Here is a 115343-nt window from a genome sequence, read left to right as displayed (position 1 = left end):
CTGATGCTGCGCAAACTCGGCAGTTACCCACGCCAGAACGGCCTGGCCGTCGCGCTGCGCGAGCTGGGCCGCATCGAGCGCACACTGTTCATTCTAGATTGGCTGCAAAGCGTCGAGCTGCGCCGCCGCGTCCATGCCGGGCTGAACAAGGGCGAGGCGCGCAACGCGCTGGCCCGCGCCGTGTTCTTCAACCGCCTGGGCGAAATCCGTGACCGCAGTTTTGAGCAGCAGCGCTACCGGGCCAGCGGCCTCAACCTGGTGACGGCCGCCATCGTGCTGTGGAACACGGTCTATCTGGAGCGTGCCGCGAATGCCCTGCGTGGTAACGGCCACGCTGTCGATGATGCGCTGTTGCAGTACTTGTCACCGCTGGGTTGGGAGCATATCAACCTGACCGGCGATTACCTTTGGCGCAGCAGCGCCAAGATCGGTGCGGGCAAGTTCAGGCCGCTACGACCGCTGCAACCGGCTTAGCGTACGATTTTTTCCGTTTTCTGAGACGGCCCCTATTCACAAACTCTGTGGCTTGCTTGGCTCTAGCTAACAAAACAGGGTCGCTAGTATTGGGAACTTCGTCGTCGTGCTTTTTCTTGTTAACTTGGTAAGAATCTCCCGATATTTGACTCAAGGCGGTCTTTGCCTTGTCAGCCAATTCCGAACGAGAGAGGGTATTGTCCCGTTCTTCGGCACGGCTGGCACTCGCGGCCAATTGTCGGGCCAGTGTGGAAATCGTCTGTGTGCCGCCTTGCATACCTGACGCCCCCTGATTTTCCAAGGCGTCAGAAACCCGCTCGGTCGCCGAAGCCGCTTTGAAAGCCGCCGCGCCGCCTGCCTGGGTTGTGGAATACGAGCCAATCGAGCCGATCATGATAATCCTTCCTCGTACTTGGAACCTGCATATCGAGCCCGGTTATGTGCGAAAAACGAGCTCGTCATAATTGGCAAGTTGGTCGAGGTAATGGTGGCAGTGCAGATCGCTCCGCCGCTACCCGTTGCGGTCTTGGTCCATTTCGGGATCTTGTAGCCACCGGGTTGCAGCGCGTTGACGAAGGTTGTGCCGAACACGCATTCCTTGGAGCCGATTTTATAGCGGACGTTTGCATAGTTGACGTCCGGGCTGATCAGGCTCGTCACGGCATAAGAGTTGGAACCCAACTTCGAAACAGTTGTAGCCGGTTTTGGGGAAGCGTTGGCATATGTACTGGATTCGTTGGTTGTAACGATCCTGTAGGTCGCATCTGTTGTTGTGTTGTTGTTTTTTAAGGTGACAGTTACTGGCGGGCCTGCAATCGCGGCTGTGGCGGCGAAAATGGAGGTGGCGGCGAGCAGTTTTTGCAACAATTTCATGGATTACTCCTTACAGTTGGTGAGTCAGTGGTGTTTTTCGGCTCTTGGGGCAATTCATTGGTTTGTTGTGGGCTTTGCTCGAATAGCATCTCGATCAAGCTCATGGGGTCTTTGTCTTTACCCTCTGCCTTGTGTGTACGGTAGTTAAAATCCAGATCAATCTTGGACTGTAGATCGCTGGCATAATCTTTTGGATATTGCGCTTGCTCGATTGCAGGCAGTTCCTTGAAATGGTCCAGCACGGAACTGAAGAAATTCGTCAGTTTCCCCGTGCTGTTGTATTCGGCCATGGCTTGGGCTGCCACTTTCTCTCGCCACGCTTCTTCCTGATCGTAAGACTCTCGCCAAGCAGCATGACGCTCATTCACCGTATACGTACCGCTCTCGTCGTAAATAATGTTTGACAACTGTTCTCGCGATAGGCCGGAAAATGGGTTTTTTATCGAGTGGCCGCCTCTAGATGCATCATTAACGAATGCCGTTGCCTGTTTGGCTCTAGACAGTAATTCCGGGTCACTGGTATTGGGAATCTCGCTGTCGTGCAGTGTTTTATTTGCATAGTATGAATCACCAACTACGTGATTCATAATGCTTTTCGCCTTGTCAGCTAATTCCGAGCGTGTGAGGGTCTTGTCTCGTTCTTCGGCACGGCTGGCGCTTGCGGCCAGCTGTCGGGCCAGCGTGGAAATCGTCTGTGTGCCGCCTTGCGTACCTGACGCGCCCTGATTTTCTGAAGCGTCAGAAACCCGCTCGGTCGCCGAAGCCGCTTTGAAAGCCGCCGCGCCGCCTGCCTGGGTTGTGGAATACGAACCAATCGAGCCGATCATGGCTACCCCCTTTTGTGAGCTTGGAGCCTGCACGCTCAAGCCAGTTTTAGCAAAATACCATAAATGACGAAGTGTTTCACAATCGCATCTCTGGTAGCCAGCCGCTCACTTAGCGTACGATTTTTTCCGAATTCTGAGACGACCCCAATTTGCACGGCATAAACAACGCGGAAAGCATCCCCACGGTGGCGCAGAACAATTTCCATAATACCGCTGTCGAAGCCCTTCAACGGTTTCACATTGTCGGCCTTACGCCCTTCCGCCGCGACAGTCAGTGCGCGGTTGGCTTCTAGCTGCACCGGCATGGGAAAATCTTCAAAATCCTTCCGGGCCGCCTTGATCCATGAAATCGGCCTTGTCTTTTCTGTCATACGCGCTCCTTGCTCCGATTATTGTAGTCAGATATGACAACATAATGCAAATTATCCATCAGGAAACTGAAAGCCGATAGCTGGTTTATTGGGTTGGTGTTTGCCAACTGCATTTGAATTTTTTGGGGGTTATGATGGCAATAAACATCATTAAAAACGAACGTTTTTGCTATCCGCTTTAGTTAAAGAAAAGCACTGTGTTTTCAATCCATTTTTGGTTATTATAAAACCTGTTTTTAGGGTTTTCATTACCTTTGATGATTTTATAGGCATTTTAGGCAAATTGATGGCACAAACGATCGGTTATTTACGGGTATCGACCGCAGACCAGGACTTGGAGAAAAACAAGGCAGATATTTTGGTGCTGGCCAATCACCACAATCTGGGTCAGGTCAAATTCACTGAAGAAAAAGCCTCCGGCAAAATCTCCTGGCGCAAACGCAAGATTGCCCAAGTCATCGAAGACCTTCAAACGGGAGATAATTTAGTGGTCAGCGAAATGTCCCGCTTGGGGCGAAGTATGTTGGAGTGCATGGAAATTTTGTCGATTGCGATGGAACGCGGTGTCCATGTCTATTCGGTGAAAGGCAATTGGCGGCTTGACCAAAGCATCCAAAGCAAGATCGTCGCAATGGCGTTTTCCATGGCTGCCGAAATTGAACGCGATTTGATCTCGCAGCGCACAACAGAAGCCTTGCGTGCCAAAAAAGCCGCCGGTATGACGTTAGGCCGCCCCAAAGGGCCGGGCAAGAGCAAGCTCGACCCGTTCCGCCCTGAAATTGAAGCTTTGCTTGCAAATGGCGCAACCCTATTTTTTATTGCCGGTCGATATGGCACCACTTCCGCCAATTTGCGCAACTGGATGAGCAAGCACGGCATCAGTCGGCCTAAACGGGACAGGGTTCGTGCCGCGTAAACGCCTCCCTTTTGAGGTACTGATAGCACTTCAAAACCAACTGGATGCGCTGTCCCCAAGGGATACCCAACGCAAAGACCTTGTTGAGGCAACCTGCGAAGCATTTGGGATTTCGGCATCCACTGTCCGGCGACAATTACGCACGCATCAACTGCCATATTTGACCCACCGCAGCGATTACAATACATCAAGAAGCCTGCCCGCGGTAGACATGCGCCGTTACTGCGAATTGATTGCGGCGCTGAAACTTCGGACGACCAGCAAAAAAGGACGGCGCTTATCGACCAAGGCTTGTATTGGAATCCTCGAAAAGTCGGGCATTGAAACGGCGGAGGGATTGGTTAAAGTCGAATCCGGCCTGCTCAAGCTCAGCACGGTCAGCCGTTATCTGAAACAATGGGGATACGACAACCGCACCCTGACCATAGAGCCACCCTGGACGCCCTTCCAGGCAACCTTTAGCAATGAGTGCTGGCAATTTGATTTCTCGCCGTCAGACTTGAAAAAGCCGGAATTTTTCGGCAAAACGCTAAAAGAGGGTTCGGAATATCTGGCTTTGGCCGGTGTTACCGATGACCGGAGCGGGGTTTGTTACCAGGAATACCATTTGGTAAAAGGCGAAGACGTGATAACCGCGCTATTGTTCCTGTTTAATGCGATGTCCGCCAAGAAGGACAAGAACAACCCATTCCAGGGCATCCCTTCGGTCATTTATATGGATGCCGGCCCGGTGTCTAAAAGCCGGGTGTTCTTGTGGGTTATGAAGCAACTGGGCATCGAAGTGCGGGTACATATGCCAAGGGGCAGCGATGGAAGGCGCACCACCTCACGATCCAAGGGCAAAGTGGAACGTTCTTTCCTGACCATCAAATCTTCCTTGGAAACCCTTTACCATCTCCAGCAGCCGGAAACGCTGGAAGAAGCTAATGCCTGGTTACACAGGTATTTAGAGGAATATAACGCGATGGATCACCGCTATGAAGACCATTCCCGTATGGCGGATTGGCTACAAAATCTGCCGTCGCAAGGGTTTAGGGAAATGTGTTCGTGGGATCGCTTCCGCACTTTCGCCCGTGAACCGGAACAGCGCAAGGCGGACAGCAACGCCTGCGTCGGTATTGACGGCATCCGCTATCAATTAAGCCATGACATGGCGGGGCAAGACATCACCTTGCTTTGGGGGATTTTTGATAACGAACTCTATGTTGAGTTCAATGACGAGAAACAAGGGCCTTTCTATCCTGAAGAGGGGCCGATCCCGTTCGGCAAGTTCCGGAAACACAAAAAGAGCTGCGTTGAGCTAAAAGCGGATCGGATCGGGGAATTGGCAAAAACGCTCAGCTTGCCACGTTCCGCATTGTCCGGCATTAACGGCAGCGACCAAGCCCTGTTGGCCCAAGCCAATATCGTCCAGATGGAAAAACCCAAATCGATGCCATTCGATGACAGCCCATTCCTGCAACCTACCATATTCAAAAACAAGTTGGATGCCAAGACTGCCATTGCAGATTATCTCGGCAAACCCTTGTCCCGGTTGACCGACCTGCAAATAGCCGCCATCAATACGATCCTCGATGAGACATTGGACAAGAAGACGGTGCTGGACAAAATTCGCGCGTATTTTACTTTAAGCTCGGCCGGGCATTCGGGAGGTGACTGATGTACGGTGAAATGATGCAATACTATGGCTTGGCCAAGGATTTGGATAAAGCCGACTACTTTGAGACTGAAGCCTTTAAAAGTGTTTTGCATAGCCTTGAAGCCGCCGTCATGTCAGGCGGCATCATTACCTTGACCGGCATCGTCGGCGTTGGCAAGACTCGGGTTATCCGGCATTTTCAGGATGGCTTAAAGAAAAACAACCAGGTGGTTGTCGCCAAGTCGTTGGCGACCGACAAGCGCCGCGTCAACATTAACACCTTATATGCCGCGCTATTCGCCGATTTGCCCACCCCAAAGGATTTTAAGGTGCCTACCCAAGCCGAGATCAGGGAAAGGAAACTCCAAGAACTGATCCGTAAAATCAACAAGCCTATCGCGTTCTTCATCGATGGCGCCCATGATCTCCATTGGCGCACCTTGATTGCGCTAAAACAATTGATTGAAACCATTGAGGATGCCAAAGGCATCTTGACCATTATCATGGTCGGCCACCCAAAACTGGGCAATGACCTCAACAAGCCGACCATGGAAGAAATCGGTGCGCGGGCTAAATTGTTTAGCTTGGACAGTTGGGGGCAACAGAAACAGAAGTATATCGAATGGGTGTTGACGCATTGCAGCAAACCGAAAACAGCCGTCCATGACATCGTGACCCCCGACGCGATCAATCTCTTGGCGGAACGGCTGATCACGCCGTTGCAAATCTGCCATTACCTGACGCTCGCCTTGATCAAGGGTGCCACCACAGGCACAAAACCGGTCGATGTGGAGATTGTCGAAACCGTATTATCGCCCGACTTAAACACGCTGGAACCCAAACTGGCCCGGCATGGGTATAACACTACGGCTTTGTGCGAACATCTGAATGCCAGGCGGGGCGAAATCAAGGCGTATTTCAACGGACAATTGCCAGCAGCACGGGCTGAGGATTTTAACAAGGAAATCCATAAGCTGGGGATTTTATAAAGCTCGCGCCTTCAATTTATCGTTTATGGGCGTAGGATAGAATCAAATAAAGCGAGAAATCCAACTCGATAAAATCATTTAATGCGAGAAAGAAAACCGCCCTGTGCAATTAATGTGAGAAAAAGTGATTTTATAGAGTCAGTTAATTTGAGATGAAAATGCCGGATAAGTGCAAGAAAAGCCGGTTATGAAATCAAGAAACTACAGTTAGGTACGCTTTATATGACCGCAACGCGTTTGTTTGAAAACTTGACCGTGGGGCTGGCCGACGGCAGCTTGCCGAAACTACGTCGTCAACTGGTTAGTGCATCGTTATTGATCATTGACGATGTTGGTATTGGCGGCGTACCCGCTCAATTAGGGCCAATACTTTTAGAAATCCTGGATCAGCAGTCGATGGTTGGTTCCTTAATCCTCACCAGTCAATATCCAACCAATAAATGGTATGAATTGTTCGAAGACGCCACGGTCGCCGACGCAATTTTGGACCGGATCGTCCATCGGGCGCATCCGATAGAACTCAAAGGAGAATCAATGCGGAAGTTGAAAGGTAAAAACACAGCCTAGAGGCCTAAACCCATTGCTTGCGCATCCTTCAGGCCAAGGGTGTGCAAGTGATGCACCTAGGTGTGCAGATGCTCTGCACTTGGGTGTGCAAGTAAATGCAATTACGCAGTCTACCGTCGAAACCGGAATTGTTCTATATTTGTTCTAATCATGTTGCGGAGCCTATACCCATGTGTGGCCGTTACAGCTTGACCGCAACCAGCGAAGCACTGGCCGAGCATTTCCAGGTGCTGAAGTCGATTCGCATGCAACCCCGTTACAACATTCCGCCCGGCCAGAAAATTCTGAATATCGTCGAGCGCGCCGACGGGACGCGCAAAGCCGTGAATTTGTGGTGGGGCTTGGTACCGCCTTGGGCCAAGGATCGCAAGATCGGCTGGAAATTGAGCAACGCCCGCCGGGAGACCCTTACCGAAAAGCCGGCCTTTCGGGAAGCCGTAAAACACCAACGGTGTTTGATTCCCACCGACGGCTATTTTGAATGGCAAAAGCGCGCGGACGGCAAACAGGCTTTTCACATACACCGCGCCGATCGAGGCTTGTTCGCCTTTGCCGGTCTGTGGGAGCAGTGGAAATCAGGTCAGGAGGCTTTGTATTCCTGCACCATCATTACCACCGCCGCCAACGTCCGGATGCAAACCGTTCACGAACGCATGCCGGTGATTATTCCGCCCGATCAATATCATGCTTGGTTGGACAAAGCCGCCGGAGCCGACACGGTATTGTCGTTACTCGAAAACGATGCTTATGCCGACATCACCCTGACAGCGGTCAGCGATTGGGTCAATAAACCCCAGCATGATGATGCAAAATGTATTGAACCTTCTGCCGAACAAAATGCGCACCATTAGCCTGGAAGTAATCACTGAATTTTCTGACTACAATAATCTCGCGCAATCTCAATCAGGCTAGCAAATTCGTCACTCAACTGCCTTCATCGTCAGGAGCAAACCGATATGAATAAATCTGAACTCATTGATGCCATCGCCAGCCACGCCAAACTGACCAAAGCAGACGCAGGCCGCGCTTTGGATGGGCTTATCCAATCCATTCAATCCGCATTGAAAGCCGGTGACTCCGTCTCACTTATGGGCTTCGGTTCCTTTGAGGCGAAAGACCGCGCCGAACGTAGCGGCCGCAATCCACAAACCGGCGAAGTAATCACCATAGCAGCCGCTAAATTGCCCTCGTTCAAAGCCGGCAAAGGTCTAAAAAACCTTCTTTGAAATTAGCAGTCAGTCGACGAGCAGGATCGACTGACAGTAGATGGCCGGTATAGTGAGCTAGCGACTCCTGTTGCTAACGTTTAAACTTCTTGAAGGCAAGGTACAGACCGAAGCAATAGAACCGCCCATTTTTTCCACTCGTGTTTCTCCAAAGCGGCCAGTAAGCCAAATCGAGGTGTCTAACCGGAAGTCTACATAGCCGCCGTTGGCGATCTCACCCAATCGGCCAATTGCCGACAGACTGAACAAAAGCGCCAATGGCAAATATCTAGCCAAAAGCAGTCGTAGGGTGCGGTGAATTTACGAACCGCACCAATCGCGATCGATGCGGTGCACGTTGTTTACCGCATCCTACCGAGCTGAAAATGGCAATAAACCAGCCCTTCAACGCCATGTTCGGAGGAAAAATAGAGTTAATCTAACAATGTGAGCCGTGTTCGATACTATCAGCAGAAACAGCTTATTAGCGAATATCTTGATTTTGTGTTGCTATCCTGTCGCTGACCACAAATGTAATACGATTGCCTGCGACTAAATAACTGTCGGAGTCAGAAGCAATGCCTACAGATACTTCATAGGGACCATACTTAACAACATAAGAATTCTCGTCACCTTTTTTGCTAATAACCGTTCCAATATACTTGCCGTCAGCCAAAGAATACTCCTTTGGTTGCTCACCAGCATGAGCAATGTGAATTTTATCTTTACTTTTCCTTAACTCGGCAAGCAATGATTTGGTTGTTTCAGGCAGTTTATTTGCATTTTTATTGGGTCTTGTACTATTGATTATCGATACCGCTTTTTCATACGCTGAGTCAAAAGAGCGATCGATACTATCCAGCATGCTCAAAAATTTATTATCTGTTATTGCTTTTCTTTTTACTAAGTCGTGCGCTATAAGTTTTTTTATAAGCAACGCGATATGGAACACCCAAACCTTAAGTTTATTATTATTTGCTATCCGCTCTTTGGTCTTAGAAACTATATGATGTGATAAAAAATAAAGTCCTGGATGATCAGTCTCCGCAAATAGCTCGCTCGATTCATTTCTATTGTATTCAGCCAATAACTGACCATAGTAATAATGGACTTTGTGAGGTTCCTCCAGAACCACCGAAACATATGATTTTATTAATGCTGGTGCAGATACAACTTGTTTTTGCTTTACATCACCGTAATCATCATATTGATGAGGTCTCCTTTCATAGTAATAAATGTATCCAGAACTACGTAGCGCATTGAAGAAGTCTTCCAAGCGGCGATGGTATGGTCTTATAGTAGCAAATGCTTCTTTGGTGACCTGAGACTGGCTATTTGTTGTTGCAATAATACTTCCGCTTATGTCGAGGTCTGATGTTTCGATTAGCTTAACTGTTAAGTACATTTCGTCATTAATGTAATCGGAATTATTGAATAGCACATGACTAGTTTGGCATCCATTGACGATTTGAAATTGCGATAGCTCGAACGTGTCACCCGATGGTGTTACTTTTTTTGCAACAATAGTCACACCATTATTTAGTATTGCAAACCGATCCTTTTCCTCTGGAGATTTTAGTGTCTTTTCTATTTCTGTATTGACTGGATTTTTCCCACCAAGAAAATCACGAACATTCCCAACAAAAAGCCCTTTATTTATATCTCCATCTTTCTTTGTGATCAGAGAAACAAAGTCCTTGCACTTAATAACCCCAAGGTATGTTGACTTCACGCCATTTATTGAAGGCAAAGCAATATGTCTTTGAAATGCAATTTGATGCTGTATTTCATTTTGCGCCTCTCTGTAAAGATCTTCTATTGCCTTGCCATCATGAATACTCCATTTTACAGTGGAGAATAAATATGGAATTGACTTTATTTGATTAATTTCACTATTAATTTGAGATTCTAGGTTTGTTTCTTTCAAATTAAAGTTACCAGCATAGCCATAAACCAATAATAAGGTTGGTAAGCTCCTTAGCTTCGAAGCTCTTGAATAAATAAGCTTCTTGATTTTATATGCTTTCGCGAGCTCCGATGGTATAGCGCTTTCATCATTGCCGAAAAATACTTTTACTGTACTAACAAATTTTAAAAAATCACCAAAGTCGAACTTATTAGAAGTCTTCGCTTGAACAAATACAAAGTTGACATCAAATTGCGCCTTTGTAAACAAGTCAGCATTTTCAACTGAATCAACTATAATTCCACCAATAATTACGGCAATCCCATCAATTCCAATACACTTCCCAGTGCCTACTTTTTCGAAATCAAATGAGTCATAATAATCTTCATTCAATAAACAGTAATTTAAAAATTTCTCAAACTGAATGTCGAGATCATCTTTTTCGAGCTCAAATCTTGTAATAAAGTCATTTAGCATTCCTTGTAAAATTATGTTATCCATTTACTCTCCATATTACTAATACGTTTTCGCTATGTTAAAAATAGAAAAAATATTATTAACAAGCAATTAGATTGGGTCTATAAATTTTGCGACATCGAATTATAGACGGTTTTTATTATATAAAGCGACAGTCTGCTGTTCATCTCTAATCAGTCGGCCATTAAACTGCTTTGTATGTCTTATTTGGGTCGAGTCCAGCCGAAGACTACTTTCAATGGCTTGCCCAATAACGGCCCTTCGTTGAGGTCATGGGCGGAAAAAGTCACCGGTATCGCCTAGAACCGGTTTGGCAGGCTGACACCGATCATTTGGGTATTTCGACCAGCGGCTATGGGAGTGACCGCTAGGCCCAAAGGTCCACCAGCGGAATACGCGGCCCGATATGCAGCGATTCAGTGGCCAAGTCCTTGTTTTCATTATAAATACGCTCCGGGAAATTTATGGATTTAACATAATTAATGTTATGCGAATACGCACCAATAGTTAGTGCCAGAGCGTCATGTGCCGTTTTCGCAACGTTGCCCTGTTAACCTTGTCGCGCGAAGCGAGCTGTCAACCGGCATCACGCCGACGGGGCGATCTGGCTCCAATCTCATCCCGAGATGGCTACCGCGTCAAAGACCTGGTCAATGGTAAATTAAGGTCGCTTTTGTCCGTCTCATGGTATGTGTGCCATAAGCAGCGGGATCAAGACCAATAGAGGTCACCCAATGTTCAACTATTCGAGCATATTGCCGCGTCGAAAGGTGTGGCGAATGATGAATTCGACTTGGGAAAAGGTACTGATCGGATTTTAGTTGCGCCTGACTAATCCAATTGGCCAAAGAGTCTCTGGTTTGTTCCGTTATCTCAAATTGAACTGGTCGATGCGTTTTCTGCTGCATTATCATTGCGCGTGATGATACCCGGCCACCTTGGGCAACGTCGCAAACTTTAAGCTTGACCAAATCGCATCCCCGAAGCTTGCTATCAATAGCGAGGTTGAAGAGCGCCAGTTCGCGGGTATTTTTGGCCATCTGCAAACGAATACGTATGGCCCAAATTTCCTTTAATTTTAGTGGTGACTTCTGGCCAATCAACTTGCCTTTGTTCCAAGGATCATGTTGCGCGTTTTGATTTACTGGGTTCATGACAGTCTCCAAACAGTGGTTTTAGGAGATTATTGTCATACTACCGTGACTAACCCTTTGGAACGGGGCTGATCGGGCCTGACTTGCACCGGCTCAGTTGTCAACGTCCTCGACGGTAACTAATCGGGTTTTTTTCGCCTAGTGCCCGCACAGTGCTAAGCAAGCTTTGCTCATGCCGGATAATGGTTTTGCCGTGGGCTTGAAGCACATAAGGTTGATCGACGATTGACCGAACCGGTTAGGCGTCCTTTATAGTGTTGCTATTAAAGATAATTTCCATCCAGATCGTAAAATGAATGACCAGTATCTTAGCAGTATCGACAACTTCAAAGAATTTACCCTGCCAATGCGGGATGGTGAACTGGTCGATTTTAGGCCTGTCCGGCCTGACGACAAAGAAACTATACAACAAGGCATGCTGGCTTTATCCTTGAAATCGCGCTACTTCCGTTTCTTTTCCCCCATCGCGAAACTATCCGATATCCAGTTGCATCATTTTACAGAAATCGATCAACACGATCATATTGCGTGGATTGCACACGCACATAATGAGCCTGAACATCAGGGCGTTGGGATTGCTCGGTTTATCCGTATTCAGGATCAGCCCACGATAGCCGAGTTTGCTCTGGTAGTCATCGATAGTTATCAACATCGGGGGCTTGGAACTGTTCTACTGGCAATGCTCGATCGGATCGCCAGTAAAAAAGGCATAGAGATATTAAGAGGTTTTGTTCTTGCCGATAACTCAGTCATGTTTAGTTGGCTAAGCAGGCTAGGCGCCAGTGGGGTATGTGAAATTGACCGTTATCGAATGGATTTAACCGTTAATGGGGACTTATTTTCTTTAACGGATTGGATCGAATCGGGGTGACAGGACCGCACCCATAACCGCTACCACATTAGCGATCAGGCGTTTTCCGCAACCAGCGCCCGGAACCAACGGCTTCCCCCCTCAGGGCTTGCCCTCTGCAAATACTTCCTACATTTATATACGCCATCGCTTGGTTTGCCAACTGCAGCGTAAGCTTGGGTTCCTCATTCTCCAGATGTTTCCAGCCACTAAGGAAATAGCTGGAGCGATTTCAGCTTGAAGACATGTAGAGCGTTCACTCCGCCAAAAAATTGCATCGGTGACCGGTCGAAGCTCCTCATATTGCGGACATCCGGTGTATTCCTTTTTCTACAAAGCTCCCTCTAACCTGTAAATCGCATTGATGTGATCAAATGCCCGTTTCTCAAAACTACTAAGCCAGCTTGAGATTGTTTGCTTGACAAAACATAACTACGATTACTAAGATAACACCGTTAAGTAAATAAATGGTGTTTATGAGCATATCCGAACGGCGTGAGCGGGATCGCCTGAAAGTCCGCAACAAAATTCTCGATGCGGCGCGCTGGTTGTTTGCCAGCGAAGGTTACGACGCAGTGACGATGCGCCGCGTTGCCGAGGAAATTGAATATTCTCCCACCACTATTTATCTCCATTTCAAGGACAAGGATGCCTTGATTCGAGAACTGTGCCGGTTGGATATGATGTCGTTGATGCAGGCGATCCAAAACGCTGCCGACGAGCCAGAGCCGCTGGAGCGGCTGCGTAAGACCGGGATGGCTTACGTGACATTCGGCATCGAGTATCCCAATCACTTTCGGCTGATGTTTATGAGCAACCGGCTGCATGAAGTGGAACAACTGGCTGAAATGGGGCACGGCAAGCCGGAGACCGACGCTTACCTGCTGCTGTTGAATACGTTTGAAGATGCCATCGCAAAGCAATTGCTGGCTCCCGAATTTACCGATCCCCATTTGTTGGCACAAGCTTTCTGGGCTGGCACGCACGGCGTCGTCGCCATTCATATCAACCTTTACGGCGACCCCTGGATAGAGTGGCGTAGTGTCGAAGATACCGCCAAAATGACCATTAACGCGATGATCAGAGGAGTGCAACGATGAATCACAAGGTTTTGATGTTCTCGGGTTACGCTAGGTTCGGCAACAGTTTCATTTGTAGCCGAACCTTCTGCGCCCATGCGGTCGTAACCCAAGCGACGCATCTATCGCTAGATTGGCATGCCAAACTCATTGCTATGGCAGCCTTAAGCGCAATTTTTCTGACGGCCTGTTCAGAATCCAAGACGGCCGAGCCCCCGCCTCGACCGGTTCGAGTGGTCGAGGCGCAATACCGGCAAACGGCAACCACCGCCCGTTATTCCGGCGAAATCAGGGCTAGACACGAGAGTCCCTTGGCTTTCCAGGTTGGCGGCAAACTCGTCAAGCGTCTGGTGGACGTGGGAGCGACCGTTGAACGAGGCCAATTATTGGCGACCTTGGATCAAGCCGACGTGCGTTTGGACGAAGCCGGGGCCGAGGCGCAACTGGCCGCGGCGCAGGCCGAGCTGGATCAGGCCCGTAAGGATCTGGGCCATCTCGCCAATCTGCAGGAAAAAGATCTGGCCAGTCCGGCCGCCTTGGAGCGTCGCCGCGACCAGGTTCGTAGCGCCGAAGCCCGCGTCGCTGCCTTGCACGCCTCGTTGGGAAGTTATGCTCGCAAATCCGCCTACGCGGAACTGCGGGCCGACCGTGCCGGCGTCATCACCGCCGTCGATGCCGAGCCGGGACAAATCATCACCGCCGGTCAGGCTATCGTTCGTTTGGCGCAAACCGACGAAAAGGAAGTCGTGATCAGCGTGCCGGAAAACCGCTTACAGGACTTACGTACCGCCACTTCTATCAAGGTCAATCTGTGGGCGCAGCCCGAACAGTTCTACCAGGGCCGGCTCCGAGAGGTCTCGCCGGGCGTGGATGAGGTACTGCGGACTTATACTGCCAAGGTATCGCTCGCCGACGCCGACGCCGGTGTCAGCTTGGGCATGACCGCCACCGTGCATGTACAAAAAGACGACGCACGGCCCGCAGTTAGTCTGCCATTGACGGCACTGAGCCAAGATAACGGTAAAGCGTCGGTATGGGTGTTTGATCCTGCGACCAAAACCGTTAGTCCGCGCGCCGTCACCGTGGCAGGATACGACAGCGAGAATGCCAAATTGATTGAAGGGGTAGTCGAGGGCGAAACCATCGTTACCGCCGGCGTGCATAAGCTGGTTGCGGGGCAGAAGGTACGCCTGTTGGGAGTTAGCCCATGAAGTCATTGAATCTGTCCGACTGGGCCTTGCGCCATCAGTCTTTCATTGCCTATTTGTTGGTGGCCGTCTCCTTGGCTGGAACGCTAGCTTATTTCACGCTGGGACGAGCCGAAGATCCGGATTTCACCATCAGGACCATGGTCGTCAGCGCCGAATGGCCGGGGGCGACGGCGCGGGAGATGGAACAACAGGTGACCGATCGCCTGGAAAAGAAATTGCAGGAGACGCCCTGGCTGGATTACGTGAAGAGTTACTCCGAGTCCGGCCGCTGCTTCATCTTCGTCAACCTCAAGGAATATGCCCCCAATGCACAAGTGCCCGATGCCTGGTATCAGGTGAGGAAGAAACTGAAAGACATCGCCCATACGCTGCCAGAGGGCGTGCGCGGGCCGTTTTTCAACGACGAGTTCGGCGACACCTACGGCACGATTTACGCTTTCACTGCCGACGGCTTTACTCATGCCGAACTAAAGGACGCCGTGGACGACGTGCGCCAGGAGCTGCTGAGAATTCCCAGTGTCGCCAAGGTCGATTTGATCGGCGTCCAGCAAGAGAAGGTCTATATCGAGGCTTCTCACCGTAAATTGGCAACGCTGGGCATAGACCCGATGATCATCGCCAAGACCCTGCGCGAGCAGAACGGCCTGAATCCCGCCGGCAGCATCGACACAGCCAGCGATAAGCTCTACCTGCGCGTCAGCGGCGACTTGAAATCGGTCGAGGCGATACGCGAAATCGGCATCGAAGCCAATGGTCGGCAGTTCCGGCTGGGCGACATCGCCCGGGTTTATCGCGGTTACGCCGAACCCATGACACCCAAGTTCCGTTACAGCGGAGAAGACGCCATTGGGTTAGCGGTATCGATGACCAAGGGCGGCGACATCCTGGCCTTGGGCGAACAACTATCCGCCGAGATCAACCGATTGTCGGCCAACCTGCCGGTCGGCATCGACGTGCATCAGGTATCCGATCAGCCGGGCGTCGTCAGGGAGTCCGTCGCCGAATTCATGAAGAGTCTGGAGGAGGCGCTGGTCATCGTGCTGGCGGTCAGCTTCCTGTCCCTGGGCTGGCGCACCGGCTTGGTGGTGGCCTTGTCCATCCCCTTGGTATTGGCTATTACCTTTTTGGTGATGAAGTTGTTGGGCATCGATTTGCAGCGCATATCGCTGGGCGCGCTGATCATCGCCTTGGGGCTCTTGGTGGACGATGCGATCATTTCGGTCGAGATGATGGTGGTGAAGATGGAACAGGGCTGGGACAGGATCAAGGCGGCGACCTTCGCCTACACCTCCACGGCCTTTCCGATGCTGACCGGCACCCTGGTGACGGCGGCGGCCTTCACGCCGGTCGGCTTCGCCAAGTCTTCCGCCGGCGAATATTGCTTCACGATTTTTGCGGTGGTGGGCATTGCCTTGTTGGTGTCCTGGCTGGTCGCCGTGATCTTCACGCCCTATATCGGTTATCTGCTATTACCGGATCTCACGGGTCACGGTGTGCAAGACGAGGCCGAGGTCTATAACCGCAGTATTTATCCGAAATTCCGGCGGCTGATGGCCGGCTGTCTGCGCCGCCGACGCTGGGTACTGACGGCGACCGCCGTGGCATTTGTGCTGGCGATGACTTCGTTCCATTGGGTCGAACAGCAGTTTTTCCCGTTTTCCGCACGTCCCGAAGTGCTGGTGGATCTTTGGCTGCCCCAGGGATCGTCCATCTTGACCACGGAGCGTGAAACCCAAAAAGCCGAAGCCTTGCTGAAAGACGATCCGGACATCGTCAACTACGTCAGTTACGTCGGTGCCGGCTCGCCCCGCTTTTACCTGCCCTTGGATCAACAATTGGAGCACGACAACTTTGCCCAGATCGTGATACTGACCAAGGATATGGCGGCGAGGGAAAAACTGATCGCCCGCTTGCTCGCCGCGTTCGACAACGACTTTACCTTGCTGCGCGCCCGCGTCAACCGGCTGGAAAACGGGCCGCCGGTCGGCTTTCCGGTCCAGTTTAGGGTGTCGGGGCGCGACATCAAACAAACCCGCGCCATTGCCGAGGAAGTTGCCCAGGTCATGCGCGGCAATCCGCATACACTGGACGTGCAGATGGATTGGAGCGAGCCCAGCAAGGCGGTGCGTCTGGACGTGGATCAGGATAAGGCGCGGGTATTGGGCGTCAGTTCCAAGGACATTTCCCTGGCACTCAATACCGAGCTGTCGGGATTCGGAATCACCGATTACCGGGAAAACAACAAATTGATCGAGGTGCTGGGCCGCGGCGAACCCGGCGAGCGCAACGACCCGTCGTTGATCGAGGAGATCAATATCCAGACCCGAAACGGCAAGTCGGTGCCGCTGAGCCAGTTGGTGCGTGCCGAATACGGTTTCGAGGAAGGCATCATCTGGCGCCGCGACCGTTTCCCGACCTTCACGGTGCGCAGCGACATCCGCGACGACACTCAAGCGCCGGAAGTGACCGCTCAAATCGAGCCATTGTTGCAAGCCCTGCGCGCCAAACTGCCCGACGGCTATCGGATAGAAGTGGGCGGCGCGGTGGAGAGCAGCCAGAAGGCTCAGGCCTCGATCAATGCGGTGATGCCGGTGATGCTGTTCGGCCTGGCGACCTTGCTGATGATGCAGTTGCAGAGCGTCAAGCGTACCGCGATGGTACTGTTGACGGCGCCGCTAGGACTGATAGGCGTGGCGGCCTTTCTATTGATCTTCGATCAGCCTTTCGGCTTTGTCGCCACATTGGGCGTGATTGCACTGGCCGGGATGATCATGCGCAATTCGGTGATCCTGGTCGATCAGATCGAGCATGACATCGCCGCCGGCGTCAGGCCTTGGGATGCAGTGATCGAGTCCGCCGTGCGCCGCTTGCGCCCTATCGTGCTGACCGCCGCCGCGGCAATCCTCGCGATGATCCCCCTGGCCGGTAGCGTGTTTTGGGGACCGATGGCCGTGGTGATCATGGGCGGCTTATTGGTGGCTACTGTGCTGACCTTGATATTCCTGCCGGCTTTGTATGTGGCTTGGTTTGGGATACGGGAGGAATGAAGATGGCTATGCACTTTTCTGAGTCCTGCGCGGCGCGCGGGAATGAGACCACACTTATTTTTCGGCGGCTAAGTCTGCTGGGTCTTGCCGTCTTGCTCACCGCCTGCGCGGTGGGCCCAGATTATCAGCCGCCGCAGCCGGCCATGCCGGAACGCTGGACCGAAGCGGCCCCGGCAACCACCGTCGCTGCCGCTAATGAACTGGCGCAATGGTGGCGGGGCTTCAACGACGACAGGCTGAATCGGCTGGTCGAGCGGGCGCTGCAAGGCAACCTCGATCTCAAGGCGGCAGGAGCCCGCATCCAGGCCGCCAGAGCTCAACGCGATGTGACCGACGCGGAACGCTGGCCCAGCGTCAACGCCTCCAGCGCTTTTCAACGGCAACGGATCAGCCCCAATGCCTTACTGGGTGCGCTGGGTTCGATACAAGGAGGAGGCCAAGGTAAGAACGGTCTGCTTTCCACGCTGGGTCCTCTCGGCACGCCGTTTAACCTGTTCCAGGCCGGTTTCGACAGCTCCTGGGAACTGGACCTATTCGGCGGCATCCGCCGTCAACAGGAAGCGGCTGAAGCCAACGCCGAGGCGATAGCCGATAGCCAGCTCGACGTACAAGTCAGCCTAGCCGCCGAAGTGGTTAGGACCTATCTGGAATTAACGGCGCTGCATTCCCGGCTGGCTATAGCCGAAGATAACCTGAAAAACCAGCGTGAGATCTTGCGTCTGGCCGAGGCCGGCTTTCAGGAAGGCATGGCGACGGCACTGGATGTGCAGCGGGCGAAAGCTGAATTGGAAACGGCCGAGGGCAGCGTTGCACCTATCTCAGCGCAGATCAAGAATACCCGGCATGCTCTGGCGCTGTTGGCCGGATTGCCGCCTGCCGGATTGGAAGGCGAATTGGCAGAAGTCCAGGCGGCGATTCCCGTCCCGCCTGCCGTTCAGCCAGGCATGCCCTCCGATTTGCTGCGGCGGCGGCCCGACATCCGCCAGGCCGAACGCACGGTAGCATCGGCTTCCGCATCCATCGGTGCGGCGGTGGCGGAATTATTCCCCAAATTATCCCTGACCGGTGCGGCCGGCTTTCAGAGCCAGGATTTGAGCAACTTCACCAGCCTGTCCAGCGGTTTCTACGGCTTCGGTCCGCGCGTTTCGCTGCCCATTTTCCAGGCCGGTCGCCTGCTGGCGAACATCGATGCTCAAGAAGCCCGTCACCAGGAAGCGCTGATGGCCTATGAAAAATCGGTTTTAGCGGCGCTGCGGGAAGTCGAAGACGGGCTGTCCACGCTGCAGGGCGAACACAGCCGGCGGTTGGCCCTGGAAAGCGCCGTGCAGTCGGCAAAAAAGGCCGCGGAAACCGCGGAGGCTTATTACTCCGAAGGCGAGGCCGATCTCTCAAGTGTGCTGGATAGCCGCCGCAGTTGGCACAATGCCCGCGAGCAACTGTTGCAAAGCCGTTTGGCGTGGGCGACGGGGCATGTTGCTTTATATAAAGCTTTGGGCGGGGGATGGTGACAGTAGCTTTACTTCGCATGAAACGGGGGTGCGTAACTACTATATCGTAGGAGAAGGTATCGATCTGCTGCGGTGCCTTCTCAAAGGGGATGGGTTTCTACGACCTAAGTCTCGGCTTACTGGCACTCGTCATCGCCATTCCGGTAATCCAGGGCATGAGCGGCGCACTGCCGAAAGAGCAGTAGTGTTGTTCGCGCGGAAAAACCAACGGACTTTTCATATCCATCAATAAAAGGTAGCAACAATGGATCAATCTATCATCAGCGGGCTTTCCGCTGTTCTCGGGTCTTTGGTAGGTGGAGTTTCCAGCATCGCGACCGCGCGGTTTACTCAAAAAGCCCAGAGCAAGCGTGAATCGATCAATGCTGAAATACGCCGGCGCGAACTGGTCTATACCGAGTTCATTGATGAATGCTCCAAGTTGGCGATGGATGCCTTCGATCGCACGCTGGAGCATCCCGAAACCCTGATGAATGCCTATGCGCTGCTGAACCGTATCCGACTTACTTCTTCGGATTCGGTCGTTGATGCCGCGGACCAAACGATAAAGCGTATCGTGGAACAGTATTTTCGACCCAAACTGTCTATAGAAGAACTACCCAAAATGGCGGCTTCTGGACTTGCAGACCCGCTGAAAGACTTCAGTTTTGGCGCCAGGCAGGAACTGCTCCGACTGAGCCGTGATAGCTAAGCTTCCGGAGCCAGTGTTCCGAGTTTATAAAGCAGCCTCGGCCACGCACCATGACGTTGGTCATCTGCGACGAAGACCGCTCATTGCTCAGTAAACACTAATTTCATCTGCAAATCGTTAGCGCCGTAAATCCAACAATTAGGAGGAATTAACATGACTGAATTTTCAAACGACCAGGGCATCGCAATAGTGCTGCTGGAAAAACTTACCAGTGAGATCATACCAAGAGCCAAAAGCATTCAGGAAAGGCTGGCAAATGGGGAGCATTTAGATCATTGGGATAGGCAGTTTTTGGAGGACTTGATTAGGGATGCCCAACGAATTAAACCATTAGTAGACCAGCATCCTGAGTATCAAGCGTTATATGCCCAAGTTGCTCATTTGTATAAACAGATTACTGATCAAGCATTATTGAATGAAAAAAATTAGAATCGCATACCAATTGGCGTATCGATGAAATCACGAATTGGTTCTTTACGGAAGAGTTTGATAGTCCGGCTAATAGCCTTGTCGGCCGTGGTGTCCATTCTGGTTGGCGGCGGCGTATTTTGGCTGGAGCGCGGGCGGTTCGAAGCCGTCATCGCCGAGCGCACCCATCTCGCCATCGAATTACTGAAACTACGGATCCAGGATATTGAGGCACTCAGCCATCGCCCCTGGGAATCGCAGGTACAGCAAGCGGTGGACGATTTGCGGAAAGTTTCCACGAACAGTGCCTTCGGGCATTTTGTCTGGTTATCGATTCACAATGCCAAAGGCCTGGAAATTGGGCGCATGGAAGATTTGGACTATCCCCAGCTACAAACTCTGATTCAGAACCATGATCGACAAGCCGCCGCTAGCGGAAACAAGCTTGCCTTGACGCCATTGATAGGGCCTGACGGCAACCCCGTGTATGCGATTGGCTTGAACATCATGGATGCCGATGGCCGAATCGTGGCGACATTAAGGGGTCTTTATTCGGTTGCTCCGCAGGCTATCGCGGAATTATGGCGCGATATTATCCATTCGGTTGCCGTTTCGGTATTGCTGGTGATGCTGGTGACCTCTTTGCATTATCCGGTGGTGCGCCGCTTATTCGATCACCTTGGACGATTATCGATACATCTGCTGGATGCGAATCTGGAAACCTTACAAGCTTTTGGCAGTGCGATTGCCAAACGCGATAGCGAGACCGACGCGCATAATTTTAGGGTGACTATTTATGCCGTCAGGCTAGCCGAGGCGGCTGGATTGAACGCCGGCCGTATTCGCACGCTAATTAAGGGCGCTTTTTTGCATGACATTGGCAAAATTGCCATCCGGGATCATATATTGCTGAAACCCGGAAAGCTGGATGCCGGCGAATTCGAAGTCATGAAAACCCACGTTTTGCATGGACTGGACATCATCAATCATTGCCAATGGTTACGCGATGCCGGCGATGTCGTCGGTAACCATCATGAAAGATTCGACGGCAGCGGTTACTATTCAGGTCTGAAAACCCAGGAAATTCCGCTGACGGCACGTATTTTCGCCATCGTCGACGTCTTCGACGCCTTGACGTCGGCGCGTCCTTACAAAATGGCATTGAGCTACGAAGATTCGATAGATCACCTCCAACGAGAGGCTGGCAAGCATTTTGATCCGGAGTTGTTAAACGTTTTCGTGGGCATTGTAGAGCCTTTATACCATCGCTTCGCGCGGCATGAAGAAGATGCCAGAAATGAATTGGCAAACATCATTCAACGATACTTTAAATGTGATATTTCTGATTTATTTGACGAAAATCTTTAACTTATTGTCATGGTCCAGCATCAGATCGCGGTAGAAGTACCGCTTGCCTGATATATCCCCCGAATTGTCTGAGGCCTACCGCTAATGGCTTGCAACTCTTGGTCGCAGTGAGGCAGTTATAACAGCATTTTGCTCGCCGAATACCGGACATTCCACGGAGTCTTAGGATACCTGAACTATTGAAATTGGATAGTGACCACGACCGGCGGGTTTTGGCCGAAACTGTGAATTCGCCGAGTTCAGTGAGCCTATCCCGATAGCTGACGTTCAAATTTTAGGGTTTCGATGAAACCAAATTCTAAGTGTTATAGGAACTATACAACTCTCCGGCATTCAGAATCTGCATGAGCATGTTGCATCTGACTGGATATCAAGAGACAAAATTTCTGGGGTTCCGGCTTACATCCCCAATAAGCTAAAAGTTATCCGGCCACAATCTTGCGCCGTGAAATACAGCCAATATTTGAATTTATTGTTCTTTTAATTGATAGGGCAATATGTATTGTGTGCCGACAACCACTAACTCCCTTGTTCCATCGACGCGGCCAGCGCGGCCTAGCTGTGGGTTGTCTTGCAGCAAGACAGCGCGTACTTTGATTTCAGCTAATAGTCTGCGGGCTGCGTTGGGATTTTCTTCGGCGATAAATGTAAATATCTCGCGTAAGTCCTGTCGGGCGGGTTCGGTCCAAACGAGTTTCACACCCTACCCTTGGATTTTTGTTCGATCAGTTCTTCCATTTCACGCATGACATCGTCATGATCGACCAATTCACCACGGTCGGCGGCCGCTATACCTTGGGTGATTTTCTCGACCTGCCAAGCATGGGTTTTCAAGTATTCCCGTAAAGCTTGATTCACTAGGTAATTGCGTGATCGATCTAATGCCCCAGCAATAAAATCGAGTTGATGCACCATGTCTGATTCAGCCCTTACGGTAAATGCTTCGGTTGCCATGGTTGCCGCTCCGGTTAATGGTGGTTCATTTGTAATCGTATCGCATAACTTAACGTACTGCCGGAATTGATTGATAGCCTTTTTTACATTTGGCCGCGCACAACTTCTTCCCGGCGACGATGGCTTCTTCCTGGGTGTCGAACCACTCCTTTCTGACGGTACCGGGTGACCCTACCCTGCCCAGCGACCAATCATCGAATAGACCAGGCGCCACAAACATTTGGTAAAACCGATGCATGTTGTCTTTGTCATCGTGTCGTTACAAATACACATGATTCATCACTTACTCCCCAGAAGAGTGGATCGTATTTTCACTTTGCGGGGATTTCATCGCCGCTTCCCGAATCCGCAGAATGGTTTGCAGGGTGGTTTTGAATTCCCGAGCTAACTCCGAAACGTTGCGGCCAGCGGCCAAACGTTTGACTACTTCAACACGATCTTCCGCATTGAGCGCCGGCGGCCTGCCAAATTGTTGCCCCGCTGCCTTCGCGCGACTAATGCCCGCTTGGGTTCGCTCAATCAGCAAGTCACGCTCAAACTCGGCGACCGCTGCGATCACCTGCATAGTCATCTAGCTGGCAGAACTGGTCAGATCAGCGCAAAGTCGGGTAATATTTAGCAGCCTGTATGAAGAGCCTCCATGACTGAAGCGTTACTACTCTTGTTCATCCTGACTATGGTGTATTTCATGACGAAGAAACCTAAAACCACCCCCGATCCCCTATCTACAATAGCCAAAACAGAACAACCTGCAACGCCGGTAGCGAGTAAATCTACTGCTAAAAAAACCAGCACCGCGCAGAAAACCCCAAAAAAGACCTCGGATGTCGAAGCCAACGCTAAGGCTGAACAGACAGCTACGGTCAAAGCGACTAAAAAACTAACTGAAACACCTACAGCAGCTATAACTCCCACTGCCGAAACCGAACAGCCTAAAACTACCAACACCACCGCTAAAAAATCCAATCCAGCGAAGAACGCGCCGAAGAAGTCTGAAATCGCGGTCCCGGAACCCGTAGAGGCAACGTCGGAAATATCGGCAAGTGAACGGACCGGTTTAACCGCAGGCAGCATTTGGCATTTCTTATCCGAGAACGGCGCTACCTCGGTTACAAAACTGATTAAAGAACTGCCGGAAGAAGAAAAATTCATCCAGCGAGGTATTGGCTGGTTGGGCCAGGAAGGCAAAATTACACTGAGCATCGTTGACCGGGCCGAGATGATAGCGCTGAAAGAATAGCTTTGCTGTAATAGGACGGGTGATGGCCAATCAGTTCGGACGAGCTGACAGTCGCATGGCGACCCATAGGAGGCAATCGCTCTAGTTTTGCAATGTCCGCAAACTGATAATAAGCCGATGTTTTGATTGTTGTAGTCAGTTAGGTTTTTAGCTTCTCAAACCTGCGACCTTTAGCATCCAGTTACACAAAAAAGGCACCCGAATGAGCCGGATTCGTAACTTGAAGATACTTAAACTCTTTCATTTCTGCGGCGACGCGATGCAAAACTAAAAACACCCAGGCCGATAAGCATCAAGGGGAGTGCTGCTGGAAGTGGAACGCTAGAAGGGCTAGCGGTGAAGCTGATCGTCCGCAATGCGAATCCGTCCGTCACTCCGTTGCCTTCCACATAAAAATTAATAGTGTTAATTCTACTTTGTCACATTTCATTCCAACGCCACTTGAGAGCATCTGGCGTGGGATTCCTTGGCCTTTTGTCGCAGATCATGTCGCTTAGTGATCACGTCCGCCAATTCTTCAGCCGTGAGTTGTCGACGTGGCAATAGATGGGCCAGCGCCGTCACTAAGTCGTTGAATGACAGCATGGGCCACTGTGGGCGGCCGGCCTTTTTCTGCTTGACCAGAAACAAGGTTCCGAGCATCACCAAGGCCATATGATGATGCCAGGCATCCCAGCGGCGCACTTGATAGTCAGCCATGCCGCATTCGCTTTTCGCCTCGCGAAAACTGTGCTCAATGAAGAAGCGTTGCGCCTGTACCCGCGCCAGTTCTTGCCAAGGCGTATCCAGCGGCGCATTGGATAAGCAAAAGTGCGAGATCGTGTCCGCGCCGACTTCACGTCGTACCAACAAATGCCAGCAACGCGCGGTTTCTTCTTGCCCATCCCACACCCAGACCAGGCCATGCAAATAGTCGGCGACCAACAACCCTTTTTCGCCCTCGCGCAAGGTCAGCCGTTGCCAGGCTTCGGGCGCTTGCGCCGCAGCCCATTGATCCACGCGTTGTGCCGTGCATTGCGGTTGACGATGGTTTGGTTTTCTACCGCGTCCTGACCAATCAGGCACCCGCGGCTCAGGGTCTTGCCGATAAATCGTGTGGTCGCAATGGACATCGGCTACAAACCGGCAACCTTGTTCATCGACGCTCCGCAGAAAAGCCGGTTCCTTGCCGTAGCCACCGTCAATGCCGACGTAGCCGAATCGAATACCACGTTGCCGGGCGGTTTCCAGCATCGCCAGCGCCAGTTGCGATTTACTGAAAAACTGCCGCGCCTCCTTGGGAATCGCCGCCTTCTTGCAGCGCTCATCATCGCCGCACCAGTCCTTGGGTAAATACAGACGGGTGTCGATCAGGGTGGCCAGGTCGCCTCGACACAAGGCCGCGAAGACGCCGACCTGACAGTTATCGACTTTACCCAAACGTCCGTTCCACTGCCGGGCCACACCGGCGGACGCCTCGCCTTTCTTGGCGAAGCCGCTTTCGTCGAAAATCAATACCGCATCGCGACCGCCCAACAGATCGTTTGTTTCCAGCGCGATCTGTCGTCCAAACCCCTCCCAATCCACGCTGCCTTCGGTCAACATGTGCTGCATCGATTGGTGATCCACTTCATTCACCTCGCTCATCCGCAGCATATTGGCCCGTTCCGATTGGAACAGCCCCCGCATATAGCCCTCAAATGTGGCTGTGGAGTCGCGGGTAGAAGACACGAAAAACGATGAAAAAGCCGCCAAATGCGCGCTGAGCGCCTCTGGGATGCCTTGAAGGGCGCGAATGAGCGATGTTCTAGAATTTTCACGACATAATCGTAATTAACTATATAAAACAATGGCTTATTATATCTCAATTCAGCCTTTTTAGGTAGCAAGGCTAATGTGACAAAGTAGAATTAAGCCCGGAAATAAATCCGGACGTAAGATTAACAACAGATCCATATCCGTAAGTTGGGCCACTTCCCCAAGGGATTAAGCTACCTCCATTCAAACTAAATTTGGGAACCCAAGTCCCTCGACTTGCATAACCTTCACCAGAATCATCCGCTGCCCACTGGAATTGGAGATTTGCGGTGGCGGGATTGTAACCAGTCAAATCAAATGTTTGACGGAAATTAAAGAAAGTCCAGGTCTCCATCCCTCCATTTGTCCCTGTTGTATTATTTGCAATCCACTCTGATCTCGATGCGATCGCTGTAGCGGTGACAAAACCGGTCTGAGAAAAAGAGGAGTACAAACCATCCACTCCCCCAACGTTAGTAGCTACCTCCCACGCACTAGTTAGATCGTTCCATCAATATGATTACGAATTAAGCCACCGCCAAGTCAAACTTTTTCCAGCGGAAAACGACCGGAGCGGCATTCATTTCAGCAACGCCCTTCAGAATGCGCGCCTTGAGTTCGGCGATTGAGGCGACGCGGATATGGCGAAGGAAGGTCCGGGCCATTTTCGAGAAGGCGCATTCGATCAGGTTAAGCCAGGAACCGTGTTTGGGGGTGTGAACGTACTCGAAACGCCCCGGCCGCGTCGCCAAATAGGCCATCGTTTCCTTCGATAGGTGCGATGAATGGTTATCCAGGACGACACGAATGATGGCCTGTGGCGGGTAGTAAGCGTCGATCGACTGGAGCAACGCGATGAATTCGCGGCTGCGATGCCGGTCTTCAACCTGAGCAAACACGTGGCCGGTATGGAGGTCGATACCGGCCAGGATCGAAACGGTACCATGCCGAACGTACTCGTAATCCCGACTCAACGTCGGCGCCTTGCCCGGCACCGGCGGCAAGTCCGGGGCCGTCAAGCCGATCGCTTGAACCCCTGGCTTCTCATCGACGCTGACCGTGTAAATCGGATTCGGCCGCCCCTCATGAACAGCACCTTCGGCGTAAAGTGAAACGTCCCGATAGACGATCAATACCTCACGCATCTTCCGGTCGAAGTCGGGATCCCGCTTCTCCAGGTAGTAGCTGATCTTGTGGGGCTTGAGTTGGTTCTCGTCGAGAATCCGCCAGATCGTACTTTTGCCAGCCCCGGTAAGACGCGGAAATCCCGATGGCTCGGCTTGTTCGGACACATAACTCGCCAATGCCGAGATGCTCCACAATTCCGCGGCCAGCCCAAACGCTTTCGGTTGGGTGCAGGCGATGCTGACCACCCAAGCCTTGGCCTCATCGGTGATTTCAGGCGCGTGAGGTCGATGATAGGTGTCCTTCAGTCCCGCCTGGACGCCAGCCGCCAGCGCCTTGTCGATACATTTGTAAATCATCGGCCGGCTCACGCCCAATTGTCGCTGAATCGCACTGATCGACAGGCCTTGGGCGTACTGAAGCAGAACCCGGGCGCGTTCCACTTCACGTACCGGCGCCGTACGCGAGGCCGCCAGTTCAGACAACTTGGTTCTTTGCTCGTCAGTCAACACCAGGGCCGCTCGCCCACTTCTCCGTCCCATGATCCCCCCCAATTTGAATAGGATAAGGATCATGACTCTCTATGGCATATTTGTAAATAGATTAACGGAACGATCTACTAGCGTTGGCAGTGGCTTCAAAAGATAGCACAGATGCTTCGCTTTGCCCGGTCAAAATGATAGAAATAACAGTGGCCAAAAGGCCGACGCTACGTCTTGTTGAATTTGATTTCTTAACGTTTTTTTTCATAGAAACCTCGACGAAATAAGGTTTTATTTATTGTTTTATGCCACAAAGGCCAGCTCCAGGAATTTTTGTCTCCCAACCTAAAGAGGCATTTCCCATGCTCGCAATAGGTTTATTGCTTTTTGCGAACTGTGTCAAGATGGATTTTTGAGCAAATGCTGACTACTTAGAAGGCGTGACTGTTTACTTGCCTCTTCTATGGCAGCTATTGAACCGTTTTTACTCATTCGGGAAGCTCATCTGCCCGACGGCTTTTGGCCAGGTCGAGTCGAAGGCGACGCAAAATTGCTCGTCTAGAAGCGGTCGTTCGTTGGAGTGACGGACGATAAATTACGCCGACATCATCAAGGACCGGTTTTGGCCGGAGGGGCCTAACGGCTGGAGATCCAACAAGTTATTGGCGCCAAATTCCCATTGATTTCAACCAAACATGCTTTAACCAGCCACGGGCACTTAGTCGTCTTGCAGTCGATCTAATACTTAACGCCCAAACCATGCTTGCCAACCTGTCGATCACTTGTCGTTCTGTTGTCGTCTTTACTTTGAGCGATTGCATAACGCACAGTCCAACACTATCGTCGATTCCGTAGAACGAAAATGCTTGTAATCGTAAAATCGGATATTCGCGCTTTCACTCAACAAGAGTGAGCAGTCGGGAATATTCCGGCCACCGGTTACCATCGAAACCGTGGTTTTAAAATGCCGCAGTCCAGATTCGCCATAGACTTTGGCAATACTCGGATGCAGCGGGTTTAAATAGTAATGCGCTTCGATCTGTTGGCCATTTAGAAACGCCACCAGCGATTTAAACTCGTCGAATCGCGTCATTATCCAAGGCGAAACAGACTTTGGCCCCCTACCCTGCTCGAATTGTCTGTTGACGAATTCAGTTTCGTTTCTCTGTATTTCCGTCTCGTACCGAACCAATTGATACCGGCCCGTTTCGTCGATGTCGTATCGAACGGAGATGGTGTGATGGTAGGCATCAAACAAATACCCTATCCCATCGCCGAGGCTGGGTTCGAACAGGTAGTCCAAATAGAATTTCCAGCGCGATTCGCCGGTCACGATCGGATGCAATCGATTGGCCGGGCCCGCGTTCACCGGGTCTGAAAAGGCGAACGGCTCCAGTCCGTAGACGATGCGCTTCAGCGGCAGCCCTTGTCCGATCAAGGCCTTGATCGTTTCAAGAATTTCGCCAGGCCGCCCCGCTAAGAAGGCCAGGTTGTAACAGCGATTGTCGGGGAAATACACCGCCAACAGCCGTGGATCGAGCAAGCCCATCACCGACGAGCCGACCAGAAGGCAATCGATCGCCTGTTCCGAGGCGGGTGCCGAGAGCGTATTCAACAAATGCCGCACCTTGAGGTAGCGTTCGTTGGTCGCCGGCGACGTGTAGGGTTCCGCAACCCCTCGGTCGACGTCGAACACTTGGTAGGGATTGACCCACCAGTTCCACGCCGGCATCGCCCCGCCGATCAATGCGGATAAGGCCACGGCGGCCCGCCAGCAATGGCCGAACTTAAAACGACCAGTAGATGAAGCTTTCATGGGCTGCGGATAACCAGGTGCCGGCGAAGAACAAACCAGCGAAGACGGCGAGCGCCTTCAAATTCGGGGTCAAGGTGTCGAGTTGCGCTTGCGCATGGCGGTAGCGCAGACAAACGGCCAGTAAGAAGCCGATGGCGAGCATGTCCAGGCCGTTGATCAGCCCCGAAATCGGAACCGTCTCGGACCCGAACCAGCCGGCGAGCATGACCGGCACCGATATCCCTTTGAGTCCCAACATCGCCTGCCAGATCTGTATTGCCTGGTCAACGTTCGCCGCCCTAAATAGCACCCAGGCGAAAAATACACCCAGCAAGGTCAAGGTGCTGGCCAGATAGCCCGGCATCGAATAACCGGTCTTAGTCCACAGCCGATACAGCGCGATCATACCGCCGTGCATCGCGCCCCAGGCGACGAAGGTCCAGGCGGCACCGTGCCATAAGCCGCCCAATAGCATCGTCATGATCGCCGCCCACAGACCACGGTAAAAGCCTTGCCGGCTACCGCCCAGCGGGATGTACAGATAGTCGCGCAGAAACCGCGAGAGCGTGATGTGCCAGCGCTTCCAGAAGTCGGCGATCGTGTCGGCTTGGTACGGCGAATTAAAGTTTTGCGGCAGCACGATTCCGAACATCAGTCCGATGCCGATGGCCATGTCGCAATAGCCCGAGAAGTCGAAGTAGATTTGCAAGCCGTAACCCACCGCCGCTACCCAGGCTTCGCAGAGCGTGAGTTGATTGCTGAGTCCAAACAAGGGATCCACTACGGCCGCCAGGCGATCGGCGATCACGGTTTTCTTGCACAACCCGGCCGCGAACAGGAACTGGCCTTTGGTCATGCGTTCCGGATCGAAGCGGATCCCTTGCTTGAGCTGCGGCATTACGTCGGAATAATGGAGGATCGGGCCGGCAATCAGATGCGGGAAAAACGAGATGGAAAACGCGAAGCGGCGCAGGTTGAAATCCTCGACCCGGCCTTGGGCGCAATCGACTAAATAGGCGATCGCCTGAAAGGTGAAGAACGAAATCCCGAGCGGCAAAACCACGTGTAGCAATGGCCACTGGCTGCCGGTCAGCGCATTACCCGTCTCAATCAGAAAATCGGCGTATTTGAAATAGGCCAGCAGCCCCAGATTGTAGAGAACCCCCACGGCGAGCAGGACGTTGGAACGGGTGAAGGCCATCCGTTTGCCCCAGTAGAAATTCAGCAAGGCGTTGACGACCAACAGCACGGCATACTCGCGGCTCCATGCCGCATAGAACAACACCGAACTGGCGACGATGCACCACTGCGCCGTATTTCCGTAGTGTCGCGACATGAACCACCACCAACACACCAGGGTCGCCGGCAGAAACAGGTAGAGGAATTCGGGGACGGTGAACAGCATATCGACGTCGCCCCCGGTTATGCCGTGCGGTCCGACGCGGACTTGGCCAGGGCAGCCAAGGCTTCTAGCGTATCGGGGTGATGCGCCAATGTGCTGGCGGAGGGGTCCACGACCTTATTCTCAGGATCCAGCAAGACGGTCATGCTAATCACCACGCGGAACAGCGAAGCGCTACGGCTTAAGTGAATCAGGTATTCACACACCCGCCGGCAATGCTCGCTGTCTTCAACAGAAAAGGGCTCCGCTTCGTCTTCATCGTCCTGCGATTTGACGATGTTCTCGGGCAGGCTGGCGCCGTCGCGGCGGCTGATCGCTTCCAGGGCACTGGTCAGTTCCAGCGCCATGTCAAGGTCCGCGGGGTTCGCCTTCGCCATCTTCATTTTGATGCTCCGGCATGTCGAAAGTCCCAAGGGGCCATAGGATTTTGGTCTTGCCACAACCCGCGCCGCTGATTCCGAGCGTCCCGCTCGGCTTGAACAAACACCGGATCGCTGGTGTATGGCCGATACACCCAGGCCCAGCCCTTGGCCACTTGTGCCAAGTTAACGTCCTGACCTTCCAGGTCGACGTGGCCGATGAGGCGGCCATAGCGATCGGTTTGGGTATGGTCGACCGTGACCCGGCGTTGATACACGGCATTGGCTAATCCTTGTCGGGCAGCCGGGCCATAAGTTTGGCTGAGTTCCGGCGCATCGATATTGGCCAAGCGCAGTTTTAAGGTCTGCCGATCGTCGGTCTGTAAAGTGAGCGTGTCACCGTCGTGTACGCCTAAGACTACACCGGCCAGACGCTGCGCCTGGGCGGCGGTACCGAGAAGAAATAACCCTAACAGGGTCATCAGGCGGCCTGTCTGTCGGTATCGATTCATTGTGTGGCTCCTGGCTATACCCGTTTTTGGGTGTGGGCGAAATAGATATTCATCGCCAAGGCGATGCCGACACAGGCGATCGGCATCGCTTGAGGCGGAATCGGAAATGGGAAGGTCAAGCCGAGCAGCAGCAAGTAGACAATGCCGATGACGGCGTAGAAGCTATAGCGGTGGGCCAAGGGGCTGGAATAATCGAAGTTGGATTGCTTGATTTTGCGTTGTATCAAGCCGTCCACCGCACTGGGAATAACCGAGGCGATTAGAAACGGCCACCACGACAACAGCAAAAACAAACGCCGTAGCGATTGGTAAAAGGTCCCGAACAACACGTCCAATTTGCTTTGGACAAACGGGAAATAATCGGTCTGCCCAAAATGCTCAAAACCGACCGATTTCTCGCGCTCCGCTGTCGTGGGAATGAAAAAGTGGTAAACGTTTTGTTGAATGCCGGTTTGCACCAAGAGGGCATTAAATACCGAGGTCGCTTCCTCGCGGATGCGCCGATCGTGATCGGCGCCGAGGTATTCGACGATCATCCGGTCTTCGGTGTCTTGCATGTCGGTCAGCCAGCGATCGGAGACCAATACCGCCACCAAAAACACTTCGGCGATCCACAATATGAAGGTGACAAAGAGGCTTTTGGTCATGACACCGCCGCCGAAATACGCTCAAGGATGACCATCACTCTGGGGTTGGTCACCAAGCTGTCGATCGGTACCTCCGTGCCTAACCGCTCGGACAAACAGGTTTGCAGGGCGTGGACCGTCTGGTGCAGCCGGAAGCCGTCATCCGGATGAGCTTGCGCGGATGCTCGAGCATACCGCGACAGCACTTTAAGCATCATCTCAGTGATGGCGGTTTCCTGTTGCTCAGCATCCTGGCCGTGTTCGAGCATGATTTTGATCGCGCACTGGATGATCTCGATGGCCACCGGCCAGTCGAGTTCCAGGATTTGCAATTCCTGGTTCTCGGACCGGTTTAATTTGCGCCACCGTTCCAATTGGACTACTTCCATCGGTTTTTCGGGTTTACGCCGTTTGGGATTTGACATTCGTGTGTTCCTTATCCAATTCAGAAATGAGTATCGGCAGGCGGCCCTTGACGATGCGGCCGCCGGACAATTTGGCGATGTAGTGCAGATCGGGCAATTGGCCTAATAGCTGCGGAGCGAATAAGTCGCCCTCTTCCTCCATCAACCGTTCGCCGATATTTCCGGAAAATACCGCTGGATTTGCTGAATGGGTAGAAACGCCCTGGGTTCTCATGACGTATTTCAATCGGGTTTTGGGTAGGTTATCGGTAATGTAGGTTTGGGTTTCGGCATCCATCACGCGAAGCGCGATCAGGTTGTTGAGGTTGGCCAGTATTTGCCGAGCCTTGGCTTCGGAACCCAATCGGGCCGAGAAGTCGGCAAACGTCTGGGTGGCGATGAACAAGCGGAATTTGGCGCCGCGGCCTTTGTTCAAGAGCTGGATGCATGGGTCGTTAATCACCTCGGCCGCTTCGTCGACGAAGATATTGACCGGCCGGTTGTCGATGCCGTGGTTGTAGCGGTCGCCGGCGACGGCCGCCAGATCCGCCAGCAGGATGGAGCCGATGGCGCTACCGACCATGCTGTCCGACAAGGAATCCAGGCTGATATAGGCCACTTGGGCGCCTTTGATGATTTCGGCGGCATCGGTGATGGCCCGCGTATCGTTCGCGTCGCTTTGATCCGGCGACAATAAGGCCCCTAAGCTGCCGGAGGTCAGCATATTCATCAGCGGCAACAGCGAGGCGATCATTTTGCTGAAATGGGTGCGGTCGTGTTCGAACATGGAGATCAGCCCTTCCAGGTCGGTGTTCTGTTGTTCCGCCTGCACGCGCTCCCGATAGAACCTGACCAACAACTGCGCGGTTTTATCGCTAAAGTCCTGCTTCTTCAAACCCACACTGGCACGCCATTCGAAATCGAGGACCTTGTCGAAATAGCGGGCCAGCGCTTTTATGACCAAGGGCACCGGGCCGCCTTCCAGATAGGTGCGTAGTTTCACCAAGGACGGTTGTTCTTCGGCGGCAAACAGCCCTTGCACGATATTATCCAGCGCCTTCTGACCGAAGGCCTTGAAGGGGTCCGAGCCGGACTCGCCGGGACTGACCGCGGCAATTCGGCTGGCCAGCTCGGACGAGCGATTGAAATTCTTCAAAGGATCGATGCGCACGCTCTGGTCCGGAAAGGCCGGATGGAAGTAGACGAATCGCTGTGGCGAACCGGACAGCTGACAGGCGCGTTCGGCACACCATTTCAAATCTTTGTCGCCCTTGGGGTCGATGATGATCACGGCTTCGTTGCGCAGCACGGCCTGCGTGACCAGGATGTCGAACAGCCGGGTCTTGCCGGCACCGGTGGTGCCAACGATCAGAGTGTGGCCGGCGCTATGCGCAATGGCTTGCCGGATGTAGCCTTCGCTTAATCCCAGACCGTGGATCCAGGTCGCCCCCATCCGATCGAGATTGACCGGAATCAAGCCGGTTAAATCGCGCTTTTGGATGTCGTAGGCCAATTGGGCGTGCTGCTGATTCCACTCGAAGCCCCAACCCAGCCACCATTGGTCGGGATGACGTCGCACGATCCCGGCGAGACTGGCGACGTTGAAGCGTTGGAATTTGAAATACTGGAGCCGGTACTTGCGATACCACACCCTAGCCGATGCCGCCAGGCGTCTGCCCGCCATCAAGAGGCACCCCGCCATCAGTCCGTTGAACGGTTCGCGCGGCAGGCCGGAAAAGATCACCATGACATACGCCACCAGTCCAAAGGCGAACCAGACCACAATCGCGGTGACTTCGTAATTGGGCCGCCAGGGTAGCTGATAGTCATATTCGTCTTTCATGACTTTTTGACGATGAAGCGTTTGTTGATATTGTCGACAACAATATCGGCTCGATTAAAGGCTTGCTTGATTAATTGTTTATATTCTATTAGCCCTTTATCCTCGATATATTGCCTTAGCAAGGCTAAATCCACAGTAAAGGTATCTTCGGTCTCTTTCACAGCCATCGGCAGTTCGAAGGTTTTAATCAAGTGAATCAGGGACTCAATCGAAAGGGTATCATCGCGGTGTCCGGCATTCTTCACCGAGGTCTCGCCGGAATTAGCTGGCGGGTGATCGGCATCCGGGGCGCCTTCGGTAACGTGACGAGCTGGTTGGGATACCGGTTTGGCTTCGGCGGGTTCTAGCAACACGGCCAGATGTCGGCTGGCCGCCTTGTTCAGCAACACGCCTTTGACCCCGCCGATCTCGGTCACCTTGACCATGGGTTTGCGGGAATCGACTTCGATCATGCCGGCCGCATCCAGTGTCCTGACGATCTCGATGGGCGCTTGGCCCAACCGAGCCGCGAGCGGCTGGTGCAAAACGAACACCAGACCTTTGGGTTGGACCAGAAAATAGTCGGCCGATGCCGGACCCAGGTTTTGCGTCAGCACGGCGCCCGCTTCGGATTTCGCCGCCAGCCATTGCCTAGCGGCTTGAATCTCGGCAAGCTTTGCTGCCTCCCTCGATTCCGATGCGTCCGGCATGGCCGTCGGCGGGCTCGGTTGGGCATGACTCGATGCCGCCGGGTTTGGCGAGCCGACTTGAAGCACTTCCCGCGCCTCGGTTTCGACGACCGCTCCCGGGGCTGTTTCCGGTGCCGACCCTGGGTGATGCGGCGCCCCAGGCGTGGATACGTTGTCGTCAGCGCGGGCTGACGTGGCGGCCATGATGTCGATCCCTGCTATCGGATCAGGCTGACCGTCTTGATCGTCGATGTGGATCACCTGTCCGTTGACAATTAAGGGTGCGGCTTCGGGATACACGTGCCGAGGGTCCGATAATTTGAGCACTCTGAGCGGCGTATCCAGGCAATCCGGCTGAATCGTCCAATAGCGTCTGACCTCGCGTGCATCGATTCGATACGGAACAGCCAACTGCCGATCGAAGAGGATGTCGGCTAAGGTATCCGGGTGTTTCGGAATACCGGGAATATTGTTTTGGGTGATCAGGCGACTTATCTCCTCGGCCGCTTCGTCCCAGACGATAAACAGGCCTTCTTTTAAGCGCCAAACAGTCGCCCTTTTGACGTTGTCGGTCCATTTTCCCTTTTTAACCAGTTGCCGCATGGCATCCAATAGGAACCATTCGATGGGGGCCCCGATGGATGGGTCGATGGGAATACAGTTTTCCTTGAGGTCCCTTTCAACACTGTTGTAATCCGCGTCCATCACCAACCCAAACATTCTTGAATGATGCGACGTGCCGGCAATCGTCAGCAGCATTTCCTTATAGATGGTTGGGCCGTATTCGTTTAAATATTCTGAAACGCTTGCGATGATGATTTTGTTGATCAATGCCGCCGAGACCACCTCGTGGTCGCCATGCCGATTCGCTCGCCAATGCAGATAATACCGGCGGATTTTTAGTTTCTTTGCCCAAGTCTCAATGTCGTCGCCCAGAATATTGCAGGTATCTCGCCCGTCTTCCGATTTAATTTCGATATCGGTGACCGGTTTGCCTAAATCATGCAGCATGCCGGCAATGAAAATCGCCAGCCGCCAGCGGGGCGTGAGTTGTTTGCGTTTTGCCGGGGTTTCGTCGATGCCGTATAACACGCCGTGCGACTGATAAACGGCTTCGTATCCCACTTCCAGTCCGTGCCGAAATAAACCGCCCGCCCCTCTATGGTGATGCTTTTCAGACGCCGGCAATAAATGCACAAATCGCGCGTAATTGAGTATCAATGGATATACCCGCAGTTGATATTCCTGGTCTGTTACGCTCAAATAATGTCTGATCTTTTGAATTAACTCCGCTTGGGATTCCATTATTTTCTGGGGTTGTCTCACCGGCAGGCCTTTGGCAAATGGGGGGTAACGCGGCACCTCTTCTTCCGGCTCGGCGACCCCCAATAGCCTGTTTACGAATTTCGCTAACATCGCCAATACCCCCGGTTTATTTCTTTAAACTTTTCGGGTTGCAAGACGCTTTGAGCCGTTCCGGCATAGGGGTGGTACGAATGATCTCGCGATCGCAGTCGGTCATATCCAGTTGGTGCCGACAATATTTTCGCCGGGCTCTTTCAATATCGTCCGAATCGGTCTGGCAACTCGGCTGAGTGTCCGCCAGATCCGCCTCGCCGAGCGGGCGAGTGACGAGTCCGGTGCCATCCGCTGCCCCGCGGGTTTCGGTCTGCGGCTGCCGGGTGACCACGTGCTCCATCGACGACTGCCGCACCGCCGCCCCGCCCGTTTCCGAGGCAAAGCCATCCATGCTCAGCCGCCAGTGGGGTTGCGGCCTGGCCTGCGCCATCGATGCAATGACTTGCGCCGAGGTAAGCTGATCAACGGGTGCCTGCGCGCAACCGGCAATTAAGGGAAAAAGTAAGTATATCGCTGTCCGCATCGGCCTGTCCTCAGTTGTGGGTCAGACCAGCATATCGCATTCGAAAAATGAAACCCGCTGGCTAAATGCTTCAGAAATGCACTTTCCCAGCGGGTTTTCTGATCCCCCTTTCTCGATTCCCACTCACGCGTATTTAAACGGCTTGCACCATTGCAATCCTGTCACAGGCACTGCACCATTGTTTTGTTAAACTGCCTGCACCATTTTATAAATATGGTTTTTGGCGGTTAAAAATCTAATGGCGCAATATCGTTAAAAACTTGAGCTATTGAGCGATATGGCTGGGCCGCTTTCATTCAGCGAACGGCACTCGCCGGCAAAAAACCACCACTATCTGTTAACTTTCAGTCGGTTACATCACTGGACACAATGGCGCAGCCTCTTTAAAAAACGAATGGCTCAGCCTGTTAAAAAAAATAATGGTGCGGCCTGCTGAACCAGACAATGGTTTTCAGCGGTAAACTAATTGTTTAAACTCTTTATTTCTGGTTTCCATTCAATCAGTTGCGCGTCCTGCCCCATTATTTTTTTCAGCTGGCCGCCCCATTCCGGCGAAATGTTTTCGCTAGGCTACGCCTGCCTGATCGTGGGCTTCGGCCGGGAATCTTTGGAATTCGCGTGGTGGAAATCGGGGGTTTAAGCAGAGCCCTTTACACCGCTTGGGATATCCCGGCCGACCCTATTCAACCTGAAACCAAAACAGGGGTTCCCCCTATCTGGGTCGCTAAGTTATCGGTGATTGACGTGCGATGGTTGCTTTTTGACCGAAAAATGGAAGGCGAATCGACTCGAGATCGACGCACAATCGACACCAATCGATTTTTAACGAATTCCAAGTGTTTTCCCACGCCGAGTCGATTTTGAGTCGACTTTCAGATCGACAGTCGCCGTGATAAGTGACTTTGACCAGGAAATGAATCGGGCAATCTTTATCGGTTACCCTGGATCTGCACGATGCGTTACCCGATTAAGACCCCAGCGAGAGATCGGCAGCGCCAACCCTGACGCGGAAAATCTCGAAACCAACCTATCCCGACTGTTTTTCGGCGCATCCGACCTGCCGTTGCAGCGAACGCTAACCAGATACCGGCCAGTCCAGTGCCTATTCAGATCGGCAACCGCCCGTTTAAAGTGAAATACAGCACGCGCTTAAACGTTTTGATAGTCCAGCAATGCCTCTTTAACGCCGGCTAAAAGCCACATCTGCTTCCTGATTCTGGCAAGCTCATCTTCTGTTTCGATCACAAGCTTTGCAAACCATTCCGGCTGTGCCTGGACGATTTTTTCCAAAATCGAATAGCGATGCACGTTTCTTGGCTTTTTATAACGCTTTTTTTCGATCGCCTTTTGACCGAGAAATTTAGCCTCGTACCATTCGATGCTGATCGAATTTCCCCGGTTGCTCTTAATTCTCAAACCTAACGATATTGACGGCGTTTCCAAGCTATAGTCTTTCTTGTTATTACTCCAGTAATAACTGACATAATACTCGGCTTCTTTTTCCAACAGCGCCGCTTGATCACGCAACCAACGTTTTAAAGCATCATTATTGGAAAAACTGTTCGCGGCGTCTTCAATGCTTGATAGCCGTTCTAATTCATGCCTTACAGCGTCTAGATTCTGCTTGGTTTCCTGTTTGTTTACGTGGCAGGCTATTAATGTATATCTAACCAATAATTCTAATATAACGGTCAGTCTTTTATTAAATTTTCTGATCGTTTCTAATTGATCTTCCGTTTCGAATACCAATGTCTTTAATTCCAGAGGCGCTTTCGCCAAAAAGTGATCGAGATAGTGAAATCGATACCGATCTTTTGGAAGGGCGAATAATCGCGTTTCAATAAACTGGTTATTTGACCAACGACCGACGCCCCAACCCAGTAGCCGTTTGTCATCCGTTGTCCATTCAAGCTTGATTCCCAGAGGGTATCTAGCGACGGCGGAATTTTGACGAATCAATTCAATATAACCTTCCGTATATCGATTAACGATTGCCTGCGCTTGCTCATGCAACTGATCCATTTGATGAAATAGCCAGGCGCACACGGCCGGCGTGGCTTGATAGTACGTATAGACCGCGGGCTCGATCGCCTGGCTGGGTTGTGGATTCATCATGAGAAAGACCTTCCCTATCGGTATAGCAAAGGGGGGATGGTAGCGTATTGACTTTTACAAACCCGCTGGCAAAGTGCATTTTAAAAGCATTTAGCCAGCGGGTTTCTTGTTTGAAAATTGCTAAGATCGACACGCGTCTATCCTCAGTCGCTATAACCTTACGCAATCGACAGGACACTCATTCCCATGTTTATACTTGGCTTAGATATCGGCTACTCGAACGTTAAAATCGCCTTCGGCGAGCATCAATCGCTTCCCACCACCCGCCTATTCCCGGCCGGCGCCGCGCCGATCGAACACTTGCCGCAAGCCATCGATCGAACAAACGATACGTTGCGGGTCACCGTCGAAGGCGCCGCCTGGGGCGCCGGTATCAGCGTCAGCAAACTGAGCAACTGGAACCGGGCGCTACATCGGGACTATGCGGCGACCCCCTCCTATCGAGCGCTATTCCACGCCGCCTTGCTGGCGACGGAGCAAACCCACATCGACGTGTTGACCACCGGGCTGCCCGTCGCCCAATGGCAGGACAAATCCGCGCGGGATGCACTTGCTGCGCAATTAACCGGCGTTCATCAGGTCACGCCGAAACGCCAAATGAGCGTGGACCGCGTTCAAGTGATCCCGCAACCCGTCGGCGCCTTTGTCGAACAACTGTTCAGCACGCAAGACCAACGGCTCAACGCCGGGCGGGTGCTGGTGATCGATCCGGGGTTTTTCTCGGTGGACTGGGTGCTGCTGAACGAAGGCGAAATCGTGACGGCATCGTCCGGTACCAGCCTGGAAGCCATGTCGGTCTTACTCGATAAAACCAGCGAACTGATTTGCCAAGACTATGGCGGCCATCTTCCCCCGGAAAAAATCGAGGACGTCTTAAGAGCCGGCGGCACCACAGTGTTGTTGCTGGGACAGACCATTGAAATCCAGGCGTATTTGTCGGTGGCCGCGCAATCGGTCGCGGAGGTGGCCTTGGCAGCGATGAAACAATCGCTGCGGCGCGAGAAAGCTTCCGTGGATATCGTCCTGCTCGCGGGCGGCGGCGGCGCCCTGTATCAAGAAGCCGCCAGGTGTATTTTCCCCTCGAACCCTGTATTTCTGCCGGCGCAGCCGGCGATGGCCAATGCCCTCGGCTTTTTCTATTTCAGCCGAGCGTGATGATGAAAATATTGGTTACGATCAATTCAGGATCCTCCCCGGAACTGTATGCAGCGATCGAAACGACACCGGCCAGGGACCGGGCGGAAAGGCTGCGGACCTTGGCGACGCTCGGCGTCGTCAGCGCGCGGAATGGTCTACAAACTGTGTCAGCCTCGCCTGACACGCCGCCGAACCGGCTCGAAGCGAATCAGACCCTGGTGAAGCTCAAATCAAGTCTGGATGCCGGCCAATAGCGACTTGAGCTATTGCGCTTTTTGATTCCTGTGTTGTTTTAAAAGGGTAGGCACTGAATATGCGAAAAGTGTGGATGATCTGCGTCCTGAGCGCCTTGTCGGCTAACGCTTACACTAACCCATTATCTGAATCGGACTGGGGAAGCATTGCGATGGAAAAAGGGCTAGACCCCTTTGAATTGTATGCCGTATCATTGATGGAATCATCGAAATACTGCGGTAACAAAACGATATCGCCTTGGCCGTTAGCGATCAACTCGGCCGGCAAGTCGATGCTGCCTCAAACCCATGCCGAAGCGCTTCAGAGCCTAGAGCAGGAATTAGACAAAGGGATTCGATCAATCGATATCGGCTTAATGCAGGTGAACATCAAGTGGCATGGCCATCGAGTCCGCGACATCCGCAGCCTGTTCGATGCAAACGTGAATCTACGAATCGGTGCCGACATTCTGGCCGAGGCCATTCGATCCGAGCCCAGTGACAGAGCACTGGGACTAGGACGGTATCATGCCGGTTATGGAAACGAGCCGGAGCGATTAGCCCGTGCTTATCATTACGGCAAAAGAACCCTAGCGATTGCAAAAGCGCTGAGAGCCTATTTTGGAGATTAATCATGACCGATGCGATTGAAGCGTTCAATCTCAAGCTTCTGTTGTTCATTCGAGAGCAGATGTTGGACGATCAGTCCAGTAAGCTACATATCCTCATGGGCGTTGATAAAGACGCGGCGCATTTGATAAAAACGGCCTGTCTCGAAGACATTATCAAATTATCCAAAGTGGGATTGTTTTTATTCTCACCACGTTTTGAATGTGATGAGCTAAAGAAAATTCTAGACTCGAATGCGCTTGATCCTAAAACCCTGGTAGAGATTTTTAAATAAAAGGATACTTATTTATGGCCCAGAATAACGATGCAATTTCAGTGTTCGACAAACACCGCTTGGCGTATGACATGGTTAAGGCCGGCTTTAGGACTTCAATCGTCTATATCCATACGCAGCTCTCAAAGATTTTGTTACGCAAGCTGTATAAGACACTTCATAATAAATCGCCAAGCTCAGGTTTGTTGCCGTCATCGGCCTACGTGTTGTCCAACCGCAAAAACCAAATCTATGCCACGTTATTCATGCGGATTTACGCAAAATTGCATAAAGATATTGAAAACGCCATCGACGTGAAATTGGTCATGGACTCGTGGGACATTTATAAGCTTTTGGTCCCTCAATATTCTAACGAAGCACTCGATATACATCCTCGAACCATCAACGAAGCCTGGGCACTGACCAGAGACTTTCGGGCATCAACGAGTTATTTTGCAAACTGTCGGCAGTGCAATCAACACTATTTAGCCTGCGACGATAGCCGCTTGGCAAAAAAATGCCCGTTTTGCAACGCCGGAAACAGGTGAGCGATTAGGTATACCAACCAATTTGTTTGTCAAAAACCCGAGGGTCGTTGCGTATCGAGCCGCTTATCTGTCAGCCTAGTGGCGTATTTCCCCAAGCTTAAAGTGGTTAGATAGGGAAAGTTCGTTTTCAAGACCAGTCATTTTGGGTCTGCTGTAAATTTGCGATAGAAGCCCATTTAAAGCAACGGTGGCCGAAAACACCGACACCTGTTAGTCGTGCACCCACTTGAAGGTTAGGCGGGCGCCGGGATTTATCTCGTTCAGTCCATTCAAAGTGGCCACGTTTTGTACGCCACCGCCGAAGAATCCCTTGTCTTTACGGAATGTCAGAGTGGCACTAGCAAGTTGGTAAAGGTACAGTCCGTTCGCAGCAACATGGATTTCATCGTGGGTTGCAATGGTCACCCCGGGGTCCGCGGCATTCTCACGGATCACAATTTCTTTGCGCCAAGTGACGGTGGCGGGCGTCTGAAGAACGAACTCGACTCGATCGTTTGGCACGGCGCCTTGTTCCACGGTCACTTCGATCAAATCCGCCGCATCCGATGTACGTAGGACGTCACCATCCCGCAGGAAGTTAACAGGCTGAAACACATCCGAGGCCGGGCGATTTTCCGGCGCCCAGACTCGTATACGCACTTCGAATTGCCCGTTTCCATCGCCAGGCCTGTCGTCGTTGATCCTTAGAAACAATTTCCGCGGCTCGTGATAGTTCCAAGGGCTTCTAACCATGCCGTTGCCAATGCGGAAGTAGCCGTTGAGCCGACCAAGCAGGCAAAACGCTTTTGCTGCGGGGTCTAGCCCTACATGCAGCGGCCAGTTTTTGTCGGCGACCAGCCGCGTTAAGCCTTCCGGCCCATTGGAGGGATCGAGAAGGCCGCCACCCCAGATTTGCCCACTGGCATCGATCTGGATCTCGCAACCCGGATAAAGTGTGATGCCGGTCGGCACGTCGCCGGGACTGGCCGCGCCTATCGGAATGCGGATGTCGCAAATCGCCTGGGTTGCAGGCCCCCAAGCATGGGTCGGAATTGGCACGGGTCGGCGCGGCACCAGGGGCAATCCAAATAACTCCAGACCGGCGGCGTCCGTAATCTTGGGCCAGAACCCAAAACGGTTGGCGGCTAGCGGCGCGGGAAACCGTGGCGTGGTGACCGGGTTACCGTCCTGTATACGACGCTTTGCATGCCAGAAGGCCAGAGCCAGCCCTGCCAACAAATCCAGCGGAGAATGACTCGAAGTCTCGCTCGAGTGACCACAAACTTCATTAAGGTTTCCGCCTCCGTCTATGACGATGGGAAGTTGCGGCGCAAAATAGCTGTCTCGAAACAATTCGACGATGACGCGTTCCAGCATCGCTACCAGGCGCGCGTCGGCGTCGGCGTCGTTGAACGCCAGGGCGGCGATGCCATGGGCAAACAGCGTGCGGCTGCCAATCCCTTCGGGCTCCAATTCAGGATGGGCTTGGCGGATTTGAAACCATTCCGCGAAGGTATCACGCACCGTCGTGTCGATATCGTCTATCCCGGTCAGGCCTATCCAGCTATGGAAATTGACAGACCACTTGTCATACGTTGCGAAAGCGGCTTGCCCTGTGGTCAAGGTTGAATAGGCCAGTGCCTTGTCGAGCACATCGCGAAATAACAAGGCGGCCGGCGTTTCGTCCTGCTCTTTGATGTCGAAGATGCTGGCGTTCTGCATGACCGCGAGCGCACTGAAGATCGTGGACGGAAGTATGCCCAATCTGGAAACCAAGGAGGTCAGATCGAGGGTCAAGGGCGGTACGGCACCGAGCGCCGTGCTGATGACGGGTCCCAGCAAAGAAAGTGCGACGGGCAGCGATATCCAGCCGATCACCTGGGAGGCGGCGATGGGGCCTTCAAGCAGGGGCCAATAGCCGGCCCGTTCCATGGCACCGCGAAAGTTCGTACGCGACCCGAAAGCGGTGCCGCCGGCCGCAAACTGAAGCGCGCGGGAAAACGGGTGTTCCAAAGCTGGCAGTAGACCGGTAGCCCCCCGCCACGACAGCCCCCTCATGGGTCGAACCAATATATAGCCGTTGTCCGCCAGAAAGTTTCCCAGCCAGGTGGCTTGGCGTCTCGCTGTATTCGAAATGTCCTGGTCATTTCCGGCGAGCTTGGAGATGATCCAGCAAGACGCGACTAGGCCGGTCAACTCGTCCATTGAAAGTTCCCAACGGCGGTAGCGCGTCCAGTAACGGTATTGGCGGTCGCTGTAAGCCTGCGCTTCGGTCGGTCCAAGCCAGCGCGAGAGGAGTTCGGGATCGCGTCTTGGATGATGGTACCAATGGCTGGCCGGCAGCGCGTTGGCATAGACGCCATCGCCCACATCCAGGAATTGGTCTCCCCGGACGTCCGGCTCGTTTTCGTTGTAAATGGGCAGACCGGCATCCCAGCGTGTCGGCAAGCGCGCCTCCGAGTTCGCCCCGTTTTCGTTCCAGCTAAACAAGGAATCCAGCGTTTGTTGGGCAGCACTCAAGACCCTAGCCGACTCGGCATTTCCCGCATCGAGTTCAATCGCCAAGGCGGTATGCAGGAGTGCGCCGTCCATCAACGGATTCTCTCCGTAGCTCTCGACGATATTCCAGCGATCTACGTCCTCCAGGCGGCTTGCCTGCAGGCGGTTGCGGACCACCAGATGATTGCGACGCCCTTCGTGTCCGATGGCGAAGAAGCGTCCGATTATCTGAGCCCTAACCTGCGCATAAATGCGTTCGTAATGATGAGCTTCGGCGACCGCTTCAGTCTGACCCGGATGCCAGGTGACAATGCCATGTTCGAATACGTTGTACCGGCCGCCGCTGCCGTCGGGAATATCCAGCTCGTCGGTGACGGGAAAGCCCAGAAAGCCTTGTTCCCAGCTCAGATCGGCCCACTTTTGCCGTATTAAGCCGTGAACCTCGAAGGCGCCCCAGCGTTCGGTCCAGTAGATGGAGCCGCCATCGAAATGATTAAAAAATCCGCCCCCGCCCGGGGTTTGGGTCTCGTCGCTAGCAGGTCTGCCCAGCAAGCCAGTATGTGCGCCCAGACTCAGCCATTTAGCAAGTATGGCGCCGCGCACGATATATCCTCGTAAGTCGGGTACCTGGATGATGACCGGATTGGGACGCGGCGTGAAATTGCGCAACACGCCACGGTCGTTACGCTCACCCGGTAAAACGTAGCTGTAAGGATTGCCGGCCAGAGCGATTTTGAAGTACACGTCCGGATTTCGCTCGCCGGGATGCTCGGTGAAGTCTGATCGATGGAAACGAAAGACCGCGTTTCCGTTTGGATCGGTCAATTGCGTCGTGCCTAATTTGTCGTCAGGGCTCCTGGGGTCCTGGTCATAGGCTTCGATGGTGAGGCCGACCAGAGGCAGGCTTCTGGAATCGACGCAACGGCACGCGACGACCAACTCAGGGTCTGGGTGGGTCGATGTCACCGTTACGGTGACCCGGTTGGAATCCGTTTGCCCGGTTGTACGCCAATGTCCTCCCGTCTGTCCATGTGTAGGCTCAATCCAAATCCGGGTCTGAAGAATAGCGTGTATCGTGGGGTTACTAGGGCTATTGAGGGCCACATCGACTCGGAAAGTGCCATTCTCTAGGTCGATCGAGGCCAGTATGCGTTGATCATCCACTACCAAACTAACAGTGGCCGAGCTGGGTGGATCGGTGAATGCTTGGAAACTGCCTGAGAAGGCGACTACTCTCGAAGTACCCAGTGGAGCTTCTATCACATCGCCGTCAGCGGGAGAATCCAGGGATATGGACGTCATGACAGTCTCCTTTTATTATCGAGTAGCGGTAGCTACCAATTCATTGAAAGATCCTCGCAACTTGAAAGGGCGCACATTGGAGGGTTGGCCTGCATCAATCGACTAAGAAATAACTCTAGTGAAATACTACAGAGAAAAAATGGTTTTTGTAAATAAGTACGTTTGTAGTAGTACATTCGTACTGGCACTGACGAATAATGGTCATCAGCGTTAGTCGTTTGCGTGAGCAGCGAAGTTCTTTCGGTACGACTACGCATGACAAAGCCAGCAGCCAATAGCCCCTCCCAAATTGGTGAAAATTCGGCTTTAGTTTCACCAATTTCACCAATTCTGCCAAACCCTTACTAGCCTACCCCCTACAAGACGGTATGTTGATGGCGCAGAGGCTATAATCAGGACTTAATTCGGTCTGAATTTATGAGTTCAGAAGTCGTGCAAAATGGAACTATCAGAAAACATTAAACCCATCAGTTACTTAAACGCCAATGCGGCCGAAGTCATCGAAAAGTTAAAAACCAGTCATCAGCCGCTGGTCATTACCCAAAACGGCGAGGCGGCGATGGTGGTGCAGTCGGTTGCCGATTACGAACAGACCCAGGAATCCCTGGCCTTGCTAAAAATGTTGGCGCAGAGTCAGCAAGCTTTAGCGGAAGGCAACACGGTTTCCAGTGAAGAGGCATTCAGCCGATTACGTAAGCGCCGCGGCTTAGCATGAGTGTTCCGGTACAGCTGACCAAACTAGCTTTGGCCGATTTGCTCGCCATCAATGACTACTTCCTGCTGGAAGTCAGTGATAAGGTGGCGGCAAAAATCATCGATACGCTTGAAGCCGCCGTCATCAGCCTTGCCGATTTGGAAGAACGCGGCACGGTGCCGAAAGAACTTCTGGTATTGGGGATTTGGCAATACCGCCAACTCATCGTAAAACCCTACCGGATCATTTATCAAATCAGCCTGATCAAGTTGTCGTTCATGCCATCCTGGATGGGCGACGCGACATGCAAACCTTGTTAACCCAGCGTTTGATCGGTGCACTCTAGTTGCTCAACCCCAAATTCAAGGATGACTTGTCTGTGTTCCCTGGGGTACAAGGGCCAGGCGGCCGTCGATGTTGACAGCCTGCTCATCGTGACGGTCACGCTGACGCAGGACACCAACGACAAGCCGCAAGTCGAACCGATGCTGGACGAAGTAGCCCAATTGGAAAGCGATTTGGGCAAACCCGATACCTTGCTGGCCGATAACGGCTACTTCCGCCAAGGCAATGTCAAAGTTTGCGAAGACCGAGGCATCACGCCACTGATCGACCTGGGCCGAGATTCGCATCATCTACCTTTGGCAGAGCGCCTCGCGGACGATGCGCCCGCGCCGCACACCGGCGATCCGGTGGTCAACATGGTGCATGCCTTGAAAACCCAACAGGGACTCGCCTGTTACGGACAGCGCAAATGCAGCGTCGAGCCGGTGTTTGGCATCATCAAACCGATCATGGGCTTTCGACAGTTCTCGTTGCGCGGCCTGCTAGCGACATCGGGCGAATGGAAACTGGTTGCCTTAGCTTACAATCTGAAACGGATGCACGTGCTGTAAGCATCTAACGGCCCCACCTATTAAAATTTGTCGAACTTGTCGATGCTGAGCCTTTTTGACGAGGTACAGCAATGGCGTTATCAGTGGACTGGGGTCAACAAATTCAAGCTTGGCAGTGCAGTGGATTAAGCCAGGCGGCGTATTGCCGGCAACAGGGATTAAACTACGGCACGTTTACCATGCGTTTGTCGGTATATCGTAAACGGTTGTCTGATGCGGCTACATCGTCCACGTCTGCCACGACGCTGATTCCGGTACAAATTCAATCACCCGTCACGCATGCTGCACCGTCGGATCATGACGTGATTCGGCTTATGCACTCAGGAAGCCAATTAGAATTGCCGATGTCCACGCCTGTGGGTTGGTTGGCCGAGTTGTTACAATGTCTGGCTTGATCGATTATCCGGCGCAGATTTGGCTGGCGGTGGCGCCAGTGGATATGCGGCGCGGCCTGGATGGTTTGTCGGCGATTGTGCAGCAGAGTCTGGGGCATGCCCCGTGTGCGGGATCGGCGTTTATTTTTCGTAATCGCGCGGGCAACCGGCTACGGTTGTTGCTGTGGGATGGCAATGGCGCTTGGTTGTGTCAGCGCCGTTTGCATCAGGGCGGCTTCGTCTGGCCCAAGGTGGGCGATGCGGTGTTTGCGTTAACCCAAGCACAATGGCGATGGTTAATTGCCGGTGTCGATTGGCAACGCTTAACCGCTCAACCCCAAGCAGACTGGCAGCTGTGAATGCGGGGCGGAACGGGGAACTAAACACGACTAAAATCCAGTCATACCAAGGCTTTCAGCGGGAGACCGCGGTATAATGACCCCATGAATCCGCTGGCAAAACTTGATCAATTGAATCTGGAACCGACTGCCAAAACCGAAGTGGCGGCGCTGCTTCAGGCGTTGATGAATCAGGCGGCTCAGGATGCCCAAGTCATCCAGGCCAAAGAGGCGACGATTCATGCGAAAGACCTCAAGATCGGTGCGCTGACCCATGAGTTGGCGTATTACCGCCGCATCCGCTTCAGTCGCAAGAACGAAAGCCTGGCCCCGCTGCAACGGGACGTGTTCGAGGAAACCTGGAACACCGATATTTCGGCGATTGATGAGGAAGTCGAGCAACTCCGGGATGATCAGTCCTGCGACACCGTGGCCCGCCCCAAACGTCCGCGCGCCGGTCGTCAACCCTTACCGGATCATCTGCCGCGCATTGAACACCGCCATGAGCCGGAATCCTGCGCCTGCGGAACCTGCGGTAAAGACCTGGTCAAAACCTGTACTGAGCTTGTCGAAGTATCGGTGAAGACATCAGCGAGCAACTGGATGTCGAACCGGCTAAATTCTTTGTGCATCGACACATTCGCCCGCAATATGCCTGCCGTGCCTGTGAAACCATCACCGCTGCGCCGATTCCACCGGCGGTGATCGATGGCGGTATGGCGGCGATCGGTTTGCTCACCTGGGTAATGATCGGCAAATACCTCGATCATCTGCCGTTGTACCGGTTGGAACAAATGGCCGCGCGTGACGGCGTGAGCCTGTCCCGCTCCACCTTAGCGGATTGGGTTGGACGCCTCGGTGTTGCGCTAGCACCCTTAGCCGACCGTTTGGCGTGGCATCTTCGTCAACGCGCGAGTCTACACGCCGACGAAACCCCGGTGCCGCAACTCGATCCCGGCCGTGGTAAAACCAAGAAAGCCTATCTGTGGGCCTATCGCAGCAATGATCTGCAGCCGGGGCCCAAGATCATCGTCTTCGATTATCAAGCCGGTCGCGGCGGCCGTTATGCGCAGCAGTTTCTGGGTGACTGGCGCGGCCATTTATTGGTGGATGACTACGCAGGCTATAAAGCCCTGTTTGCCGCCGACCGCGCACATCCCGAATCGCAACGCTTGCTCGAACCTTGCGTCGAACTGGCCTGCCTGGCGCATGCGCGGCGCAAATTCTTCGACCTGTTCCAGGCCAGCCAAAGCCCTATCGCGCAAGACGCCTTGAATCGCATCGCCAAGCTGTATGCGATCGAAGTCGCAGCACGCGAATTAAGTATCTCCGAGCGAAAACAGCGGCGCGCCGAAAACAGCCTGCCGATCCTGGCCGAGCTACATGACTGGCTACAGCAAACCCGCCTGCGCACCGCACCGAATACCGCCACGGCCAAAGCCATCGACTACAGCTTGAAACGCTGGGCGGCACTGGCACGCTACGCTGAAACCGGTGATCTACCGATCGACAACAACCCGGTCGAGAACAGCATTCGTCCCATTGCGCTGGGCAAAAAGAATTGGTTGTTTGCAGGGTCGGAACGCGCCGGCCAACGCGCTGCCGCCATCCAAACCTTGCTCGGCACCGCCAAACTCAACGGACTCGATCCTGCGGCCTGGCTAAAAGACACCTTGGAAAAACTCCCCACCTGGCCTAATAGTCGCATCGACGAATTGCTACCGTTCAGTAACACGGATTAAATCATAGCGGCAACAGCCTCACGATATGGTAGGGCTGCTCGCGTACCACGTGCTGGCGGCCGGATAAGCTGGAATGAGCGTCAAAGTCCCGCCAGTTTGCCTGGTATGCCGAGCAGATTTGGCGGCTTTTGGCTGGGTGACATCCGGTAATTTGTTTTGCGAGCCGCACCACCGGCTTCTTTTACCGGGCGGCCCCACAAAATCAGGCGGCTAAGGTTATTGTCCGACAGGCTCCTAGCAAAGAGCGAAACCAGGCCCGATGTAAGCGCTTGTTTTTATTACAAAAGCAAGCGGTTAATTTCCATGATTTAACATAACCTAATCTTATGCGAAGTCACGGCATAACTGGGCTAGGGGGTCTCGGCTCAAACCCTCGAAAGTTTTTAATCGCATTAAAAACAGTTACATAAAAATGCAAGATGCCAAAATTGCTTGATTAAACACATCCCCACTACTTTCCAGCAAGGTGAAGTTTTCTTTCGCTCGGGTGATGCCCGTGTAGATCAGTTCACGGGTAATCACAGGACTTCTGTTTTCAGGCAACACCAAGGCAACGTGACTAAACTCTGAGCCTTGGGATTTATGAACCGTGATGGCAAAAGCCGTGACCACATCCGGCAGCCGCATCGGCGATATCCAGCGTATCTTGATGTCAGCCAAGGGATCGTCGTTTGGAAATGCCACCCTCAGTTTTCCGTTGCTGTCTTTAAGGGCAATGCCGATATCGCCGTTCATCAGGCCCAAATTGTAATCATTCCGAGTCACCATGATGGGACGGCCTTCATACCAAAGGCTGGGTTTTTGTTGTGGAAACAACCAGTCTTCGATACGCTGATTGAGCTCTTCTATTCCCCACACGCCACGGCGCAGAGCGCAGAGCACCTGAAAGGTATCAAAGGCTACCAGTACTTGTTTAGCCCAGTCATCGTATTGGGTGTTATCGGCAGGACGATTTTCCTCGATTACGGCCAGATAATAGCCATAGCCTTGACGATCATTGGGTTTGCCGTTGTCATTGACGCCGGCATTCAAGGTCACCAGTTTTTTTAACAAGCGGTTTGCCGCATCCGGATTAGGCTGTTCTCTCAGCTTTAAATACTCTGTACGCGGTTCAGGTATTAAATCCGTATAGGTGCTTAGATTATTCAAGATGGTTTGGGCTTGCTCGGCATTCCCTAGATTCACCGCTTTGGCCAGCTGGCCAATACCACTGAGCTCATTAAACCGGTGGCTATAACGAAGCATGATGGTTTGTTGGTTGATCGCCGAACCGGTAATGGCGGGCGTATCTAACAGTTCGCCTGCATACTGGCTAATCCATGCCCGTGTTGATTCGTCATAGGCACTGTTTTCGGCGCCAAAGCATAAATCCCCCATCACAGAACCGGCTTCGACCGACGCCAATTGATCCTTGTCGCCCAGCAATATTAATTGGGCGGTATCCGGTAGCGCATCGAGTAACGAGGCCATCATTTCCAGATCTATCATCGAGCCCTCATCGACAACCACAATATCCGCGACGATGGGATTATCTCGATGATGAATAAATCGTCGAGAGTCGTGCCGGCTTCCCAGTAAGCGATGCAACGTGCTGGCTTTCTTGGGGATGGCTTGTTTGATGTCCTCACTGACGTTCAGATGATCCAGCGCCTTGCCAATGGATTCACTGACCCTAGCGGCCGCTTTGCCAGTGGGTGCGGCCAATAAAATATTCAGCTTTTTCGTGTAGTTCGATTCGTATTGCGTCAGGTTGATCAATAGCGCTAACAGCTTCGTCAAGGTCGTGGTTTTACCGGTACCCGGTCCACCGGTAATGATGGTAAACCGCGAACGTAAAGCCAACACACAGGCGATTTTTTGCCAATCTGGGATCTTTGAGTTTCCAGCTGTTTCAGGGATAGCAGGAAACAAGGCGGTTAATTGATCGCGCAACTCGACGGGCAAATGCTCTCGGATTGGCAGCAAGCGTTGTTGAATACTCGAATTCAGGGTTTGTTGATAGTGCCAGTAACGCCGTAAATATAAACGCCCCCCTTCCAAAACCAAAGGTGTGCTGCCCTGCCCCAACGCCACCAGTTTGGATTGTTTCAGCGCCGAGATCCATTGTTCCAAATTAAATGCTTGCAGCGCCGATAACTCGCGGTTTGCCAATTCATGCTCGACTTTCCAGGCATCATCGGTCGGAATGGCCAGCGTTAAGCCAGGCTGTTGACAGAGTTTTTCTAAATCCAGATACACTTCACCTCGATCCAGCTGGTGGCTGACCAAAGCTCCGGCCCACAGGACGGCATCGCTCGCCCCCGGATTTTGATCCAGCAGAAATCGAACGAACGCTCTGTTCAAGTGGCTTAACCAGCCCCGCGCTATCCATAGCTCCATGTTTTCAAGTACGGATAATTCCTGCGTCATAGTGTGTCTCCCTTGAGCGTCGATGCTGAAAACAACTTATCCAGGCCTTCGATGAGCTCACGCGGTGGTTTAGTCAACAGCCGGCCACCGCTTGGGCCTTGCGCTCCCCGTAGGAACAAGTACAGTCCGCCGCCGATATGCGTATCGTAATCGTACTGTTCACCCAGCCGAACCTTCAGCAAACGATGCAACGCCAGTAAATAGAGTGAATATTGCAAATCGTAGCGTTTTGACAGCATCGCCTGTTCAAGAGCCTCCTGCGTATAACTCGCATCATCATTGCCCAAGCTATTAAACTTGTAATCCACCACGTAATATTGCTGTTTATACACAAACACCAAATCCATAAAGCCTTTTAATAAGCCGTTGACGAATCTCGGCAGCAAACTCGGCCGGGGAAGCCCTGCAAAGGTATGTCGGGTCACCAGCTGGTCTAAAGCTTGAACATTGACGGCGTCCGCCCCCAGCAGAAACTCCATTTCAGCCTGATAGTCATCGGCACCCAGTTGAGCCAAACTCAGATTTTCACCTTCCAACAAGGGCATGCTTAACCAGACCGATAATGCCGAGGCAATAATCTCTTGTTTGTGAGTCCATTCACTGGCGGTAAAGCCCTTTTGGATTAATTGTTGGCCTAGCGCCGGATTGGCCTGCACAGTCGAAAAACCTAATTGTGCGCATTGCTCCAGAAGGTCATGAATCAACACCCCAGGCCCTGAGCCTCGAGCTAAACCGTGGATGCCCGCCAGTGGCTTTAGCGTCGGCGCGAGATTCAGATCCGCTTCATCATTTTGTTTATCGTCCCGGGCGGTTTCCAGTTCTTGCGGCAGAGGCGGTTGCTCCTCCTGGATCAACTGGGTCTCTTCAATTTGCAGAGCGCTATAGCTTGCCACCCACCAATTATTGGCAATTCTGGCGGCGGCAGTGCGCGTGGATTCCAATTGCTCCGTTTGTTGCGGGGCAAGGTAAGGCTCATCGTTGATGGTGGGTAAGCCGGTCAGCAGGATGGACTCGCAATGGCCTTTCAGCAGCGTCAGTTGTGACCCCAATTCGCCGGCTGGCAATCCGGCTTGCCAATTCAACAGCGAACCCATGGCGGATTTTTCCAGCTGGCATTCCTTGGTATTGCCGAATTTAATCGGCGCAATCCCTAACCAGCAGGCATGCTGCGCTCGGGTCATGGCGACATACAGTAAGCGCAAGTCTTCCTGCAGGCGTTCTTCATCGCTTAACGCCCTAATGTCATCCGCCTTCGTCAAATCGATGTTGAGGGTTTGCTGTTCATCGTGATAGCGGTAGTGGGTATTGAATCGGCTGTTGATTTCCCGAAAGCTGCATATAAAAGGCAGAAACACCAAGGGATACTCAAGGCCCTTGGATTTATGGATGGTGACGATTTTGATCAGATTGGCATCGCTTTCCAGACGGATAATACCTTCGTCGCCGGATTGACTACTCTCGGCTTCGATAGCCTCCGCCAGATAACGGATTAAAGCCTGCTCGCCTTCGAGCTGGCCGCTGGCTTGTTGCAGAAGCTCCGCCAGATGCAATAGATTAGTGATGCAGCGTTCGCCTTCACTGTCCGCGGTGAGCCGCGCATGCAAGCCATAATCGCTCATCAGTTGCCGCAAGGTCGGCAAAATACCATCCTGTTGCCAGCGCGCCTGATACCCCAGGAAACGTTCCAATTGCTCTTCCCAGCCGGGCTCATCTATCGCCAGTTGCTGCAGCGCTTGATAAGACCAGCCAAAGGTGGCGGTACTTAACGCGGTGCGCACCTTGCGTTCATTACGCGGTTCGGCGAGCGCTTTCAGCCACAGCAACAGGTCTTTCGCCTCACGGCTGGCAAAGATCGAGTCGCGCTCGGACAGATAGACGCTACGCAATTGGCGTCTGGCCAGTGCGTTTCGCATCACTTTGGCTTCGGCGCCGCTTCTGACTAAAATCGCAATATCCGAGGGTTGTAAGGACTTTAACTTTTTTGACGATTTAAAACCGGTACGGCCTTGCGTCGCCAAATTCAGCAAGCCCACAATCTCGCTGGCCGTCACTTCGGCCATGGTTTGCCGATATTCCGGCAGTCCCACGGGCTTTAGCTGGCCATCGGTATCGGTGTTATCCCAATGCCAGAGCGTTAAGGCCGGCGCCGCCAGATCGTTGATGACCCATTCATTCTCACGGCCCTGGGCGGCCACCGCAATGAACGGCAAGGGATTATCATTCTCGCGTTTGAACCGAAAGGCCCCGTTGGGCTGCTGATCGGCATATAGAAAGACCTGATTCACCGCGTCCACCAGATGTTGGGTAGAGCGGTAGTTAGTGCTTAGCGTGTAATGCTTCCCGGCCGTATCCTGATGCGCCCTGAGATAGGTGTAAATATCGGCGCCCCGGAACGAGTAGATCGCTTGTTTGGGGTCGCCGATCATCAAACAACCCAACTCTGCATCACCCTCTGCCGGATACAGGGTGGAAAAGATACGGTATTGCACCGGGTCGGTATCCTGAAACTCATCGATTAAGGCGATGGGGTATTGCTGCCGAATCACGCTTGCCAAGCGCTGACCGTTGTTGCCTTGCAGGGCTTGATCAAGGCGGGTCAGCATGTCATCGAACGTCATCCGCGCCACACGTTGCTTTTCACTATCGTAACGGTTGCGAATCCAGTGGATAGCGTGTTTGATCAGTTCAATTTTTAAGTTCGGTAGCGCAGCCAGTTGCCCCGGCAATTCGCTAATCGCCTCAAAGCCGGGATGCACGGGCGGCGTTTGTCCCGATTTGGCGAGGTTTGCCATACCGGCCGGCGATAGGCTTTTAAAACCCGTTAGTAGATCAAGTGATTCCTGATTCGGATCAGTACTCCAGGTAATTATTTTATCGATCCAGCTCTTAATGGAATTGGACTTATAGTTTGTACCGGGCAGTACTTTGTTTTTAACCGCTGTTTCCACTAACTCTTTAATTTCATTTGCCCATGCCCCCCAAGGCTGCTTGAGTAATTGCAAGGCGTCTTGCTTGGCGGTATTGACTGCCGTCATCAAGGTTTTGATGTCTTGATCGGGCGTTAGGCAGTTCGCGATCGGATCGGCGTTATATAACAGCGAGCGAATTTCCCCGAGTAAGTTATCCGGTTGCTGAAAAAGGCTATAGAGCGCCAGAAAGTCCGGGTCGTCGTGCGCCATTTCGTAATAGAACGTGCGCCAATAATCTCTAACGACTTCGTTCAACAGTTCGGTATCGTCGGTATTGACCTCCTGATGAAACAGGCTGCCACTATCGAACGCATGTTGTTGCAACATCCGATTACACCAGCTATGGATGGTGTGGACAGCCGCTTCGTCCATCCAGTTGGCGGCCAGTTCCAGACGCCGGGCACAGGCTGACCAGAGACCCGGATCATAATCCGCGCGGATGGCTTCCAGAAAGGCATCGCTTTTCACCGGTTGCTCACGGAAAAAACGCGCGACCTGGCTAAGACGCTCTCGAATCCGTTCGCGCAACTCTTTAGTCGAAGCTTCGGTAAACGTGACCACCAGAATTTCCGGTGGCAATAACTCACGCCTTGGAAGCGAGTCGTCGGGTTGATGCCCCAGTATCAAGCGCACATAAAGTGCCGCAATGGTATAAGTCTTACCCGTCCCGGCGCTGGCCTCAATCAAGCGGGTCCCGGACAAGGGAAACGTCACCGGATTTAACGCAATAGCCGTACTCATTCTGACGCTCCCTGTGCGATTTCGGTTTGCTGGATTTGATTAAAGGCCGGTTGATACAGCGTTTCCACCCAATATTGAAAAGCCTTGTCTTGATCGGTGTTTTGACCCGACTTTTGAGCGGTTTCCTGAGGGCTTTGGTTTAAACTGGCAAAATCCGGAAAGAATCGTGTCAGATAGGCATCATAATCTACCTCCCCTGGCGTCCAATCATCCCCTTGGTATCGGCTGATGGCTTTTTCCAGGGCTTTATCCTGATCACTGTTGGCAGCGGCGGCCAGCCAGGCAAAAGCGGTTTTGCAGGCCACCGGCAACGGGGCTTGCATGCCTTGGTGATACGCTTCGACCAGGGATTGCAGGTGCGCATAAGCTTCGGCTTGATCAATGGCGGGGATTTCAATCACCGTATCGGCGGCAATCACCAGCGTCTGTACCGGTAAATGATCGGCACACGCCGCCAGATGCTGCACCCAATGTAATAACAAATTGGGGTATTTGAGGGTCTTGTCTTTATTGATCAATCGCTGAGCGGTCAAATAAATCAAGCCATCCCCCTGCTGATCGCTGCTACGCCGTAACTGGCTCAAATCACCCGTCAACTGTACCGTCACCCCATCGGCCAGGGTAAAGGGCGGCAAATGGGTGGCATGAGCTTCGAGTTCGCTGGACCAGACGGGCAGTATTGCTTGGTACTGCTGCCAAGCCAATTTGACCGGTTCGCTGATGGCGTCATAGGTGGCCTGAGCAAACCCGCCTAAAGGCAGCAGGCCCTGCTGGGCCATGGCGGATTGTTGCTGGGTAAAAAACGCCGCGGTGTCATCGAGATCGGCGCCGTTCGCCTGTACGCTGTTTAAGCGTTGCAGCAAGGCTTCACTCAATACATAGGCTTGCAACGCGTCAAAGCCAAACGGTTCATGATCTTCGCTGGTGACCGTTTCCTCATCGAAGCCAAACTTCAGGGTATGATTGCAGAAGGCTTTGACCGGGGCTTTCAAAAAACGAGCCAGCGACTCCAGGGTGAGCGTAAACCCTTTTTCTTCCGGATTGGGTGCGGATCGCTCGGATAAATGGCTATCCGTTGCCGGCTCATACCATTCCCGCGCATAGGTAAACAGCCTTGGATCTCGATTTTGCAAGACATAGGCAAGGCTAAACGGTTGCAATGGATGTTCGACAGTCAAGGACGCCAGTAAGGAAACCTCATCCGCAAGCCGCCATCCCTGAGCTAACACTTCGCGTAATTGACTGATCAACACGGAAGGCGGTCGCTCACTGTTATCGCGTATGCTGCGTCCCACCCAGCTGATATACAGCTGCTGCCTTGCCGACAATAAGGCCTCCAGAAACAGGTACTGATCGTCCTGCCGGCGCGAACGGTCGCCGGGACGATATTGGCCTCGGTGACTCATCAGATCAAAGCTGGGCGCTTGTTGATTGCGCGGATAGTCGCCATCATTCATGCCCAACAGGCAAATCAGCCGGAACGGAATGGCGCGCATCGGCATCAAGGTACAGAAGTTGACGCGGCCGCTGAGGAAGCGTTGATGCAAGGACGGTTCATCCACGCTGGAGAGCCAGGCCTCACGCACCACATTAATCGGCATTGTATCCGTTTCCATTAAGCCCGCTTGCTCGCAGGACTGGCCCCACTTAGCTAAGGAACTGGTCAGGATTTCCAGGGTTTTTCGCTCCTGGTCGTTGCTGACTCTAAAAAAGTCGTCCAGCAGCGCTAACAGGGTCCGTTGCCATTCTTTGGTATTTTGTTCACGCTTGAGCAATAAGGCATATTTCTCAAGCGACTCCAGCAGAAAGGCCAAATCGCCCACCCATTGTGCCTCCAGCCCGCCAATTTCAGCATAAGGCTCGATCTGGGCAAAAGCCTCGCCGGCGCCGACCGCATATCCCAATAACATTCGGCGTAAACCAAACTGCCAGGTATTGGCCTCCAAATTTGCCGGCATACTTACCGCTTGGGTGCGTTGTTCGGCATTCAAGCCCCAACGAATGCCGGCTTCTTCTATCCATTGATGTAATTTTGGAATAGCCGATTCATCGATATCGAAACGCGCCCGCAGTGCAGGCACTTCCAGCAAGCCCAGAAACTCACTGACGGCAAATCGCGATTCCGGTAAATTCAGTAAGGCCTCGACGGCCACCAGCATGGGATTTTGGCCGCGTTGTTGTTGGTCAGCCAAACTGTAAGGAATATAGCGCGGGTCATCCGCTTGAATCTGGCCAAACACCGCGCGGATATGCGGCGCATATTGATTAATGTCCGGCACCATCACAATCACATCGCGCGGGTAAAGCGGTTCCCTATTTTGTTTGGCCGCGGCAAAACGGGCGAGCAGTTGATCGTGCAAAATTTCGACTTCACGCTGCGGGCTGTGGGCGATATGAAAGGCGATGGAATCATCCGCTACGGGTAGCAGTAAGGGGTCTTCAGGTAAAGGCTCCAGATCGAGAACGGACTGCTGGAGATGTTGCAGCAAGCTGCGTTGACCGGGCTCCCCATAGTCTTTGAATAGATCGATTTTGTTCTGCGGCCAATGCCAGTGCTCATAGCGCTGGGTTTCATCAAAATGGTCCAGCAAGCGAATGTAATCACGTCCCTGTTTACCCCAGGCGGCCAATAACGGCGGCGTATGCAGATGCAGTTCTTCGGCGGTCAATGAGGAGGTCATCCCCGCCTTATATGACTGCCGCCGCCGCTCGGCTTTGAGAAGTTCCTTGTCTTCAATAATGTCAGCCCAGTAATGCTGGCAAGGGTTATGGACAAACAACACGATCTGACAAAACTTACCCAGCTTGGCCAACACTTCGAGCGATTGTTGCGGTAGGGACGATAGCCCAAACAGAATAATCCGCCGTGGAATCCCCGCTGGACGCTGTTCCAGCGTATCGATATGCGTCATAAACTGCGCATGTACTGATGCTCGACTGGCGAACTGCATGGACGCCTCGCCCAAATCCTCAAGCACCGCCCGCCATAAAAGGGCTTGCCAGTGCTGTTGTTCGGGCAGAGGCTTGATCTCACCGTGGGCGTTGCGCAACACATCATTCCCTTCGGCCCAATCCGACATCCAGTCCGAACGGTACACCTGATATTGGTCGAACAGGTCCGCGAGTTGTTCGGCCAGTTGATAGCGTTTACGGCTGTTGCTGTCATCCGCCAAAAAGCTGGCCAGGGTTTCAAAACCGGATTGCGTCACCAGAATGGGCAACAACCGATACAAACGCCAAATCAGCGGGGCTTTGGCCAGGAGTTGCTCTTTGGGAATTTTCTCGCCCAATACCGCACGATAGGCACTCCAGATGAACAACGAGGGCAATTGCACTTTGGTAGAGGCGACAATGCCTAATGAGGCGTTTTGGGCCAAATTTTGTTTTAACCACTGCCCCATGCCATTGCTCTGCACCAGGAAAATCTCGTTCTCCAAGGGGGCTAGCGGGTGTTGGCGTAGCCAATATTCCACGACATCCCGGAGTTCTTCCAGTTGATTGGAATGAATCACGGCAATACCGCTATCCAGTGGGCTGATGTGATTTGATTCGGTCATGTCGGTTGCTTTATGGTTTTAGAGTGTCCAACTTGGAAAGGGACCATTGATTCTAATCATCCCTCAGCTATTGATAGGAGGCATATAAATCTGAGGCGGCAGTTAATAGATCGGGGATATTCGCCAGCGTAACCAGTCGTAAAACACCCATAAATAGTTATTTTGAATAAACACCGAAACAGTGCACCGCCTGGTTTTGCATGGTTTTCAACTATTGAAATATTTGACGGATGTCGAAAATCGAAGCATTATCGTTTTCACGAATAATGAAGTTGTAACTTCTGATTATTTCGGAAAATTTTAAAAGTGTAAACTCGCCAGTGCCGCATTTATCGGGGTGACACCATATTGATGTTCGGGTAAGGGCTACATGTTGACGGCAAAAAACGGCCGATACTCATAAATACTGCAAACACCAGCTTTCAAAAATGGACAGGGTGTACCATGGAAAGACGAAGACTGCTTAGGATTTTTTGATCGCTTGATTTTCGTAGCACCCTCAATGTATTGAATTTCAAGTTCAGAAATAGATACGTCGTAGTAACAACATGAACTGCAACCCTTTTTGCAGGGAGTGAATTGATGAACAAAAGAAAATAATTCATCCATAAAGCTGTAGAGATCCTTAAGCTTCGTTAACGGATTACCTTGATGATTAGAAAACTTCGTTAGCAACAAGTCTTCTCTCTTTGCCAGTCTGTTTGGTAATCGGATAATAACGATTTCAGAGTTTTTGCGAGCATTTTCTTGTTCTAATTCGAGTTCTTTATTCATGAAAATCTCTCAATCGCATACAGCCAACATGCGTGTAAAAATAGGGCATAGTGGCAAATATTTGTTGAATTTATAAAATATTCTGTATATTCCAACGCTGAAATTCATGGAAACGGAGCGCTAGCGAAGTGATGAATTTTAGTCCCCGATAGGCGTAGCGCCGGGCGGGTTTTCGCAGAAAACCTGCAAGGCATCGCGACACGCCGTTAAGTCATGCGAGAGCCAATGTTTCGACCCCTTGTTGGGTCGAAAGGAGGTGACGCGGACGAATCGGGGCCGCCGAAGGCAATCACCGTGACGGTGGAGTCCTGATTTTCGTCCCATGGATGGGCGAAAATCTTTACGGACGGAAGGCGTCACTCGCCGATTAAATCAGCTGCCTATTCCGATTTCAAAGTCGCCATTAATTCTGAATAAAAAACTGCTAGTCATATCAATAAATTAGTCATTTATCAGGACAACCATTTTTTCAGCACATGATCAGATCTAGGGTACCCTGAAAAAACCACGCAACTTATCATTGCCCTCCACCAAAGCATTAGCGCGCCGAACTAGTTGTGAACATGCCCAATTAATGTCCCAAGGTACTTCATCAAGTTTTTCTGCAATTTGCGTATAGTGCAGCCAGTCTTTGGTGCAAACTGACAGCACTTTTCTTCGTAATTCGATCTCATCTTCTACGATGACGTCACTATCATCCCAATACTTGTCACACCAGACAATAACATGATTCCATATGATGAAATGGCTGCAGCAGCCGGTGTCACGCCATACTGAGGGAAACACCGAAATCTGGTTGCGTTTCCGATAAAACCGCCAAGCTTTATCTGTGCGCGCATCCAGATTGATCGTGAGCGTCTCTCCACAGCCATCAGGACAACGCATAACAAATGACCGGAGCACACCTCGATTTACTAGAACGAAATCGCCAGGCTGTTCCATTAAGGTATCGGCATCACGACGGTGAGATACAGTGCCTCTGTCCCGAATTCTTTTAGCTTTCTTTTTCATGGGAACTTTTCTCTTTGGGTCTTGATTTCGCTGATAATATTTGCGCCAATTTCTAATGCAACAACGCGACGTCCTCTATCAGTGATTGACTTAGGTGAAAATTTGCACCATCGCCACAGCGCAATCACTAAAGCGATAGCATACTCGTGCGGGTCGCTCTGTTCATAAATACTAAAGGCGCGAACCCGTTGCAAACAACCGAAAAGCCAAAAGTCAGGTCTGGGCGCTGAATCCCGATCGGGTGTGCGCAAGATTGCGTCGAGTTCGTAAAATGGACGGATATTTTGTTCCCATTCTTTTAGTTTAAACTGTTGACTCGCATTTTCTTCATCCGTGCAGGTAAAAACTAATGCTACCTCTAGCATCGCTACGTCGAAACAAATTGGTGCTCCCTTTCCAAACTCATTAGTTCCCTTTACTTCACCAAGATCAATTAAGATTGCGTCATCACCACGCACTCGAATATTGTCACCATGTAGGTCGCCATGAATAATGGCAGATCGATGTTCGAATGAAATATTTTTAAGAATCTCCCATAGCGTATTGACATCAATTCCTGCATTTTGAATTGGCTCAGAATCCAAATAATCCCGATGAATTTTATCTGGGGAAATAATTCCAAGGCGTTCGGCAGCCAGTGCGAGTGATTCATTAGGCTTAGTTTTCTGCCAAGCAATGTCACGCCAACGTAGTAGTGTTCGATTAAATAAATTAGAAATTGCATTTTCTGCCCGGCCAGCTCTTGCAGCAATTAGCATAGATTCAGAGTTTTCAACGAAGTCTGCGACATAAACTGACTTTGAAAATCCTTCTACATACACTTCAAGATTTGGCCTTAACTCAAACGGTATGAATGGTGAAGCATCCTTCATGGCTCCAACTTCAAGCTCTAGCACTTTGCGCTCCCCAATTTTAACTAAACGTGGTAGTGTCCAGTGAGCGGTCGAACTCAATCTCCGTTTTTCGTAAGCCATGAAAACTCGGGATGTAGTGAATCCGGATTGAAGTTCATGAATGCGTAATTCTTCCGCATTCTGAAAGGCTCTACAAATCAAAAGACGCTCATCCGATTTAAGCTTTTCGGAATGGTCGAGTTCCACAATGTTGATGTGCTTCCATTTTAGAGCCGGTTGATACTCAATAATATTGTCGAAATTTTGTTGCCTTAAATCGTTTAAAAAGGTTACTTCTTCGTCCCAAGGGAATACAGGGTCAATTAGTTTTAAATATTCTTCATGAATTCGCAATTTATCTTTGCGATTAGCTAAAATAAGGACAAGGATTCCATGATTAATAAAGCGTGGCAGTTGTCTATAAGTAACCTGATTGAATCTCGCATCATTCGCTTCATGGCTGAATACCACGATTGAGGTTACGCCAAGCAATGAATCATTGAGATCGGCTACATCTGGATTCTCCAGTACCGTGAAACCCCGCTTGTTTAACTTATCAAAGATGCCAGGTAATGGAGTTGGACCATACCACAAAAGTTTTCCAGGCATACTCATACGTCTCTTCATTCTAAAAAGCTCAAATGCCGTGAATCCCCAGCAGCTATAACGCCATTCGCCCCGCAGATAGGGCAATCAGGATCAGGTTTAGTAGCAAACACGCGCACATTACCCGTTAATGCATCGTAGGATTGCCATCTGGCGCGCACGGGAGTTCCTGTGAATGCAGCTAGAAACATTGTCACCGCCAAAGATACCATCGTGCTATTAAGTGAAATAACTGCAGGTTGGTTAACACCGCTTCCACCATTAAAGTACGGATCAGATTCACGTTGTTCTGGAGTCATTAATTCTTCACGGATGATTCGCGAATCGAGTACATTACTGCACAGAAGACACGGTAAACCGGGAGCTAGCATTTGGGTGCGTCCTGTTACAGCGTAAACGTGATTATCTCTCAAGGTAATTGATACGCCGATATCGAACGCGGGAATGAGATATTGGAAAGCAAATTCCGATAAAAAGGCTCTGCTCACGTGAGAATCAGTACACATAAAAATGCAGTCCGCCGAGCACATTAATCGCCTTGCGTTTTCGGTAATGACGGAATCCGAGTAAATGTGAACTTGAGCGGATGGGTTAATCGTGCGAATAAGGATGGACGCAACATCAATCTTCGATTTTCCAACGGATTCTGGCTGCGTACCAACCACACGATTCAAATTGGTTTCTTCTACAGCGTCAGGGTCAATGAGAATAAACGTCCCAACACCAAGATGCGCTAATTGTTGCACGGTGACCGATCCAGTTCCTCCCAAACCAACGATTACAACCGATAAATTGCGCAATATCCTTTGACCATGCTCGCCAAATGCTCGAACTTGTCGGTCATAGCGTTCGTTATTTTCGTCCTCTGAATTCCGGGTGGCTGGAATAGTGATTATTGGGCCAATTTGCCGCACAGAAATAGATTCTTGAGTTCCAAACCACCGAGCTTTTAGTTTTCCGTCGCAGAGTATCATTGAGAATGCGTTTCCATCGGGAATACGCTTTTTTACAAATTCGACAAGCCCAACTTCGGTCGCATCATCTATTAAAGAAAACTCTGGAGCCCCCTTGGGATGCGTATGTAGCAGCACCAAATGTTGTTTTTGTTCGCGAGCACGCCTAGTTATGCGAGTTAAAAACTGCGGCGCAAAGGTAATTTCGATTTCTGACGCAGAAAGTACATCTGCTTCATTTGCAATTTCTATGTCGTGTACCAGATATCGATTACTAACCGCGTCATAACACAAATATAATGCTGCCCCTCTCTCAGTGTCCGCTTGAAGTGAGTTTATTAAGGCGGTAATGGTCGGTACCCCAACAACAATCTCAGTCATTTCAGCTCCACGAATCGGCTTCTAATAATTTTCACATACGTTAGCAAGTCGCAGGTTGCTGCATTCCATGCCCCATTAGCCACATGCCAGGAAAACCATAATGTCTGCGCGTCAGGTTGCCCGGGTACGACTTGGCCGATCTGTGCATTTTGTGGCATTTGTCCATTTTCCAGTCGCAATGAGTGATCTGCCCAGAAACAGTCTGGAGAGGCATATGGGTAACCATTAGGAACAACAAAACGAATATGAGTCTCTGGGGCTGACCACCCTTGTGGTAACGTTACGGAAGGAATAACTACGAGATGACATCCGTTCTCACCGGTCATTTTGGAGTCAGGAAAAACCTCGATCAGTGACGTAAACTGATCCTGAACAGATTTCATAGCATTCCAAATGTTGCGGGTGGGACAATAGCGAAATGTGCAGGTGTTTCGCGCCCTTTAAACTCTACTATTGTGGATGGGCGAATTACCTCATCAGGCTCAGTTCCCTCCCCTTCCAATACCAAAGAATTAGCTGCATCCCAGTCGGGAATTTTCGCCATAATTTGAGCGCCAGTTAGCTCTGGTTGATCAGTGCGATATTCGACACCGTCTACGAAATAGTGATACTCGACTTCTGGCTTATGACGCTTGTGTGTTTTGAGGTGTTCGATACCGCTTTCATTGAGATTAAAATAACCTTGCAACCCAAGCGTCTGGTCTTCTTCATCAACACGCTCCCAGATAAGGTCTTCATCCTCCTTCACATTTGCAAGTGAGCGTATTGTCGCGATCTCAATTTTTGGGCTTCCCCACCAGATTGAATGCCCATTGACTGTTAATTCAAATACAGTGCCCGTTTCGAAGGCAAAAAATTCTTTGATTGATCCCGTCAATTCAAGAATTTCATCCGACGAGACCACGCGGGTCCCATGTGCAGTGCGCATGATCAGTACAAAATCTTCCGCTGGTTCAAAGCCGGCATCGGCTAACACCTGACCTGCAATAGGAGTTTTATCAAGGGTGTTAGCCGGTTGACCGTTAATTTTGTAGGGATAGCTATGTTCTGTTGTCATTTTCGGTCCTCTAGTGAGAAATCTGACGATAATTGGGGGATTTCACATCAATGATCAAACGACCGTGATCATTGATGCGATTGTTAACCTTGCCGTGGCACACAAGTGGGTGAACACTTATGCATCACATCAGTACGGTTTTAATATACAATAAAGAAAGCTTATGCGTAAAGTTTTTTTACTGATAATGAGATGCCAATGAAGCAATCAACACAAAAAAAGCGGTGGGGGGTGGAGCGACGCCTTGAATTTATTGAGTTTGTATCTTATTGGGAAGGTACAATTAATCGATCTCATATAATGGAGCATTTCGGGGTATCGGCGCCGCAGGCGTCTAGTGACTTAACCACTTATCAAAAACTTGCCCCTCAAAATCTCCGATATGACTTAAGTTCCAAACGATATGTTGCGACGGATCAATTCGAATTTAAACTCATCGAGCCGGACGCGGATCGTTATCTCAAGCAACTGACTGCACTATCCACCCAATCGGTGGAATTAGAAGATACTTGGCTAAATACCACCCCAGCGGCTGAAGTTATTCCAATTCCAACCCGTAAAGTCGAACCAACTATCCTTTTCGGAATTCTTAAAGCTATCAGGTCAAAAAGATCCATTGAAATTGAATACCAGTCGTTAAATCCAACGACAACTGAGACTGCGTGGCGCCGTGTTACACCGCATGCCTTTGCCTCAGACGGATTTCGTTGGCATATGAGAGCGTATTGCCATCGGGACAATAGATTTAAGGATTTTCTCCTTTCCCGTTGCAGCAATACAAGAGCGGAGGGAGCTCCTGGGCCTGGTGTAGAAAGCGATGACAAATGGCTCACCTATTTCGAGGTTAAACTTGCACCTAATCCGCGACTCTCGACTTCTCAAAAAAGAGCAATTGAGCAGGATTATGCAATGCAAGATGGCTATGTTGTTTTGCCGGTTCGATATGCACTACTGTATTATTTCGATAAGCGCCTTAGGTACGATCTATTGCCGCAACGTTCAACAAATTCGCTAGGAGACCCGAGAGAAATACCTATCGTTGTAGCAAATCAAACTGAATATGAAGCGGCTTTGGAGACAATAGGCGTTCAATTTCGTACTGACTACACAAACAAGCTCGTTGATAATCAGTAGAGAAAGCCGTCTGGCATCTCTAAAGCAGCAATATAGAGGTGCCAAACCAGCGCAGCTTACCAAAGTAGCAAATTGGAAAGAGTGTTGCTCAAATTGAGCAGATCGAAGCCTTGGAGCAAAGTGCAATCGGCGGCTTGAAGATGTGTTAAAAAGAGCTACGAGGTCATCAAAAAAAGACAAAAACGGATAGTGAGGGGGGATATACCGTCGTTTCAAGCCTACAGCAACCTACGCTGTAATTGAATACATAGTCAAGCCACCGCAATCCCCAACAGCCAGCGGCCGCCCAATTTGCAAAATACCATCCAATCTACAAACCACGGTACCAGCCGTGGATTTTGACCAGCTTGGGCAATGCCTTGAAAGGAAACTTCCAATTTGCCTAACAACAGCACCGGTAAAGTGGCCATGACCACCAATATCCAAACAGAGTTTGAAAATGCAATAAAAGCCCAAAATTATAAATGTCGGCTATCTGAGAGGGCCTGTGGAGGCTTATCTCTCACTGTTTGTCATGTTTTCGAACAACCCAAAATAGCCTAAACTGTGAATTGGCTGATTTGAAAAAGGCATTCTCCATAGCTGATTTTCATCTTTTCATGGTTTTGAAATAGCCAAAGTCGCTATTTGATTTCAGACCCAAAGTCTGACCATTTTTACATGCAACCCGCTCAAATTATCTACATCCATGCTTCACCTAAAGCCTGTGCCTGCTGCAAAACCAGCTCAATCGCAGTCTCCTGCTGATCTGGCGGATACTTGTACTTACGAAGAATACGTTTCACCATCAAGCGTAACTTGGCCCTCACGCTTTCCCTTTGCGACCAATCCACCGTAATGTTCTGGCGTAGGTTCTCTGTAAGTTCATGGGCGATAAGCTTCAGGGTTTCATCGGTCAGTTCGCGGACGGCTGATTCATTATCGGCCAGGGCATCGTAAAAGCGGATTTCATCTTCACTCAACCCCAACGACTCTCCACGGCCAGCGGCTTCCCTAAACTTCTTCGCCATCTGAATCAGCTCTTCAATCACTTGGGCTGTTTCAATGGCTCGGTTCTGATAACGCTTGATGACGTTGGCCAGCAGCTCGGAGAACTTCTTTTCCTGCACCACGTTGCCGGCAAAGCGAGATTTGATTTCACCTTCCAGTAACCGCTCAAGCAACTCCACGGCCAAATTACGTTCCGGCAGGTTACGCACGTCAGCCAGGAAGTCGTCGTCCAGGATACCGATATTGGGCTTATCCAGACCAACGGCTTCGAAGATGTCCACCACATCTTCCGAGACCACCGCGGAATTGATGATTTGCCGGATTGCCAGATCACGTTCCTCGTCGCTACGTTTTCTCCGGCTGATGTCGGGCTTGGTGAGAATGACTTTCACCGCCTGAAAAAACGCCACTTCCTCCCGTACTGCTTTGGCTTCATCCAGTGTGCAACACAGGGTAAAGGCCTTACTCATAGCCAGCGCGGTATCGGCAAACCGCTTTTTGCCGTCCTTCTGGCCGAGGACATGGTTGGCTGCGCCGGCCAGTCGTTTGTGGCCTGTGGTTAAAAAGTCACTATAGTCATAGCCGTACAGTATGCCCCGCAGAATATCGAGCTTTTCCTCCAGCACGGAATAGGCTTCGGCCGCATCGACGGTGGGTCGGCCACGGCCCTGGCTGGCGGTGTAGTCCTTCAAAGCCGACTTCAATTCGTTGGCGATACCGATGTAATCCACCACCAGGCCGCCTTGCTTGTCCTTGAAAACCCGGTTGACGCGGGCGATGGCCTGCATCAGGTTGTGGCCCTTCATCGGTTTATCGACATACAGCGTATGCACACACGGCGCGTCGAAACCGGTCAGCCACATATCCCGCACGATTACCAAGCGCAACGGATCGGCCGGATCTTTAAAGCGCTTTTCCAGGCGCTTTTTCTGCTGTTTGCTGTAGATATGCGGACGCAGCAAGGCCTTGTCACTGGCAGAACCTGTCATCACGATCTTGATCGCGCCTTGCTCCGGGTCGTCGCTGTGCCAGTCTGGGCGTAGTTTGATGATCTTGTTATACAGATGCACACAAATTTCGCGGCTCATCGCCACCACCATGGCCTTGCCGTCCTGGGCTTTGTTGCGTTCCTCGAAATGGGCGACCAAGTCCGCTGCCACGCTGGCGATACGCGGTTCGGCGCCGACCACCTTTTCCAGCGCAGCCCAACGGCTTTTCAAATTGGCTTTTTGATCGTCTTCCTCATCCTCGGCCAGTTCGTCGACTTCATCATCTATCTGTGGCAACTGCTCCGGCTTCAGTGCTAACTTGGCCAGCCGCGATTCAAAGTAAATCGCTACCGTCGCGCCGTCTTCCTTGGCCTGCTGCATATCATAAACGTGGATGTACTCGCCAAACACCGCCCGCGTATCGCGGTCTTCCAGCGATACCGGCGTGCCAGTAAAGGCAACGAAGGTGGCATTGGGCAGCGCGTCACGCAAATGCTGGGCATAACCGACCTGATAGACCTCGCCGGGTTCGGCGGCCTGAGCCAGAGTGTCATCATTGGCGCTGGGTTTGGGGGATTTGACCGTCTTCAGTTTGGCTTCAAAGCCGTATTGGGTGCGGTGTGCCTCGTCGGCAATTACTACGATATTGTTCCGGTCGGACAACACAGGGAAACTATCTTCATCGGCACCGGGCATGAATTTCTGGATGGTGGCAAAGACGATGCCGCCGGAGGGCCGGTTAGCCAGTTTTGCGCGCAAGTCCTGCCGGGTTTCGGCTTGCACCGGCTGTTCGCGTAAAAAATCCTGCCCCAGCGAGAATACCCCGAACAATTGACCGTCCAGGTCGTTGCGGTCGGTAATCACCACGATGGTCGGATTCTCCATCGCCGCTTCCTGCATCACGCGGGCGGCAAAACAGGTCATGGTGATACTCTTGCCGCTGCCTTGGGTATGCCAGACCACGCCGCCTTTATGGTTGCCATCCGGTCGGGAGGCGGTCACCACGTGTTGAATGGCGGCGTGTACCGCATGGTACTGATGATAGCCCGCGACTTTCTTGATCAGGCCGCCGTCATCCTCGAACAGGACGAAAAAACGTAAATAATCGAGTAAGGTTGCCGGATTCAACAAACCGTGTATCAGTGTTTCCAGTTCGTTGAATTGGCCTAACGGGTCCAGCGATACTCCGTCGATGGTGCGCCACTGCATGAAGCGTTCGGCATCGCTGGATAACGATCCCAGACGGGCTTCGCTACCATCGGAAATCACCAGCACCTCGTTGTACTGGAACACATCCGGAATTTGTTCCTTGTAGGTTTGAAGCTGGTCGAAGGCCTTCCAGATGTCGGCGTTCTCGTCGGCAGGATTTTTAAGCTCCAGCAACACCAACGGCAGGCCGTTGATGAATAGGATGATGTCAGGTCGGCGCGAGTGTTTCGGACCCTTGATGGCAAACTGGTTGATCGCCGACCACTCATTACTGGATGGCTCGGCAAAGTCGATCAAGCGCACCCTATCCCCTCGGATATCGCCGTCCTTCTGGTACTCTACCGGTACGCCGTTGACTAGCAACCGGTGAAAGTGGCGATTGGCGGCTAACAGCCCTGGCACTTCCAAATTCAACACCTGCTGCATGGCATCTTCCCGCGCCACCAACGGAATCGCCGGGTTTAGCCGGGCAATCGCCGAACGTAAGCGTTCGACCAGTACCACTTGCTGATAATTGCCGCGCTCGGGGTTGCTGCCATCCGGCGCAAGTTCTGGTCCGTAAAGGCCTGAATAACCAACCTCGGCCAGCCAGCCGAGTGCTTCCTGTTCTAATTGGTCTTCGGTCATGGCCTGTCTCCGTTAGGCTAGTGGTGTGTGGTGCTCGGTTGCATCAGCGGGTCAGCAACTCGATGTAAGCTTGATAACTGTAACTGCGATTTTTTTTCTGTCCGGTAAATTCCACCACGATACCCAACTCTTCCAACACGTTGACCGCCGCAGTGGCGGTTGGGAAGGTGGTATTCAGTTTCTGGCGCACCTGTTCAATGCTGAAGCGCGGCATCATCGGCAGCAACTCAAACAAGCGATAACTGGCCGGCCCGACTTTCGCTGCGCCCAGCAGTCGCCGACGATCTGCCGCTACCAGGCTGGCAATCGCCACAATACTGCGCTCGGCATCGGTCGCCGCCACTGCCACCGCTTCCAAAAAGAAAGACACCCAGCCCTCCCAGTCGCCATCGGTGCGGATGGCCGGCAAGCGCCGGTAATACTCGCTCTGGTGTTGTTTCAAGTAACCACTGAGATACATCAAGGGTTCCGGCAATAAGCCCCAGTGCTCCATCAAGGCGGCAATCAACAAGCGGCCAATCCGGCCGTTGCCATCCAGAAACGGGTGGATAGTTTCAAATTGGGCATGCACCAGGGCAATCTTCACCAACGGCGGCAAATCATCCGGCGGCGTGGTGTGAATGAAGCGTTCCACATCGGCGAGCAAATCCGCCACCCGTTCAGCCGGTGGCGGTACAAATGCCGCATTACCGGGGCGAGTGCCGCCAATCCAATTTTGCGAACGGCGCAACTCGCCGGGTTGTTTTCCCGTGCCTCTCGCCCCATCGAGCAGCAGATGGTGTGCGTTACACAACAAGCGAACGCTGATCGGCAAGCCGTCGGCAGCGCGTAAGTTATCCTGCACCAGACGGAAGGCGCGTAGATAGTTGGTCACTTCTTCCACATCGTCGGTATTGCTGACTGCAAAGCCGGCTTCCTCATCGAACAAATCGGTCAGCGTGGCTTGCGTGCCCTCGATCTGCGAGGTCAGCAACGCTTCTTTGCGGATCGCGCTATACAGCAACCAATCCACGGACGGCACCAGCCCGGACACCCCCGACAACCGTGCCAACGCCAGCTCGGCGGTATGGTTGAGCGCAACATAACTATCAACGGCCAAAACTGGGTCGCTAGGCGGCAACGGATGCGGGACAAACGCCCGCACGGGCTCGCCCAAGGTCGTGGAAATAACGTAATCGCCGGTGCTGCGCATGGTATGCAAATCTTCTTTAATAGAGAGTCGTCATATTAAAGCATTCTTTAATAGTCGGCGTGAATATCAAAGAAAACTTGAATACGCGAAAGGTCGACATCTCAAGCCTGCTCTACCATGGCTTCGACTTCCGGCAGACGGAGTTGGCCGGAGATTAGACGGGGGAGCAATGTATCGCGGAGGTTAGTGAGAGTTTGGATTTGCTTCGCATTGCCGAAGATTCTGGAGATCAATGGGTAAGTCAGTTCATCAAATTTCCCTAGAACCAATTCATCAGGTATCAGCAGACGTTGCTCTTTGACGTCAGATTGATTAATACCTGGAATCGCCGCCTTCCCCCCTCGGTGCTTCAGCTCATGCATTATTGCGTCGCTCCATAACCAAAAATACAAGAATGTCTGTCCGAAAGGTTCTTTCAGTCGAATGCGAAAAACATGTTCATTAATGCCGCAGATTTCATAAGGAAAGCCATCGCCAAACATTGAAACCCGAGGTAAGAATACGCCTGGTTTACCACCATCCTTGTATAACAAGACATCTCGCGACTCCAACCGCCCGGCTTTCATTTTGTCGAAAAACTCATCCGAAACGTATTTGGTTTTGGCAAAGTCGAACTCACCAACGCGAATAATGCTTTCTGCGCCGATACTAGGAACGCCGCTATCAATTCCGCTTACCCCACCTTTAGGCCTACGACCCGTTTCAAGAGCTGAAAGCCAAGTACCTAGTAACCCAACTTGCCACCCCCTCGGCACCACCCCCAATTCTGACTCCTCAAAACTATCGGGAAACAGCGCCGCGGCGGCTTCGTCCATGCCTTCTGGAATGCGGCCTTGTTGTTTGGCGTGGATGGGGTCGAAATCGACAAACCACGATTTGAACAGCGCTTGAGCGATCGCTTCCAGCGTGGTGTTGGTTTCACGCAGAAGGGTGATTCGGTCGTCGAGTGCTCCAAGAATTTCCGCGATTTTTGATTGCTCGCCGATTGGCGGAATGGTCAACTCAAAGTGCGGTATCTCTTTGCATTTAAGGCTGTCGAATACAGCGCCAACATTGATGTACTTATTAACTTGATCCCACCAATCAGGGCCACGTAACAACCAACGAAGAAATTTAGGGTGAACCGTTTTTCCATCAGTTCGCAAAACAACCAAGTTTTGTCCAATAGCACACTCCAAACCCTTAGGTACGACAGCACTATCACCAGAGTTGCAACGCCGAACGACGATAACGTCATCAGCCTGAGGCTTCAGCTTCTTTGTCCAGTCGGAAAAATGCTCTTTTGAAATCTTGCGAACCCCGTCAAGTTCGATATGACCATTTTTGAGCTGAGGTATCGCAATGTACGGATAACCATCTTCAGCAGCTGGCGGAGTACGGTGATCACAATCTATCAACGTGACGCCGGCATTCTTAAGTGGTATGCGTGACCATTCGATTTCAGAACTCATACCCCAGACCTCCCATCTTCTGCCGAATCAACTGGTCGAGTTCCGCGCCTTTTGCCATCTGCTCGCCCAGCTTTTCGGTGAGCTTTTGCATCTTGTCGGCAAAGGCTTCGTCGTCGTCCTCGACTTCTTCGGCGCCGACATAGCGGCCAGGTGTGAGGACGTGGCCGTGTTCGGCAATTTCGGTCAGTTTGACGCTACAGCAGTAGCCGGGGATGTTTTGATAATCGCCAACACCATCTTCGCCTCGCCACGCCGCCACCGTACCGGCAATGCGTTCAATAACCTCATCAGTCAATTCTGCCTGCACCCGGCTGATCATACTGCCAAGTTTGCGGGCGTCGATGAATAGCACTTCGCCTTGCCGAGTGGTTTTTTGTTTAGCCAAGAACCACAAGCAGGCCGGAATCTGGGTGTTAAAGAACAACTGGCCGGGCAAGGCGATCATCACTTCCACCACGTCGGCATCGACCATGGCGCGGCGGATGTCGCCTTCGCTGTTTTGGCTGGAACTCATCGAGCCGTTAGCCAGTACGATACCAGCGCGACCGTTGGCTTTGAGCTGATAGAGCATGTGCTGCAACCAGGCATAATTGGCGTTGCCTTGCGGCGGGGTGCCAAAAACCCAGCGCGGATCGCCTTCCAGACTGCCGTGCCACCAATCGCTGATGTTGAACGGTGGATTGGCCAATATGAAATCGGCGCGTAAATCCGGGTGCTGGTTTCGGGTGAATGTGTCGGCGGGTTCACGACCCAGGTTGAAGTCAATACCGCGTATCGCCAGATTCATCGCCGCCAATCGCCAGGTGGTGGGGTTGGATTCCTGGCCGTAAATCGACACGTCGCCTAGCTTGCCGCCGTGGGCTTCGATGAATTTTTCCGATTGTACGAACATGCCGCCGGAACCGCAGCAAGGGTCGTAGACCTTGCCATGATGCGGGGCCAGCACGGCGACCAGGGTTTTAACGATGCTGGCGGGCGTATAGAACTGACCGCCTTTCTTTCCTTCGGCGCTGGCGAACTGACCCAGGAAATATTCATACACTTGGCCCAAAACGTCGCGGGCCTGGCCGGGATCGTCGCCAAAGCCGATGGTGGACACCAGATCGACCAGCTCCCCAAGTTTACCGTCCGGCAGTTGGGCGCGAGCGTAGCGTTTATCAAGGATTCCTTTCAGCTTGGGATTTTCGGTTTCTATAATCGCCAGGGCATCATCAATGCGTTTACCGATGTCGGCTTGCTTGGCAGCGGCACGCAGAGCTTCCCATCGGGCTGTCTCCGGCACCCAGAACACATTGACCTCTTTGTAATAGTCGCGGTCCTCCAACTCTTCGGCCAACATTTCGTCATCGCACTCATGCAGGAAATACTCGTCGGCTTCATCGGTAAAGCGCCGGGTGAGTTCGGCGCGGCGGGCGGCGAAGGTGTCGGAAACATATTTGACGAAGATCAGGCCTAGTACCAGATGCTTGTATTCGGCGGCGTCCATGTTGGCCCGCAGCTTATCGGCTGCGGCCCATAGAGTTTTTTTGATGTCGTCTAGCATAATCCCTTTTACTTTGTAAGTCAGTAAACCAATAACTATAAATCGGCGAGTGACGCCTTCCGTCCGTAAAGATTTTCGCCCATCCATGGGACGAAAATCAGGACTCCACCGTCACGGTGATTGCCTTCGGCGGCCCCGATTCGTCCGCGTCACCTCCTTTCGACCCAACAAGGGGTCGAAACATTGGCTCTCGCATGACTTAACGGCGTGTCGCGATGCCTTGCAGGTTTTCTGCGAAAACCCGCCCGGCGCTACGCCTATCGGGGACTAAAATTCATCACTTCGCTAGCGCTCCGTTTCCATGAATTTCAGCGTTTGGAGTAAACCAGCTTTCGTTGTGCCAAAAAATCAAGATTTTTGGCACAGTTTTCCAGTCGGAAGCCAATACTTGTTTATTAATCTTCTGTTGAATTTTCCTGCGCCAATTGCAACAGTGGGGCAATCACGGACTTTTCCCAAAGACTATTGATCATGTTTTCCAAAATTTCTTTAAGCTCAGTTTTCTCGGTAAACCATTGTTCAAGATGGTCGGCAACGCGCAATTTGAATTTTGGCCCCCTGCCCCATTCACTGGCGCAGGTTGACCACACCGGCGCTTGAGAAAGTGGATCTCGATAAACCTCAATGCCACCGCGTATAACGGCTTCTTGAAATACCCTCTTTGATTCAGATGCACTAGTTGCAATTTGATCAATAGATCGGCCTGCAAGCGCAAGATCCCCATCGGCTTTGAGTGATTTCAAAAATGCATCAAGTCCAATAAACCAGCGTTGACTACGCAAACTTGCATCACGAGCCGCACCAACCCCAACTAAATGTAAAATATTTAGTCCTGAATACTCGCCATTTCGACGCGTAGCGGCCCACAATGTTGACGCGTAGCGCACATCCCTTGCAGTATTGATGGCTTCAACGTGAGCTAGTCGCTCCCGCGCGCCTAACCGTCTATTACCTTTAAGAAATGTGTTTAGCCGATTGGCTACCTCCTCAAGCGCGGCGTTGAGCGCTTGCTTCTCATGGTTTTTAATAATGTCTTGGGTGGCATCACAAAGATCAATAAGCCTGGCTTCAACTGATTTACGCATATAACTTATTTGGCCGAACAATTCTGCTTGAACGGTATTTACGTCATCTGATTCAAAATTATAAAAAATCAATGGAATACCCGCTAAATCATCGGCCGATAATTCAGAAGTAACCTGCATGCGCTTAAATTCATAGCCTTCAGAATCTGTTAAAGCATGCTCGCCCATATCATCCTTCATCGAACGAGCTTCCTCTGCACGCGGTAATGCAAGAATCGATACTTTCCCCGTATCAAATCGCTCTGAAAATGTTTTTTGCATATGTTGAAGTAGCACGCGGGTGCTTGTTCCTGGAGCGTCGTTAAAACGTGAGCAAAACACAACTTTAGTTCTTGGGTCTTTAAGTCTGTGATCCAAGTCTTCGCGCACTGCAACATCATCAACGCCTTTGGTGTCAATGACCGTAATTTCTAGCTCGCCAAAATTACGGCTAAAACTTGGAATGAGAAGATCAATGCTCATTGGCAATGAAACATCCGAAAGACGGCCATTATTGACAGCCTTGAAAGTCTCCGTAACCCACTCCATAGGATGTTTCCGTGTTGAACTGTCATACCATAATTCCCGACGTGTTCGGTCTTCAAGACGCATTAATCCTAATACCTGCGTTCTAAACTCCTCCTCGCTATCACTAGATTTTACGAGCTCGTTCACCGGGTCATTATAAATAGGCTTCCCATCAACGATTTCCTTCTTCCTTACAAGTCCTGACATGTTGCGAATAGCGCGTTCCGCTTCACGACTAACGCTAATTGTCTCTCCTCCTTTATCACGTAGTCCATTGGTATTAATTGCCCATTTAGACGCACAGAAATCGGCTACTAATTCGCGCAATTCTGCGTCGTTCATCGGTAGTAGCGAAATGCCAAATTCAGGCCCAGTTTTAATATGAACTTCACAAAACGTTGTCCCACCAGCGCCTGTTTCGAGGACAGGGCGATTGATGGCTTTATCTGTTGCGGATGGTGGTACGAGTAGATCAAAAATGAAACTAATCCCCGTTGATTTCCCAACCCCTTGATCACCGATGAATGCAATGTTGTGGTTTAAGCGGACAAGGTAGTTTGCCGCTCGGGACAATGATTCGCGGTGTTTTTCGATTTGGCGACGAAGCGGCCATGGCCTTTCCTCGGCGTCGAGAAAGTTGGAAATTTCTTCGAGAGTATCTTCGGTAATTTCAAGGCATTCTCGTTCAGGATTCCAGAATGATGGTGGCTCAATTTGCGTCCACTTACGCTCAGCATATTTCTTGAAGTTATTGGCGTTTGTTACACCGAGCTCCTCTAGTGCATCGAGAACTCGATCAATATCAGCAGAGGAAACAACTTCCCCTTTTTCAATTCGGGAAATACGGCTCTGATCAAGTCCAGATTTTTCGGCTAGAGTAGATTGCGTCACGCCAGCTTCAGCACGAAGGCGTGCCACAGCATGTCCTGCTTTTTGATTTGGATTATATTCTGACATGTCGGCCACCCTTATTGATTGCATTTTGCATATATTATGCATATATGCAAAATTCGTCAAGCATATATTCATTTCGCTGAAAAGCAGCTTCAGTCTCTGGCGTTGTCGGCGAGTGACGCCTTCCGTCCGTAAAGATTTTCGCCCATCCATGGGACGAAAATCAGGACTCCACCGTCACGGTGATTGCCTTCGGCGGCCCCGATTCGTCCGCGTCACCTCCTTTCGACCCAACAAGGGGTCGAAACATTGGCTCTCGCATGACTTAACGGCGTGTCGCGATGCCTTGCAGGTTTTCTGCGAAAACCCGCCCGGCGCTACGCCTATCGGGGACTAAAATTCATCACTTCGCTAGCGCTCCGTTTCCATGAATTTCAGCGTAAGTGCCAATTGTTAACAATGAATCATTTTAATGATTCCTCCAAGATCCTATTGGGGATACAAGTGTCTCGCATTATTTTTCTGAACGAAGAGTGCGATAACCCTTTTTATATTTGGCAGCACATAATTTATTCTCGGCGACTATGGCGTCTTCCTGGGTGTCGAACCACTCCGTTCTGACCGTGCCAGGTGAACCAACCCTGCCCCACTCCTTAATCAATGACCAATCGTCAAACAGGCCTGGCGTCACAAACATTTGATAAAAGCGATGCATGTTGTTTTCGGTATCGTGCCTTTCAAGATATAGATGATTCATCAGTTACTCTCCAGAAGAGCGGATCGTATTGTCGACTTCTTGTGATTTCAACGCAGCCTCCCTAATCCGCATAATGGTTTGCCGGGGGGTTTTGAATTCCCGAGCCAACTCCGAAACGTTGCTGCCAGCGGCCAAGCGTTTGACAACGTCAGCACGCGCTTCCGCATTGAGCGCCGGCGGCCGACCGAACTGCTTACCCGCCGCCTTCGCGCGACCAATGCCCGCTTGGGTTCGCTCAATCAGCAAGTCACGCTCAAACTCAGCAACCGCTGCAATAACCTGCATGGTCATCTTGCCGGCAGAACTGGTTAGATCAACGCCACCTAACGCCAGACAATGGACCCGCACCCCGGAATCAGAAAGATGCTCGACCGTGGCTCTGACATCCATAGCGTTGCGACCGAGTCGATCCAGTTTGGTGACTACCAACACATCGCCCGATTCCATCCGGTCGATCAATTTATTAAAGCCAGGTCGCTCTTTAGCCGCAACTGAACCACTGATGCTTTCTTCAATCAAACGATGCGGTTGAATGGCAAAACCGGCAGCTTGAATTTCCCGACTTTGATTTTGGGTCGTCTGGTCTGTGGTCGACACTCGACAGTAAGCAAAAACGCGTGACATGCGCTAATTCCGTCCGAAACCGGCCAATTCCGGACGTTATTTCAAAGGTCTATGTCAGCTGATCCCAGCACCTGGCGGCGCAGCATACAGCCACAAAAAAGATGGCACTTGGCCGACTTGTTTGCGCTGCGGAACAGTGCCCCCTGCGCCACTTTAAATTAAAAAATGGGCTATGTTTTGTCTAACGATGAACCTGGGACGCACCATGAAAAAACGAGCCATTTTCCTCCTGCTGGTCGCGCTCAATGCTCAATCAGCCGTTACCTCGAACGTGTTTGAGATTGAGACCATCATGCCCGGCGAGCTATGCAATGGGCAAAGCAACGACGCGCTGCAAAAACTGATGGACAAACACCCTGACGACAGGGGCATTATTAACCTCTATGCGCTTTATCTGGGCCTGTGCCAACTGGTCCACCAAGGGAATATCTCAGAACAAGTCGCCTTGGATCAATGGGTGCCAGAGAAAACGAAGCTCATTGAATCGCGTCGGCAGCACTAGCAATTAACTTCGCGAGGAAGAACCGATGAAATGGATCGCCTACAACAGCGTGCTGCTCAATCAGACGCGCGCCGCGATGCTGATTGGTAATTCATCCCAGGCTTTAGCCGACGCGAAAGAAGCCGGCTTTTTCCATTGTCTATAAGAGCCCTAAAAGCCGCTGCCGAAACCTATGCCGTGTCCGCCGATTGGTTGCTTGGGCTGGTTGATGACTTTGATCAAGACCGGGAAGCCCGCAAAGACCGTGATTTCCTGGCTGGACTGCAGAAAATTCACTTGCGGGATTATTCGCGCCGAGGTACGGCAAATAGAAGCAGACACGGAGCGTCAAGCCTATGAAAAGCAGACCTTTAGCGTTTGACTTTTTTCAGGCTTTCATTAGAGTTTGAGGTATACCGCCGGGAATTTTAAGGTCTGCTCCGGGGCTTCCATTTTCACTGACGGAATGATTATGCCGAATAAATATCTAACGATAGCCACCACATTGGGATTACTGGGCCACAGCTTGGCCACACCAGCGAGTTTATCCAACTACACAGGTGCCGAAGGCGCTGGATTGGTCTACAGCAGTGAAAACAACGTGACCTGGACGCAAGACGCCAACCTGTTGGGTACGCTGGAAACTTCGCTGGGCTTCAGCAACGCTGTCAATGCCATTATCGCTGCCAGCCCGGCCGTCAATGATTTGGCGAATGCTCACGATACCCCGGCAAATAGTGGGCACTACACCGTGACGGCTTCAGACTTTTACGCGAACGGCAAAGTTAGCTGGTTTGGTGCAAAAGCGTTTGTAGGCTACTTGAACAGCATCACCTACGGCGGCAGCAACCAATGGCGCTTGCCGACTATCAACGAGCTTGGCCGATTGTTCTACACCGAACTGAACGGCACTGTAGGTGGCGGCATACCCAATACGACCCATTTCATCAACGAGCAAGCGTATGCATACTTTTCGGATACGGATTACGCGCAAAACTTCACTGAAGCGTGGATCTTCGTTACTCAGCTTGGCTTCCCGAACCACTACGATAAGCTCAATCAGAACTATGCATGGGCCGTCAGTCCCGGTCAAGTGTCCGCCGTGCCTGTACCGAGCGCTGCCTGGCTGATGGGTGGCGGCCTGTTATGGTTCGTTGGTAATAGGCGTCGCCGCTAAATTCGCGAGCGAATTTTTTTATCGTAAAGGGGTTGATCTTGGCCGCCGCGCAGGCGGCTTAGTAGAAAAACTTCTAAGCCTGTCAGGCAGCGCATTTCTGTGAAAAGAAGTTGAGAATAGATACTAGGCGAGTAAAATAATGTCTCACATGAATTCAGCTGTTAAGCCTATTGTTCCCTAGCATCACGAAACTCTATTTGCCTGACCATGATTAGACTCAACACTCAGAATACATATCGACCGAAACGCCCGTCACAAATTGATGACGGGCGCATCGCATGTCCGCATTGCCAACGCCGAATTGTCCCGTATGTTTATTTTTCATACGGCGTGGCCATGCATTCAGTTTGTAAGCTGTGCGGCGGGACTGTTCGAGTATTCAGGGAAGAAAAAAAGCCGATGACTTTGTTAGGCTTGCTTTTCCGTGTTTTTCTTTTTTTCGCTTGTTTGTTCTTGATGGTTGCTTACCATAGTTAAATTCTATGGTTTATATAAGCATCTAATTTCATTACGACATCCCTAATACTTTTCTGACATACTCTTGCGTTTCTTTAAACGGGGGTACGCCATTGTGTTTATCAACACTACCCTCGCCAGCGTTATACGCCGCCACCGCATATTCTAAACTCCCGTCATATCGATCCAGCAAGAAACGCATATACTGACCGGCTCCATCGATCGCTTGCGCCGGATCCTCAGGATCTTTAACCCCAAACCGTGCCGCCGTATCCGGCATCAGCTGCATCATGCCTTGTGCGCCCTTCGGCGAAAGCGCATGACTATTGAACGCCGATTCAGCAGCCGCCATCCGGCTTAAAATCCCGTCAGGCAACCCGTATCGGCTTTCCACTTGCTCGAATAGCGGCTGTAACGTCTTTGGCGTCTCTACTGAGCCGGCGCTACTGTTTTTTTTTACCGCGTCGTTGTAGTTGCCGATCGAATGAGCCAAATCCGGCCTGTTTTGTGTCGCAGCACGATTGAGCAATTCAGCGATATCACCACCTAAGTCCGGGCCATGCTCGGTCAGTAGTTTTTCTCTCGCCATCGCAGTTCCTGCACCATCACCAATACCGAAATCAGCGGGTCTTAGGCCCATTCCGGTTTCCGTGAGAGCCGCTGTGTAATACTCTAGTTGGCTGGGCGTCAGGTGGTGAGCGACCTCATTTCCCTTGAGGTCTCGCCAGGCTTTAACAGCTTGTTCGCCTCCCTCGCCGGCTTCATTAAAAGCTTTTTGAGCCGCAGCCGCATATCCATCGCCCTCCGCAAGATGATTGGACATCGAATCGAAAAATGCGCCAGCAGTACCATAGGCCTCGCTTCCCAATGCTTCGATTTGAAGTCTCGAACTATAAAGCGCCCCCGCCGCAAAATCGTAATTCATCTCACCCACCGATTTTTCACCTCTGGCCAGATGGGCTATCTCTCGGGCAAAATAGTCAGCCTTAGCCCCCGCCATTTCTGAAAATTCAAATTGGGTACCCGCGTTTAATTCTCTTGTCTCTTTATTATGAAAATCGCCGACTTTCGCATCGCCGGCGCTCACTTCACTGCCAATTTCGCCCATCCGCGCATTGACGTGCCCTGGCAAATTGCCGGCTGCTCCCCGCGGGTCGACCACGCCGGCGCGATCAAATTGCGCCTGTGCAGAGCCATAGGCTGGAGTTTCGGTTCGAAGACCGGCATTCTTGTGAGGATCGGCCATTTGACCGGTTTTCGCCGCGAACGCATCGCCCAGCAATTCAAATCCGGACGCTTTGGCTTGTCCCGCTTCGGCTCGATTCATGTTCCGGAATCTGGCCGGCGAATGTCCGGTCAGTAATGACAGGCCGGCCGCCGCGTAAGCTTGATCTTTATCGGCGATCAAGCCCGACTGGCGCCATTCGCCAGCCAGGCTTTGCGCGTCGCCGCTTAAACCAAAACGCAATAATTCATTATTCAGTCGGCTCATTAAACCGGGGTGGCTACTGATCTCGTGTCCGGATTCCAGCGCGCCGAATTGGGCGTTCGTGCCGAGGCGGCTTTGCATCGACTGGGTAGCGCTATAGGCTTCCGACGCGGACAGCACGTCGTTCGCTGATGATTGCAAACTTTGCAGGGTTTGGTGGTTAAGGCCGAGCGACACGACTTCGCGAGTCCCAGATTGTGCATCGGATGCCACGCTGCGGGCCAAGTCGGTTTGAAACCCGGCATCGTCGGTCAAGCGCGTGGCCATATCGTTAGCGATTTCGTTGGAACGTGAGCTATTGAGCCCAAACTGACTTTGCAACCGGTCGCTGATATCGCCCCTAAGCCGGTCTTTCCGGGTTTGTTGGCCATTTCGATTGGAACGTCCACCGCTCTCGCTCTCCCCGCTCTCTTCGTCTTTTCGGGGGAACCAACTGTCGCCGGCGGCCAGGCCGCCGGACAGCACTGACGCAAATTGATCCGAGGTGATATCGGTATCGCTATAGCGTTGTGCGTACCCAGACGCTTCGCTGCGCATCAACTTGTCGGTTTCGGACGAGCTGCTATTGAGCCGCTGTGAGTAACTGGAGCCGGTCGAGGCGTCTCGATTCGATGCAAAACTATTACCCGCCGAATTCGCCAGCGAGCTCATGAATTGCGTGCCGGCCTGGCGCATCCAGTTCGACGAGGACGAGACCGCTTCGGACACGTCGCGTCCGACATTAAAGGTAGGCAATACGCTCTCGGCACCGGTTTGATGAGTCCCTCTCAAGGGCGCATGGGTATAGGCCGACTGATTGGCAAACACCGGGGCCGTCGCCAACACCGCCGGCGAGCCTGCACGCTCGTCTATATAATCGCCGCTCTGCATGCGGCCCATGAAGTGGGTGGCGGTCACCGAACCGCCGTAGACCAGCATCAAGGCGATCGCCGGCGTCGACGACGCCAGCATGCCGCCGATCGCCACCCAATCCTGCAGCACCATGTCCATCTGGTAGATCCCTTCGATCGAGGGAATGTTGAAGCCTTGCGCATCCAGCGCATCCAGTTTGCCCAGCGCCGACATGTTGATGTACAAATTTATGACCGCCATGATCGGCATCCACAACTGGATCCACAACAGCATTTTGAAATACTGGCCGACCATCGAAATACCGGCCGACCCCAACATCACCGCGAACACCATCAACGGGGTAATGGCGTAGCTCAAACCCTCGATCCAGGTCATCATTGGCCGGACGATCCGGGTAAACAGCGTTTGTTCCGCCGCCCACTGCATATTGCGCTGCTGGATCGATTGATGGACCATCGCCGCCTTGTTCCACTTCAGGCCATCTTCGTAGCGGCCGACGATGCCTTTTTCGAACATCGGCACGACCAAGCTGGACAACATGTAGTCGTTGGCGCTGATGGTGCTATTGGATAAGGCCGATAAGGCATCGCTAATCCGGGTGCTGACATCCTCCGGGCGATTGAGGTTCAAGGTTCGTTGCAGCAAATCCTCCAGACCGGTGATGGCATACTTGGTCACGTAATCGTCCAGGGCCACATAGGCATCGGTACAGGTCAAAATCTGCGGACCCGACCCCAGATAAATCTCGGTGGTGTAGATTTTGGAGTTAAAGCGGATCGCCGTCATCACATTCGAGGTGCGCATAATCGCATCCATCGTGTTCAAGTTCAGATCCACGCCGGTTATCGTGCATTCCTTGATGTAATTGACGAACGAGGCTTCCAGATCGACTTGGGCCGTTGGCGAATTGGCTTTGCCCAAGGTAATCCGCGACAACAAATTTTTTCGGACCGCGATCAAGGTGTTTAAGGGATCGGCAAAACCGTGTTCGGTCATGCTGGGGACCGCGAACGCCTGTTCGAACAAGCGTGTCAGCCGGTAACCCATATTGGACATGATCGAACCGGCGACCGCCGGCCCAAACGGCACGTTATTGACCACCACCACATTGCCGGAATAGGCGTCTTCCACTTTGACCTGCACCCCCGGCGCAAACAAGGCGGTATAAATCAACATCGACGCGAACACGTCCTGATAGCGAATGCCGCTGGCATTGAATTGGGTCAGACCCCGCAACATCACCAGCATCACCCCCAGCGAGGCGCCGACCGACGCCGCCGCCTTGTAATGGTCGGTTTGGGCGATCATCGCGATCGCATTGAGGATCGCAGCCAGAAACTGGGAATCCCCGATGGAAAAGATTTCGTAGCTCATTTGGTCTCCTCATGGGTGGGATACTGGGCGGCGGATGCGCTGGTTTGTTCGAATTCCGCGTAATTGCGGGTTTGGGTGGCTTTCATGATGCTCGCGTAGAACTCGAGCACCGCCTTGATATTGCCGTGGCGCATCGCTAGCTCGGTGGAATCGGCCTCGATTTGTTGCCGGGACACGCTGAGGGTGTCGGCCAATTTGGCGGCGTAGGCGCTGTCTTGTAAGGAGGCGGCATAGCGGGCGGCGTCGTATAAGTTTTGAATCATCGCTTGCGCCAGCTCCAGCGCGATCGCCGGCGCCGCGTCTTCGGCGAATAGCCGGGCCATACCGTAATCCTGGCGAGCCATGTTGCGGATCATCGCGGCCACGGCGCCCGGTACCAGCTCCATAAACGCCTTCTCATCCGCGCTCAGATCGCCGGTATTTGTGCCGAATTTGTAGACCAGACCCGGTTTGACGCTATTGCCGATCAATAAGTCAGTCACGCGTTTGCGTAAACCGACGAGGGTCGTATCCTTGATAGTCGGATTTAAACAGCCGTCCGCTTCGGTGGTGTCGCACGAATACATTTTGACTTGGTTATAACTGCCGCTGCCCGAGCCGTTGAGCAGTTCTTTAATGCCGATAATGCCGTTCAGCGTTTCGACCGGATTGGTCTCGCCGTGGCCATCCGGGGCTGAAGTCGGTTCGTTGACGATGACCGTGCCGCTGATGCTCATCATCGCTTGCAGCAAGTCGACGCCGCCGAACTGAAACCAGTTTTTGGCACCTTTTTCGTTGAGCGCTCGCCAGACCAAATTACCCTGAATGATGGTCTTCATTTCGGTTGCAGCGTTGTTTTTCACTTGCTGCGTCGGGTCGCCCTGGGTACTGGTATTGGTCAGCGCGCCGAACACGTCGGTAATCCCTTTTGAAAACGAGATTTCCGACTTTTGCATTTTCTCGGTCGCCGACGCCGGCAACAAGCTGGTGGCATCGTTGACGATCCCTTGCGCCAATTGGCAGGAATTCGAGAACATCTGATTGAGATCTTGAATCCGCTTTTGCAAGCCGGACATCAACACCCCGCACTGGTTACACATTGAATCGATGGCCAGCTGGAAGGCGTAGCCGGTGGCATTGGCTGCGACCGACCGCATCAGAGTGATGAATTGGTCCTTGTTGATAAACGAAAAGCTGCCACCGAATAAATCGATCCCGCCGCAACCGGCGCTAAACGATGGCGGCATGAAGGACACCAGATTGGTTTCCACGATCTTGTTGCGCGAGACGACCGAGCCGCCGGTAATGACGCCGCGTCGCTGCCCGAGGTGTGCGGTTGGCGTGGTGACGTTGGTCATCGTCCCAAACATCGCGTCCATTTCCTGTTGCAAATCGGCAAAGACACTGGCCGGCAGTACCAACAGCCAGACCAGAACAAAAATCCCAAATGTATTCGAGTGCCTCATATCCGCTCCCAGATGGCAAAGTGTAAAAGACGATTAAGGTCGCAAGGGTTGCCGACGCAACGCCTCTACCAGGCGGCCGGCGTCATTCATGACGGGTTCGGTCAAGACCCCGTCCTCCGGCAGCAGAAACGAGGAATCGGTCACCCCGCGCGCCGTGTTGAACAGTGGCTCGGAAATCCAGCCGGCGTGTTTGGCCGATAGCAACACCCGCGAGGTCAAGTCGTCCAGCGAGACCACCCCTTGCGCCACGGGCAAGATCTCGTTGGGCGGTTTCATCAAGAACAGGGCCGGCGTGGAGATCACCCCCAGGGCCTGGGCTTGGCCGGTATCGGTCCGAAATTGTTTATAAAAGCCCGAGGGCATCGGCTTGCCGTCCAAGGACACCGGGTACACTTTGAAACCGAAGCGTTGCTCCAATACGCTTAACAACGGCGCTTGCGCCTCGCAAAAGTGGCAATCCGAACGAAAGAAAAACAACAATCCGGCTTGTTTGGCGATGGTGGACATGGCCTGCTCGTTGGCCTGGGTGGCCCGTTGATTGGCGGCATTGGAGGCAAAGGTGGCCAGCGGCCGGCGGTTGTTCTCGTCCAATCGCGGATCGGCCATCACCACCCGTTGCGCCACGTTGGCAAAGCGCTGGGCCTTATCCATCATCACCCGTTGCAAGTAGTAGTACGCCGAGACGTTCTGCTCGGTCGGGCTGTCGATGGCGGCGTCCTTGTAGTGCTCAAGATTCTTCCGAAACCATTCGGCCGAGAGATACGCCGGCGGCTGCACAGGCTCGGGAGGTGGCATCTCCTGTTTCTGAGGATTCGATGAAATTTTTTCCTCTGTCTCGGACGGACTGGGCGTTTGTTCTATACTAGGGTCCGGGGACAGCTCCCGCCAGAACCACCCGCGTTGTTTATCCAGAAAAAAAGACGGCTCCCCCTGATCGGACAAGGCCGCGCAAGGCAGCAGCAATAGGCAACACACTGTGAGTAAACGTTCAAACATGATTCCAATGTCCCGATTTTTTGGTTAAACCCGCCGGCCAGGCGCTCTTCAAAGCCCCCGGCACGAGTCCCGACCCCCGTTTTTAACGCCTTACGCGAGTATCATTCATGACTGAATACGCCGACATCCGCTTGTCGCAAGACGAATATTTACTGCTCCTGGAATTTCTCTACCTGGCCGATAAATCCGTCCGTAGCGCCGAACACAAACAAGTCAAACACACCGCCCCCTATCGCGCGCTGATCGAGAAGCTGTTGAGCTACGCCGACCTCCTGGACTGCGGGCATTCAGTCGTCGATCTGCCAGGATTCCCCCAACGCCTGATCTCCGACACCTTCGAGTCCAAACCCATTTACCAAACCTTCCGCGAATCGCTCGGCGAAGATCAATTCTGGTTGCAACTCGCCCACGCTTTAGCCGTTAGAGATGTCGACGCCGAATTAGGCCCGCCCCCTCACGACATGCCCGATGCCGAGAACGAAGCCTTCGAAGAGCGCCGCCTGTTCAAACAAGCCGAGAAGCTCCTCGAATGGCGAGACGAACTGCTTCGAAACGGCGTTAGCCGCCTGACGTTACGCGCCCCGGACGCGTTCGACGTCATGACGGAGAAAACCAAAACCCACATCAACTGATCGCCCAGGTCACCGACTTATCCACAAAATCTGTGGACAAGTTTGTGACAAATGGGCGAAAAGCCCTCGATCGATCTACCAATTCAAACAGTTAGCCCGCTGCGTAACATTTAGACAAACCGCCGTCGACTAACTCAGCGTCGCCGAACCCAGCAACGCACCCAAACTGGTCAGGGCGGAAACCAGCGCACTGAGCGACGCCCGCGCTCGACCCCACCGGGTCAGAAGGTCTTCTTGCTGGGTGTAATCGACGATTTTTTCGAGTTTCAGGGTTTGCTCGGCCACGCTGCGCCGATCGCCCATGCCGTCGATCAAACCAAGCGCGAGCGCATCCTCGCCGCTCCAGACCATTCCGGAAAACAAATTCGGATCGTCTTTCAGGCGTTGGCCGCGGTGGGTCTTCACCACGGCGATGAATTGGTCGTGTACGTGCGACAACAAGGTCTTGATCTGCTCGACCGCTTCGGGCTCCGGCTCGGAAAACATATCGGCGAAGCCTTTAAATTTGCCGGCGGTGTACAAACGCCGCTCCACGCCCAGTTTTTGCATGATGCCGGTAAAACCGAACGAGTCCATCCGTACCCCGATCGATCCCACCATACTGGCCCGGTTGGCATAAATTTCGTCACCGGCCACCGCCACGTAATAGCCGCCGGAGGCGCCTAAATCGCTGATGACGGACACCACCTTTTTGTCCGGATACTTGGTTTTGAGCCGTAACACTTCATCGAAGATCTGGCCGGCCTGCACCGGGGTGCCGCCGGGACTATTGATTTCCAGCATCACCGCCTTGGATTGCGCCTGCGCAAACGCCGTGCGCAAACTGTCGATCACGCTATCGGCATTGGTGAGGCTATCCGGGGCGATTTCGCCGCTGATCCGTACCATCGCGACATGCGGATCGTTTCGGCTAACCAACGTCTGCCAGTTCGAATAGATCGACAAGCCCAAAAACCCCAAGACCGTCAACAGCGAGAGCGTTTTAAACGCGGTATTGATTCGTTGGGTCTTGCGCATGACAGCCGTGTTGCTTTGAATGATGTCCAGCAACCCGTTGACGGTCGTATCGTGTTGGCTCATGGTCTTTACTCCAGAATTTCATAGTCGATGGCATTACGAATATCCACCCAATAACTGGGCTGGGAGATCGCAAATAAGCGCCCTTTCCAGGCCGCCAAGTGTTGCCCATCCGTCAGATTCCAGGCGAACAGCCAATGGCCGTCGGCCGTCATGTGCCGCAGCACTTGGCGAGCCTTGGGGTTGTCCCAGGCGGTGTGTTCGGCATCCTCAAATTGCCGGGTAGGATCGAAAGTGGCCGGCACCGGCGGCGCCCGGCGGATCACCAAGCTATGGGCGGTGCCCTGGTTATCGTCTTTATCGGTGGCACTCTGCAATATGGCCGGATACCCTAAAAGCGCATCCCGCACCGGATCGCGCGGCGCCGGCTCGGTATCGGCCAGCCGCAAGATCGCCCACAAGGGTTCGCCGCCGCCGGCCAGGCTATACACCCGCCAGCGGACGCTTTGGTCGTCGCCGCAGTGATCCAGGCAAGTCGCGGTCAAGCCGGCTTGCTGGACAGCGGATTCGAAGCGGCGCAGCATATCCAGCCGGGCCGTCACCGGAATACTCAGCGCATTGGCATAGCTTTGATCCATGTACAGCCGACCGTACACCTGATAAAGATCGGCCGGCTTCTCGGACGGCGTTAAAAAACTCAGCGCCAATCCGGCCATCCCGATGCCGGTCGCCACGTCCATCCCAGCCGGGGCGAGCGGCGCTCCGGTCGCCACCGCCCCGACAAAGCTGGCATCCTCGGCCAGATTACGGATCGTATCGCTCGAACCGGCCGGCTTTGCGGCCACACCGGCATTTTTTGCCTTGATCCGTTTGGCATTGACTTCTTGATACATCAAGTCCTGCAAATCTTGCCGTTTACTTCGGCTACCAAGTAGGTCCCGTAGCAAAAACGAGATTTGGTGGGCTTCATCGGCCGGCAATACTCTTTGTTGCGCGGCCGGCACGTTGAGCGGGCGGGCGACCGGGGCGCAAGCGTTGAGGGCGAAGGCGATGGCGATCGCTAACGGGTACTGGCAACGTCGGGGCATGGCTCTTTTCCTTAAGGGTTGGGTGAAGTGGGGACCGGTCCGATCGACCAGCCTTGTTGTTCGGCGTCTTTGCGGGTCTGATTCATATCGATATTCTTTAACCGCAACACGTTGCGGTCCCGGCTGTTAGTCCGATCGCCGTTGTAGTTCAAATCCGAACCGGTACCGGTCAGCACGTCTAACGTCAATTTGTCCGGCGTCTGGGTCGACGGCAGTCGGCCGGTACTGGTCAGGATATGGATCCATTCGTTCAAGTTAACCTGGCTCCAGTTAACCTGTTGCAGTTTGCCGATCGGAATGCCTTCGCACTGCGGCGTCTTGGGATCGCCGAAACTCATCCCCAATTGCGGGCGAATCTGTTCCTGGAGGATGCGGGCCAGCGGCGAGTTGAAGCAGCAATAGGCGTAGTTTTGCTGAACGCACATCCCGAGGATCGCCGTTCGCTTCCACCATATTGAAGGCATCAATCGGTAAGGCCTTCATCGCGGTAATCTCGCCTTTGGCAAATAACGCCGCTTCGGTCGTCGTCGACCGGGCGGGCGGGTTTTGGGTGGCGGGATCCGCATAGCTCACGCTGGACGCCAACAATAAAATGGCCGGTAGAAGTTTCATGGACGCTCCATTGATAGATACCTGTATGACTAACCTTTTTCGAGCAATCGCAGTTTGGTACCGCGTTGCACCACCAGATTGATTTTGCGGGTGTTGTCGATTTCGATCACCGGGAACAGGTTCTCGGCATAATCGATGTAATAATTGGCCAAACGCTCCATCGCGTAGCCCGTCCCGCGTAGAGCCCCGCCCTCCATCGAATCCTGGCTGAAGGAGCGTTGGAACGGGGTAGTGGCCACCCCGGCCGGCCCCGCCAGGGCCAACACCTGGGTTTGGGTGCGGCCGAACATGTCGGAAAAACCACGCAGAAAGCCTGCCAGCAACGCATTGCGCAGCAAAGCGCCCTGTTTGCTGACGAAGCGGCCGCGTATGCCGACCTTGCCGTCTTCGCCGACCGCGTAAGCATCCAGCGGGACTTCGATGACGCCGCCGTCTTGGCGGACGCACGAAATGGACTCGGCGCGGATATAGGCCCGTTCGGAACTGAGATCACCGTAACCGGAGGACACCACGAAGCATTCCTTGACATCGGCGGTATAGCGGTTCGGCAAAATGGCGTCGGTTTTCAGCCGAACCAAGACCGGAAAGGGGTTCTTCTGAGCGCTGCTGCCGGTCGGTGCATCCATTCCGTTGAGTAGATTGCCGGATAAAATACTGCCCGCCGGTATCTGCACACTCTCTTGTTCGGCTTTTTTGGTGTCGGCGACCTCGGTTTTTTTCTTGGCCTCCGCCTCGGTAGCGGGGGTTTGCTTAATCACCCGGATTTGCAAGGCATTGCGATCGGCATCCTTGACCGGATTGGCGGGGACCGGATCGGCGGGCATCGCCGTCGGATCCTGATAAACCCGCGGATTGAACAAGGCGTCGGCCTGGCTAACCCGCTCTTTGACCGGATGCGGTTTTGCCGGCGATTCGGGCGGCAACACGGCTTGCGAGCTTGACGGTTCGGCTTGGCCTTCGGTTTTCAAGCGCTCGACTTCGGCCTTCAAGGCTTCGATCTGGGTTTGCGCGGTTTGACCGGTTTGGTCGGCCAACTGTTTGATCCGTTGCTGATCGGAGGCTTGGTACTGTTGGTTTTGGGTAGCGACACTCTCCAACAAGCCGCGTAGCGTATGTTGTTCGGATTGCAATTGCCGAATCTGCGCCCCCAAGCCGTCGATACCCAAGGACCGGGGGTCCGAATCCGTGAAAATATGCCGGGCGATGTCCTTCTTGGCGCTGCTTGATGTGGGCGGCGGCGCATCCCCTAATAGCCCACTGATCACCACCATCAGCGTCACCAGAATCCCCGTGACGACGATCATCCGTTGATGAGCCGGATTCAGAGCGTCCCATTTTTCGAGTATCGCGTGTTTCATAGCGAGCCCTTAATGCAGTAGCGACGGTCTAATTTGCTCGTCGGTGATGCCGCGCTGCTTCATCACCACAAACAACTCGGTCGATTGTCCGGGCTCCAACCACACCTCCGGCCAGGCGGCCACCGCCACCACGTCGCTGACCCCGGCCCCTTGGCCGACGCACGCGCGCTCATCGAGCTCGACCCGTTGCGGCGTGGTATTCACGGTCTTCGCAACCAGGATCGTGGTATGGCGTCCGTCGAAGGCTTGGCCCACCGTGGTTTGAATCCCGGCTTGGTCGCAATAGACCGTTTCGTTGGCCGTCACCGGCCGGGCGCTGAACCCGCTGGGACTTTGCATCAATGCCAGTTCGCGCAGCGTGGTTTTGAGCTGGGCGACATGTTCTTGCTGCACGGTATCGTCGCTATCGCCGGCTTTTTTAGACGCCGGTTGCGACTGAGCTAGGCGCGAATACTCGACGCCGGCCAATTCCAGGCGTATCTCTCGGGGCGGGATGAGTTTGGGCGCCAAAGTCAGGGAAATGGCGAGCGCTTCGTTTTCGCCGGGCGTAATGTACAGCGTCACCGGATCCTCGCTATTGCTGGCGACGTACACCACATTGCCTTCCACTTGGGTTTCGGCCCGGCTGACCGTTCTGACCCGCGGACTGGGAAACGGGGTCACGATTCGGTTCAGATGGTTTTGCGCCACCGTCACAATTTCATTGATGCCCGGCGAGACCTTGATGGTTTGCGGGGTGATGCCGCCGCCGGTCGTAGGCTCCGGGGCCGAACCGGTCTTTAAGACGCTGGCCGGCACGGGAGGCAACGCCACCGCTGAGTCCTCCGCAACCGCGGCACCGCAGCTCAGTCCCATCAGGCCCATCATCAGTACGAAGTTACGGATTGGCATTCGTCGAGGCCTCCATTTGTTTTTGCATTTCTAAATACTCTTTTGTCTTAGGCTCCCCCTGATACACATTCAGGTCGGTGACCACCGGGTTGTAATTGACGATGGCGATCTGAAATTCGTAGGTGCGGTAGGCGGCTTCCGGTTTGTCGTTAGGGCCTTTGGTCGTCAATTGACCGGTCACGAACACCTTGTGGGTGTCCTGTTCGTAATAGACTTGATTCGGCGTGAACGTGGTCGAGATTTTGTCGATCTTCAACGCATTGATTTGGTCGTGCATCGCGTTCACGGTTTCTCGATGAATCTGCGACGACAACAGCGGCGAGACCGAATCGGCCACGAAATCCAGGGTGTTCGGCGTGACGTTGCCGAGCAATTGCGCCAGGAACAACCCCCAAGCTTGATAGGTCTTGGCGGAGGCATCCTGCCTGGAAATTTCCACTTTCTCGGTCAGATTGGGCGGAATCATGATGACCGTCCGTTCGGTTCGGAGCGCGGCAAACGCCGTGACCACATTGGTGACCAGTAACCCGATCAGCAGGTACCGGTGCAACCGGTTTTCGGCCTGCACAAAACCCCAGGACTCTAAGAACACGTTCAGCTTCATTGGTAAAACCGCCGGATGTAGGGATTGGGAATCGAGATGGCGCCGGTCGGCAGCAAGCCGATCCAATAAAACGCATGTACCAGAAAACCATTCGGCCGGTTGTCGGTGAAGCGGCGGATGAACTTGATCACGAAGTAGGATGCAATCAGGCAATACAACAAGTGGTCGATGAAGATGCCGAGCAACATCATCGCCACCACAATCACCAAATCGTGAGCGGTCCAAATCAACAGGATCGGTGGTTCGTCGATAAAGCGCGGGATTTTCGTCGGTTCCATGCTACTAGCCTCCAAGGTAGGTGACTATTGTGCACAAAACAAAAAATAAAACCCGCTGGCTAGATGCTTTTAAAACGCATCTTCCCTGCGGGTTTTTCTCAGGAATATGATAAACAGGGCGTTTTGTTCGAGAGAGCGACCATGCTTGGTAGCAGTAGATCTCATCTAGATGGCTATACCATCGTCGAGTATATGGGGGTTGTCAGTAGCGAAGCCATACTAGGCGCCAACGTATTTGTCGATCATTTTGCAAGCTGGGGAACTTTTTTGGCGGTCATACCAAAGGATACGAAAAAGAATTTAGCCCCCTTCATATGCTATCGAGATGCTGATAGAACGCCCTAGAGCTTGCAGAGCAAATGCAGGTACCGGTATTTCGTTAGATCACCAATTTAGCCAATGATTTTACGAGAGTCTCTACCGTTGAAGCCCCCTTAATGTGCTTGATACGCAGACACGCTAATCCTACCGGGAAAATACTAATATATTTATATTTATACGCCATTAGCAGTATACTTATGAATAAGCCGATACATTCCAGCCAGATTTGCTATGGATAAAATCAAAAATCCTTTTTCTCCCGGCGCAGGATCGCCACCTCCGGAAATGGCCGGACGGGACACCATTCTTGAGCAAGCCCAGGTATTGCTGGGCAGAGTGCGTGCTAAGCGACCGGAAAAGAGCTTATTACTGACGGGGTTGCGAGGCGTCGGTAAAACCGTCCTATTAAACGATATCGAGCGTATGGCGATTGATTCGGGTTATCGCACGCTGCTAGTTGAAGCGCATGAAGGAAAACCTTTGGCTGTTCTAATCGCGCCGCATTTGCGCCGCCTACTATTTGATCTCGACAGGCTTGCTGGCGCCGGCAATAAAGCCAAACGCGGCATTGCCGTTCTAAAAAGTTTCATCGGCGCCATCAATATCAAAGTTGGCGACTTTGATATTGGTCTGGATATCGAACCCGAATCAGGGTCGGCGGACAGTGGCGATCTGGAAGTTGATCTTCCCAGTTTGTTCATGGCCGTCGCGGAGGCGGCAGAAGAACGTCAGTCTGCAGTGGCGGTACTTATTGACGAAATTCAGTATTTCAGTTCTGCCGAATTAAGCGCTTTGATTATGGCCATGCACAAAATGCAACAGCGGCAACTGCCCTTGGTGCTTTTTGGTGCGGGTCTGCCAATTTTGCCCGGCTTGGCCGGAGAATCCAAATCGTATGCTGAGCGGCTATTCAGTTTTCCGGAGGTTGGTCCGTTGCCAGAACAGGATGCCTTCATCGCTATACAGGAGCCGATTCGCGCTGCAGGGGAATCGATCGAACTAGAAGCCTTGCAGGAAATTTACAGCATGACGCAAGGTTATCCATATTTTCTTCAAGAGTGGGGTTATCAGGCCTGGAATCAAGCTTTTTCGTCACCAATCACATTACGGGACGTCAAAGATAGCAGCGCCTTAGTCTCCAAACGTCTGGATGAGAACTTCTTCCGCGTACGTTTTGATCGATTGACACCGCGTGAGAAAAACTATCTACGCGCCATGGCGGAACTCGGCCAAGGACCATACCGTACCGCTGATGTTGCCGAGAAACTCAACGTTAAGATAAATACTTTGGGACCGGTACGCGCGAGTTTGATCAAAAAAGGCATGGTATTTAGTCCATCCCACGGTGATATGGCCTTTACTGTGCCCTTATTCGAAGAATTCATTCGTCGCGCTATGCCAATTTTCAGTGTTTGAAGTGGATGGCCGCAATCCCGCGCCGGACTACCATATCCAGTACCTGTGTCACCTTCCGACACTATACATATTAAGATATTACCCACAGATTTTCAGAGTTATCCACAAGCTTCCGTATTATTACTACACCAATCTCGTCGTTTCTGGACACAATTTCCGATATTTATGACCATAAAAACCGTAGTAACACTTCATTTATTCCGTATTAAGATCACATATAAAGACCAAATGCTCCACCTAAACCATTGTAAAAATTGGGACAATTCGCACAATTTCTTTCTTTAGTCTTTTTTAGAACTAAAGAAGTATTACTTAGTACCGCCGCAGAAACGGCGGTTAAAACCCAATTTGCTAAGATTTGAAAGATCAAAACCTAGGATAGAAAATTTATCAAACATACGGAAAGTCTGATTGATCTTTCTCCGCGTCACATACAACACCGACCAAAATATCATCTTTGATTTCTCCGTAGTAACACTACATGAAAAAATATTCCCATTTCTCAAAAACGCAATAACTATTCAACTACTGTTTCCCGACAGGAATGCAATTTTCTTAACCATCCCTCACTTACCTTAGATTTTCAAATATTCAAAGTAGATCCCAACTAGACATTGTTTAGCCGAACACAAAACACTATCTCCGTAGTGAAGCGACATGAAGGTTAATTGGAATCGGCTAATTTCCTCCCATATCATCAGCTAATCCATCTCCGTAGCACCGCAACATCAATACGGTTTACCTAACCTACCATCACTTTCTGAGAGGTGCCCATACTTAGGATTGAGGCTAAAAGCCCATTGCTCTTCCGATACCGGATACTATGCCAATAATAAAGCAACAAGAAATTTGAATAGAGTTACTCTTCCCTCATATCATCAACCAGATCATCTCCGTAGTCTCGCGACGTAAATCTGGATTACTTATCCTGACATCACTACCCGTAAGGTATTCACTCTAAATTTCAAGGAAACAGAACGAAAGTGAGATGATGAATTTTAATCCCCGATAGGCCTAGCGCCTTGCGGGTTTTCGCAGAAAAACTGAAAGGCCTTACGACTCGCCGTAAAGTCATGCGAGAGCCTTGTTTCTGACCCTGGTCGGGATGAAACTTAGTAGCGTCTCTGACGAATCGGGACCGTCGAAGGCAATTAACATGACGATGGAGTCCTGATTTTTGTCCCATGAATGGGCGAAAATTTTTACCGACAGAAGCCTTCGCTCGCTGGTTATTTCAGGGGTGAAACCGAGCAGGCCTTAGTTCGTCCGGTACCGGACACCATCTCCGTGTTAAAGCAACAGGAAGGTCGAATGGAATCACCTGAATCCTCCGAACATGATCAGCGGATTCATTTCCGTAGTGTCGCGACATGAATCTGGAATATTTAACGAGACTTCGCTTCCCATAGTGTTTGTATTATGAAAAATTGCAACCGAACAGGCCATAGTTCGTCCGGTACCGGACACTATCTCCGTAGTTAAACGACAGATAAATCTAAGGAAATCGCCTGATTCCTCATCACGTCATAAGGGGCTTCATCTCCGTAGTTTCGCGACATGAATTTGTAGTATTTAACTCGGACTTCACTTCCAACGTTTTTTGTATTATGAAAAATTGCAACCGAACAGGCATAGTTCGTCCGGTACCAGACACTATCTCCGTGTTAAAGCAACAGGAAGGTTGAATGGAATCACGTGAATCCTCCGAACATGATCAGCGGCTTCATTTCCGTAGTCTCGCGACATGAATTTGGAGTATTTAACCAGAACTAACTTACCAATGTGTATGTATCATGGAAAGTTGAAGCCAAACAGGCCATAGTTCGTCCGGTACCGGGCACTATCTCCGTAGTCTCGCGACATGAATCTAGAGTATTTAACGAGACTTCGCTTCCCATAGTGTCTGTATTATGAAAAATTGCAACCGAACAGGCCATAGTTCGTCCGGTACCGGACGCCATCCCGCAGTGAAATGACAGGAAATTTAATGGAGTCGCTCCGCTTCACATCGTCAGCGAGCTTTTCTCCGTAGTCCCGCAACATGAATGCGAATAACTTAACCTGAACTCACTTATCGTGATTTGCGCATTATTGAAAGTTGAAGCGGAACAGGCCATTATTTGTCCGGTACCGGACACTATCCCCATAGTGAAGCGATAGGAGAAATGGAATGGATTTTTTGAGCAATCTAGAAACTAAATTGACGGTAGAATTAGGAAACGTATCAGCGATTAACACTCCTTAGATCACCGTAGTCTCGCAACATGAACACTATTTTAGTATTCAGAAATGTCTCTGGCGTTTAGACTGAAGATGCTTTGACATATAGCTAGCCGGTGACCATTCCGTACCGGCACTGAAAATCTAGGAAATGAAACGTAAAAGAAGCGAAGATATTTAGTCCCCGGTAGGCGAAGCGATGGGCTAGTAATCTTAGCGAAGCAGAAAAAACCTGCATAGCTTCGCGACACCCTGCTATATCATGCGAGAGTATCGTTTAAGACACTGATTGAGATGACACTTGGTAACTTTGTCGAATCAGAGCGACGAAAGCCTAAAAAGAGGTGTGATTTTACAGAATTATCCCGTTAGGATATGCGAAAAATCATTTGACAAAATAGCAATGCTCCTGAAATAGCAAAAAATTAAAATTTACCGCTTTCCGTAGTCTCTCTTCATGAACTTAACTTTTCTTCACAAAATATCCGCAATCATTTCCTTATTTGCCCCATGGCAACAACATACCTGAGCTCGGCAGACAACGGACACATCAAGAGATGTTTACCGACGAGCGATGGCTTTCGTCGATAAAGAGTTTCACTCATCCATCGGATAAAACATCGGCTCTGGTATGACTTAACGGCGAGTCGCAAGGCATTACACCTATCGTGGATTAAAATTCATCACTTCGCTTTACGCCGTTTCCATGAACTTCACCCAACAAAAGTGAAAAATTCACGCCTTTCTTCGTCTCGAGAACTCAAGAACAAATGGTTCACTTCTCCCAGTTCCATGGATAACAAAATCACACCAATCAAACTCATCACGAAGTTGATTTAACACAGCTTCCATACGTGGACGTAATCTCGAACGATCACCATGCCAATGGATGACATTAGCGATATACTCGAGCTCTTTTTTATAATAATTTCCTTGTGTACAAAGGAAACGATATAAAGCTCTCCCGTTTGCAGAAGAGATTTTCCTGCGTATCTTCCAATTATGGAAGGTTGCCTGTTCCCTCAACCATTTGACCATCAGTGGAGAAAATTGAGCAAAAATTAACCCGTCCTCTTCATATGCCCGCCATTGAATATCGACCAACCTAATAGTCTGACCATCCCAGGTCTCACCAAGATACAAGTCTTTTTTTCGCGTTTCGAGTTCAATGCTAACGTGAGCAAGTCTTTTTATTGATTCCACCGTTGCTTTGTAGTTAAGACCTGAGTCATTAATACCAAGCTCTTTGTTGATCTGCCCAACAGTGGCAATCATAACCTGTACAGTTAGGTTCCCACGTTCATCATTTAGCCAAGATGAGTCATTCAATGGAACTGGTAACTTTGACCCCTGCCCTATCAACCGTCTGCCAGACAGTTGCAACATCGCAAATAAAACGTCTTCATCTTCAATAGTTACCGGTGGGCCGAAGCGCCGTCCTCGACCAAACGGTGTTTCAAACGCAAATGCCAAATCTTTATCTAACATATTGCGTTGGTATCGAGCTGGAATAGGAACAAAAATAGGTAATCGAGCTAATAGAGTCGGGATAGCATTGTTATCAGAGACAGTCAACGATGTGAACAATCCCAATTGTTCGGCTTCTAGCAAGCGAGCGTCGGCGGCCTTTACAAGTTTTCTTCCAATCCCTTTTGGTTTTTTGCGTTTTACCTCAGGAGCACCCGATTCAGCTTCTGCCACAATTGCTAAAAGCTCTTCGGTGCCTATCGCCGTTTCTTTATCCGCATCGAACAAATCCTTCTGTCTTTGTTGTGCCTCTGCATTTCGCTCGGCCAGAAATCGTTCCATTTTTGATTGCGATGATGCCATTCATAACTCCGTGATAGGTACTTTTTCGGTACATCTAGTAATAAGTATGATCGTTTACTACTATCTGGTCAATGTACAATACACCAAACAGTGTGGTACTATCAAGCGTATAGTACTGTTAGGAATTGAACCGTCCGGTACCGGACACTTAGGAATCGACTCTAAGCTTGGGCGAACATAACATGGCATCAGAACAAAACACAGTCATACCGAATTATGAAACCCTAAGGGTGCTTACCATTGGAAATCATAAGGGAGGCGTAGCAAAGACAACCTTGTCCAAATTACTAACGGAATTTTGTGTCCGGGAAGGAAAACGAGTTTTAGGTATAGACATTGATCCCCAATGTAATTTCTCAGCACGGTTTGTTCAAATGGCAGAAGATGGAGGTACGCCACCCTTTCATCCAAATTTCGATCCAAAGGATCCAACTTGGGATGAATTACCATTTGCACCCCCCGGCTATTGGTCAATCGCAGAATTTTTTCGATTAGGTTACGCGGAGCCCTACCCAACAGATAGTCCAAATCTTCACTTTATACCGTCTCACAAGCGGGAATTAACGTCATTTCTCGAACAGGTTGAGAGAAATAATATTCAAGAAGCGGTAGTGGAACACATGAGAGCGATGCTATCCATAGATTATTATCAAGAAGAATTCGATCTCGTCATTATTGATACGCCACCTCAAACATCTGCGTTGACCGCATCTGCAGCGCGAGCTGCGACTCATCTATTGATACCAACCGAAATGCAAGAAGATTCCGTCGCCGGGATGGCAGATATGGCTCAACTTTGGCAAGCGGAAAATCAAGTACGAGACATCAATAAACTACAACTCGTTGGAATCCTTGCGACAAAATATGATCCCCAGTCAGCAGCGCAAAGACGAACAATGGAACAGCTAAATCAAAATAAAATATTGGGGGACAAGCTCATATTTCCACCAATGAGGTATCTGCAAACTTATGCGAACAGCTCATCAACATACGCGAATCCGCGGTCATTATTTGAAATGCACGAAAATACATCAGCACGCGCTGAGGCTGAGCAATTTTGTAAAGTTATCTTTGAGAGGATTTTCCAATGACTGAAGATAGTGGCAAGAAGAGACCAGGTGTTTTAAGACGAGCACCACTAGGTGTTCAATCTGGCACAATATCAAAGGTTGCTGCACAAATTGCAGCTGCAGAAAACGCCACACAGCAGGAGTACGAATTACGCCAAGTACCTCTTGCCGATATTCAGTTATGGGAAGATCAACCAAGGACTTTTCGGCTGACTCTTGATGATATCTATCGCGGATATATCCTCGATGACGATCAGGACAACCCAAATAAATTAGAGGAGCTAGAAGGCATTATCACGTTGGCCATGAGCTTGAAGGAATATGGTTTAATAAATCCACCGATAGCATTTGCGTTACCGGGAAAACAAGTTCAGTTGATGGGAGGGCAGCGTCGCACTATGGCTGCCATCTTTGCATTGTTTCATTTACAAACCCAACTTGATGAACAAGATAACCGAATTCATGAGTTATCCATTAATCCGGAGCCGGATTTATCACGATTACAATTAGAACGTATTACCGTAAAGGTATTCTTAAGGAAGCCACAATCCCAAACAGTAGAACGATTAGGCATAATTGATAATGTCCAGAGGGATGATTTGTCTATTGGAGACAAGTTGCGCTGGCTTATGAAATTTGCAGCCCAACAAGAAGAGCAGGGTAGGGCAGTCCGATGGCGAGACTTAGTCGATACCTTGGGTCTATCAAGATCACAAGCCTATGAATGGATAACTGTGGTGCAAATCCGCAATGATGAGCATGTCCAACAAGTTATTCAATCTGTAATCAAGGGGAATGTGTCTTTCGCCAAATTGTTGGAATTTGTAAAAGCGGATTCACAGCAACGAGAGCAATTGTTTAAACAATGGTTCGGAGAACGAGGAATACGCAGAAACCAAACAAAGATTTCGTTAGGGCAAACTTCAAATCTGAATGCATTACGTTCCTTGGTACTTTCAAATGTAGACGAGGAACAACTTGAGTCTTTTACGGCTATAAATTGGGAAGATCCAAAAAGTGTGAAAAAAGCGTTCGCTGCATTTTTAGACTATTGGGTAGAAAAGCATGGCTGATGTTCGTCCGCAAGGAATCAAAACGACTGCGTCAATACGAAAAGTTACAGTAAAACTGCCGGCAAATTTGAAAGCAGCATTACCAGGCCAAATCTTGGCCGATGGCTATAACATGCGCCAGAAAAGCAAATGGGTTGTGGAAGCAATTCAGTCATTGTTGGCTAATAATGGATGGGAGGGAGCTCTACTATCCGAATTAGTTGTTAAAACGAACTCACAGGATGTATTTAGTATTCCTGACGAATTAGTTGCCAGAATCAATATGGAAGCCCACCGGGTTGCATTACTAAATCCCAGTCTTAATGCAAATCAATCGACGATTATTCGGGCAGCCATCAACAGAAGATTAATTGGGTTTTTCCAACAACCGGAACAATGATAAAATTTGTGATATTTAAACAGAGTCAGCCTTGAAACTCGAAGGCTCTAGGTTATGGAACAGGCCGCCATGGCAGCTTCAGAGGATCGTTGGTATAAGTTTGTATAGGTTGTTCTGGTGGGAGATTACCAATTAGCCTAGGTCAAGGTATTATTATAAATAGTCACCTATAGCCTTCGTGTGCCGCAGACCGCTTCGACAAAGTGCTGGATAGAGCGGATCAAAGAGCAAACAGTTAACGATGTGGTGTCACAAGTCGCCAAGCGCTGAGGTTGTCGGTAGACGAGGAAGGTGGCACTTTCCATCCGATGATACAGAAGGCAAGCACATCGATCACGAAGGCTGCTTGAACAAAGCCCTGCAAGATTTGGCAAAGGTGAAATCTGTCACCGACAAAGAATTGGGCCTCTCTGTGTTGAGATACCGGTTGATACGATCTGAGGAGCAATTTGATAGCCTTCGCTATGATCGTGGTCTTGATAGCTTTATTTTGCCTGATACCTATTAGTCCAAGACTTCGCATCTTGTATTTCACTGTACAACAGATCACGGCCATCCTTCGCGCCGCAACTGAAGTCAATTTCTAAACCCAACGTAGTTGCTTAAGCTTTCCTCCCAAGCGCGGCGACCTAGTTAGCACAAGACACCATCCTGCTAGGCTCGGTTAAAAAGGAACTGGGGATTGGCTTTGCCCGCCGAATGCAGGTAGTACGTCGACGGAGCTATCGGCTATTCCTAAAGTTTGGGCCGGCTCCTACCGCAATTTACAGTTTTCACGCTTCAGCGCCTCGATTCGCTGTCGATCGGCTTTCTCCGATTACGCTGACCACTCGATACCGAATATATCGCTACGTTGATCGAGGGATTATGGCTTGCGGATACCTTCAACGAATGTATCGAGCTGATTAATCGAAGATGGAAGAGGGCGGATTCAACAAATGCTTGTAAAAGACGACTCAAGAAAAGGACGAATATTGGGAGAGTGGTGTATAAATTCGATATTTATCATCATGTAACACATCGAGGATCAGGGTTCGAAATTCTAGCTCACTACCGTTAAAAAGGGTAATAATCAGGGATTTTAATAGGTTTGGGTAATGCATCAATCGCGGGCTATAGAGAATGCTTGAAGTAAAAGAAACGTACCCTGCGCACTAGACCCCTTTAAAAGCCTCACTCACGACTTTTTGTCGCTGTTTCGCATCGGTGTTTAAATACAGCGACGTGGTACTGATATCGGCATGTCCCAATTCATCGCGAATATAGGCTAACGGTACTTGTTTGTCATTGGCCAAATAACTACCGTAACTATGGCGTAGCCAGTGTGCGGAGGCTTTGCGGATTTTATTCACTAGTCGTAAATCCGCTTCCGGATCCTTGCTTAAGGTGACATACATTTGATCGAAAAAAGCCGCTAATGTTTTATGCAGGCCTGCGGGGCTGAGATGTTTACGGGCGGTAGGGTCACGTAGACTCGGGATTAGTGGCGCTTCGGCCGGTAATCGTTCAAATAGACTTGGACGCCCGCAAGCTCTTAAGTAGGACTGTAGTGATTCTATCAAGTTGAATGGCAGGGAGGTTTTCCGTAACTTGTTGTGTTTTCCAACGACCCGCAAAAAATACTGCACCCCCTGGTCGTCTTCCAGGGTTTCGATATCGCCGAAACTCGCTGCCGCCAATTCATGGAGGCGAAGCCCCGTGTAAAACGCAAACGTCAAAATAAACCACAAGCGCCGATCGGCAGTTTCCGTTGCGGATCCCGGCTGAATCTGTTCTTGGGCATAGGCTAAGATGGTTTGCATCTGGGTCAAGGTGAAGGCCCGGTTTGTCGTTTGTAGCGGGGTCTGCGCGCACTTGATATTCGGCATGTCGTCGAAGTTATTGTGCGTTAGATAGTGTTGTTTGACGAGCCAGGCCATGCACCCGTTTATCACGGTTTTCGCGTAATTAATGCTTTTGGCGGATAGCACGGGTTGCGGCGGTGCGGGTTCGGTTGAATCCCCCAAAACAGGAGCGGCTCCCTTTGGTGTTCGATAGTAAAAGGGCTTCCATTTGCCGTGGCGCTTGTTGGCGGGTTGCTGTGTCACCCATTGCTGATCGGCCGTCGTCAAATTTTTCAAAAACAGGATGTACGCGCGGCAGTCGTCGGTGCTCAATGAGGACAGAGCGCGTTTACGTTCTAAGATGGCCCAGAGTAACAGGCGTTCCAGCTCTTTTTTGTACGCTTGGTAAGTTTTCGGGTTGTCATTTTTTAACGACAGCCAGCTGTGAATCGCGGCTAAATCGTGATTGGCGTCGATCCGGCACGCGTCTGGCGAGCGATTACTCCCGTGTTCACCGTTCAGTTCGATGGGAATTAAGACCTGTTCCAACGGCGCCATCGACTGCGACGAGGCGAGTGAATGGAGCTTGGGCATGCTGGGGCGAGATTGGTATCCCAGCCTCTCGGCATGTTGCTTTAAAAAGAGGGTCAGAGTTTTCTGCGCCTGTTTTCGAGCGGTGGGGATTTCGGAGCCGGCGGCTTCGTTCTCGGCTAACCACTGGACCGCATCTGCGCAGGTGGCGACTGATGCGGGTAACGCCGCACACACGTTTTCAGGCAACCAACGTCGTAACGCCTGATCGCCCGCCGGTACCGGATCGGGCCATCGGTTCAGGGTGTTTAAGGCGTGTTCCGCGCGCGTCGACCACGTCGACGTCGCCTGACGTGGACTCATCCAGAGTTCAACGAAATCCAGCTGGCCATAAAAACGGGCTTTGATCGCCAGGGCTCGGCGCAGGGTTTTCAGGCGTCGGCGGGCAGGTTCGTCGCTTTCCGCGCGTTGCTCGTCGAGCGCGGGGTAGGGTATTCCGGCGATCCAACCTCGCAGCAGTATTAAATCGGCTAAGTTCATGAAGGGCAGTGCTCTCCTGGGTGGGAAAATCGGCCTGGGCCGGGGGATGGGTCTGGCCTAACTATACCATAAGCATTTTTGAGCTAGTTGATATAATTAGGGCTATATCAACTTCGAAATCCAAATAATTAAATATTTCAGTAAAACACTAAATAAATTATTCATTAATTGGGCGATAAACCGCTGTAACACCCGATAAACCATAGTTTTAGCCGTTGAGGCTGTTTGAGCGCGGGATAAAAGTGACGGCCCACGAGCGCATCGAGGTCGATCATGTTGCCTTCATTCTGGAAGGGGTAGTGCCCGATGAGCAGGATGTGTCGCCATGCCGCCGGCGACATCTATGTGATCAATGCCGGCGCCTTGAAGTTGTAGCTCTCCTTTCACTTCGTCAGCCGCCGCGACAGGATCGCGGAGTGGTAAATGTTTTACGACAACCTGCGTCAATGTGATGATGGACAACGGTTTGATCCGGTAGCACATAGGTGCTAATGTGGGGATGTGTAAATTTGGAGATTAACCCATGAGTCGCCTAACCATCGACATAACAGACCAGCAGCACAAAAGTCTGAAAACACTGGCTGCCTTGCAGGGCAAGACCATCAAGCAATACGCGCTGGAAAGGCTGTTTCCCGGCGATGCGGATGCCAATCAAGCATGGAAGGAGCTGCAAACCCTGCTAGATACCCGCATCCACGAGGGACTTGCTGGCAATGTGTCTACCAAGAGCATCAGCGAAATTCTCGATGAAGAACTGACCGAGGACCAGGCTTGACCGGCTACGTTCTCACTGCGGCGGCAGAATCCGACCTGCGCGGCATTGTCCGCTACACCCGCAAGCAATGGGGCGATGCACAAGTGCGCCACTACATCGCTACGTTGGAACAAGGTATCGCCAGCCTCGCCGATGGCCGGGGTGTATTCAAAGACATGAGCGCGCTTTTTCCGGCGCTACGGATGGGGCGGTACGAACATCATTATGTCTTCTGTCTACCGCGTGAGGGAGAGCCTGCTCTGATCGTGGCTATTTTTCATGAGCGCATGGACCTGATGACACGACTGGCTGACCGGCTCAAAGAGTGATGGCTTGGAATCGGGCGTAGAGCGAGAAATGACGACAAATTGATGGTTGTGTTACGGAACATTCCTGTTTGTCGGCGGTATCTGAATATGCAGGTTTGGACAGATAATGTAAATCTGTCGAATGGTGGTAATTTAAACAATTCATATGAATTACTAGTGGTAGGTAAGTTATGAAAATTGTTGTTGGTTGTTTAATCGGTTTTTCAATCGCAGTAGCGACCTTATTATTAGCCGGTGAAATCCCACAGTGGCTAGGGGAGGGTGCTAAAGCGAATCCCGTTTCCTGTGCTGTATTCTTACTATGGACTAGTTTGTGTGCTGGGTTACTTGCCTATGTGCCAAGGCGACATACAGCCAAATCCTTATAAGCTATTCGCCTCCGTCCGTCCAGTGATAGCCTGGGCAGTAGCATCTTGGTAAAACACTGGCTACCAGACACCGAGGCCGTGCGATGGCAACAAATTGGTCAATCTTGAAACTAGAACTAGAAAATCCGCCGACCACACTTTCCGAAGCGGTCGATCGACTGCAATCGATTTTGCTCGAAGAAGACAAACAGGCTATTGCTGGCATGGCGGTAGACGATTTGTACAACCTCCATTTCAACCTTGGTTTGGCGATCCGGAATGCATGGTTGAACCGAACGTGCGGTGATTTGTTGGCAGCGTGCGGTACTTCTCATCCTGATGACGCTTCCCAGATTATATTAGGCGCATTATGGCGAGCGTTACAACCGTGAGAGCGTGGCATGGGCATACAAGATCGAGACTATTACTGGGAGAAACATCAATCGGCGTCGAAGCCAGGTGGCAATGATTTTGGCTCTTCGCTCAGACACATTAACCGTCCGAATCCGCCCCAACGGAAATCTGGAAGTCTGAAATACCTTTTAATACCGGCATTGGTGCTGTCCAGTCTTTGGCTGGGGGCCGATCGACTTTTAAAACAACGAGCAGCCCGCCCGCCAGCATCCCCAAGCCTTTCAATTCCTCTGGGCAATCCGGCTGATGTTCCCATTTCAGGAGGGCTTGAAATAGCCGCTGATCGCCAAGGACACTTCCGAGGAACCGTACTGATCAATCATGTGCCGATGCCTTTTTTGATCGATACCGGGGCGACCATCACCACGATTCCAGCGAATTTAGCCTACGCCGCCAATCTGCCCGTGGGTAGGCCCGTCAATACGAATACGGCCGGCGGGAAGGTCGTCGATCGACTGACGCAAATCACCAGCCTGAAAATTGGCAACGCCGAAATCAGCAATCTTGAGGCAACGATCAATCAGCATCTGGACGAAGTGCTCATTGGCATGAATACCTTGAAACTTTTTACCATCACCCAAAGCGGTAATACCATGACCTTGGTGGCCAACGGTTCGTCACCGGAACAAATTGTTAGAGCCCCAGCGATTTCCTCGGTCCCAATTTGGCCCAATACACTGGCCGCCGAGCAACCAAGCACTACACCGGAGGTCAAGCGAGTGACCAAGGTGAAAAAGACGGTAAATTGCAATGCACAACAAGTCTGCACGACGACGTACAGCGACCACTAGCGTTGTTTGATACTTCAGAGTAGTAAAAGATAGCTAGCTATAAGATATTTTGCATAGCTAGCTATCTGCTAGAGGCGTTGCGATTGATTGCGTATTCCGATCGCAACGCCGCCACCGATTCCTATACAAACCCAGCCAGATTTTGAATGCCTTGGATCGGCCATTACCGGTCCTTGATGATGTCAGCGAAATTTTCATTCTCTAACCTCAACGATTGTCAGCTTTTTGGAAGGGAACTTTAAGTCCTCATCGGCCCGAGCCGGCCATTAGCGGTCCATCGATATCGTCTTACTAATAGCACATAAGGATCTAAAAGCAGCCGTTTAATACTAAGGCACTGGCAGCCAAAAGCGTAGCGACTGGAAGCGAAGCAGAATCCGCGCGCCTTTTGAATGCCCGGTGTAGTCCATCGTTAGGTCAACTCGGCTAAGAATTCTTTGGTGGGATATCCATACTCACCATAGTCGCTAAAGCTCCCCTGATAGCCCACAATCAAGAATACGAGCTGATAGAAGAGGACCAATACAGAGCTTGTCTGATTAAATAGCTCTTGAATGTCTGCATTAGGATCTTGTGCGCCGTGGGCCATCTGGTTTCTTAGCTTGCCATACGTCGTAACTAGCGCAGGATCGATGAGGGACTTCTTCTTAAGCTCAGCCAAGATATCTTTTGCCCTGGGATGTTTCATAGCACCTAGCGCCCCAAGAATACGTTGGCGGAATGATGGAGACAGCGACCCACACTCGTTGATCAATTTCCCGGCGCAACAAATATCGTTTTTGAGTTCATCTGAAACGGCATAAAACTCTTTCATTGTGTCCATAAGTAAGCTTTCAACCGTGACAGACAACGTGAGCGCCTGAACGTCGAGCGATGCTTTTCCGGACTCCAAGATCGACCTATTCAATAGAGAAATTGGGTGATGGGTTGAATTATCATCCTTCGTTACGTAGCAAAAATATTGATCAAATAGGTTCCAAACCGACCTCGAAATAATGTGGTCGTGTGAAATATGAAGAGGTGGCCCTATCCGGGTTCTCTTTGGCTCCGGCTCGACCGCATGCAGTAAAGTCTTACGCTCAGTAGAGTCCAAAATGACCAAAACAGACCATGATTTTGTATGAGCGAAAGCGAAGCACAGGGTCTCGAAAATTCTATTCACTTGCACCTGTGAAACGCCTGACGTTTCGAAGACTGCCTGTAATACTGACCTTCCGGAGCTATTATCAATTTCAAACTTTACTCCATTGGAGGTAAAACGCGCGAGCTTCAGACCCGAACTAAAGGATCTGGCCTCGCTGCCAACCTTAGCCTCCTCTCTCACAACAGTGTTTAGTGGAACCTTGATGAGTTCATCGAAATAGAATTCCACCACGGATCCTTTAATATTGGGATGACCATTGTCAATATGCTCTAGATCTTGAAAAGTGGCTTTAATCATCGACCCATTAGGGCCAACAGACCGATCCGGCAGTAACCGCACCGAGGTCCAAGTGTTCCCTAAAATATCGCTTGCTTCCAAGTCGTAATAGTGCTCACTGCCTATGACTTTCCCAACTTCCCACTTCAAGCTAGCAAATGCTTCTTCCAGAGAAAACGATTCTTCAAAGAAGACCTTCAGCAGGAACTTCCCTGGCTCGTCTGCTGCAATTGTTCCAGCTCCGACCAAAGGTTTTCTATCCGGTGCTTTAGAGCAAGGTGTAAGTATGATCTTCGGGCAATCCAAGACCAGTTTGCCTTCGAGAAAAGCTTCTATGTGCTTGGAATCCACTAACGCTCCGAATTGAGGACCTAACATAGACGATAGGTAGTTATGACTGATGACCATCTGATTGCTGCCATTGAATCAGAATGAACGATAGACTGCAAAGGGTCGTTTTGCCACTGTGACGACTGACCGCTTTCTGGTATCAGAATTCAATGGCGGCTTTCCGACGATGAATTTGAAGAGCGGACGGTCGTATCACGACCCAAATAAGACATACAAAGCAGTTTAATGGCCGACTGATTAGAGATGAACAGCAGACTGTCGCTTTATATAATAAAAACCGTCTATAATTCGATGTCGCAAAATTTATAGACCCAATCTAATTGCTTGTTAATAATATTTTTTCTATTTTTAACATAGCGAAAACGTATTAGTAATATGGAGAGTAAATGGATAACATAATTTTACAAGGAATGCTAAATGACTTTATTACAAGATTTGAGCTCGAAAAAGATGATCTCGACATTCAGTTTGAGAAATTTTTAAATTACTGTTTATTGAATGAAGATTATTATGACTCATTTGATTTCGAAAAAGTAGGCACTGGGAAGTGTATTGGAATTGATGGGATTGCCGTAATTATTGGTGGAATTATAGTTGATTCAGTTGAAAATGCTGACTTGTTTACAAAGGCGCAATTTGATGTCAACTTTGTATTTGTTCAAGCGAAGACTTCTAATAAGTTCGACTTTGGTGATTTTTTAAAATTTGTTAGTACAGTAAAAGTATTTTTCGGCAATGATGAAAGCGCTATACCATCGGAGCTCGCGAAAGCATATAAAATCAAGAAGCTTATTTATTCAAGAGCTTCGAAGCTAAGGAGCTTACCAACCTTATTATTGGTTTATGGCTATGCTGGTAACTTTAATTTGAAAGAAACAAACCTAGAATCTCAAATTAATAGTGAAATTAATCAAATAAAGTCAATTCCATATTTATTCTCCACTGTAAAATGGAGTATTCATGATGGCAAGGCAATAGAAGATCTTTACAGAGAGGCGCAAAATGAAATACAGCATCAAATTGCATTTCAAAGACATATTGCTTTGCCTTCAATAAATGGCGTGAAGTCAACATACCTTGGGGTTATTAAGTGCAAGGACTTTGTTTCTCTGATCACAAAGAAAGATGGAGATATAAATAAAGGGCTTTTTGTTGGGAATGTTCGTGATTTTCTTGGTGGGAAAAATCCAGTCAATACAGAAATAGAAAAGACACTAAAATCTCCAGAGGAAAAGGATCGGTTTGCAATACTAAATAATGGTGTGACTATTGTTGCAAAAAAAGTAACACCATCGGGTGACACGTTCGAGCTATCGCAATTTCAAATCGTCAATGGATGCCAAACTAGTCATGTGCTATTCAATAATTCCGATTACATTAATGACGAAATGTACTTAACAGTTAAGCTAATCGAAACATCAGACCTCGACATAAGCGGAAGTATTATTGCAACAACAAATAGCCAGTCTCAGGTCACCAAAGAAGCATTTGCTACTATAAGACCATACCATCGCCGCTTGGAAGACTTCTTCAATGCGCTACGTAGTTCTGGATACATTTATTACTATGAAAGGAGACCTCATCAATATGATGATTACGGTGATGTAAAGCAAAAACAAGTTGTATCTGCACCAGCATTAATAAAATCATATGTTTCGGTGGTTCTGGAGGAACCTCACAAAGTCCATTATTACTATGGTCAGTTATTGGCTGAATACAATAGAAATGAATCGAGCGAGCTATTTGCGGAGACTGATCATCCAGGACTTTATTTTTTATCACATCATATAGTTTCTAAGACCAAAGAGCGGATAGCAAATAATAATAAACTTAAGGTTTGGGTGTTCCATATCGCGTTGCTTATAAAAAAACTTATAGCGCACGACTTAGTAAAAAGAAAAGCAATAACAGATAATAAATTTTTGAGCATGCTGGATAGTATCGATCGCTCTTTTGACTCAGCGTATGAAAAAGCGGTATCGATAATCAATAGTACAAGACCCAATAAAAATGCAAATAAACTGCCTGAAACAACCAAATCATTGCTTGCCGAGTTAAGGAAAAGTAAAGATAAAATTCACATTGCTCATGCTGGTGAGCAACCAAAGGAGTATTCTTTGGCTGACGGCAAGTATATTGGAACGGTTATTAGCAAAAAAGGTGACGAGAATTCTTATGTTGTTAAGTATGGTCCCTATGAAGTATCTGTAGGCATTGCTTCTGACTCCGACAGTTATTTAGTCGCAGGCAATCGTATTACATTTGTGGTCAGCGACAGGATAGCAACACAAAATCAAGATATTCGCTAATAAGCTGTTTCTGCTGATAGTATCGAACACGGCTCACATTGTTAGATTAACTCTATTTTTCCTCCGAACATGGCGTTGAAGGGCTGGTTTATTGCCATTTTCAGCTCGGTAGGATGCGGTAAACAACGTGCACCGCATCGATCGCGATTGGTGCGGTTCGTAAATTCACCGCACCCTACGACTGCTTTTGGCTAGATATTTGCCATTGGCGCTTTTGTTCAGTCTGTCGGCAATTGGCCGGTTGGTTGAAGTCACCAACGTCTGCTTTATAGTCCAGCAGTTCCCGGAATCTGTATTTCACTGAATGACCGGTTTTGAGAAGCTCGATAGACGGGTTTGGGTCGATTGAGACAGTTCATCACTTCCAAAAGCTGTCATTCATCTATGGCATTATCATATCCGAATCGATAGCCTGGTTTACATCGGAACCAGTGGCGCTTTTTAATCGGAATGCCTGGCTGATTTCGGTCGGGATCCGCAATAGATATCGGTTGAGCAAAAAAATACCCCCTCACGCAAGCGTCAGGGGGTATCCGTTAATCGCCGACCGATGGCTCGGTTTGCAATTTCTTCAAAATGCTGTCCAGAATGTCCGGCAATACCGCGCCGAACCGGCCTTGAAAGTCTAAGGTTTCCCGCTTGGCATAACGCCGGGCGGCAATCCCCAGTCGTTGCCGAACCCAGGGACTGGTTTTGAATTGGCTTCTCAACCAGTTTCGGTACTCGGTGTTCCCGCCTTCCCAATCCGCCGGCGGCGAAAAAGGGGAGTCGGGATGGCCAGGTTCTGTATCCAGCGTTTGCACGTCCTCGATGAATTTGCTGATCATAACGGCGGCTCGAGGTCGGTTAACGTGGCATTCGCTAACGTGACGGCCGTCAATTGCCCATTCTGATCGATTTCCAATACAAACCGGTTGCCGTGTAGCATTTTGCATCCTGTCAAATCCGGCAAGAGTCGTTTCAACGCGTCGGCAGGATCGTCGGCGGTATTCGCCACGATGAAGTGGGCGAATTGCTCGATATCCTGATCGTGACAAGGACCTTGATAGTCATCGTCGTTTTCGCAGAATCGCGACACCTGTTCCAGCACGTCTCCCCACTTTTCATGGCAGGGAATGATCAGCACGTCGTCTTGCTCGTTGCCGGTATAAGCACCGTGTGCATCGATGTCCACGCTATCGGCGCCGATCCGGATTCGGTAAGCCGTAAGCGATCTTTGAAGGACGCACTAGAACTGAAACGGACAATGACTTAACCGTTGGCGTACGATTAGTCCGTTAGGGCGTCGAGATTCCAAGGCAACAGCGCTTCGAACTCTTCGACAGTTTTTGCGGTGGGAAGCTTTCGGAACAGATCGACCAGATAGGTGTAAGGGTCGACGCTATTGGCCTTACAGGTTTCGATCAACGAGTAAAGATTAGCGCTGGCACGGGCGCCGGCCACCGTATCGCAAAACAACCAATTGCGGCGGCCCACCACGAAGGGGCGTATGGCGTTTTCGCAGAGGTTGTTGTCGATGGGCCAAGCGCCGTTGTCGACGAAGCGGATCAGTTTGGACCACTGCGATGACAAGTAATGCAAAGCCTTGCCCAGCAAACTACCGGGGATTACCGCATGCAGATGTTGTAGCAGCAGGGCTTCGATTTTGACCAAAACCGGTCGGCTTTGCTCCTGGCGCCGCTGCCCACGCTGTTCGACGCTCAGGTCTTCCGTCTGAGTTTCAATCGCGTACAGTTCACCCATCGCCGCGATAAACTGCGTCGCCAGTTGCTCCGGGCCGCGCGCGGCTTTAGGAATGGCGGCTTCGGCCTCGACAAAATAACGCCGCGCATGCGCCCAACAGCCGAGGTGAATCGCACCCCGGCTGGCTGCAATGGCGTTATACACCTCATAGCCGTCGCTCATCAGTACCGCGCCGGGTTTGATGCCTTCATACAACGGCTGCGCATGCGTTCCGCCGCGCCCCGGCGTGTAGCTGAACAGCCGAATCGGCGGTCCGGAGCCGGTCATTTGTGCCCACAGATAGCTTTTGCTTTGCGCGGCTCGGCCGGATTCTTTGAGCACTTGAACCACGGTTTCGTCGCCCAGGATCAGATCGGCATCGAGCAGATGGTCGCGCAGCAAGTTGATGATGGGTTGCACTGCGTCGCCAACCCGCACCATGCTAGCCGCCAGCGTGTTGCGCGACAGATCGCCGCCGAAACGGCTCAACAGCGCGGCTTGCCGATACAGCGGCAGGCTATCCTGGTATTTGGCGGTGACGACCCAGGCTAATGCCGTTTCGGTGAGTAAGCCTTTGGGGATGATGCGAACCGGTGCCGGCGTCACGCGAATGCTTTCATCGCAGCACGGGCAGGCATATTTGACGCGGTGATGTTGAATGACTCGCACCTGTTGCGGCACGATGTCGAGCTGCTCGCTGATTTCAGCGCCGATTTCCACCAGACGAGTACCGTCATGCGCACAGATGCGTTCGGCTTCCGCTAATTCATGGCGCACGATCTCACGCGGCAGATGCGGATCGAGCGGTTTGCGACCGCGTTTCTTACGGCGGTGACCGGCCACCTCGACCGCTTCGGGCGTGGCTTCCTCGGCGATTGGAGCACCGTTCGGCGCCAACACTTCGGCTTCGTTCAGGAACAGGTCGCGCTGGGCCGGATTGGCCCGCGCCTCGGATTTTGCGGCATACAGCCTATGCAGAAAGGCATCCACACGTTCTTTCAATAAATCCCGCTCGGCCGTCACCAACCGCAGTTGACTCGCCAGCCGTTGCTGCTCGGCCAGCAAGGCTTGGTAGTCTTCGGTGGACAGCGTGATGGTGGGCGTCATGCCGTTATTTTACCGGCTTTACATCCGCGTTTCAGCCCACTTGGGTATAGGTTCGTGCCGGATGCGGCCGCATCGCGGCCAAGTCAATACCGGCTAACAACCAGTGGAGTTGCTCGACCGTCAACATCACAACTGCTGCCTCTTTCGGCCAGTGAAAACGGTCGGCTTCCAGCCGCTTGAGCATCAACCAAAAACCGGTGCGGTCCCACAACAGCAGTTTGATCCGATCCCGCCGGCGGTTGCTGAACACGTAGATGGCCGGCTCGAACGGATTCAAGCCTAATGCCTGCTCAACCAGCAGCGCTAAACCATTGATGGCCTTGCGGCCGTCGACCGGCTCGCGGTGCAGGTAGACCTTCAATCCTGCGTCGAAACGAAACATGGCAGCTCGGCCAACGCCTTCAAAATCACCGGCAGGTCGCTCAGTGCGACAGGCTGTAACGCGAGTTTAACGCCGTTGGGCAACTCCGCACTGAGCGCTGACTCAGCCGGTTTCTCTGCGCTCAGCGACTGAACGGGCACAAAAGCCGGCAACGTTAATGGACTGTTCGGATTCGGATGTCCTGTTTCTCGGTAATGCCCCATCCACTTGCGCAGCAGATTGGCATTGATACCGTATTGCAGAGCGATCTTGGCAACCGATGTGCCCGAATGCAAGCAAACTTTCACTAGCTCCCGCTTGGCTTCCGGATCATAAAGGCAACGGCCGTCTCGCCCGTGCCCCACGATTAATGGCCGCGATAATCGCGTGTTATGCTCCTTCATAGGTGTCCACCTGATTATAAGTGGACACTATCTTCGTTCCTTTCGAGCTGTTTATACAGATGCTGTTAAAGGACCGCTTACGGTAAGCCCGGCAAAACACCGCCGTGACCCAGACCCAGATGCCTTGAAATTGCGCGCGATGCGATTCGTCGAGGATCTCGCACTGCACTTCTTCTTGGCTCAAGTGCCGCAAATAGGGCTGCACCCAATGCCCGGCGTCCAACCGGTTATCGACCAGCACCCAGCCCTTTTTCCAGGCCAGCAAATATCTTAAGGCCCCATCGGACTGAAGATCGTCGTCAATCGTCACCAATTGCACTTGTCCGCTTTCGACGGCGGATTGGGTGATCGGTTGGTCAACCGTTTCCTCAAAGTCGCCAAACAGGCCAGTATCGCAGACCGGCGACCGTTGGATACGGGAGACCAGCTGCGTGGGCAGTCGATCGACATCGTTGAGCAAGCGCATCAAGCCGCACTCGCGTAGCACCGGGTAATAGGCCAGGAAATCGTCCGCGCTCAAGGCCGTTTTCAGTGCCGTGAGCTGGCTTTCGATCGCCGTGCCGATCGCTTCGCGAACTCGCTGAAGTACATCGGCTTCATCCACCAATTTGTCGCGATCCGGTAAGCGAGCCATGAATCGTTCGCTATCCAGATGCACGATATTGCCAGGGTAGCGGGTGTCCCCGATCCGGTAATAATGGCCTCGATAGACCGGTAGGCCTTGTAAATACACCAGGCAATCCCGGTAATACCGATAGCCATCGAGCAGGTTGGCCAAGCGAATGGCGCCGACCGCCGATGCCACGAACTCCGCCGCGCCGACAGCATCGACGGCGTGGGGTCGCGGTAACGGGACTCCGTTAAAATGCACCGGAATCGGAAAACCGGCCGCTAAGTCCGCCAAGGTATTTTCGAGCGGACCGTTGGCGATATCGACCAGCCGGATTTCGGTCAGACCGTTCCAAGCGGTCGCCGGCGAAACCTCCACCGGTTGAAACCCCAGGATATGATCGGTATCGACCGAAAAACACCCGCCCTTACTGGATAAGCCCAGATGCCGGCAGGCGAATAACGCCGAGAGAAAGCCCACGCCAAACGCGTGTTCTTTCGCAATCAATTCCACGTCCCAGCCGGACTCGGCAACGGTCAGCAGGGTGTCGAGCGAATCGATTCCGCAGCCGTCGTCCGTCACGGTCAAGGTGTTGGTTTCGGCGCAGTAGTCGAATGCGACATAACTGGCGCCGGCACGCCGGGCATTCTGCATCAGCTCACCCAAATACGTGGTCTGATGGGTGAAACTCCATTTCAGACTGTGGACTAATCGTTCAGCGTTGACTTTCAATTGTAGTGGTGCGTTCAT

Annotated in this window: 98 protein-coding genes and 5 pseudogenes (1 of these 103 running past the window's edge); 41 read left to right on the top strand and 62 right to left on the bottom strand. The window is 51.5% G+C overall.

The annotated features are described in order from the left end of the window. Positions 1-474 (top strand): annotated as a pseudogene (locus ACQE3D_RS25045) (Tn3 family transposase); its annotated part reaches 667 nt to the left of the window's first position; the annotation flags it as partial. Here ACQE3D_RS25045 and ACQE3D_RS25040 read toward each other — a convergent pair. Genes ACQE3D_RS25040 through ACQE3D_RS25025 form a run of 4 tightly spaced genes read right to left on the bottom strand, consistent with a single transcriptional unit; the run spans position 443 to position 2545 of the window. Beyond that, entirely contained in the window at positions 443-868 is a 426-nt protein-coding gene (locus ACQE3D_RS25040) for a hypothetical protein (RefSeq protein ID WP_427551890.1), read from the bottom strand. The pseudogene ACQE3D_RS25045 and the gene ACQE3D_RS25040 overlap by 32 nt on opposite strands. Then, positions 865-1347, bottom strand: coding sequence for a hypothetical protein (locus ACQE3D_RS25035; RefSeq protein ID WP_427551889.1), 483 nt, complete (start codon positions 1345-1347; stop codon positions 865-867). The genes ACQE3D_RS25040 and ACQE3D_RS25035 overlap by 4 nt, the downstream gene beginning before the upstream one ends. Further along, a complete protein-coding gene (locus ACQE3D_RS25030; protein WP_200158754.1) occupies positions 1344-2174 on the bottom strand; it encodes a hypothetical protein in 831 nt (276 codons plus the stop codon). Before ACQE3D_RS25030 ends, ACQE3D_RS25035 begins: the two co-directional genes overlap by 4 nt. Before the next feature lie 35 nt (positions 2175-2209). Further along, entirely contained in the window at positions 2210-2545 is a 336-nt protein-coding gene (locus ACQE3D_RS25025) for a type II toxin-antitoxin system RelE/ParE family toxin (protein ID WP_427551888.1), read from the bottom strand. A 286-nt stretch (positions 2546-2831) separates the two neighbouring features. On the opposite strand from ACQE3D_RS25025, the gene ACQE3D_RS25020 reads away from it, so the two are divergent. From ACQE3D_RS25020 to ACQE3D_RS24995, 6 genes are all read left to right on the top strand, one after another. Continuing rightward, positions 2832-3461: a recombinase family protein gene (locus ACQE3D_RS25020; RefSeq protein WP_319960966.1), complete on the top strand. Its 630-nt coding sequence runs from the start codon at positions 2832-2834 to the stop codon at positions 3459-3461. Beyond that, positions 3451-5121 (top strand): IS481 family transposase, encoded by a 1671-nt coding sequence (locus ACQE3D_RS25015; RefSeq protein ID WP_427551887.1) that lies wholly within the window; start codon positions 3451-3453, stop codon positions 5119-5121. Before ACQE3D_RS25020 ends, ACQE3D_RS25015 begins: the two co-directional genes overlap by 11 nt. Continuing rightward, complete coding sequence (locus ACQE3D_RS25010; protein ID WP_427551886.1) at positions 5121-6089, top strand: ExeA family protein; 969 nt, start codon at positions 5121-5123, stop codon at positions 6087-6089. The genes ACQE3D_RS25015 and ACQE3D_RS25010 overlap by 1 nt, the downstream gene beginning before the upstream one ends. A 222-nt stretch (positions 6090-6311) precedes the next feature. Further along, entirely contained in the window at positions 6312-6656 is a 345-nt protein-coding gene (locus ACQE3D_RS25005; protein ID WP_427551885.1) for an ATP-binding protein, read from the top strand. Between the two features lie 170 nt (positions 6657-6826). Beyond that, entirely contained in the window at positions 6827-7507 is a 681-nt protein-coding gene (locus tag ACQE3D_RS25000; protein WP_427551884.1) for an SOS response-associated peptidase, read from the top strand. Between the two features lie 51 nt (positions 7508-7558). Beyond that, on the top strand, positions 7559-7882 hold the full coding sequence (locus ACQE3D_RS24995; protein WP_427501822.1) for an HU family DNA-binding protein: 324 nt from the start codon (positions 7559-7561) through the stop codon (positions 7880-7882). 463 nt (positions 7883-8345) lie between these two features. On the opposite strand, the gene ACQE3D_RS24990 is transcribed toward ACQE3D_RS24995, so the two are convergent. The 3 genes and pseudogenes from ACQE3D_RS24990 to ACQE3D_RS24980 form a co-directional block, all read right to left on the bottom strand. Then, the gene (locus tag ACQE3D_RS24990; RefSeq protein WP_427551814.1) at positions 8346-10268 is read right to left on the bottom strand and encodes an AIPR family protein; all 1923 of its coding nucleotides are present in this window, start codon (positions 10266-10268) and stop codon (positions 8346-8348) included. 632 nt (positions 10269-10900) lie between these two features. Further along, positions 10901-11398 (bottom strand): annotated as a pseudogene (locus tag ACQE3D_RS24985) (tyrosine-type recombinase/integrase); the annotation flags it as partial. A gap of 100 nt (positions 11399-11498) precedes the next feature. Then, positions 11499-11624 (bottom strand): KfrB domain-containing protein, encoded by a 126-nt coding sequence (locus tag ACQE3D_RS24980; protein WP_427551976.1) that lies wholly within the window; start codon positions 11622-11624, stop codon positions 11499-11501. Positions 11625-11690: 66 nt separating this feature from the next. Between ACQE3D_RS24980 and ACQE3D_RS24975 the strand changes: the two genes are divergently transcribed. The 8 genes from ACQE3D_RS24975 (at position 11691) to ACQE3D_RS24940 (ending at position 21560) form a co-directional block, all read left to right on the top strand. Then, the gene (locus ACQE3D_RS24975) at positions 11691-12269 is read left to right on the top strand and encodes an N-acetyltransferase family protein (protein WP_427551883.1); all 579 of its coding nucleotides are present in this window, start codon (positions 11691-11693) and stop codon (positions 12267-12269) included. Between the two features lie 455 nt (positions 12270-12724). Then, positions 12725-13348 (top strand): TetR/AcrR family transcriptional regulator, encoded by a 624-nt coding sequence (locus ACQE3D_RS24970; RefSeq protein WP_427551882.1) that lies wholly within the window; start codon positions 12725-12727, stop codon positions 13346-13348. Continuing rightward, positions 13345-14538: an efflux RND transporter periplasmic adaptor subunit gene (locus ACQE3D_RS24965; RefSeq protein WP_427551881.1), complete on the top strand. Its 1194-nt coding sequence runs from the start codon at positions 13345-13347 to the stop codon at positions 14536-14538. Before ACQE3D_RS24970 ends, ACQE3D_RS24965 begins: the two co-directional genes overlap by 4 nt. Further along, entirely contained in the window at positions 14535-17585 is a 3051-nt protein-coding gene (locus ACQE3D_RS24960; protein WP_427551178.1) for an efflux RND transporter permease subunit, read from the top strand. Before ACQE3D_RS24965 ends, ACQE3D_RS24960 begins: the two co-directional genes overlap by 4 nt. A gap of 2 nt (positions 17586-17587) precedes the next feature. Then, positions 17588-19093, top strand: a complete 1506-nt coding sequence (locus ACQE3D_RS24955) for an efflux transporter outer membrane subunit (RefSeq protein WP_427551176.1) — start codon at positions 17588-17590, stop codon at positions 19091-19093. 244 nt (positions 19094-19337) lie between these two features. After that, complete coding sequence (locus ACQE3D_RS24950) at positions 19338-19784, top strand: hypothetical protein (RefSeq protein ID WP_256610831.1); 447 nt, start codon at positions 19338-19340, stop codon at positions 19782-19784. A gap of 153 nt (positions 19785-19937) precedes the next feature. After that, positions 19938-20213 carry a hypothetical protein gene (locus tag ACQE3D_RS24945; RefSeq protein ID WP_427551174.1) on the top strand — a complete coding sequence of 92 codons (276 nt, stop codon included), beginning with the start codon at positions 19938-19940 and terminating at the stop codon, positions 20211-20213. Between the two features lie 24 nt (positions 20214-20237). Further along, entirely contained in the window at positions 20238-21560 is a 1323-nt protein-coding gene (locus tag ACQE3D_RS24940) for an HD-GYP domain-containing protein (RefSeq protein WP_427551880.1), read from the top strand. 469 nt (positions 21561-22029) lie between these two features. Here the strand turns inward: ACQE3D_RS24940 and ACQE3D_RS24935 are convergent, their stop codons facing one another. From ACQE3D_RS24935 to ACQE3D_RS24920, 4 genes and pseudogenes are all read right to left on the bottom strand, one after another. Next, the gene (locus tag ACQE3D_RS24935; protein WP_427551879.1) at positions 22030-22260 is read right to left on the bottom strand and encodes a type II toxin-antitoxin system RelE/ParE family toxin; all 231 of its coding nucleotides are present in this window, start codon (positions 22258-22260) and stop codon (positions 22030-22032) included. Beyond that, on the bottom strand, positions 22257-22514 hold the full coding sequence (locus ACQE3D_RS24930; protein ID WP_427551878.1) for a CopG family ribbon-helix-helix protein: 258 nt from the start codon (positions 22512-22514) through the stop codon (positions 22257-22259). The genes ACQE3D_RS24935 and ACQE3D_RS24930 overlap by 4 nt, the downstream gene beginning before the upstream one ends. 49 nt (positions 22515-22563) lie before the next feature. Further along, positions 22564-22758: pseudogene (locus ACQE3D_RS24925) on the bottom strand (WGR domain-containing protein); the annotation flags it as partial. A 39-nt stretch (positions 22759-22797) separates the two neighbouring features. Further along, positions 22798-23109 (bottom strand): annotated as a pseudogene (locus ACQE3D_RS24920) (helix-turn-helix domain-containing protein); the annotation flags it as partial. Between the two features lie 45 nt (positions 23110-23154). Here ACQE3D_RS24920 and ACQE3D_RS24915 point away from each other — a divergent pair. Beyond that, a complete protein-coding gene (locus ACQE3D_RS24915) occupies positions 23155-23754 on the top strand; it encodes a winged helix-turn-helix domain-containing protein (protein ID WP_427551877.1) in 600 nt (199 codons plus the stop codon). Between the two features lie 230 nt (positions 23755-23984). Here the strand turns inward: ACQE3D_RS24915 and ACQE3D_RS24910 are convergent, their stop codons facing one another. The 13 genes from ACQE3D_RS24910 to mobI all read right to left on the bottom strand — a co-directional run bounded on the left by ACQE3D_RS24910 (position 23985) and on the right by mobI (position 38743). After that, positions 23985-24128: a PEP-CTERM sorting domain-containing protein gene (locus ACQE3D_RS24910; protein ID WP_427551876.1), complete on the bottom strand. Its 144-nt coding sequence runs from the start codon at positions 24126-24128 to the stop codon at positions 23985-23987. Positions 24129-24180: 52 nt separating this feature from the next. Further along, positions 24181-25464: an IS701 family transposase gene (locus tag ACQE3D_RS24905; RefSeq protein ID WP_427551875.1), complete on the bottom strand. Its 1284-nt coding sequence runs from the start codon at positions 25462-25464 to the stop codon at positions 24181-24183. Between the two features lie 593 nt (positions 25465-26057). After that, a complete protein-coding gene (locus tag ACQE3D_RS24900; protein ID WP_427551975.1) occupies positions 26058-27197 on the bottom strand; it encodes an IS630 family transposase in 1140 nt (379 codons plus the stop codon). 742 nt (positions 27198-27939) lie between these two features. Continuing rightward, the gene (locus ACQE3D_RS24895; RefSeq protein ID WP_427551874.1) at positions 27940-28953 is read right to left on the bottom strand and encodes a hypothetical protein; all 1014 of its coding nucleotides are present in this window, start codon (positions 28951-28953) and stop codon (positions 27940-27942) included. Next, on the bottom strand, positions 28925-30337 hold the full coding sequence (locus ACQE3D_RS24890) for an MBOAT family O-acyltransferase (RefSeq protein ID WP_427551873.1): 1413 nt from the start codon (positions 30335-30337) through the stop codon (positions 28925-28927). The genes ACQE3D_RS24895 and ACQE3D_RS24890 overlap by 29 nt, the downstream gene beginning before the upstream one ends. 17 nt (positions 30338-30354) lie before the next feature. Then, positions 30355-30717, bottom strand: coding sequence for a hypothetical protein (locus tag ACQE3D_RS24885; protein WP_427551872.1), 363 nt, complete (start codon positions 30715-30717; stop codon positions 30355-30357). Then, positions 30714-31205 carry a thermonuclease family protein gene (locus tag ACQE3D_RS24880; protein ID WP_427551871.1) on the bottom strand — a complete coding sequence of 164 codons (492 nt, stop codon included), beginning with the start codon at positions 31203-31205 and terminating at the stop codon, positions 30714-30716. The genes ACQE3D_RS24885 and ACQE3D_RS24880 overlap by 4 nt, the downstream gene beginning before the upstream one ends. Positions 31206-31219: 14 nt before the next feature. Continuing rightward, on the bottom strand, positions 31220-31852 hold the full coding sequence (locus ACQE3D_RS24875; protein ID WP_427501710.1) for a DUF4400 domain-containing protein: 633 nt from the start codon (positions 31850-31852) through the stop codon (positions 31220-31222). After that, entirely contained in the window at positions 31849-32256 is a 408-nt protein-coding gene (locus ACQE3D_RS24870; RefSeq protein WP_427551870.1) for a hypothetical protein, read from the bottom strand. The genes ACQE3D_RS24875 and ACQE3D_RS24870 overlap by 4 nt, the downstream gene beginning before the upstream one ends. Then, positions 32234-34078, bottom strand: a complete 1845-nt coding sequence (gene traD / locus ACQE3D_RS24865) for a conjugative transfer system coupling protein TraD (protein ID WP_427551869.1) — start codon at positions 34076-34078, stop codon at positions 32234-32236. The genes ACQE3D_RS24870 and traD overlap by 23 nt, the downstream gene beginning before the upstream one ends. Continuing rightward, positions 34075-36162, bottom strand: a complete 2088-nt coding sequence (mobH, locus tag ACQE3D_RS24860) for a MobH family relaxase (protein WP_427551868.1) — start codon at positions 36160-36162, stop codon at positions 34075-34077. Before mobH ends, traD begins: the two co-directional genes overlap by 4 nt. A gap of 16 nt (positions 36163-36178) precedes the next feature. Continuing rightward, a complete protein-coding gene (locus ACQE3D_RS24855) occupies positions 36179-36628 on the bottom strand; it encodes a hypothetical protein (protein ID WP_427551867.1) in 450 nt (149 codons plus the stop codon). Positions 36629-37777: 1149 nt separating this feature from the next. Further along, positions 37778-38743: a conjugative transfer protein MobI(A/C) gene (gene mobI, locus ACQE3D_RS24850; protein ID WP_427551866.1), complete on the bottom strand. Its 966-nt coding sequence runs from the start codon at positions 38741-38743 to the stop codon at positions 37778-37780. Between the two features lie 186 nt (positions 38744-38929). Between mobI and ACQE3D_RS24845 the strand changes: the two genes are divergently transcribed. Genes ACQE3D_RS24845 through ACQE3D_RS24825 form a run of 5 tightly spaced genes read left to right on the top strand, consistent with a single transcriptional unit; the run spans position 38930 to position 41544 of the window. Next, positions 38930-39898 (top strand): hypothetical protein, encoded by a 969-nt coding sequence (locus tag ACQE3D_RS24845; protein ID WP_427551865.1) that lies wholly within the window; start codon positions 38930-38932, stop codon positions 39896-39898. Further along, positions 39898-40134, top strand: a complete 237-nt coding sequence (locus ACQE3D_RS24840) for a hypothetical protein (RefSeq protein ID WP_427551864.1) — start codon at positions 39898-39900, stop codon at positions 40132-40134. Before ACQE3D_RS24845 ends, ACQE3D_RS24840 begins: the two co-directional genes overlap by 1 nt. A gap of 59 nt (positions 40135-40193) precedes the next feature. Then, positions 40194-40745 carry a transglycosylase SLT domain-containing protein gene (locus tag ACQE3D_RS24835; protein WP_427551863.1) on the top strand — a complete coding sequence of 184 codons (552 nt, stop codon included), beginning with the start codon at positions 40194-40196 and terminating at the stop codon, positions 40743-40745. Positions 40746-40747: 2 nt separating this feature from the next. Then, positions 40748-41017: a hypothetical protein gene (locus ACQE3D_RS24830; protein ID WP_427551862.1), complete on the top strand. Its 270-nt coding sequence runs from the start codon at positions 40748-40750 to the stop codon at positions 41015-41017. Between the two features lie 14 nt (positions 41018-41031). Then, on the top strand, positions 41032-41544 hold the full coding sequence (locus tag ACQE3D_RS24825) for a FlhC family transcriptional regulator (RefSeq protein WP_427551861.1): 513 nt from the start codon (positions 41032-41034) through the stop codon (positions 41542-41544). 210 nt (positions 41545-41754) lie between these two features. Here ACQE3D_RS24825 and ACQE3D_RS24820 read toward each other — a convergent pair whose 3' ends face one another. After that, positions 41755-45324: an LGFP repeat-containing protein gene (locus tag ACQE3D_RS24820; protein ID WP_427551860.1), complete on the bottom strand. Its 3570-nt coding sequence runs from the start codon at positions 45322-45324 to the stop codon at positions 41755-41757. A 439-nt stretch (positions 45325-45763) separates the two neighbouring features. Between ACQE3D_RS24820 and ACQE3D_RS24815 the strand changes: the two genes are divergently transcribed. From ACQE3D_RS24815 to tnpC (ACQE3D_RS24790), 6 genes and pseudogenes are all read left to right on the top strand, one after another. Then, positions 45764-46039, top strand: coding sequence for a type II toxin-antitoxin system Phd/YefM family antitoxin (locus ACQE3D_RS24815; RefSeq protein ID WP_427551859.1), 276 nt, complete (start codon positions 45764-45766; stop codon positions 46037-46039). Beyond that, the gene (locus ACQE3D_RS24810; RefSeq protein WP_427551858.1) at positions 46036-46338 is read left to right on the top strand and encodes a type II toxin-antitoxin system RelE/ParE family toxin; all 303 of its coding nucleotides are present in this window, start codon (positions 46036-46038) and stop codon (positions 46336-46338) included. Before ACQE3D_RS24815 ends, ACQE3D_RS24810 begins: the two co-directional genes overlap by 4 nt. A 48-nt stretch (positions 46339-46386) precedes the next feature. Further along, positions 46387-46914, top strand: coding sequence for a transposase (locus ACQE3D_RS24805; protein ID WP_427551857.1), 528 nt, complete (start codon positions 46387-46389; stop codon positions 46912-46914). Between the two features lie 71 nt (positions 46915-46985). Continuing rightward, entirely contained in the window at positions 46986-47309 is a 324-nt protein-coding gene (tnpA, locus tag ACQE3D_RS24800) for an IS66 family insertion sequence element accessory protein TnpA (RefSeq protein WP_427551856.1), read from the top strand. Then, complete coding sequence (gene tnpB / locus ACQE3D_RS24795) at positions 47297-47647, top strand: IS66 family insertion sequence element accessory protein TnpB (protein WP_427551855.1); 351 nt, start codon at positions 47297-47299, stop codon at positions 47645-47647. Before tnpA ends, tnpB (ACQE3D_RS24795) begins: the two co-directional genes overlap by 13 nt. 84 nt (positions 47648-47731) lie before the next feature. Beyond that, positions 47732-49368, top strand: a pseudogene (tnpC, locus tag ACQE3D_RS24790) (IS66 family transposase). A 402-nt stretch (positions 49369-49770) separates the two neighbouring features. Here the strand turns inward: tnpC (ACQE3D_RS24790) and recD are convergent. The 9 genes from recD to ACQE3D_RS24745 all read right to left on the bottom strand — a co-directional run bounded on the left by recD (position 49771) and on the right by ACQE3D_RS24745 (position 64719). After that, positions 49771-51777 carry an exodeoxyribonuclease V subunit alpha gene (gene recD / locus ACQE3D_RS24785; RefSeq protein ID WP_427551854.1) on the bottom strand — a complete coding sequence of 669 codons (2007 nt, stop codon included), beginning with the start codon at positions 51775-51777 and terminating at the stop codon, positions 49771-49773. Beyond that, positions 51774-55487, bottom strand: coding sequence for an exodeoxyribonuclease V subunit beta (gene recB / locus ACQE3D_RS24780; RefSeq protein WP_427551853.1), 3714 nt, complete (start codon positions 55485-55487; stop codon positions 51774-51776). Before recB ends, recD begins: the two co-directional genes overlap by 4 nt. Beyond that, positions 55484-59044, bottom strand: a complete 3561-nt coding sequence (gene recC / locus ACQE3D_RS24775; protein ID WP_427551852.1) for an exodeoxyribonuclease V subunit gamma — start codon at positions 59042-59044, stop codon at positions 55484-55486. Before recC ends, recB begins: the two co-directional genes overlap by 4 nt. Before the next feature lie 366 nt (positions 59045-59410). Continuing rightward, on the bottom strand, positions 59411-59818 hold the full coding sequence (locus ACQE3D_RS24770) for a YkgJ family cysteine cluster protein (RefSeq protein WP_427551851.1): 408 nt from the start codon (positions 59816-59818) through the stop codon (positions 59411-59413). A 486-nt stretch (positions 59819-60304) separates the two neighbouring features. Beyond that, positions 60305-60829, bottom strand: coding sequence for a DUF6527 family protein (locus ACQE3D_RS24765; protein ID WP_427551850.1), 525 nt, complete (start codon positions 60827-60829; stop codon positions 60305-60307). Then, positions 60826-62337 (bottom strand): hypothetical protein, encoded by a 1512-nt coding sequence (locus ACQE3D_RS24760; RefSeq protein WP_427551849.1) that lies wholly within the window; start codon positions 62335-62337, stop codon positions 60826-60828. Before ACQE3D_RS24760 ends, ACQE3D_RS24765 begins: the two co-directional genes overlap by 4 nt. An 8-nt stretch (positions 62338-62345) precedes the next feature. Next, positions 62346-63662 carry a HesA/MoeB/ThiF family protein gene (locus tag ACQE3D_RS24755; protein ID WP_427551848.1) on the bottom strand — a complete coding sequence of 439 codons (1317 nt, stop codon included), beginning with the start codon at positions 63660-63662 and terminating at the stop codon, positions 62346-62348. Continuing rightward, on the bottom strand, positions 63659-63988 hold the full coding sequence (locus ACQE3D_RS24750) for an E2/UBC family protein (RefSeq protein WP_367650902.1): 330 nt from the start codon (positions 63986-63988) through the stop codon (positions 63659-63661). Before ACQE3D_RS24750 ends, ACQE3D_RS24755 begins: the two co-directional genes overlap by 4 nt. A 53-nt stretch (positions 63989-64041) precedes the next feature. After that, the gene (locus tag ACQE3D_RS24745; RefSeq protein ID WP_427551847.1) at positions 64042-64719 is read right to left on the bottom strand and encodes a multiubiquitin domain-containing protein; all 678 of its coding nucleotides are present in this window, start codon (positions 64717-64719) and stop codon (positions 64042-64044) included. 198 nt (positions 64720-64917) lie between these two features. On the opposite strand from ACQE3D_RS24745, the gene ACQE3D_RS24740 reads away from it, so the two are divergent. After that, complete coding sequence (locus ACQE3D_RS24740) at positions 64918-65853, top strand: WYL domain-containing protein (RefSeq protein WP_171694425.1); 936 nt, start codon at positions 64918-64920, stop codon at positions 65851-65853. A gap of 251 nt (positions 65854-66104) precedes the next feature. Here the strand turns inward: ACQE3D_RS24740 and ACQE3D_RS24735 are convergent, their stop codons facing one another. From ACQE3D_RS24735 to ACQE3D_RS24700, 8 genes are all read right to left on the bottom strand, one after another. Next, entirely contained in the window at positions 66105-66263 is a 159-nt protein-coding gene (locus tag ACQE3D_RS24735) for a hypothetical protein (RefSeq protein WP_427551846.1), read from the bottom strand. Positions 66264-66533: 270 nt separating this feature from the next. Continuing rightward, on the bottom strand, positions 66534-69668 hold the full coding sequence (locus tag ACQE3D_RS24730; protein WP_427551845.1) for a type I restriction endonuclease subunit R: 3135 nt from the start codon (positions 69666-69668) through the stop codon (positions 66534-66536). 43 nt (positions 69669-69711) lie between these two features. Continuing rightward, positions 69712-70860 (bottom strand): Fic family protein, encoded by a 1149-nt coding sequence (locus ACQE3D_RS24725; protein WP_427551844.1) that lies wholly within the window; start codon positions 70858-70860, stop codon positions 69712-69714. Between the two features lie 101 nt (positions 70861-70961). Further along, positions 70962-72311, bottom strand: coding sequence for a restriction endonuclease subunit S (locus ACQE3D_RS24720; RefSeq protein WP_427551843.1), 1350 nt, complete (start codon positions 72309-72311; stop codon positions 70962-70964). Continuing rightward, entirely contained in the window at positions 72301-73854 is a 1554-nt protein-coding gene (locus ACQE3D_RS24715) for a type I restriction-modification system subunit M (RefSeq protein ID WP_427551842.1), read from the bottom strand. Before ACQE3D_RS24715 ends, ACQE3D_RS24720 begins: the two co-directional genes overlap by 11 nt. Positions 73855-74249: 395 nt before the next feature. Continuing rightward, the gene (locus ACQE3D_RS24710) at positions 74250-76403 is read right to left on the bottom strand and encodes a helix-turn-helix domain-containing protein (protein ID WP_427551841.1); all 2154 of its coding nucleotides are present in this window, start codon (positions 76401-76403) and stop codon (positions 74250-74252) included. Between the two features lie 451 nt (positions 76404-76854). Then, the gene (locus ACQE3D_RS24705) at positions 76855-77097 is read right to left on the bottom strand and encodes a WGR domain-containing protein (protein WP_427551840.1); all 243 of its coding nucleotides are present in this window, start codon (positions 77095-77097) and stop codon (positions 76855-76857) included. 3 nt (positions 77098-77100) lie between these two features. Further along, positions 77101-77721 (bottom strand): recombinase family protein, encoded by a 621-nt coding sequence (locus tag ACQE3D_RS24700; protein WP_427551839.1) that lies wholly within the window; start codon positions 77719-77721, stop codon positions 77101-77103. A gap of 205 nt (positions 77722-77926) precedes the next feature. On the opposite strand from ACQE3D_RS24700, the gene ACQE3D_RS24695 reads away from it, so the two are divergent. Both ACQE3D_RS24695 and ACQE3D_RS24690 read left to right on the top strand, forming a co-directional pair. After that, a complete protein-coding gene (locus tag ACQE3D_RS24695; protein WP_427551838.1) occupies positions 77927-78223 on the top strand; it encodes a hypothetical protein in 297 nt (98 codons plus the stop codon). A gap of 451 nt (positions 78224-78674) precedes the next feature. Continuing rightward, entirely contained in the window at positions 78675-79379 is a 705-nt protein-coding gene (locus ACQE3D_RS24690) for a DUF1566 domain-containing protein (protein WP_427551837.1), read from the top strand. Positions 79380-79887: 508 nt separating this feature from the next. On the opposite strand, the gene ACQE3D_RS24685 is transcribed toward ACQE3D_RS24690, so the two are convergent. The 3 genes from ACQE3D_RS24685 to traF are packed head-to-tail and all read right to left on the bottom strand — an operon-like array spanning position 79888 to position 85991. Next, positions 79888-83550: a conjugal transfer protein TraG N-terminal domain-containing protein gene (locus ACQE3D_RS24685; RefSeq protein WP_427551836.1), complete on the bottom strand. Its 3663-nt coding sequence runs from the start codon at positions 83548-83550 to the stop codon at positions 79888-79890. Further along, positions 83547-84995: a conjugal transfer protein TraH gene (locus tag ACQE3D_RS24680; RefSeq protein WP_427551835.1), complete on the bottom strand. Its 1449-nt coding sequence runs from the start codon at positions 84993-84995 to the stop codon at positions 83547-83549. The genes ACQE3D_RS24685 and ACQE3D_RS24680 overlap by 4 nt, the downstream gene beginning before the upstream one ends. A gap of 33 nt (positions 84996-85028) precedes the next feature. Then, positions 85029-85991 (bottom strand): conjugal transfer protein TraF, encoded by a 963-nt coding sequence (gene traF / locus ACQE3D_RS24675; RefSeq protein WP_427551834.1) that lies wholly within the window; start codon positions 85989-85991, stop codon positions 85029-85031. A gap of 107 nt (positions 85992-86098) precedes the next feature. On the opposite strand from traF, the gene ACQE3D_RS24670 reads away from it, so the two are divergent. Then, positions 86099-86623, top strand: a complete 525-nt coding sequence (locus ACQE3D_RS24670) for a hypothetical protein (protein WP_427551833.1) — start codon at positions 86099-86101, stop codon at positions 86621-86623. 129 nt (positions 86624-86752) lie between these two features. Here the strand turns inward: ACQE3D_RS24670 and ACQE3D_RS24665 are convergent, their stop codons facing one another. The 7 genes from ACQE3D_RS24665 to traL all read right to left on the bottom strand — a co-directional run bounded on the left by ACQE3D_RS24665 (position 86753) and on the right by traL (position 92471). Further along, entirely contained in the window at positions 86753-87703 is a 951-nt protein-coding gene (locus tag ACQE3D_RS24665; RefSeq protein WP_427551832.1) for a S49 family peptidase, read from the bottom strand. Between the two features lie 5 nt (positions 87704-87708). Continuing rightward, positions 87709-88728, bottom strand: coding sequence for a hypothetical protein (locus ACQE3D_RS24660; protein WP_427551831.1), 1020 nt, complete (start codon positions 88726-88728; stop codon positions 87709-87711). An 11-nt stretch (positions 88729-88739) separates the two neighbouring features. Continuing rightward, positions 88740-89192, bottom strand: coding sequence for a conjugal transfer protein TraN (gene traN / locus ACQE3D_RS24655; RefSeq protein ID WP_427551830.1), 453 nt, complete (start codon positions 89190-89192; stop codon positions 88740-88742). A 177-nt stretch (positions 89193-89369) separates the two neighbouring features. Then, a complete protein-coding gene (locus ACQE3D_RS24650) occupies positions 89370-90698 on the bottom strand; it encodes a TrbI/VirB10 family protein (protein ID WP_427551829.1) in 1329 nt (442 codons plus the stop codon). A 9-nt stretch (positions 90699-90707) separates the two neighbouring features. After that, the gene (locus tag ACQE3D_RS24645) at positions 90708-91589 is read right to left on the bottom strand and encodes a TraK protein (protein WP_427551828.1); all 882 of its coding nucleotides are present in this window, start codon (positions 91587-91589) and stop codon (positions 90708-90710) included. Next, positions 91576-92193: a TraE/TraK family type IV conjugative transfer system protein gene (locus tag ACQE3D_RS24640; RefSeq protein ID WP_427551827.1), complete on the bottom strand. Its 618-nt coding sequence runs from the start codon at positions 92191-92193 to the stop codon at positions 91576-91578. Before ACQE3D_RS24640 ends, ACQE3D_RS24645 begins: the two co-directional genes overlap by 14 nt. Continuing rightward, positions 92190-92471: a type IV conjugative transfer system protein TraL gene (gene traL / locus ACQE3D_RS24635; protein ID WP_427501818.1), complete on the bottom strand. Its 282-nt coding sequence runs from the start codon at positions 92469-92471 to the stop codon at positions 92190-92192. The genes ACQE3D_RS24640 and traL overlap by 4 nt, the downstream gene beginning before the upstream one ends. A 552-nt stretch (positions 92472-93023) precedes the next feature. On the opposite strand from traL, the gene ACQE3D_RS24630 reads away from it, so the two are divergent. Beyond that, positions 93024-94208 carry an AAA family ATPase gene (locus tag ACQE3D_RS24630; protein ID WP_427551826.1) on the top strand — a complete coding sequence of 395 codons (1185 nt, stop codon included), beginning with the start codon at positions 93024-93026 and terminating at the stop codon, positions 94206-94208. A gap of 2955 nt (positions 94209-97163) precedes the next feature. Here ACQE3D_RS24630 and ACQE3D_RS24625 read toward each other — a convergent pair. Next, on the bottom strand, positions 97164-98258 hold the full coding sequence (locus ACQE3D_RS24625; RefSeq protein WP_427551825.1) for a hypothetical protein: 1095 nt from the start codon (positions 98256-98258) through the stop codon (positions 97164-97166). Positions 98259-98440: 182 nt separating this feature from the next. Between ACQE3D_RS24625 and ACQE3D_RS24620 the strand changes: the two genes are divergently transcribed. The 4 genes from ACQE3D_RS24620 to ACQE3D_RS24605 all read left to right on the top strand — a co-directional run bounded on the left by ACQE3D_RS24620 (position 98441) and on the right by ACQE3D_RS24605 (position 101288). Continuing rightward, positions 98441-99349: a ParA family protein gene (locus ACQE3D_RS24620; RefSeq protein WP_427551824.1), complete on the top strand. Its 909-nt coding sequence runs from the start codon at positions 98441-98443 to the stop codon at positions 99347-99349. Then, positions 99346-100401, top strand: a complete 1056-nt coding sequence (locus ACQE3D_RS24615; RefSeq protein WP_427551823.1) for a ParB N-terminal domain-containing protein — start codon at positions 99346-99348, stop codon at positions 100399-100401. The genes ACQE3D_RS24620 and ACQE3D_RS24615 overlap by 4 nt, the downstream gene beginning before the upstream one ends. Beyond that, entirely contained in the window at positions 100394-100780 is a 387-nt protein-coding gene (locus tag ACQE3D_RS24610) for a hypothetical protein (RefSeq protein WP_427551822.1), read from the top strand. The genes ACQE3D_RS24615 and ACQE3D_RS24610 overlap by 8 nt, the downstream gene beginning before the upstream one ends. Before the next feature lie 346 nt (positions 100781-101126). Next, positions 101127-101288, top strand: a complete 162-nt coding sequence (locus ACQE3D_RS24605; protein WP_427551821.1) for a hypothetical protein — start codon at positions 101127-101129, stop codon at positions 101286-101288. 646 nt (positions 101289-101934) lie between these two features. On the opposite strand, the gene ACQE3D_RS24600 is transcribed toward ACQE3D_RS24605, so the two are convergent. Then, on the bottom strand, positions 101935-103674 hold the full coding sequence (locus tag ACQE3D_RS24600; RefSeq protein WP_427551820.1) for a tyrosine-type recombinase/integrase: 1740 nt from the start codon (positions 103672-103674) through the stop codon (positions 101935-101937). Positions 103675-103956: 282 nt separating this feature from the next. Beyond that, on the bottom strand, positions 103957-104136 hold the full coding sequence (locus ACQE3D_RS24595; protein WP_427551979.1) for a hypothetical protein: 180 nt from the start codon (positions 104134-104136) through the stop codon (positions 103957-103959). A 61-nt stretch (positions 104137-104197) separates the two neighbouring features. On the opposite strand from ACQE3D_RS24595, the gene ACQE3D_RS24590 reads away from it, so the two are divergent. The 4 genes from ACQE3D_RS24590 (at position 104198) to ACQE3D_RS24575 (ending at position 106309) form a co-directional block, all read left to right on the top strand. Next, positions 104198-104449: a hypothetical protein gene (locus ACQE3D_RS24590; protein ID WP_427551819.1), complete on the top strand. Its 252-nt coding sequence runs from the start codon at positions 104198-104200 to the stop codon at positions 104447-104449. Next, positions 104446-104757: a type II toxin-antitoxin system RelE/ParE family toxin gene (locus ACQE3D_RS24585; protein WP_427551818.1), complete on the top strand. Its 312-nt coding sequence runs from the start codon at positions 104446-104448 to the stop codon at positions 104755-104757. The genes ACQE3D_RS24590 and ACQE3D_RS24585 overlap by 4 nt, the downstream gene beginning before the upstream one ends. Before the next feature lie 451 nt (positions 104758-105208). Next, entirely contained in the window at positions 105209-105496 is a 288-nt protein-coding gene (locus tag ACQE3D_RS24580; RefSeq protein ID WP_427551817.1) for a DUF6794 domain-containing protein, read from the top strand. A gap of 9 nt (positions 105497-105505) precedes the next feature. After that, positions 105506-106309 carry a retropepsin-like aspartic protease family protein gene (locus tag ACQE3D_RS24575; RefSeq protein WP_427551816.1) on the top strand — a complete coding sequence of 268 codons (804 nt, stop codon included), beginning with the start codon at positions 105506-105508 and terminating at the stop codon, positions 106307-106309. Positions 106310-106721: 412 nt separating this feature from the next. Here ACQE3D_RS24575 and ACQE3D_RS24570 read toward each other — a convergent pair whose 3' ends face one another. Then, positions 106722-108080 carry a hypothetical protein gene (locus ACQE3D_RS24570; RefSeq protein WP_427551815.1) on the bottom strand — a complete coding sequence of 453 codons (1359 nt, stop codon included), beginning with the start codon at positions 108078-108080 and terminating at the stop codon, positions 106722-106724. A 386-nt stretch (positions 108081-108466) separates the two neighbouring features. Between ACQE3D_RS24570 and ACQE3D_RS24565 the strand changes: the two genes are divergently transcribed. Then, a complete protein-coding gene (locus tag ACQE3D_RS24565; RefSeq protein WP_427551814.1) occupies positions 108467-110389 on the top strand; it encodes an AIPR family protein in 1923 nt (640 codons plus the stop codon). Positions 110390-110925: 536 nt separating this feature from the next. Here the strand turns inward: ACQE3D_RS24565 and ACQE3D_RS24560 are convergent. The 6 genes from ACQE3D_RS24560 to ACQE3D_RS24535 form a co-directional block, all read right to left on the bottom strand. Beyond that, positions 110926-111216: a hypothetical protein gene (locus tag ACQE3D_RS24560; RefSeq protein WP_427551813.1), complete on the bottom strand. Its 291-nt coding sequence runs from the start codon at positions 111214-111216 to the stop codon at positions 110926-110928. Next, on the bottom strand, positions 111213-111563 hold the full coding sequence (locus tag ACQE3D_RS24555; RefSeq protein ID WP_427551812.1) for a hypothetical protein: 351 nt from the start codon (positions 111561-111563) through the stop codon (positions 111213-111215). Before ACQE3D_RS24555 ends, ACQE3D_RS24560 begins: the two co-directional genes overlap by 4 nt. Positions 111564-111658: 95 nt before the next feature. Beyond that, positions 111659-113218 (bottom strand): IS66 family transposase, encoded by a 1560-nt coding sequence (tnpC, locus tag ACQE3D_RS24550; protein WP_427551397.1) that lies wholly within the window; start codon positions 113216-113218, stop codon positions 111659-111661. A gap of 31 nt (positions 113219-113249) precedes the next feature. Continuing rightward, positions 113250-113600: an IS66 family insertion sequence element accessory protein TnpB gene (gene tnpB / locus ACQE3D_RS24545; RefSeq protein WP_313727828.1), complete on the bottom strand. Its 351-nt coding sequence runs from the start codon at positions 113598-113600 to the stop codon at positions 113250-113252. Further along, positions 113576-113983: a transposase gene (locus ACQE3D_RS24540; protein ID WP_231883784.1), complete on the bottom strand. Its 408-nt coding sequence runs from the start codon at positions 113981-113983 to the stop codon at positions 113576-113578. Before ACQE3D_RS24540 ends, tnpB (ACQE3D_RS24545) begins: the two co-directional genes overlap by 25 nt. Next, positions 113970-115343 (bottom strand): hypothetical protein (locus ACQE3D_RS24535; RefSeq protein WP_427551811.1); only part of this gene is annotated, 1374 nt, incomplete at its 5' end. The genes ACQE3D_RS24540 and ACQE3D_RS24535, both read right to left, overlap by 14 nt.

The sequence above is a fragment of the Methylomonas sp. MS20 genome (genome assembly GCF_050275925.1).
GTDB lineage: Bacteria > Pseudomonadota > Gammaproteobacteria > Methylococcales > Methylomonadaceae > Methylomonas > Methylomonas koyamae_A.
The sequence above is the reverse complement of the archived record's forward strand: the minus strand, read 5'-3'. Positions and strand labels throughout refer to the sequence as shown.

Bases quoted from the DNA above. Each gene is read 5' to 3' on its own strand.
- ACQE3D_RS25040 (WP_427551890.1), bottom strand. From the start codon at position 868: ATGATCGGCTCGATTGGCTCGTATTCCACAACCCAGGCAGGCGGCGCG.
- ACQE3D_RS25035 (WP_427551889.1), bottom strand. From the start codon at position 1,347: ATGAAATTGTTGCAAAAACTGCTCGCCGCCACCTCCATTTTCGCCGCC.
- ACQE3D_RS25030 (WP_200158754.1), bottom strand. From the start codon at position 2,174: ATGATCGGCTCGATTGGTTCGTATTCCACAACCCAGGCAGGCGGCGCG.
- ACQE3D_RS25025 (WP_427551888.1), bottom strand. From the start codon at position 2,545: ATGACAGAAAAGACAAGGCCGATTTCATGGATCAAGGCGGCCCGGAAG.
- ACQE3D_RS25020 (WP_319960966.1), top strand. From the start codon at position 2,832: ATGGCACAAACGATCGGTTATTTACGGGTATCGACCGCAGACCAGGAC.
- ACQE3D_RS25010 (WP_427551886.1), top strand. From the start codon at position 5,121: ATGTACGGTGAAATGATGCAATACTATGGCTTGGCCAAGGATTTGGAT.
- ACQE3D_RS25005 (WP_427551885.1), top strand. From the start codon at position 6,312: ATGACCGCAACGCGTTTGTTTGAAAACTTGACCGTGGGGCTGGCCGAC.
- ACQE3D_RS25000 (WP_427551884.1), top strand. From the start codon at position 6,827: ATGTGTGGCCGTTACAGCTTGACCGCAACCAGCGAAGCACTGGCCGAG.
- ACQE3D_RS24990 (WP_427551814.1), bottom strand. From the start codon at position 10,268: ATGGATAACATAATTTTACAAGGAATGCTAAATGACTTTATTACAAGA.
- ACQE3D_RS24975 (WP_427551883.1), top strand. From the start codon at position 11,691: ATGAATGACCAGTATCTTAGCAGTATCGACAACTTCAAAGAATTTACC.
- ACQE3D_RS24970 (WP_427551882.1), top strand. From the start codon at position 12,725: ATGAGCATATCCGAACGGCGTGAGCGGGATCGCCTGAAAGTCCGCAAC.
- ACQE3D_RS24965 (WP_427551881.1), top strand. From the start codon at position 13,345: ATGAATCACAAGGTTTTGATGTTCTCGGGTTACGCTAGGTTCGGCAAC.
- ACQE3D_RS24960 (WP_427551178.1), top strand. From the start codon at position 14,535: ATGAAGTCATTGAATCTGTCCGACTGGGCCTTGCGCCATCAGTCTTTC.
- ACQE3D_RS24955 (WP_427551176.1), top strand. From the start codon at position 17,588: ATGGCTATGCACTTTTCTGAGTCCTGCGCGGCGCGCGGGAATGAGACC.
- ACQE3D_RS24950 (WP_256610831.1), top strand. From the start codon at position 19,338: ATGGATCAATCTATCATCAGCGGGCTTTCCGCTGTTCTCGGGTCTTTG.
- ACQE3D_RS24945 (WP_427551174.1), top strand. From the start codon at position 19,938: ATGACTGAATTTTCAAACGACCAGGGCATCGCAATAGTGCTGCTGGAA.
- ACQE3D_RS24940 (WP_427551880.1), top strand. From the start codon at position 20,238: ATGAAATCACGAATTGGTTCTTTACGGAAGAGTTTGATAGTCCGGCTA.
- ACQE3D_RS24930 (WP_427551878.1), bottom strand. From the start codon at position 22,514: ATGGCAACCGAAGCATTTACCGTAAGGGCTGAATCAGACATGGTGCAT.
- ACQE3D_RS24915 (WP_427551877.1), top strand. From the start codon at position 23,155: ATGACTGAAGCGTTACTACTCTTGTTCATCCTGACTATGGTGTATTTC.
- ACQE3D_RS24900 (WP_427551975.1), bottom strand. From the start codon at position 27,197: ATGGGACGGAGAAGTGGGCGAGCGGCCCTGGTGTTGACTGACGAGCAA.
- ACQE3D_RS24895 (WP_427551874.1), bottom strand. From the start codon at position 28,953: ATGAAAGCTTCATCTACTGGTCGTTTTAAGTTCGGCCATTGCTGGCGG.
- ACQE3D_RS24890 (WP_427551873.1), bottom strand. From the start codon at position 30,337: ATGCTGTTCACCGTCCCCGAATTCCTCTACCTGTTTCTGCCGGCGACC.
- ACQE3D_RS24885 (WP_427551872.1), bottom strand. From the start codon at position 30,717: ATGAAGATGGCGAAGGCGAACCCCGCGGACCTTGACATGGCGCTGGAA.
- ACQE3D_RS24880 (WP_427551871.1), bottom strand. From the start codon at position 31,205: ATGAATCGATACCGACAGACAGGCCGCCTGATGACCCTGTTAGGGTTA.
- ACQE3D_RS24875 (WP_427501710.1), bottom strand. From the start codon at position 31,852: ATGACCAAAAGCCTCTTTGTCACCTTCATATTGTGGATCGCCGAAGTG.
- ACQE3D_RS24870 (WP_427551870.1), bottom strand. From the start codon at position 32,256: ATGTCAAATCCCAAACGGCGTAAACCCGAAAAACCGATGGAAGTAGTC.
- traD (WP_427551869.1), bottom strand. From the start codon at position 34,078: ATGAAAGACGAATATGACTATCAGCTACCCTGGCGGCCCAATTACGAA.
- mobH (WP_427551868.1), bottom strand. From the start codon at position 36,162: ATGTTAGCGAAATTCGTAAACAGGCTATTGGGGGTCGCCGAGCCGGAA.
- ACQE3D_RS24855 (WP_427551867.1), bottom strand. From the start codon at position 36,628: ATGCGGACAGCGATATACTTACTTTTTCCCTTAATTGCCGGTTGCGCG.
- mobI (WP_427551866.1), bottom strand. From the start codon at position 38,743: ATGATGAATCCACAACCCAGCCAGGCGATCGAGCCCGCGGTCTATACG.
- ACQE3D_RS24845 (WP_427551865.1), top strand. From the start codon at position 38,930: ATGTTTATACTTGGCTTAGATATCGGCTACTCGAACGTTAAAATCGCC.
- ACQE3D_RS24840 (WP_427551864.1), top strand. From the start codon at position 39,898: ATGATGAAAATATTGGTTACGATCAATTCAGGATCCTCCCCGGAACTG.
- ACQE3D_RS24835 (WP_427551863.1), top strand. From the start codon at position 40,194: ATGCGAAAAGTGTGGATGATCTGCGTCCTGAGCGCCTTGTCGGCTAAC.
- ACQE3D_RS24830 (WP_427551862.1), top strand. From the start codon at position 40,748: ATGACCGATGCGATTGAAGCGTTCAATCTCAAGCTTCTGTTGTTCATT.
- ACQE3D_RS24825 (WP_427551861.1), top strand. From the start codon at position 41,032: ATGGCCCAGAATAACGATGCAATTTCAGTGTTCGACAAACACCGCTTG.
- ACQE3D_RS24820 (WP_427551860.1), bottom strand. From the start codon at position 45,324: ATGACGTCCATATCCCTGGATTCTCCCGCTGACGGCGATGTGATAGAA.
- ACQE3D_RS24815 (WP_427551859.1), top strand. From the start codon at position 45,764: ATGGAACTATCAGAAAACATTAAACCCATCAGTTACTTAAACGCCAAT.
- ACQE3D_RS24810 (WP_427551858.1), top strand. From the start codon at position 46,036: ATGAGTGTTCCGGTACAGCTGACCAAACTAGCTTTGGCCGATTTGCTC.
- ACQE3D_RS24805 (WP_427551857.1), top strand. From the start codon at position 46,387: ATGACTTGTCTGTGTTCCCTGGGGTACAAGGGCCAGGCGGCCGTCGAT.
- tnpA (WP_427551856.1), top strand. From the start codon at position 46,986: ATGGCGTTATCAGTGGACTGGGGTCAACAAATTCAAGCTTGGCAGTGC.
- tnpB (WP_427551855.1), top strand. From the start codon at position 47,297: ATGTCTGGCTTGATCGATTATCCGGCGCAGATTTGGCTGGCGGTGGCG.
- recD (WP_427551854.1), bottom strand. From the start codon at position 51,777: ATGACGCAGGAATTATCCGTACTTGAAAACATGGAGCTATGGATAGCG.
- recB (WP_427551853.1), bottom strand. From the start codon at position 55,487: ATGAGTACGGCTATTGCGTTAAATCCGGTGACGTTTCCCTTGTCCGGG.
- recC (WP_427551852.1), bottom strand. From the start codon at position 59,044: ATGACCGAATCAAATCACATCAGCCCACTGGATAGCGGTATTGCCGTG.
- ACQE3D_RS24770 (WP_427551851.1), bottom strand. From the start codon at position 59,818: ATGAATAAAGAACTCGAATTAGAACAAGAAAATGCTCGCAAAAACTCT.
- ACQE3D_RS24765 (WP_427551850.1), bottom strand. From the start codon at position 60,829: ATGAAAAAGAAAGCTAAAAGAATTCGGGACAGAGGCACTGTATCTCAC.
- ACQE3D_RS24760 (WP_427551849.1), bottom strand. From the start codon at position 62,337: ATGAGTATGCCTGGAAAACTTTTGTGGTATGGTCCAACTCCATTACCT.
- ACQE3D_RS24755 (WP_427551848.1), bottom strand. From the start codon at position 63,662: ATGACTGAGATTGTTGTTGGGGTACCGACCATTACCGCCTTAATAAAC.
- ACQE3D_RS24750 (WP_367650902.1), bottom strand. From the start codon at position 63,988: ATGACCGGTGAGAACGGATGTCATCTCGTAGTTATTCCTTCCGTAACG.
- ACQE3D_RS24745 (WP_427551847.1), bottom strand. From the start codon at position 64,719: ATGACAACAGAACATAGCTATCCCTACAAAATTAACGGTCAACCGGCT.
- ACQE3D_RS24740 (WP_171694425.1), top strand. From the start codon at position 64,918: ATGAAGCAATCAACACAAAAAAAGCGGTGGGGGGTGGAGCGACGCCTT.
- ACQE3D_RS24735 (WP_427551846.1), bottom strand. From the start codon at position 66,263: ATGGCCACTTTACCGGTGCTGTTGTTAGGCAAATTGGAAGTTTCCTTT.
- ACQE3D_RS24730 (WP_427551845.1), bottom strand. From the start codon at position 69,668: ATGACCGAAGACCAATTAGAACAGGAAGCACTCGGCTGGCTGGCCGAG.
- ACQE3D_RS24725 (WP_427551844.1), bottom strand. From the start codon at position 70,860: ATGCGCAGCACCGGCGATTACGTTATTTCCACGACCTTGGGCGAGCCC.
- ACQE3D_RS24720 (WP_427551843.1), bottom strand. From the start codon at position 72,311: ATGAGTTCTGAAATCGAATGGTCACGCATACCACTTAAGAATGCCGGC.
- ACQE3D_RS24715 (WP_427551842.1), bottom strand. From the start codon at position 73,854: ATGCTAGACGACATCAAAAAAACTCTATGGGCCGCAGCCGATAAGCTG.
- ACQE3D_RS24710 (WP_427551841.1), bottom strand. From the start codon at position 76,403: ATGTCAGAATATAATCCAAATCAAAAAGCAGGACATGCTGTGGCACGC.
- ACQE3D_RS24705 (WP_427551840.1), bottom strand. From the start codon at position 77,097: ATGAATCATCTATATCTTGAAAGGCACGATACCGAAAACAACATGCAT.
- ACQE3D_RS24700 (WP_427551839.1), bottom strand. From the start codon at position 77,721: ATGTCACGCGTTTTTGCTTACTGTCGAGTGTCGACCACAGACCAGACG.
- ACQE3D_RS24695 (WP_427551838.1), top strand. From the start codon at position 77,927: ATGAAAAAACGAGCCATTTTCCTCCTGCTGGTCGCGCTCAATGCTCAA.
- ACQE3D_RS24690 (WP_427551837.1), top strand. From the start codon at position 78,675: ATGCCGAATAAATATCTAACGATAGCCACCACATTGGGATTACTGGGC.
- ACQE3D_RS24685 (WP_427551836.1), bottom strand. From the start codon at position 83,550: ATGAGCTACGAAATCTTTTCCATCGGGGATTCCCAGTTTCTGGCTGCG.
- ACQE3D_RS24680 (WP_427551835.1), bottom strand. From the start codon at position 84,995: ATGAGGCACTCGAATACATTTGGGATTTTTGTTCTGGTCTGGCTGTTG.
- traF (WP_427551834.1), bottom strand. From the start codon at position 85,991: ATGTTTGAACGTTTACTCACAGTGTGTTGCCTATTGCTGCTGCCTTGC.
- ACQE3D_RS24670 (WP_427551833.1), top strand. From the start codon at position 86,099: ATGACTGAATACGCCGACATCCGCTTGTCGCAAGACGAATATTTACTG.
- ACQE3D_RS24665 (WP_427551832.1), bottom strand. From the start codon at position 87,703: ATGAGCCAACACGATACGACCGTCAACGGGTTGCTGGACATCATTCAA.
- ACQE3D_RS24660 (WP_427551831.1), bottom strand. From the start codon at position 88,728: ATGCCCCGACGTTGCCAGTACCCGTTAGCGATCGCCATCGCCTTCGCC.
- traN (WP_427551830.1), bottom strand. From the start codon at position 89,192: ATGCCTTCAATATGGTGGAAGCGAACGGCGATCCTCGGGATGTGCGTT.
- ACQE3D_RS24650 (WP_427551829.1), bottom strand. From the start codon at position 90,698: ATGAAACACGCGATACTCGAAAAATGGGACGCTCTGAATCCGGCTCAT.
- ACQE3D_RS24645 (WP_427551828.1), bottom strand. From the start codon at position 91,589: ATGCCAATCCGTAACTTCGTACTGATGATGGGCCTGATGGGACTGAGC.
- ACQE3D_RS24640 (WP_427551827.1), bottom strand. From the start codon at position 92,193: ATGAAGCTGAACGTGTTCTTAGAGTCCTGGGGTTTTGTGCAGGCCGAA.
- traL (WP_427501818.1), bottom strand. From the start codon at position 92,471: ATGGAACCGACGAAAATCCCGCGCTTTATCGACGAACCACCGATCCTG.
- ACQE3D_RS24630 (WP_427551826.1), top strand. From the start codon at position 93,024: ATGGATAAAATCAAAAATCCTTTTTCTCCCGGCGCAGGATCGCCACCT.
- ACQE3D_RS24625 (WP_427551825.1), bottom strand. From the start codon at position 98,258: ATGGCATCATCGCAATCAAAAATGGAACGATTTCTGGCCGAGCGAAAT.
- ACQE3D_RS24620 (WP_427551824.1), top strand. From the start codon at position 98,441: ATGGCATCAGAACAAAACACAGTCATACCGAATTATGAAACCCTAAGG.
- ACQE3D_RS24615 (WP_427551823.1), top strand. From the start codon at position 99,346: ATGACTGAAGATAGTGGCAAGAAGAGACCAGGTGTTTTAAGACGAGCA.
- ACQE3D_RS24610 (WP_427551822.1), top strand. From the start codon at position 100,394: ATGGCTGATGTTCGTCCGCAAGGAATCAAAACGACTGCGTCAATACGA.
- ACQE3D_RS24600 (WP_427551820.1), bottom strand. From the start codon at position 103,674: ATGAACTTAGCCGATTTAATACTGCTGCGAGGTTGGATCGCCGGAATA.
- ACQE3D_RS24590 (WP_427551819.1), top strand. From the start codon at position 104,198: ATGAGTCGCCTAACCATCGACATAACAGACCAGCAGCACAAAAGTCTG.
- ACQE3D_RS24580 (WP_427551817.1), top strand. From the start codon at position 105,209: ATGGCAACAAATTGGTCAATCTTGAAACTAGAACTAGAAAATCCGCCG.
- ACQE3D_RS24575 (WP_427551816.1), top strand. From the start codon at position 105,506: ATGGGCATACAAGATCGAGACTATTACTGGGAGAAACATCAATCGGCG.
- ACQE3D_RS24565 (WP_427551814.1), top strand. From the start codon at position 108,467: ATGGATAACATAATTTTACAAGGAATGCTAAATGACTTTATTACAAGA.
- ACQE3D_RS24560 (WP_427551813.1), bottom strand. From the start codon at position 111,216: ATGATCAGCAAATTCATCGAGGACGTGCAAACGCTGGATACAGAACCT.
- tnpC (WP_427551397.1), bottom strand. From the start codon at position 113,218: ATGACGCCCACCATCACGCTGTCCACCGAAGACTACCAAGCCTTGCTG.
- tnpB (WP_313727828.1), bottom strand. From the start codon at position 113,600: ATGTTTCGTTTCGACGCAGGATTGAAGGTCTACCTGCACCGCGAGCCG.
- ACQE3D_RS24540 (WP_231883784.1), bottom strand. From the start codon at position 113,983: ATGAAGGAGCATAACACGCGATTATCGCGGCCATTAATCGTGGGGCAC.